This is a genomic window from Kitasatospora sp. NPDC029367, from assembly GCF_055569135.1.
In genome coordinates this window covers 1-110814 of record NZ_JBVHYH010000015.1, presented here as the reverse complement: position 1 = coordinate 110814, position 110814 = coordinate 1, and the positions used below count along the sequence as shown (strand labels likewise).

Sequence of the window (110814 nt, the reverse complement as noted above, 5' to 3'; positions counted from 1 at the left end):
CCGGACGAACCCGGCGCTCCCGATGGCGTGTCCGGGCCCCTTGCCCGCCACCGAGGCCCGCCAGGCCTCCTCGATCCGCCCGTCGTCCGCGCCCCCGCGCAGCAGCGCGCGCAGGTCCGACTCCTCGGTCGCGAACAGGCAGTTGCGCAACTGCCCGTCGGCCGTCAGCCGGACCCGGTCGCAGCCCCCGCAGAACGGCCGGGTGACGGAGGCGATCACCCCGATCACCGTGTCCGTCCCGGCGACCCGCCACTCCTCCGCCGGGGCGTTGCCGCTGCGCCCCACCGGCACCAGGTCGAAGCGCTCGCCGAGCCGGGCCAGCACCTCCTCGGCCGTCACCATCGCGGCGCGGTCCCAACTCCCCTGCGCATCAAGGGGCATGGACTCGATGAAGCGCATCCGGTAGCCGTGCTCGACGGCGAAGGCCGCCAACTCCGGTATCTCGTCGTCGTTCACGCCGCGCACCGGCACGGCGTTGACCTTCACCGGGTCCAGCCCGGCTGCCTTCGCCGCCGCCAGGCCCGCGAACACGTCGGCGATCCGGTCCCGCCGGGTGAGCGCCGCGAACCGGTCCGCACGCAGCGTGTCCAGGCTGACGTTCACCCGCCCCAGCCCGGCCTCCCGCAGCGCGACCGCGGTCCGCGCCAGGCCGATCCCGTTGGTGGTCAGCGACAGCTCCACGCCCAGCGCGGCCAGCCGCCCGACCAGGCCCGGCAGCCCCCGCCGCAGCAGCGGCTCCCCGCCGGTCAGCCGTACCGAGCGCACCCCCAGGCGCTGCGCCGCGATCCGCACCAGCCGCACCACCTCGTCGTCCCCGAGCGCGTCCGCCCGGGGCAGCCAGTCCAGCCCCTCCGCCGGCATGCAGTACGTGCAGCGCAGGTTGCAGCGATCGGTCAGGGAGACCCGCAGATCGGTGTGGACCCGCCCGAAGCGGTCCACCAGCGGGCGCGGTGCGGTGTTCATCGCCCCAGTACAGGGGCAAGCGGGCCGCGAGACCAGCGGCCGAACCGCCGGGGACCGCCCACGACCTGCGCCTTCGCCTTGTGGATTCGTACAAGCGCCGAACCGCTGCGCGAGCGGGCCCGGACCGGGCAGGCTGGGCGCATGCAGACCACACCGCCCGCCGTCCCGGCCCTCGTCCTCGCCGCCGGGGGCGGGCGCCGGCTCGGCGGGCGGCCCAAGGCGCTGATCCGGTACGCGGGCCGGCCGCTGGTGGAGCACGCGGTGGCCACCGTCCGGGCCGGCGGCTGCCCGGACGTCACCGTGGTGCTGGGCGCGGACCGCGAGCGGGTGCGCTCCACCGCGCACCTGCCGGGCTGCCGGCTGGTCGCCAACCCGGACTGGGCCGAGGGCATGGGCTCCTCGCTGCGGGCCGGACTGGCCGCGCTGCCGCCGCGGGCCCCGGCGGTGCTGGTGATGCTGGTGGACACCCCGGGCGTCACCCCGGCCGCGGTCGCCCGGCTGCTGGCCGCGCACCGGGCCGGCGCCGAGCTGGCCGCCGCGGCGTACGGCGGGCGGCGCGGACACCCGGTGCTGATCGGCGCGCGGCACTTCACCGAGGCCGCCGAGGGCGCGGCCGGGGATGCCGGGGCCCGCGCCCTGCTGGCGGCGCACGCCGGGGAACTCGTCCTGGTCGAGTGCGCGGACATCGCCGTCCCCGACGACCTGGACACCCCCGCCGACCTGGCCCGCTGGTCCGCGGACCGACCACCCCCCGGACACCGGCCGCGCATCCTCCCCGAGGAGGGGCCGGGCCTCGCCCCTGGCGGCGACCGCCCCCTCAACCGTCCCTGATCCGTCCCTGATCCGTCCCTAAGGATTGCCCCATTCCGCGCCCGGAGCCGGACGTTTCGGGGAGCATGGGAACCATCCACCCCGACCCGACACCGACGGACGGAGCCCGCGATGGCAGGACTGCCCGACGACTTCACCGGACACGACCCCGCGCGGTCGGGGCCGGGGGCGGGCGGTGGCGCCCGGGCGATCCGCTGCCCCGCCTGCCGCCGCGAGCACCTGTACGAGCCGCCGTCGCTGCCGTGTCCGTGCGGCGCCTCGCTGAAGGTCCCGCTGCTGCGCGGCGGGGTGCCCGTACAGGTGCGGTTCCGCTCCTGGGAGGACTCCTGGCTGAGCATGCGCTGCCCGCACTGCGGCCGCTCCGACCAGTGGCCGCAGCCCGAGTTCACCTGCAACTGCGGCGCCACCGTCCGCCTCCCGGTGGACCGCACCACCCGGCTGGGCAGCGGCACCGCCGGCCCGCTCGCCGCCCCCGGCCCGCAGGCCGTCCGCCCGCACCCGGCGCACCCGGTGAACGCCCCGGTGCCCGCGCCGCCCGCGCCGAGCGGCGGCTCCGCCGGACGCCCCCGCCCGTTCCGCCACCGCGCCCCGTTCCGCCCCCACCCGGTGCGCACCTCCCAGGACGCGGTGTTCACCGCCGCCCGCTACCTGGAGTGGCTCGGCTTCGACGACCTGGAACTGACCGAGGCCCAGGAACGCGACGGGGTCACCCTGCTGGGCGGCCGGATGGTCGCCCAGGTCGACACCTGGACCGAGCCCGCCGACGTGAAGTCGGTCGAGTGCCTGTGGCTGCAGACCCTGCACGCCGAGGAGATGGCCGCCGCCATGTTCACCCTGGCCGGCTACTCCCACCAGGCCACCGTGCGCGGCGAGCAACTGCTGGTCGCCCTGTTCAGCCTGGACCTGGCCGGCGTGCCCCAACCCGCCAACGGCGCCGCCGAGGCCCTGATGGAGACCGGCTGGACCTCCTGACCCGACCCGGCCCTCCCCCCGGCGCCCCGGAACCCCGGTGCCCCGGTGCCCCGGAACTCCCGGCACCCCTGGCACTCCCGGCACCGGCGACCCACTAGATCATCTCCCCGACAAAAGCAACAACCTCCGCTCGTGATCTGGTGCACAAGCTCACCCCCGTGTTGAATTGCCGCCACAGCGCGGGTCTTTCGCCGTGCCGTCGACCCTGCCGTCGCCATGCGAACGGGTCGTGACGGCAGGGCTCCAAGGCAGGTCCGCGCCCTTGCTGGATGGCGCACACAAGGAGGTGGCGTTGTCGGAGCACGGATGGAGCCCGAGCGGCCCGGACGAACGGGGGCGGGCGGCAGCGGAGGAACCGGGCGACACCGTGTGGCGGCTGCGGTCCCGGGGGTGCTGGCAGGAGGCCGCCGAACTACTGCGACCCGCCGCCGAACACGACCCGGCCGCGGCCCTCGCACGGGCCGAACTCCTCATCGAACAGTGCCTGTTCACCGCCGCGCACTGGACCCAGGCGGAACAGGCGTTACGACTGGCCGAGGCCCTGGCGGAGGGCACCGAGCAACGCGCGGCCGCCGGCTGCGCCCGCGGCTTCCTCGCCTACCTGGCCAGCGTGCTCGGCCCGCGCGACCGCCTCGACGAGGCCCAGGCCGCCCTCGGCCGCACCTCGGCGCTGCTGCCGCCGGACGCACCGGGCCGCCCCCTGCTGGACTTCCGGCGCGGACTGGTCGCCGAGAACCTGCTGGGCGACCGCGGCGCCGCCTGGATCGCCTACCGCCGGGCGCACGAGGGCGCCGGGGAACGCGGGGACGAACTGCTCCGCTCCTACACCTGGCGGCACCTGGCCGCGCTCGCGCTCTCCCGCGGCGACCGCGGCAACGCCCGGGAGGGCTTCGACGCCTCGCTGCGGCTGCGCGAGCAACTCGGCTTCACGGTGGGGGTGGCGCCGGCGCTCGCCGCGCTCGCCGAGGTGTCCGAACCCGCCGAGGCGGTGCGGCTGCGCGCCGAGGCCACCCGCCTGGTGCACGCCCTCGGCGGGGTGCCGGTCTGGCTCGCACGCCAGCTCGGACGAGCGCCGGGGCCTCCCCCGGACGGACGCATCGCCAGCGAGACCCGGGGAACAATCAGCTAAGGTGAGCCTAACCTGTCCGGGGTGAGCAGCGCCTCGGGCAGGTCGCCTTGCTGTTCCCCGGGCACCGCCGCGCCCCGGACCGGCCGGGCCCGGCCGCGGCAGCACCGCCGCGACCGGCCCCGCCGGGCGGTCCACCGGCGGCCCCGGTCGACCCGATGGGGCCCGCCCATGACCGCGAGCAGCACCCGGCCCGGCCCCGCGCCGCGCGCCCCCCGCACCACCCAGGCACACGACCACGCGCAGGCGCACGACCACACCCAGCCGCACGGCCACGCGCCCGGCCACACCCAGGCGCACGACCACACCGACGCGCTGGCCGCCCCCACTCCCTGCGCCCCCTCGTACCACCGGCTGACCGCGCTCGCCCCGATGCTGGACCTGCACTGCGCCCCGCCCCGGCACGGCGACGGCTGGCTGCCGGTCGACGCGCTCACCACCGACCCGGAGGCGCTGCGCGAACTGGTCGCCCACGACGCCCGGCAGGGCCTGACCCGCTACGGGCGGCCGCTGCGCCCGGACGTGGCGGCCGGTTTCGGACTGCACCGCTTCGTCTGGCCGGTCTCGCTGCTGTTCACCGTGCCGTGGTTCCTGGAGCGGCGCGTCCCGCTGCTCGGCCCCGGCGACGTCTCGGTGCACCGCGCCCCGGCCTCGATGGAGCTGACGGTGCGCCCGGAGGCCTTCGTCTGCCTGCCGGACGATCCGGCGGTCCGCGCGGCCGGGGCCCGTACGGTGCCGGACGAGGACGCGCTCGCGGCCGAACTGCGACGCGCGCTGGGCGAGTTCCTGACCCCGGTGCTGGCCGCCTTCGGACCGCAGGCACGGCGCGGGCCCCGGGTGCTGTGGGCGATGGCCACCGACGCGGTGGTGGAGGGGCTCTGGTACGCGGGCGGGCTGCTCGGGGAGCAGGAGCGGGCGCGCGCCGAGCTGTCCGCGCTGCTGGCCCCCGGGGAGCCCGCCGGGGCCGGGGCGCCCGCCGGACCCGGCGAGCCCGACGGCCCCGCGGCGCCCCCCACGCGGTCCTCCCCCGGACCGGCGCGCACGCCCGGCGCGGACCGGGGCCCCGCTCCCGCCCCGGCCCCCTTCACCCCGGGCGCCGGTTTCGCACCCCCGGCGCCCGGGTGCAACGGTGCTTCGGGTACGGACCGGGCCCGGGCCAGCTGTTGCCTCGTCTACACCGTGGAATCGGCGGAAATGTGCAACGGCTGCCCCCGCGTCACGCGACGTTGACGAAAATCCGTACGCCCCGGGATTCGAAAAGCCCGTGATTCCGGGAATGTCCCGCGCCCAATTCATATGACAATGAGATTGGCGACGGGTCAGAAATCCCTCTCCTCAGCGCATTGACGGCGAATCCGCCTTTCCCCCGCCGAGCATCCGTCATGATGGTCCCCGCCGCGCTGCTGAACGCAGTGGGCGGCGCAGGAACGCGACGCAGAAAGCGAGGCTGGTTCCGGCAATGAAATTGTCCGACATACCGCTCGGCTGGGCCGTCACCGGGGTGGTGGGGCTGCTGGTCAGCGCCCTCCTGGTGGCCCTGGCCCGAAGCCGGGGATCCGCCGCCGGCGCGGATTCCTGGGAGCGTTCCGAGGAACGGCGCCGCAACAAGGAATCCCTGTACGGCGCGGCCTCCTACACGCTGCTGTTCTGCTGCGCCGGCGTCGCGGCCGCACTCTCCTTCCACGGCCTGGTCGGCTTCGGCGTGCAGAACCTCGGCCTGTCCGGCGGCTGGGAGTACCTCGTCCCGTTCGGCCTGGACGGCGCCGCGATGTTCTGCTCGGTGCTCGCCGTCCGCGAGGCCAGCCACGGCGACGCGGCGCTCGGCTCCCGCCTGCTGGTCTGGCTCTTCGCCGGTGCCTCGGCCTGGTTCAACTGGGTGCACGCCCCGCGCGGCTTCGGCCACGCCGGCGCCCCGCAGTTCTTCTCCGGCATGTCGCTGTCCGCCGCGATCCTGTTCGACCGCGCGCTCAAGCAGACCCGCCGGGCCGCGCTGCGCGAACAGGGCCTGGTGCCCCGTCCGCTGCCGCAGATCCGCATCGTCCGCTGGCTGCGCGCCCCGCGCGAGACCTACGCGGCCTGGTCGCTGATGCTCCTGGAGGGCGTGCGCAGCCTGGACGAGGCGGTGGACGAGGTCCGCGACGAGAAGCGGGAGCGCGCCATGGAGAAGGAGCGCCGCAAGCTCGCCGGGCGCCGCGAGCGGGCCGAGATCCGGGCGATCAACCGCAGCAGCGGCCACTGGCGCGGACGCGGCGGCGCCGCACGGCAGTTGGAGTCGGCCGCCCCGGAGTCCGCGATAGCCGGCGGGCCCGGGGCGGAACTCCCGGCGGGCGGCCGGGAGGCCGCGGCCGTCGGCTCCGCCGAGGCGGGCGCGCGCGAGGTCGAGGCCGGCACGCGCGGGGCCGAGGCGGCCGCACGCGGGGTCGAGGCGGCCGGGGGCGCCGTCGTCCAGCCGGGCCTGCCGGCCCGTCCGGAGCGGCGCACCATCGACCTCACCGCCGACGAGGACACCGTCACGCTGCCCCGGCTGGACTCGCTGGAACGCAAACTGAAGGACCTGGAGCAGCAGTTCGGCTGACCCGTCCACGGGCCGGTCAGGCCACGCTCGTCCCGCTGAGCTCGAACCACATCCGCTTGCCGGACCCGCGCGGCTCCACGCCCCAGGCGTCCGCCAGCGCCTCGACCAGCATCAGCCCGCGCCCGGAGGAGGCCTGCTCCCCCGGGGTCCGGCGGGTCGGCCAGAGGTCCGACTCGTCCTCCACCTCGACCCGCAGCCGGGCCCGGCCGCCGTCCGAGACCGTCTCCCGGTAGAGCCGGGCGGTGAACATGGCGTCCCGGTCGGTGTGCCGGATCGCGTTGGTGACCAGCTCGGAGGAGAGCAGTTCGGCGGTGTCGATGAACTCGGCGACGCCCCAGCGGCGCAGCGCGTCGCGCAGCTCGGCGCGCACCTCGGCGACCCTGGCCAGGTCGGCCTGGCCGATCCGGCGGCGCAGCTGCTGGGCGGCCAGGCCGCCCTCGGGGCCGTCCCAGCGCAGCAGCAGGAGCGCTATGTCGTCCTCGCGCTCGCTGGAGTCGGCGGCCTGGGAGGTGATCCGGTCGGCCAGCTCCTCCAGCGGGTCGCGGGCCGCCTCGCCGGCCGTCGGCAGCGGACGGGCCATGGTCCGGGTGAGCCGGTCGATGCCCTCGTCCAGGTCGGTGCCGCGGGCCTCGACCAGGCCGTCGGTGCAGAGCAGCACCGTCTCGCCCGGGTCCAGGCTGAACCTGGTCACCCGGTACTCCTGGTCCGGGTCGATGCCCAGCGGCAGCCCGCCGGCCACCGGCAGCACGGCCGCGGTGCCGTCCGCGCGGCGCACCACCGGGTCCAGATGGCCGGCCCGGACGGCGTAGACCACGCCGTAGTCCACGTTGACCTCGGCGTAGGTGCAGGTCGCGAAGTGGTCGGTGTCCAGGTCGGCGAGGAAGCGGGAGGCGCGGGCCATCACCGCGGCGGGCGGGTGCCCCTCCGCGGCGTAGGCGCGCAGCGCGATCCGCAGCTGGCCCATGATCCCGGCGGCGTGCACGTCGTGGCCCTGGACGTCGCCGATCACCAGGCCGACGTGCCCGCCGGGCAGCGGGACCACGTCGTACCAGTCGCCGCCGATCTGCAGTCCGGAGCCGGCCGCCAGGTAGCGCACCGCGGTGGTCACCCCGGGCACGGACGGGACGGTGCGGGGCAGCATCACCCGCTGCAGGCCGGCCGCCAGCTCGTGCTCGGCGTCGTGCAGCCGGGCCCGGGCCAGCGACTGGGCCACCAGGCCGCCCAGGGTGGACAGCAGGGTGCGCTCGTCCGCGTCCAGCTCGCGCTCGTCGTCGAAGCTGACCACGCAGACGCCGATCGCCCGGCCGCTGGCCACCAGCGGCAGGTACGCCCAGGAGCCGCGGCCGGTGCGGCTGGTCCGCTCCCACGCGTCGGGGTGGCGGTCCCGGAAGTCCTCCCGGCTGGAGATGAAGACCGGGGCGCGGTGCCTGAGCGCCTCGCTGGCCGGGTGCCCGGCGGGCAGCACCGCGCGGTCCCAGACCGCGAGGGCCTGCGAGCGGTAGCCGGAGGCGCCGAGGATCCGGGTCCGGCCGGCCTCGAAGGAGGCCAGCACCAGACCGTCCGGCGGCAGTCCGGGCAGCGGCAGCTCGGTGAACACCCGGGCCACGTCACGCACGGTGACCGCCTCGGAGAGGGCGCGCGCGGCCTCCTTGATGAACCGGGAGCGCTCCTCGCGCAGCTGGGCCATCCGGTCGGCGCGGTCGCGCTTGTGCAGCTCGACGGTGGCGTCCCAGACGAAGCCCACCATCCGGGAGGCCCGGCCGAAGGCGTCCGCGAGCACCCGGCCGCGGAAGCGCACCGCGCGCATCGTGCCGTTCGGCCCGACGGTGCGGTAATAGGCGCCGCACTGGCCCAGCTCGGCCACCGCGCGCTCGACCCGGCGGCGCACCACGGGCGCGTCCTCCGGGTGCAGCAGGGAGAGGAAGGAGGCGGCGGTGCGGTCGAACCGTTCCCGCTCGACGCCGTCCAGTCCGATGATCGTGCAGGCCCGCTGGTCGCCCTCCAGGACGTCGCGGCGGATGTCCCAGTCGAAGGAGCCGATGCCGTTGGCGGCCATCGCGGGCTCCAGCCAGTCCGGCATGGAGTCGGCGGAGGAGGGCGGCAGCCCGCCGGACAGCACGGGCGCCAGCCGCCCGGAGGCGAGCACCGGGGGCGTGCGGACGGAGTTACGGCGGGTGGCCTGCGCGGGCGGACGGGGCGCGGGCGGCTGGGGAGCGGGCGGGTGCGACTCCACGGCGGGCAGGGGTCGCTCCACGGCGGGCGCGCCGGGAGGAAACGCCGGCCCCGGCGACTCGGGCTCAGTGGGCATGCTGCTCCTGCCGCTGCCGTGGCGGACCGCGCCGACCGTCCGGACGGGCCGCGTGGCGGTGTGATGGGTCGTGCTGGATCGGGCGGTGTCGACGGGCGGTGGTCAGTCGAGGTTCGGTCTCCCCGCTGCTTCCCGCACGTGGACACACATTCCCACCATCCTGTCCAATGTTCGGCCGAGCGGCAATGGCAACGGGCCGGAAATCTTGCACTCAGCCTTGTGTTCAGGGCTTGCTTCGAGAACGGATCAATCGGGGGCGAACAATCGTACAGGTGTCGCGTCCGGATTCGCCGACCGGCCGCGGCGGGCCCGGTGGACCACGGGTGACGGCCGCGGGTGACGGCCGCGGGCGACGGCCGTCGGTTACGGCAGCGGGCTTCGTCCTCGGGCTACGGCATCGCGGGTTACGGCATCGCGAGCTCGAACCAGGTGACCTTGCCGTCGCCGCGCAGGTGCACGCCCCAGGAGTCCGCCAGCGCCTCCACCAGCAGCAGGCCGCGCCCCGAGGTCGCGTACTCGGCCTCCGGATCGCGCCGCCGCCCGGGCAGCCGGCTCGCGCCGTCCTGCACCTCGACCCGCAGCCGGCTGTCCGTATCCAGCACCGCGTCGAAGACCGCGCCCTTGCCGGTGTGCTGCAACGCGTTGGTGACCAGCTCGGAGGAGAGCAGCTCGGCGGTGTCGGACAGCTCCGGCACCCCCCAGTGGCTCAGCGCCGTGCGCAGCCGGTGCCGCACCGCGCCCACCGCGACCAGGTCGGCCGGTTCGAGCGTCAGGTGCAGCCGGCGGTGCAGCGCGCACCCCGGGGCCGACGCACCCGGTAGGGCCGTTCCGGCGCCGACGACCGGGCCCTGGACCGGCCCGGACCGGTAGGCGTCGCCCGAACTCGTCCGCTGCCGCGGGAATCGCGACTGACCGTCCATCAACAGATGCCCCCGCCCTCAAATCCGGGCCCCCGCCTCCGGATCCCCCGCCGGCCGGGTGGCCCCCTCGTACTGAACCACCATCCTCATGCCCAGTTGACGGCGTTTGCAACAGTGTGCGTCCGATCACGTGGGGTGAAAGGGGCACGGGGAGGTTCACGTGATCCAACTGCCCTCGCCGGACAGGTTTGCGAAGCGCAGAGGGTGTTTTCGAGACCGCCCCCACCCGATCCCGCGCACACCCGGCGCCCGTACGGACCGTGCGCGGGGCCGCGCGCCCCCACCCTCGCCACCGCCGAGCGCCACCCGCTGGGGATCGGGACAGTCGACCACTCACCCCCGTCGCCCGCCCGGGAAGCCGAAGGCCCCGGGAGCGGCAACGCTGGACATGGAGCCCCGGTGCAGGTTCAATGAGCCGAGATGTTTGAACGTCGTTCTAACATCATCCGGAAGCCCAGGGCCCCGAACCCACCCCTCCCCGGCGACCGCGAGCGAGGAACCGTGCGACTGACCCCCACCGAGCGGGACCGGCTGCTGATCTTCACAGCAGCCGAACTGGCCCGCGCCCGCCGCGCCCGGGGCGTGCGCCTCAACGTCCCCGAGGCGACCGCCCTGATCGCGGACACCGTCTGCGAAGCCGCCCGCGACGGCCGGCGCCTCGCCGAGGCCATCGAGGCCGGCCGCTCCGTCCTCACCGCCGCCGACGTGCTGCCCGGCGTGCCCGACGTGGTCACCGTCGTCCAGGTCGAGGCCGTCTTCGAGGACGGCACCCGGCTCGCCGTCGTCAACGACCCCTTCAAGGGCGCCGGCTCGCTCGGCGACGAGGCCCCCGGCGGCGCGCTGATCGGCGCCGGCGCCGGCTACGACCCGGTCGAGGAGACCCTGCTCATCCCCGTCCACAACACCTCCCGGGTGCCGATCTCGGTCACCTCCCACTTCCACTTCTTCGAGGCCAACCCGCGCCTGGCCTTCGACCGCGCCGCCGCCTACGGCACCCACCTGGCCGTCCCGGCCGGCTCCTCGGTGCGCTTCGACCCCGGCGCCACCGTCGAGGTCGGCCTCGTCCCGATCGGCGGCGCACGCGTCGCGATCGGCTTCGCCGGACTCGTCGACGGCCCCCTGGACGCCCCCGGCGCCAAGGACGCCGCCCTCGCCAAGGCCCGTGCCACCGGCTACCTGACCGACTTCGACGACCAGGAGGTGCCCTCGTGAGTTCCATCTCCGCCCACGACTACATCTCCGTGCACGGCCCCCGGGCCGGCGACCGGATCCGGCTCGGCGACAGCGGACTGATCGTCCGCGTCGAATCCGACTCCCAGGCCCCCGGCGACGAATTCCTGGCCGGCTTCGGCAAGACCGCCCGCGACGGCCTCCACCTCAAGCCCGCCGCCGTCCGCGACACCTGCGACGTGGTGATCAGCAACGTGCTGGTGATCGACGCCGTCCAGGGCATCCGCAAGACGTCCATCGGCCTGATCGGCGGCCGGATCGCCTCGATCGGACGGGCCGGCAACCCGGACACCCTGGACGGCGTCGACGTGGTCGTCGGCACCGGCACCACCATCGTCTCCGGCGAAGGCCTGATCGCCACCGCCGGCGCCGTCGACACCCACGTGCACCTGCTCTCGCCGCGGATCATGGAGGCCTCGCTCGCCTCCGGCGTCACCACAGTCATCGGCCAGGAGTTCGGCCCGGTCTGGGGCGTCGGCGTCAACTCGCCCTGGGCGCTGCGCCACGCCTTCAACGCCTTCGACGCCTGGCCCGTCAACATCGGCTTCCTGGGCCGCGGTTCGTCCTCCGACGAGGCCCCGCTGGTGGAGGCGCTGGCGGAGGGCGGCGCCTGCGGCTTCAAGGTGCACGAGGACATGGGCGCGCACACCCGCGCACTGGACACCGCGCTGCGCGTCGCCGAACAGTACGACGTCCAAGTCGCCCTGCACACCGACGGATTGAACGAATGCCTGGCGGTCGAGGACACCCTGCGCGTCCTGGAGGGCCGCACCGTCCACGCCTTCCACATCGAAGGCTGCGGCGGCGGACACGTCCCCAACGTGCTCAAGATGGCCGGCGTGCCGAACGTCATCGGCTCCTCCACCAACCCCACCCTGCCCTTCGGCCGGGACGCCCTCGGCGAACACTTCGGCATGATCGTCTCCGCGCACGGCCTCAAGACCGACCTGCCCGGCGACGCCGCCATGGCCCGCGACCGCATCCGGGCCGGCACCATGGGCGCCGAGGACGTGCTGCACGACCTCGGCGTCATCGGCATCACCTCCTCCGACGCCCAGGGCATGGGCCGGGCCGGCGAGACGGTGCGCCGCACCTTCGCCATGGCCGGCAAGATGAAGGCCGAACGCGGCCCGCTGGACGGCAACGGCTCGTACGGGACCACCGAGACCGGCGACGACAACGAGCGCGTGCTGCGCTACATCGCCAAACTCACCATCAACCCCGCCATCGCCCACGGACTCGCCCACGAGGTCGGCTCGATCGAGATCGGCAAGCTCGCCGACATCGTGCTCTGGCGCCCCGACCACTTCGGCGCCAAGCCGCAACTCGTCCTCAAGGCCGGCTTCCCCGCGTACGGCGTCACCGGCGACCCCAACGCCTCCACCGACCGCTGCGAACCCCTCGTCCTGGGGCCCCAGTTCGGCGCCCACGGCGCCACCGCCGCCGACCTCTCGGTCGCCTTCGTCGCCCAGGCGGCCGCCGACGCCGCCCACCCCGACCGACCCGCCGACGGACTCCCCACCCGCCGACGCCGGGTCGGCGTCCGCGGCACCCGCGGCATCGGGCCGCGCGACCTGGTACGCAACGCCCGCACCGGCCACGTCGACGTCACCGAAACCGGACTGGTCTCACTCGACGGCGCACCCCTGCGCTCCGAACCCGCGGACAGCGTCTCGCTCAGCCGCCTCTACTTCCTCTGACCCCCCTGCCCCGCCCTTACATTCCCCCTTCCTCTCCTCCTTTTCTCTTCCCCCCTCTTCCTCAAGGATCCGATGATGACCACCCCCACGCCCGCCTCCCTCGGCTACCGGATGCCCGCCGAGTGGCACCCCCACGAGCGCACCTGGATGGCCTTCCCCACCACCAACCCCACCTTCGAGACCCCCGAGCAGCTGCACGCCGGCCGCCAGGCCTGGGCCGCCGTCGCCGACACCATCGTCCGGTACGAGCCGGTCACGCTGATCGTCAACACCGGTGAGACCGCCGACGCCCGCCGGTACGTCTCCGAGGCCGTCGAGATCGTCGAACGCCCGCTCGACGACGCCTGGATGCGCGACATCGGCCCCTCGTTCGTGATCGACGGCAAGGGCTCACTGGCCGCCACCGACTGGATCTTCAACGGCTGGGGCGCCCAGTCCTGGGCCCGCTGGGACAAGGACCAGCACGTCGCCGAACACATCAGCGAACTGACCGGCGTCCAGCGCTTCGCCTCCCGGCTGATCAACGAAGGCGGCGGCATCCACGTCGACGGCGAGGGCACCGTCCTCGTCACCGAGACCGTCCAGCTCGGCGAGGGCCGCAACGCCGACTGGACCAAGGAGGACATCGAGGCCGAACTGCACGCCCACCTCGGCACCACCAAGGCCATCTGGCTGCCCCGCGGACTCACCCGCGACTACGACGAGTTCGGCACCCGCGGCCACATCGACATCGTCGCCTCCTTCGTCCGCCCGGGCGTCGTCGTCGCCCACGTCCAGCCCGACCCGGCCCACCCCGACCACGAGGTCTGCCAGGAGCTCGTCGCCGTGCTGCGCGCCGCCACCGACGCGCAGGGCCGACAGCTGGAGGTCATCGAACTGCCCGCCCCCACCGTGCTGTTCGACGAGGACGGCGAGCCGGTCGACTACTCCTACATCAACCACTACGTGGCCAACGGCGCCGTCGTCCTGTGCGCCTTCGACGACCCGCGCGACCAGGAAGCCGCCGACATCCTCGCCAAGGCCTACCCCGGCCGCACCGTCGAACTCGTCGACGCCCGCGAGATCTTCGCCAACGGGGGCGGCATCCACTGCATCACCCAGCAGCAGCCCAAGGCCTGACGCCGGGGGTGCCGGAGCGGGGGCGACTCCCCCGCTCCGGTACCGTTCGGACCTCCACCACCACCCCGTCCCGTCTGTCTCCCCCGTCTCCCCCGTCTCCCCGTTCCGCCCGTCAGGAAGCAGCCCCGCCATGGCCGACCCCCGCCCGCGCCGCCCTGCGCGCCCCCGCGAGGAGGTCTACGCCACCGCCCGAGCCGCGATCGCCGAACACGGACTCGCCAAACTCACCATGGCCGGGCTCGGCAAACAGCTCCAGATGAGCGCCGGACACCTGCTCTACTACTTCGGCAGCAAGGACCAGCTGCTGCTCGAAACCCTCCGCTGGAGCGAGGACCAGCTGGGGGCCCGCCGCCGCGAAGCCCTCGCCGACCCGGCCCTCGACCCCTGGCAGCGCCTCGACGCCTACCTGCGGCTCTACCTGGCCGAAGGCCCCGGCGACCCGCGCTGGATCCTCTGGGTCGAAGTCTGGGGCCGCTCCCCCGCCAGCGCCGAACTCCGCCAGGGGCAGCAGGAGATCGAGGCCCCCTGGCAGGCCGACCTGGTCGCCCTCATCGAGCAGGGCACCAGCACCGGCCACTTCACCCCCGGGCCGGCCGCCGACCGCGCCGGCCAACTCCGCGCCCTCCTCGACGGCCTGGCCGTCCCCATCGCCATCGGCCTCCCCGGCGCCCACCACCCCGCCGCCCTCACCCAGGCCACCGCCGTCGCCACCATCCTGCTCCGCGCCTGACGCAGCCAGCCCGCCTGCCACTGCGGCCCACCCGCCTCCCTGCACCGGAAGTCGGCCGGGCCGACTTCCGGTGCAGCACTGCCGGCCCGCCCGGGCATCCCGCACGGCGCGCGCCCTTTCGGGAAAATATGCAGACCGATCTACTGGTTGGGTGCCCTGCCAAGCCCCGTTCTCGCGCAGCACACCCCGCGTGAATCTGCAGATCGGTCTACTGATTTACTGGCCTCTCGGCCCCGCCGCCATCCCGCCCGCGCCAGAACTCAGCCCCGCCGACCTCCCTTACGGCCCACAAAGCCAACTAGACCGACCGGTCTACAGATTCACCAGCCTCTCCGCTCCGCCACCACCCTGCCCGCGCCAAAAGTCGACCCCGCCGACTTCCCATGCAGCACGCCCAGGAACAGACCGACCGGTCTATAGATTTCTGCCCCGCCACACTCGCTACTCCTGCACCGGAAGTCGGCCCAGCCGACTTCTGGTGCCCAGAGAGCCAGGGCCGGGACGAACTGATCTGCGGCCATCGGCACGACGCTCGCCCGTCGACCCCTCGGCCCCTCGACCCCTCGGCCTCTGCCCGACCTGATGCGAGAGGGCTGCGGCATCCGATGCACCGGGGACTACGGAAGTGGTTTGGGGTGGGGGTGAGTCGGCAAATGGCTCGGCTAGCCTGAGGGCGCCTGCGGCCAGGCTGCGGGAACTCTTTGCTACTCGTCTGGGGGACAACCATGTCGGATCCTGCGTCGGTTTCTGCTCGTTGGACGCGCTTGCCCGAGGGGCCGGACGTCTATGTGGCCACGCCACTGGCGCAGGAGCCTCGAGCGACCGTGGTCGTTGGCATGGAACTGTTCGGTGTTACACCCTGGGTGGAGAAGGTGTGCGAGCGGCTGGCAGCAGCCGGTTACTTGGCGATCGCCCCGGACTTCTACTGGCGTCAGTCACGCCGGGCCGAACTCGGCTACGACGATGCCGGGCGCAAGGAGGGTTTCCGGCTGCTCGGTCATCTGACACGCGAGGGTGTCGCGGACGATACCGAAGCGTCCCTCTCGGCTGGTGCGGAATTGGGTGCCGGGGCTGGCCGCGCGTTCGTCGGGTTCTCCCTGGGTGGTCACCTCGGTGTCCTGGCGGCCACGCGTCTGCCGCTGGACCTGGTCGTCAGCTGCTACGGCGGCTGGACCCTGGACGGCGGGATTCCGCTGGCCGAGCCGCAACCGCCTCTGACTCCCCAGGGCGCGGCATCGGTGGCCGCGCACGGCACGATGCTGCTCGGTCTCGTGGGTGGACAGGACTTCCTGATCTCCATGGTCGAGTGGCAGCGTATGAGGCAGCGTCTTGAGCAGGCCGGCGTGCGTCATGAGCTGATCGACTATCCGGATGCCCAGCATGGCTTTCTGTGTGAGGACCGTCCCGAGAGCTACGACGCGGACGCGTCCGGCGACGCCTGGAAGCGCATCCTCAAGGCCCTGGCCCAGCTGCCTCACCAGGGCTGATCGTCCGGCGGTGATCACTCTGGCCATCGGCTTCTGCCCTTGTTCGACGGCCAGGTGCGGCTTGGTGGTCAGACCGCCGCGCGAATGGTCCAGACCGTAGTCGTCAGGCTCGATGCCGACCAGGCGGTTCCTGTCGCAGAGCCCCCTTTTGCGTGCCCCGGCGGCATGCTGGTGGGCCCGACAGACAGTGGAATCGACGTTGATGCCCCAGGTGATGAGCCCCTTGTCATCGGCCTGGGCCTGCGGTGCGGCGAAGATCCGCTGCCACGTGGAACCTTATGCCGTCGCTCAACTGCCGCCCGGTACATATGGGCGGCCGCCCCGGCTTCGTACCCTTGGGCAACAACGGTTCCAGCCGGACCCACTGCGTATCCGTCAGATCTCCACGCGCTACGAAGCAAGATCATCTCACCTTGAGATCCGCTTCCGAAGCGCGCCCCAGCACAGATCCGATTGAGCCAGAAGTCGGCTGGGCCGACTTCTGGTGCGTCGGGGTTGGTCATTCGGTCCAGATGGCGGCGGCGGTGCGGTCGTCGGCGTAGCCCTTGGCGCGGACCTGGACCTGGCGGAGGAAGTCGACGGTGCCCGGGGGGTGGGGGTGGGCCCAGTGGGAGGAGAGGAAGTGGGCGACGGCCGGTTCGTCGGCGATCGGGCGGGACAGGCCCGGGGTGCAGAGGAGCAGGATGTCGCCCGGGGTGGCGGGGACGAGGCGGAAGCGGAACGGGCGCGGGTCCGGCACGGGGGCCTCCGGGACCGGCGGCTGACCGTCCGGGTGGTGGAGCAGCCGGGCCGCGTAGGCGTCGATCCAGTGGCCCGAGCGCAGCAGGTAGAGCCCACCGGGACCGACGCCGAAGGCGGCGCGGTAGCCGGCCGCCGGGTCGAGCGACACCAGCAGGCAGTGCAGCGAGGCCGGGGACGGGCTGTCGTCCCCCTCCGCCCGGGGGGCGAGGGCCCGCAGTGGGGCGGCCGCGCCGGTGGCCAGGCGCTGGAGGCCGTAGCGAAGCCGGTCTCGGGCACCGTCGCGCAGGTCGGCGGCGAGGCCGGCCCGGCTGCGCCCGATGGCGGCGGCGAGCTGGCGGCAGGCCTCGCCCGCCCCGGCGGCGACGGCCTGCGGGGTGAGTGACTCGTCCTCGGCGCCGCCGGTGCGCTCGTAGCCGGCAAGGACGGCGAGCAGCAGCCCGTCGGGCCCGTCGCCGAACCTGGTGACCAGCAGGCCGTCCCGGCGCGGCTCGCCGCGGTAGCGGGCGGAGTCGCCGCGGACGGAGACCGCGCGCAGCACGGTCGTCCCGTACTGGGCGCCTTCGAGCGCGGTGTCCGGCACGACGGTGTCGAGGGCGTCGGGATCGGCCTCCGGTACGGCGGTCGGCTCGGGGCTGTAGGTCGGGGGGCGTTCGCCGACGTGGGGGACGGTGGGAGGGGTCTCGGCGAGCGGGGTGCGGATGGCGAGGCGCGGGTCGGGGACGGGGACGGGGGCCACGGGTTCGGGAGCGGGGTCGGGGTCGGGGTCGGGGTCGGGCTGCGGCGCGTGGGCGGGTTCGGGTTCGGGTTCAGGAGTTGGGGCGGGGGCGGGTTCGGGGGCGGGCTTTTCCAGGGAGACCGGGGTGGGCGGTTCCTCGGGCTCCAGCTCCAGCTCCGGCTCCGGCTCGGGCTCCGGCTCGGGCTCCGCCGCGCGGGGCTCGTCGGCCTCGGAGGGGGGCGCGGGGGGCTGCTCGGTCTCGGTCGAGCTGCGCTGGCGCCCGATGCCGCCGGCGCCCTCGATGACGCCGGCGCCCTCGATGACGCCGAGCGCGTCGTCGAACCAGTCGTCGATGCTGTCCCGTTCGGCCGCGGGCTCCTCCACGGCTGCTGCCCCGGGTTCCGCCTCCGGTGGTGCGGTGCGCTGCGGCCCGATCAGTCCGGCCGCCGTGTCGAACCAGTCGTCGACGCTGCCGTCGCCCGGGTCGGCGTGCGGGGTGTCGGGGAGGGTGCCCGCCGGACCGTCGTAGACGGTGTCCCACCAGCCGTCGTCGGGCCGGGGCGGCTGTGCGGGTGCACCCTGCTTGCTCATCTGGCGGCTCCTGGTCGGTCCGTGGTCGCGCCGCCCCCGGCGGGGCCGGACTGGCGTCATTGTCTCCAAGTGCAACGACCGTGTCCGGGTTTCGGCGACAACCGGTCACCGATCGGATCTTCCCGGCCACCGCGCTCACCTGCCGGTTCGTGACCGTCCGGGCGGCCGGGCGGGGCGGGTGTCACCGACTCGTTCGCTCCCGTTCCGTCCCTGCTTGCCGGTTGTGCCCCGAGCAGGGCGTTTCCTGGACATTGCGGGGTGTTGGGGGTCGAAAATGAGGGCCGAGGAGGGGCACCGCTTCACCCGTTCGGCTGATTAAATGTGCGCATGACCGCGTCGGCCCCGAGCTCACCCCGACCGGGGAGGGCCGCACCGACGGGCCGCCCGGCGGGTGTGCTGTTGGTCCTGTTGCTGGTCGCGCTGTTGTCCGCGCTGCCGTGTTCGGGCCTGGCGAAGGCGGACGCCCCCGTCCGCTCCGGCCCGGCCCCGGTGAGCGCCGTGTCGCTGGTGAGCGCGGCGGACGCCGTCGCACCGGCGCCGCACGGCCGCGACGCCGTCCGGGCGTCCGACCACCAACGGTTCGGGGAGCCGCAGGAGCACTGGATCCTGTGCACCGCCGACGGCCAGCCGCCGCGCAACAACGGCTGCTCCAGCCACCCGTTCTGCCCGCAGGACGCCCAGTTGCCGAACCCGCCGCCGCATCCGCAGCCCGCCGTGCTGCCGTTGGCGGTGCCGACGCCCGAGGCGCTGCCCCGGGCGGTGCCCGCGGGTCTGCTGGACGGTCCGCGTCCCGCGCCGGATCTGCACGAACTCCAGGTCCACCGGTCCTGAGCGGAACCCACCGCCGACGCTCCCGCCGGCGGGTCCGCCCCTCCCCCACTACAGCCGACCGCCGCCACAGCCGTGCGCGGCGGGGACAAGGACGACCATCATGGGTTCCGCCTCCAAGCAGTCCAACAAGCCCGGTGCCAAGGGCAACGCCGACCGCCGCACCCGGATCGCCGAGCTGCGCGCCGCCGAGCAGCGGCGCGACCGCCGCAACAAGGTGATCGCCTCGGTGGCCGCCGGTGTGCTGGTGATCGGTGCGATCGGCACCGCCACCTGGTTCGTCATGGACCAGAACCAGAAGAAGAAGGACCGCGTGGCCGCCGCCAACGCGGACATCCCGGGCGTGAAGACCTTCGGCGACCTGAGCCGCAACCACGTCAAGGACAAGGTCAACTACCCGATGACCCCGCCGGTCGGCGGCGACCACAACGCGGTCTGGCTGGACTGCATGGGCCACGTCTACGACCAGCCGGTCGAGAACGAGCGCGCCGTCCACTCGCTGGAGCACGGCGCGGTCTGGGTGACGTACAACGGCAAGGCCACCCCGGACGACATCAAGACCCTGTCCGACAAGGTCAAGAACACCCCGTACTCGCTGATGAGCCCGTACCCGGACGAGCAGGGCACCATCACCCTGAACGCCTGGAGCACCCAGCTGGTCGTGGACAGCGCCAGCGACCCGCGGGTCAGCCAGTTCTTCACCAAGTACGTCCAGGGCAAGCAGACCCAGGAGCCCGGTGCCTCCTGCACGATGGGGCAGATGTGACCGCCGAGGGGGCCCGCCCCGAGGACATCCCGGGGGCGGGGGCCGAACCGGCCGGAACTGCGAACGCGAACGGGGTCGCGGCCGGGGCGGCGGAGACGGCCGCCCGTCCGGGCCGTCGGCGGATGTGGTGGCCGGCCGCGCTGGCCGCCGCGGTGGCGCTGGCGCTCGGGGTACCGGCCCTGGTGGCGGGTTCGACCACGGCCTCCGGCTCCTCCTCGGTGGCCGTCCCGGCCGACGACTCGCCCGAGGCCGGGTTCGCCCGCGACATGGCGACCCACCACCAGCAGGCGGTCGACCTGTCGTTCATCGTCCGGGACCGCACCAGCGACGAACCGACCCGCACCCTGGCCTTCGACATCATCAACACCCAGGCCAACCAGCGCGGGATGATGATGGGCTGGATCGACCAGTGGGGGCTGTCGCAGCACTCGCCGGCCAAGCCGATGGCGTGGATGGGCCACGACTACCAGGCCCACGACGGTTCGCTGATGCCCGGTATGGCCACCAACACCCAGATGGCGAAGCTGCGTTCGCTCAGCGGGCGGGACGCCGAGGTGTACTACCTGCAGCTGATGATCGAGCACCACAAGGGCGGCGTCGAGATGGCCCAGGGGTACGTCGACATGGCGAAGAACGACGTCGAGAAGCGGCTCGCCCAGTCGATGGTGGTCGCCCAGACCTCCGAGGTGGAGCTGATGACCGGCATGCTCAAGGAGCGCGGCGCCGCCCCCGGCGTTCCCGCGTCCTGACACCTGCTGTTCCGCTGTTCTGCCGCTGTTCCCGCTGTTCCTGCTGTTCCCCCGTTGTCACGTTCCCCCCGTTCTCCCGGACGGCCGGGGCGCGCGGGCGGTCCCGTACCGACCCGCACCGCGCCCCGGCCGTCCGCCGTTCCACAGCACCTGGAGATCCCGGATGACCCCTCAAGCGCCCTGGCTGATCGTCGGGCTGGGCAACCCCGGCCCCTGGTTCCGGACGACCCGGCACAACGCCGGCTTCCTGGCCGTGGACCGGCTGGCCGAACGGCACGGCGCCCGGTTCCGGCGGCGCGGGATCGGCGGCACGGTCGCGGAGATCGAGCTGGACGGGCGGCGGGTGCTGCTGGCCAAGCCGCAGTGGTTCATCAACCTGTCCGGCCGTCCGGTGTCCGGACTGATGCGCCGCTACGGGGTGCCGGTGGAGCACCTGGTGATCGTCCAGGACGACCTGGACTTCGCTTACGGCTCCGGCAAGTTGAAGCGCGGCGGCGGGCCGGGCGGGCACAACGGGGTCCGTTCGGTGGGCGACGTGCTCGGCACCCGGGAGTTCATCCGGCTGCGCTTCGGCATCGGCCGCCCGCCGAAGGGGCAGAGCGTCGGCGACTACGTGCTCAAGAAGTTCACGGACGAGGAACTGGCCGCGATGCCGGCGGTGTTGGAGCGCTGCGCGGACGCCCTGGAGACGCTGGTGCGGCTCGGCCTGAGCCGGGCCCAGGACGCCCTGAACGTCAGCGCGCCCTGAGGCCCTTCGGGCCGCCGAGGCCCGTACGGTCGGGGCCTGGTCGATCGGGGCCTGGTCGGTCGGAGCCCGCCCGATCGGGGCCCGTCCGGTCGAGGTCGTTCCGGCGCCCGGTCGGGCGGCTCAGGGCGATGGCCGCCACCGCGACCGCCGCGAGGGCGACCAGCACCGTCCGCCCACCGGACGCCGCGCCCGCCAGATGGACACCGAGGACGGACAGCGCCATGCCGAGCGCCGTGCCGAGGCTGCGCGCCATGTTCACCATGCCGCCGCCGACGGCCGAGCACTCCGCCGGGACCGCCCGCATCACCAGGGCGTTGTTGGCCGGCAACAGCAGCCCCAGCCCGTACCCGGCGACCAGCAGCGGGACCGCCACCGCCGCGCCCGAGACCGGCAGCACGGCGAACAGCAGCAGTCCGGCGGCGGCGAGGCCGGCCCCGAAGCGGCACCGGGCGACGTCCGACCAGCCCCGGGGCAGCAGCCCGCCGCCGACCGTCGCGGCGACCGCGAACGCGGCGGGCAGCAGGGTGACCACCAGGCCCGCGGCCGCCGTCGAGACGCCCGCGCCGGTGAGCAGCACCGGGCCCAGCACGAGCGGGCAGAACAGCAGCAGGTAGCCGATCAGCGCCACCGTCAGCCCGGACCGCACGCCCGGGGTGTTGACCAGCCCGGGCGCCAGGACCGGCCGGGCCGCCCGCCGCTCCTGGCGCACCAGTGCCAGGGTGAGCAGGGCGGCGGCCACGAGCAGGACGGCGACGGCCCAGCCGGGCAGCGGCAGGCCGGAGGCGGTGGAGAGGGCGAGCAGCAGCGAGGTGGTCGCCCCGGTGAGCAGCAGCATCCCGGGCAGGTCGAAGCGGGGCTCGGAGCGCGTGTGGTGCCCGGGCTCGCCGGGTACGGAGCCGTGGCGTACGGAGCCGTGGCGTGCGGAGCTGCGGGGTGCGGGGACGGCAGCGGGAACGGTGGTCAGCCCGTCGGCCCCGGCCCCGGTCCCGGTCCGGGTGCGGGTGCGGGTGCGGGTGCGGGGCAGCAGGTACCAGCCGGCCACGATGCCGAACACCGCGATCGGCACGTTGACCCAGAACACCCACTGCCAGGAGGCCTGTTCCACCAGCAGTCCGCCGAGCGTCGGCCCCAGCGCCAGCCCGAGCCCCTGGGCGGCGGCCTGGATGCCGAGCGCGCGCCGCATCGCGTGCTCGGGGACGCCGCGGGCGACCAGAGCGACGCTGTTGGCCTGCATCATCGCGGCGCCGGCGGCCTGCACGGCGCGGCAGCCGACCAGGATCCACAGGCTGCCGGCGAGTCCGGCGCCGAGGGAGGAGAGGCCGAAGACGGCGAAGCCGCCGATGTACATGGTCTTGCGGCCGACCAGGTCGGACAGCCAGCCGATCGGGGCAAGCAGGGCGACCAGGACGAGCAGGTAGGCGAGGGCGACCCATTCGACGGCGGCGAAGCCCGCGCCGAAGTGGCGGCCGAGGGCGGGGAAGACCAGGGCGATGACGCTGGCGTCGAGCTGGCCGAGGAAGGCGCCGAGGCAGACCGTGCCGACGGCCAGCCAGTGGGCGTGGCGCCAGCCGGCTATGCCTCGGGGCCGGGGCCGCTCGGTGAGCAGGCGCGCGGTGAGGGCCATGGCGTTCATGCCGCTAATATATCGGATACAGATATGTTCCTTCTACGAGCTGCTCGCCCTGCGATACGAAACATCTCGCGGTGCGCCCGCCCCGCGTCCGAGGACCGGACGGCGCCCCGGGAACGCCCCGTACCAGGCGATACGCTGTCCGCCATGCCGTCGTCACCATACGTTCCCGACTCCGCCACCGAAAGCCCCGACCCGGCGGTCGAGCACGCCCGGCGGCTGACCGACACCGTCACCCGGCTGCGCCGTGCCCTGCGCAGCAGCATCCGCACCGACTACCCCTGGGAGTCCCTGCCGATGGCGCAGGTCGAACTCCTCCAGACGCTCGCCGCCGCCCCGCTCCGGGTCGGCGAACTCGCCGCCCGCCAGCGGCTCGCCCCCAACACCGTCAGCGGACTGGTCGGCAAGCTCCTGGAAGCCGGGTTCGTCGACCGCCAGGCCGACCCGGGCGACCGGCGCACCGCCCGCATCGCCCTCACCCCCGCCGGACGGCGCCAGCTCGACGACTGGCAGCACGCCCACGAACGCCGCATCGCCACCGCCCTCGGCACCCTCGACCCGGCCGACCGCGCGACCGTCGTCCACGCCCTGCCCGCGCTGGAACGGCTCGCCCGCGCCCTCGCCCAGCCGGGAGCCGGACCCGAAGGGCCCGCCGTCGGCTGAAAACCCCTGGAGCACGGGGTGTCGCGGGCGCTAGCGTCCCGGCATGACCATCGCGGAGGTACAGCTCGAACCCTGGACGGACGCCGACCTCGCGCTGCTGCGCCGGGTGAACACCCCGGAGATGAAGAAGCACGTCGGCGGGCCGGAGACGGAGGAGCAGCTGCTCGTCCGGCACGGGCGGTACCTGGACTTCGTCCCGTCCGGACTGGGCTGCATGTACCGGATCGTGCTGCTGCCCGAGGGCGAGGCCGTCGGCACGGTCGGCTACGGCACCCGCGACTGGGCCGGCGGGACGGTGCACGAGATGGGGTGGAACGTGCTGCCCGAGCACCAGGGGCGCGGCATCGCCGTGGCCGCCGCCCGGGCCGCCGTCGCCGCTGCCCGGCGCGAGGGGGCGCACCGCTTTCTGCACGCCTTCCCCTCGGTGGACAACCCCGCCTCCAACGCGGTCTGCGCGAAGGCTGGGTTCACGCTGCTCGGTGAGACGGAGTTCGAGTTCCCGCCCGGGCGGTTCATGCGCAGCAACAACTGGCGGGTGGACCTGCGGGGTTGAGGGCCGAGACCTTCGGGCACAGGTGCCTCGGGCACGGGTGCCTCGGGAACGGGTGTCTCGGGCACGGGCGCCTCCTCGGGCACGGGTGCCTCAGAAGAGGGTGCCGCTCTCCAGCTCCAGCAGCCAGCGCTTGCGGTCCACGCCCGCGGCGAAGCCGGTGAGCGCGCCGTTGGCGCCGAGCACCCGGTGGCAGGGGCGCACGATCAGCAGCGGGTTGGCGCCCACCGCGCCACCGACCGCCCGTACCATCCGCGGCGACTGCCCGGCCAGTTCGGCGAGTTGGCCGTAGGTCACGGTCGTGCCGTAGGGGATCTCGTCCAGCGCGGCCCAGATCCGGCGGCGGAACTCGGTGCCCTCGGGAGCGAGCGGGAAGTCGAAGGTGGTGCGGTCACCCTTGAAGTAGGCGGTCAACTGGGCGACCGGCTCGGCCAGGGCCTCGGGGTCGTACTCCCAGTCGTCGGCGGGCTCGGCCAGCGCGTACTTCTGCCCGGGCGCGGTGACCGTGGCCAGGGCCGCAGGGCCGCCGTCCTCGGGCAGCACGCCGCTGAGCAGCAGCGGGCCGAACGGGCTCTCCATGGTGGTGTAGACGGTGGTGCTCATGCCGGGTCGTTCTCCGTTCCGGTGTTCGTGCTGGTGCTGGGGATGGTGCTGCCGGCGCTGCCGGTGTCGGTGCTCGCGGGGCCCGCCCAGAGGCGGTGGACGGCGTAGGAGCGCCACGGGGCCCAGGCCTCGGCGGCGCGGGCGGCGGCCCTGGCGTCACCGGGGGCGCCGAGCCGGAGGAGGCCGTGCTTGACGCCGATGTCGGTCGGGAGGAAGACGTCGGGGTCGGCGAGGGCGCGCATCCGCAGGTAGCCGACCGTCCAGGGACCGATGCCGGGCAGCGCCAGCAGCCGGGCGGCGGCCTCCTCCCGGTCGACCCCGCCGTCCAGGCGCACCACGCCCTCCGCCAGCGCGGCGCACAGGCCGGTGAGCGCCCGGCGGCGGGCCGCAGGCATCGCGAAGTCCTCCGGGTCGGCGGTGGCCAGCACCGCCGCCGAGGGGAAGAGCAGCCTCAGTCCGCCGCTCGGCTCGGGCAGCGCGACGCCGTACTTCTCCGCGAGCCGGCCCGCCAGGGTACGGGCGGCGCCGACGGTGATCTGCTGGCCGAGCACGGCGCGGACGGCGAGCTCGTGCGGCTCCACGTGGCCGGGCGAGCGCAGGCCGGGGCGCTCACGGACCAGCGGGCCGAGCACCGGGTCGGCGCCGAGCTGCTCGTCCACGGTGTCCGGGTCGGCGTCCAGGTCGAAGAGGACGCGCAGCCGCTGGACGGCGGTCGGCAGGTCGCGCAGGTCGGCGAGCAGCAGGCGGCAGTCGAGCCAGCCGCGGGTGCGCGGGTCCTGCGGCGCCAGGCCGTCGACCTCGGCGATGCCGTGCCCGTACGGGAGCGCGAGGGTTCGCCGGTAGGTGCGCACGCCGGGGCGCGCGCCGGGCACCACCTCCTCCACGCCGGGGACGGCGCGCAGCTCCAGGAAGTCGATCAGGTGGTCGCTGTCCAGCGCGCCGCGGTAGGCCAGGCGCAAGGTGAGCCCGCCGGCCGGGGTCGCCGTGCGGCGGCCGGACACCACCTCGGCGCGCAGGCCGCTGGGGGTGCGGTCGTAGACCTCGCGCACGGTGTCGTTGAACTGGCGGACGGAGGCGAAGCCGGCCGCGAACGCGATGTCGGTGACGGGGAGTTCGGTGGTCTGCAGGAGCAGCCGGGCGGTCTGGGCGCGGCGGGCGCGGGCCAGCGCGATCGGGCCGGCGCCGAGCTCGGCGGTGAGCTGGCGCTGGAGCTGCCGGGCGCTGTAGCCGAGGCGGTCGGCCAGGCCCGCGACGCCCTCGCGGTCCACCACGCCGTCGCCGATCAGGCGCATCGCGCGGCCGACCAGGTCGGCGCGGTGGTTCCACTCCGGGGAACCCGGAACCGAGTCCGGGCGGCAGCGGCGGCAGGCGCGGAAGCCGGCGCCCTGGGCGGCCGCGGCGCTGGGGTAGAAGCGGCAGTTGGCACGTTTGGGGGTCACGGCGGGGCAGCTCGGTCGGCAGTAGATGCCAGTGGAGGTGACCGCCGTGAAGAAGACGCCGTCGAAGCGGGCGTCGCGGCTGTCCACGGCTCGGTACCGGATGTCGTCGTCGATCACGTTGTCCAGTTTGCGGGATGGGACGAGGGGTGACTGGCGGGAATCGGACATTGCCGTCGGGGGGCTTCCCCCTCCCCCTCCCCCCGCCCCCACCCTCCCGCCTCCGCCACCCACCCACCGCCGCGCGCGGCCCACCCACCCACCACCTGCCCACCCACCTGGCGGCCTTCTGCGCCCACCCACCCGCCGCACCCGCCGCGCCCACCCACCTACCCGCCGTGCCTGCTGCACCCGCCGCGCCTGTTGCACGTACCGCAGCCACCGGGCGCCTCGCGCGCACCGCGCCTGTCCAGAGCTCGCTCGGCCTGTGCCGCCAGCGTCATCGCCCTGCCGCGAACCGCATGTCCTCCCTCCTCCGTGCCGGGCCCCGCCCGGCTCCGCCTCGGCCCGCCCCCGCACTGGCCGGCCGCCGGCCGACCGGTCAGTGCGGGTCGTCACACCCGGGCTCCCCGGGCAGACGCTGGGCCATCGAGCTGCTGAACCACTGCGCCGAGGACGGATCCGGTCAGCGCTTCACCGGACCGCCTGCCGCGCGCATCGACTTGGTGATCGCCTTCCACTTGTTCAGCCGGGCCTTGGCGACCCGGGCGTCGGTGCGCGAGGCGATCCACTCGTTCTCGCGCTGGAGCTTGAGATAGCTGTCCATCCGGCGCTGCGGCAGGGTGCCGTCCTCCAGCGCCGCGCGGACCGCGCAGCCGGGCTCGGTGTGGTGGTTGCAGTCGTGGAAGCGGCAACCCTCGGCCAGCTCGGCTATGTCGGCGAAGGCCAGGTCCACCCCCTCGCCACCGTAGAGGCCGACCTCGCGCAGCCCAGGGGTGTCGATGAGCACGCCCCCGCCGGGCAGCGGTATCAGCTCGCGGGTGGTCGTGGTGTGGCGCCCCTTCTGGTCGACCTCGCGGGCTTCCTGGACGGTCATCACGTCGGCGCCGACCAGCGCGTTGGTGAGCGTGGACTTGCCCACGCCGGACTGGCCGATCAGCACCGTGGCGCCGGGGGCGCAGGCGCGGAGCACGTCGATGCCCTCGCCCGTCTCCGCGCTGACCACCAGCACGGTGACGCCCGGTGCGACGGATTCGACATCGGCGCGGATGAACTCGGCGTCGTCGACCAGGTCGGCCTTGGTGAGGACGACCAGCGGTTCGGCGCCGGACTCCCAGGCCAGGGCCAGGAAGCGCTCGATCCGCCCGAGGTCGGGATCGGCGGCGAGCGAGGCGGTGATCAGCACGGTGTCGACGTTGGCCGCAAGCACCTGGCCGTCGGAGCGCTTGCCGGCCACCTTGCGGATGATCGCGGTGGAGCGCGGCAGCAGCGCGGAGACGGCGGCCATCGGCTGGGCGTGCAGGTCGACGGCGGCCCAGTCGCCCGTGCAGGGGCAGTTGATCATGTCGGCGTCGCCCACCGGCCGGGTGTCGAGCCGGACGGTGCGCAGCTCGCCCGTCTCCGGGTCGGCCAGGACGGCGTCGCACTGGCCGCGGTCGACCCGGGTGATACGGGCGGGGAGCAGGCCGGCCTCGGCCAGCGGGACGAAGAGCTCGTCGAGCTCGGGCGTCCAGCCGTAGCGGGCCAGTGGGGACCTCTCGGTGGAGAGGGAGGAGGAGAACAGCGAAGTGGAGGCAGCGTTGAACAACGCAGTGGCCCTTCGGGAGGAGATGGTCCCGGCGGGCTACGGCTGGCGCGGAAGGCTCAGCCGGCGGCCGGGAAGAGGAGGTGAACGCGCATGCTGCCCAGGGCAGCTATCGGGGCGACAACGACCACGGGGTTCACCTCCTGCTCTCTACTCCTCGGGCGGCCCAATGGCCCCCGAACCGATGTGTCACACGCTAGCGGGGCGGGCGGTTGGGGCCAACCTATTTTTGACCTGCGGAAATGCGGTGGGGAGGGGTCGCGGCGGGCCAACATTGGCCCCCACCGAGCGGCGCCGGGCCACACGCCGCCGCGCCAGGGGACGGAACCGCCGCTACCCCCCGTAGCGGTGCTTGAGGTTCGGGTCGTCCAGCCACCACGGCCGCATCCCGCCCTCGTCCTCCTCCGCCCGCCCCGCCGCCCTGGCCTCCGCGGCCTGCGCCTCGAAGCGGGCGTCCAGCTCGGCGTCCACGGCCTTGATCTCCTCGCGCCCCTGCACCACCATCCGCCGCACCAGCGCGGCCAGGAACGGCAGGCCGACGAGGTCGCCCAGCACCCAGAAGGCGTTGCCGCCCCAGGTCTGGTCCTGCGCCAGGCTCGGCCCCCAGGGCCGCTCGAGCGCCAGGTAGTAGTGCTCGGCGACGAGGTGCCCGCCGTAGATCAGCACGATCCCGAGCCCCGCGTCGAAGATCACCTCGGCGAAGGTGATGAACAGCCCGACCAGGTGCGGGTACTCGTGCCCGACCGGATCGAGCTGCAGCCGCGGCCAGAAGTAGGCGAGGCCCAGCAGCACCAGCGCCAGGTGCAGCACCAGGTTGCCGACCCCGCTGGAGACCGACCACTCGTACCAGGGCGTGAAGTAGAGGAGCCACGGCGGCGCCATCAGCAGCACGGTGGAGACCGCGGGGAACATCAGCACCTTGGAGGGCCGGCTGCGCAGCGCCCGCAGGATCCGCTCCCGCCGGCCCTCCGGAGAGGAAAGGACCAGCAGCGAGACGGGGGCGCCGAGCGCGAGCAGCAGCGGGACGACCATGAGCAGCAGCACGACCTGTACGGCCCGGTCGGTGAACAGGACGCGCTCGTACACCCCGAGGCCGGAGCAGGTGCACCAGATCCACAGCAGCAGCCCCCCGAGGAAGGCCGCGGTGCGGGTGGGCTGCCAGCGGGCGCCGTCGCCGCGGTTCACGGTGCGCACCGCGGTCAGGTACCAGCCGCCGAGCAGCAGCGACAGGGCGAGCACCACCGGTTCGAAGGTCCAGGAGGTGGCCAGGTCGGACCACTGCCACGCGGGCGGTCCGCTGTACGCGAGCACCCGGGCCGCGCCGTCCAACGCGCCGTCCACCACGCCGCTCATCCGTCCGCCCACCTCATCCGTACCGCCGTACCGGCCGTGCCGACGTACCGGCTGTGCCGGCGCACCGGCCGTACCGGCGTACCGGCCGTGTGCCCGCCGTACCCACTGTGCCCGCCGGGCGCAGGGGCCGCGGCGCCCGGCCATGATGGCCCTCCCGACGCGGTCCGCCGCAGCCGGGGCCCACCTCTATACCCGGGCCTGAACAAAGCTTTACCAAAGCCGAACAAAGCTTTGCCCAGGCAAAGTTCTGCCCTTGCCGGCCCCGGAGGCGCAACCGGCGCGAGCCCGCTGTCGTCTGGCAGGATGCACCGTCGGCGATACCGGCCACGTGGGTGACAGCAAGGGGACGACAAGAGGTGCAAAGCACTGCACGCGGCGAAGGCCGACGGCTGGCCGCGCGCCACCGCAACATCGAGCTGGGCCTGCTGGCGCTCGCGGTGGCCGTCTGCCTGGCCGGACACATCGACGCCTCGCTGGCGATGACCGACAAGCTGCCGCCCGGGCTCCTCGTCCACGGCCTGTCCCTCGGGGCGCTGGTCGCGGTGGCGCACCTGGCGGTGCGCCGGTTCGCGCCGTACGCGGACCCGCTGATCCTGCCGCTGGGCGTGTTCCTGACCGGCTTCGGGCTGATGCTGCTGGACCGGCTGGACTTCAGCTACAAGGCCGCGCACGCCGCCAAGGGCGACTACCAGAAGCTCCCGGCCGCGCCGGGCCAGCTGATGTGGACGTTCATCGCGGTGGCGGCGGCGCTCGCGCTGATCGTCTTCGTCAAGCACCACCGGTTCTTCCAGCGCTACGTCTACGTGCTGATGGCGGGCGCGCTGATCCTGCTGACCGCGCCGATCTTCTCGCCGACCGACAGCTTCGGCGCCAAGCGCTGGATCAAGCTCCCCGGACTGCCCTCCTTCGAGCCGGACGAGTTCGTGAAGGTCGCGATCACGATCTTCTTCGCGGGCTACCTGATGGCCTCCCGGGACGCCCTGGCCCTGGCCGGCCGGAAGGTCTGGGGGATGACCCTCCCGCGCGGGCGGCACGCCGGACCGGTGCTGGCGATCTGGGCGGTCAGCCTGATGGTGCTGATCTTCGAGCGCGACCTGGGCACCTCGCTGATCTTCTTCGGCGTCTTCGTCGTGATGCTGTACGTGGCGACCGAGCGCACCAGCTGGGTGGTGCTCGGCCTGCTGATGGCGGTCGGCGGCGCGGCCGTGGTCGGTACCGTGGAGCCGCACGTGCACGGGCGCGTCGAGGCCTGGCTGCACCCGCTCGACTACTTCCCTCCGGTCAACAACCAGGCGATCTCCGCACAGCCCGCCGAGGCCCTGTTCAGCCTCGGCACCGGACACATGACCGGGACCGGCCTGGGCTCCGGCCGGCCGTGGCTGATCGGCTTCGCCGGGCGCAGCGACTTCATCTTCACCACCATCGGCGAGGAACTGGGCCTGGCCGGGGTGACCGCGATCCTGCTGGTGTACGTGCTGCTGATCCAGCGCGGGCTGCGCACCGCGGTCGGACTGACCGACCCGTTCGGCAAGCTGCTGGCCACCGGCCTGTCGGCGGCGCTCGCGCTGCAGGTGTTCGTGGTGGTCGGCGGCGTGAGCGGGCTGGTCCCGCTGACCGGCAAGGCGTTGCCCTTCCTGGCGGCCGGTGGTTCCTCCCTGCTGGCGAACTGGCTGATGGTCGCCCTGCTGATCAAGCTGAGCGACTCCTCGGGGCGCACCGCCCTGGACCCGGCCCCGACCAGCCCGGAGCCGCTCCCGGCGCAGGCCGGCCCGGCCTCCCCCGGCCCGGGCCGGACCCTGGGGGCGGGCGAGCCGCTGGCCGCGGGCCTGGACCCGCTGCCGGGCGCCGGGCCCGACCCGGCGGGCCCGTCAGCCGCGTCGTCCGGCCCCATCCACACGGACCCGGGCGCCCCCACCGAGCTGCGCCCCTCCTTCGGCCACGCGCCCGGCACGCCCCGGCCCGACGGACCGCTGCCCGGCGGCCCCCAGCACGCCGGTCCGCAGCACAGTGGCCCGCAGGCGTCGTACGGCTACCCGCCGAGCAACGACCAGTCCGCCCACGGCTACGGCCCCCCGCAGCAGTCCCGGTACCCGCAGGACCCGACGGTCGGCTGACCCCACCGGCGCACCCCGCCGACCACCACCCGGCCGGACCCCGGCAACGCAGAGGGCCTCCCCCGCACCCGCGAGGGAGGCCCTGTCCGTACAAAGTCACCACCGCCACTACCGCGCCACTACCGCGGCCACCACCGCGCCGCTACCGCTGCTCCCACGGCGGCCGCGGCGGCCTGGGCGGGTACCCCGGCACCTGCTGCCCCGGCCCGACCCCCGGCCCCGGCCCGACCCCCGGCCCTGCCTCCGGCGGCCCCGGCCGCTCCGGCGGCGGCCCGGCCGGCCGGTCGCTGTCCGGCGGCGGCGGGGACGGCCGGTGGTGCGGCCCGGGCCGGGCGGTGAGCCGCGCGCGCACGTTGTCGGCGGCCAGCACGTCGGCCCACCGCTCGGGGTACTCGGCGGGCACGTCGACGTCGTCGGCGTCCTCCTCGCCCCACTCCTCCTCGACGCCCTCGGCCAGGCCCAGTTCGCGGGCGCGCCGGGCCCGTTCGACGGCCCGGCGGGCGGCGACCTCGCGGACCACCGCGGCGGCCGCCTCCTCGTGGGCGCGCTCGTTCTCGGCCCGGGCGTCGGCGGTCTCCAGGGTGGGCCAGCGGCGGTCTATGGCGGCGTTCATGGCAGCGCCGATGAGCACCGCGAGGGCCACCACGAAGATCCACAGCAGTACGGCCACCGGCGCGGCCAGCGAGCCGTACACCGAGGGGCCCTCGACCGAGCTGACCAGGTAGAGCCGCAGGCCGACACTGCAGAAGACGAGCACCACCAGGGCGACCAGCGCGCCGGGGATGTCCTCGCGCCAGGGCGTGGAGACCGGTACGGCCAGGTGGTAGAGAGTGGTCAGGGAGACGATCAGCAGCAGGATCGCGACCGGCCAGTAGGCGGCGCCGACGAGCCCCGCGATGCCGTGCACGGCGTTCTCGACCAGTCCGGGCCCGGCCATCAGCAGCGGCAGCACCAGCGAGCTGATCACCAGGGCACCCAGGTAGAGGCCGAGTGACATCAGCCGGGTCTTGACGATGCCGCGCTTGCCGTCCAGCCCGTACATGACGGTGATGGTGTCGATGAAGATGTAGAGCGCCCGGGATCCGGACCACAGCGACAGCAGGAAGCCGATCGAGATGAGGTCGGGCCGGGTGTGGTCGAAGACCTGGCTGAGCAGCGGTTTGACGACCGCGTTGACGGAGGAGTCCGACAGCACCGTCCCGGAGGCCGAGACGATGTCGTGCTTGAGCCGGTCGATGGTGCCCGCGCCGAGGAACTCGTCGAGGTAGCCGAGGGTGGCGGCCAGGCCGAGCAGCAGCGGCGGGATCGACAGCAGGGTGAAGAAGGCCGCCTCCGCGGCGAGGCCGGTGACCCGGTACTCGACGCAGGTGTTGGTGGTGTCCTTGACCAAGTCCCACGCCGTGCGGCGCCAGGTGGCCTCCTTGGCCGCGCGCCGGGAGCCCTTGCCCCGGCGCCGGGAGGGCCGTTCGGGGTTCGGTCTGCTCGTATCGCCTGCTGCTTGCACAGGGCTAACGGTATCGGGCCAGGTCGCTCCGGTTGATCTCCCCCGGGGTACGGGCGCGTGCGGACCGGCCGCGCGAGTCGCCGTACGGGCGCGTGCGGACCGTCCTGCCGACCGCCGCGCGGGGCCCCCTGCTGCCCCGCGCCCCGACCGCGCCCCGACCGCCCGTCAGGAGCCCGTCGGACGGCCCGCCCCGGAGCGGCCGGAACACCCGGCCGTCCCAGATGTCGAAACCCCAGCGTCCAGCATTCGGATGTTAGTGGACCGCGAGTCCCACGCCGTGCGAATCTCTTGCCATGCCTAGCGCCGGAACCACCCTAGTAGGTCGACTCCACGTCGATCTCCTTCGCGTGTCCAGCGCCATCTGTCCGGTGACCTGAGCTCCCACCCCGCCGCACCACCGCACCCGGCGCCGTCCACCCCGCCATCCCCGCACGAGCGGATGCGCAGGCGCCCGCCCGGCCCGGTCTGCTGCTCTCCCGGCCCTGAGAAACCCGCAGGTCACAGCAGCGATCGCACGGCCGAGCACGCCCCGCGACCCACCCGGCGCCAGCGCCACCTGCCCAGAAGGACTTCACCATGGCCACCTCTCCCGAGACTGCCGAGCCCACGGCCGACCGCCCGGTCGCGCCCCGCCCCGCCGCGGCTCGCAAGGTGACCCGCCACCGCGGCGAGGGCCAGTGGGGCATGGGGCACTTCACCCCGCTGAACGCCAACGAGCAGTTCAAGAAGGACGACGACGGTCTCAATGTGCGGACACGTATTGAGACGATCTACGCGCACCGGGGCTTCGACTCGATCGACCCCGCCGACCTGCGCGGCCGGATGCGCTGGTGGGGGCTCTACACCCAGCGCAAGGAGGGCATCGACGGCGGCAAGACCGCGATCCTGGACCCGCACGAGCTGGACGCCGAGTACTTCATGCTCCGGGTGCGCATCGACGGCGGCCGGCTGACCGTCGCCCAGCTGCGCGCGATCGCCGAGGTCTCCGAGCAGTACGCGCGGGGCACCGCCGACCTGACCGACCGGCAGAACATCCAGTACCACTGGATCCGGATCGAGGACGTCCCGGCGATCTGGCAGAAGCTGGAGGCCGTCGGCCTGTCCACCACCGAGGCCTGCGGCGACACCCCGCGCGTCATCCTCGGCTCGCCGGTGGCCGGCATCGCCGAGGACGAGATCATCGACGGCACCCCGGCCATCGAGGAGATCCAGCGCCGCTTCATCGGCAACAAGGACTTCTCCAACCTGCCGCGCAAGTTCAAGAGCGCGGTCTCCGGCTCCCCGCAGCTGGACGTCGCCCACGAGATCAACGACGTCGCCTTCGTCGGCGTGGTCCACCCCGAGCACGGGCCCGGCTTCGACCTGTGGGTCGGCGGCGGCCTGTCCACCAACCCCAAGCTCGGCGTGCGCCTGGGCGCCTGGGTCCCGCTGGACGAGGTCGCCGACGTGTACGGCGGCGTGATCGGCATCTTCCGCGACTACGGCTACCGGCGCCTGCGCAACCGCGCCCGGCTCAAGTTCCTGGTCGCCGACTGGGGCGTGGAGAAGTTCCGCAAGGTCCTGGAGGAGGAGTACCTCGAGTACCGGCTGGTCGACGGGCCCGCGCCCGCCGAGCCCGCCGCCCGCTGGCGCGACCACGTCGGCGTGCACCGGCAGAAGGACGGCCGCTACTACATCGGCTTCGCCCCGCGCGTCGGCCGGGTCGACGGCAAGCTGCTCGGCCGGATCGCCGACCTCGCCGCCGCCCACGGCAGCGACCGGCTGCGCACCACCGCCGAACAGAAGATGCTGGTCCTCGACATCGCCGAGGAGCACGTCGACGCGGTGGTGGCCGGCCTGGAGGAGCTCGACCTGCGGGTCACCCCCTCGCCGTTCCGCCGCGGCACCATGGCCTGCACCGGCATCGAGTACTGCAAGCTCGCCATCGTCGAGACCAAGGAGCGCGGCCGCACCCTGATCGACGAACTGGAGCGGCGCCTGCCGGAGTTCGCCGAGCCGCTGACCATCAACATCAACGGCTGCCCGAACGCCTGCGCCCGGATCCAGGTCGCCGACATCGGCCTCAAGGGCCAGCTGGTCACCGACGAGCACGGCAACCAGGTCGAGGGCTACCAGGTCCACCTGGGCGGCGCACTCGGCCTGGAGGCCGGCTTCGGCCGCAAGGTCCGCGGCCTCAAGGTCACCAGCGCCGGCCTGCCCGACTACGTCGAGCGCGTGCTGACCCGCTACCAGGCCGACCGCGCCGAGGGCGAGCGCTTCGCCCAGTGGACGGCCCGCGCCACCGAGGAGCAGCTGTCGTGAGCGAGCGAACCATTCACGAAGCGAACGCCGAGCACAGCGAGATGGGCGATGCGCAGCGAGGTGGGCAATGAGTGAGCGAGCCGCACCGTTCTTCTGCCCGTACTGCGGGGACGAGGACCTGCGCCCGTCCGAGGCCGGCCACGGCGCCTGGGAGTGCCACGGCTGCCGCCGCGCCTTCCAGTTGAAGTTCCTCGGCCTGCTGTCACCGACCCACGGGGGTGCGTCACATGACCAACCGCACCACGCCTGACCACGCGGAGCTCGCCGCCCGGGCCGGCCGCGAGCTGGAGGAGGCCACGCCGCAGGAGGTGCTGCGCTGGGCCGCCGACACCTTCGGCAGTCGGTTCTGCGTCACCTCCTCGATGGAGGACGCGGTGGTCGCCCACCTCGCGTCCTCGGTGTTCCCCAGGGTGGACGTGGTGTTCCTGGACACCGGCTACCACTTCCCGGAGACCATCGGGACCAGGGACGCGGTCGCCGCGACCATGCCGGTCAACGTCATCACGCTCACCCCGCTGAGGACGGTGGCCGAGCAGGACGCCGAGCACGGGCCACGGCTGCACGACCGCGACCCGGACCTGTGCTGCGCGCTGCGCAAGGTGGAGCCGCTCAACCGCGGCCTCGCCGGCTACGACGCGTGGGCCACCGGGCTGCGCCGCGACGAGTCCCCGACCCGGGCGAACACGCCGGTGGTCTCCTGGGACCCGAAGCGCCGCAAGGTCAAGATCGCCCCGATCGCCCGCTGGACGCAGGAGGACGTGGACGCCTACGTCGCCGCGAACGGCGTGCTGCTCAACCCGCTGCTGTGGGAGGGCTACACGTCCATCGGCTGCTCGCCGCTGTCCTGCACCCGTAAGCCGGCCGAGGGCGAGGACGCCCGGGCCGGCCGCTGGTCCGGCTCCGGCAAGACCGAGTGCGGCATCCACCTCTGAGCCCCCGCCCCCGCCCCACTCCTGAGCCCCCGCTCCTGAGACCCCCGCTCCCGAGCCCCCGCCCCCGACCGTTCGTCAACCACCGCGTAAGGAAAGAACCGTGACAGCTCACACCCCGGCCGCCGACGGAGCCGCAGAGGCGGCCCCCGCGGCCGCCCCCTGCGAGCGCGGCGCCACCGTGTGGCTGACCGGGCTGCCGAGCGCGGGCAAGACCACCCTGGCCTTCGCGCTGGCCGAGCGGCTGCGCGCCGAGGGCCACAAGGTCGAGGTGCTGGACGGCGACGAGATCCGCGAGTTCCTCTCCAAGGGCCTCGGCTTCTCCCGCGAGGACCGGCACACCAACGTCACCCGGATCGGCTTCGTCGCCGAGAAGCTCGCCGCCAACGGCGTCAAGGTGCTCGCCCCGGTGATCGCCCCGTTCGCCGACTCCCGCACCGCGGTGCGCGAGCGGCACGCCGCGGCCGGCACCGAGTTCCTGGAGATCCACGTCGCCACCCCGGTCGAGCTGTGCGCCGAGCGGGACGTCAAGGGCCTGTACGCGAAGCAGGCGGCCGGTGAGATCTCCGGCCTGACCGGTGTGGACGACCCGTACGAGGCCCCCGAGAAGCCCGAGCTGCGCCTGCAGACGCAGGGCCGCGCGGTCGCCGAGTCCGCCGCCGAGCTGCACGCCTTCCTGACCGAGAGGGGTCTCGCATGACCACCGCGACCGACAGCCCGGTCCGTGCCCACGACGACTCCCCCTTCGCGCTGTCCCACCTGGACGCGCTGGAGGCCGAGTCGGTGCACATCTTCCGCGAGGTCGCGGGGGAGTTCGAGCGCCCGGTGATCCTGTTCTCCGGCGGCAAGGACTCCATCCTGATGCTGCACCTGGCGCTCAAGGCCTTCGCACCGGCCGCCGTCCCCTTCTCCCTGCTGCACGTCGACACCGGTCACAACTTCCCCGAGGTGCTGGCATACCGCGACCGCGTCGTCGCCGAGCACTCCTTGCGCCTGCACGTCGCCCACGTCCAGGACTTCATCGACGACGGACGGCTGCGCGAGCGCCCGGACGGCACCCGCAACCCGCTGCAGACCGTCCCGCTGCTCGACGCCATCGAGAAGAACCGTTTCGACGCGGTGTTCGGCGGCGGGCGCCGGGACGAGGAGAAGGCCCGCGCCAAGGAGCGCGTCTTCTCCCTGCGCGACGAGTTCGGCGCCTGGGACCCGCGCCGCCAGCGCCCCGAGCTGTGGTCGCTGTACAACGGGCGGCACGCCGTCGGCGAGCACGTGCGGGTCTTCCCGCTGTCCAACTGGACCGAGCTGGACGTCTGGCAGTACATCGAGCGCGAGGGCATCGACCTCCCCGAGATCTACTACGCGCACGAGCGGGACGTCTTCTCCCGGGGCGGCATGTGGCTGACCGCTGGCGCCTGGGGCGGCCCCAAGGACGGCGAGCCCGTCGAGCGGCGGCTGGTGCGCTACCGCACCGTCGGCGACATGTCCTGCACCGGCGCCGTCGACTCCGACGCCACCACCATCGAGGCCGTGATCGCCGAGATCGCCGCCAGCCGCCTCACCGAGCGCGGCGCCACCCGTGCCGACGACAAGCTGTCCGAGGCCGCGATGGAAGACCGCAAGCGCGAGGGGTACTTCTAATGAGCACGACCGTCGAGACCAGCGCCACCTCGCTGCTGCGCTTCGCCACCGCCGGCTCCGTCGACGACGGCAAGTCCACCCTGGTCGGCCGCCTGCTGCACGACTCCAAGTCGGTGCTCGCCGACCAGCTGGAGGCCGTCGAACGCGTCTCCCTGGGCCGCGGCCAGGAGGCGCCCGACCTCGCCCTGCTCACCGACGGCCTGCGGGCCGAGCGCGAGCAGGGCATCACCATCGACGTCGCCTACCGCTACTTCGCCACCCCCCGGCGGCGGTTCATCCTCGCCGACACCCCGGGGCACGTGCAGTACACCCGCAACATGGTGACCGGCGCCTCCACCGCCGAGCTCGCCGTCGTCCTGGTCGACGCCCGCAACGGCGTGGTCGAGCAGACCCGCCGGCACGCCGCCGTCGCCGCCCTGCTGCGGGTGCCGCACGTCGTCCTGGCCGTCAACAAGATGGACCTGGTCGACTACGCCGAGCCGGTCTTCGCCGCGATCGCCGCCGAGTTCACCGCCTACGCCGCCTCCCTCGGCGTGGGCGACGTCCTCGCCGTCCCGATCTCCGCCCTCGCCGGGGACAACGTCGTCGAACCGTCCGCGCACATGGACTGGTACGGCGGCCCGACCCTGCTGGAGCACCTGGAGACCGTCCCGGTCGGCAGCGACCCCGGCGCGGAGCCCGCCCGCTTCCCGGTCCAGTACGTGATCCGCCCGCAGACCGAGGAACACCCCGACTACCGCGGCTACGCGGGCCAGCTGGCCTCCGGCGTGCTGCGGGTCGGCGACCCCGTCACCGTGCTGCCCTCCGGCCTGACCACCACCGTCGCCGCCATCGACGCGCTCGGCCGCCCGGCCGACCTGGCCTGGGCCCCGCAGTCGGTCACCGTCCGGCTCGCCGACGACCTCGACATCTCCCGCGGCGACCTCATCGCCGCCGGGGCCTCCCCCGCCCCCACCAAGGACGTCGAGGCCACCGTCAGCCACCTCAACGAGCGGCCGCTGCGCGCCGGGGACAAGGTGCTGCTCAAGCACACCACCCGCACCGTCCGCGCCCTCGTCAAGGAGATCTCCTACCGGATCGACATCGACAGCCTCGAACAGCGCTCCGGCGCCGAGGGGTTGAACGTCAACGACATCGGCCACGTGAAGCTGCGCACCGCCGAGCCGCTGGCCCTCGACGACTACACCGACAACCGCCGGACCGGCTCGTTCCTGCTGATCGACCCGGCCGACGGCACCACCCTCACCGCCGGCATGGCGGGCGAGGCCTTCGCCACCGTACGCACCGACGGCGCGCCCGGCGCGCCCGAAGAGGAGGACTGGGTCTGATGCCCAGCGAGGCGTTCTCGGGCATGGACAAGGAAGGCGGCCGCATCGGCAGCGGCGTCCTCGGCAGCGGCCAGGGCGGCTTGACCCGATGTGCGGGCCGACGGGGCTGAGAACGCCCCGTCACCGGGCCGCTCCCCACGGCCGCCCGGCTTGCCCGGCACACCCACTGCCGCAAGCGCCACCTTCCAACCGTCCGCCCGGGACCGCCTCCTGACGGTCCGTCCGCGAACAGGACCCACCACCATGGCACCGCACCAGGCATCCTCGCACCGCACCCCCTCCCATCGGCCCACCCGCCCGAACGCCGGCCGGATCAGACGCGCGGCGGCTGCTGCCGCCGCCGGCCTGACCGCCGTCGCCCTGCTGTCGGCCTGCAGCTACGGCTCCAAGGCCGACAACAAGGCCGACACCGCGGCCACCGTGGGGAGTTCGGCGTCCGGCCCCAAGCTCACCGCGGACACGGTGAAGATCGGCTACTTCGCCAACCTGACCCACGGCACCCCGCTGGTCGGACTCCAGGAAGGCATATTCCAGAAGGAGTTGGGCGCCACCCAGGTGAAGACCCAGGTCTTCAACGCGGGCCCGGCGGAGATCGAGGCGCTCAACGCCGGATCGATCGACATCGGCTGGATCGGCCCCTCCCCGGCGATCAACGGCTACACCAAGTCCGACGGCAAGTCCTTGAAGATCATCGGCGGTTCGGCCTCCGGCGGGGTCAAGCTGGTGGTCAACCCGGACAAGGTCGGCTCGCTGGACGACCTCAAGGGCAAGAAGATCGCCACCCCGCAGCTGGGCAACACCCAGGACGTGGCGCTGCTCAACTACCTGGCCGGCAAGGGCTACAAGGTGGACGCGGCGTCCGGCGCGGGCGACGTCTCGGTGGTGCGCACCGACAACAAGGTCACCCCCGACGCCTACAAGCAGGGCTCCATCGACGGCGCCTGGGTGCCCGAGCCCACCGCCTCCAAGCTGGTCACCCTCGGCGCGAAGGTCCTGCTCAACGAGAAGGACGTCTGGCCGGACAAGAAGTTCGTGATCACCAACATCATCGTCTCGCAGAAGTTCCTCAAGGAGCACCCGGACGTGGTGGAGGCCGTGCTGCGCGGTTCGGTGAACACCAACGCCTTCATCAAGGCCAACCCCGACAAGGCCAAGGCCGACGCCAACGAGGCGATCAAGAAGGAGGCCGGCAACTCCCTGGAGTCGGCCGTCCTCGACCCGGCCTGGTCCGACATCGACTTCCTGGACGACCCGCTGGCGAACACCCTGCAGGCCGAGGCCGACCACGCCGTCACCGCCGGGCTCCTCAAGAAGCCCAACCTGAACGGCATCTACGACCTCACCCTGCTGAACAAGGTCCTCGCGGCCAAGGGCCAGGCCCCGGTGGCGGACGCCGGCCTCGGCGCCAAGTAACCCGGCGCCAAGCAACCCGGCGCCACGCAACCGGCGCCACCCAGATCCGCGGTCCGGCCCCCGCCCGCCCGGTCGATCCCCGATCGATGCCCACCGGGCCGGGCGGGGCCGGACCCGGCCCCCCGCTTCGCAGCCCTCGCCAGCCTTGCCAGACCACTCACGCAGGAGGTGCCCGGATGACCCCGGCACTGACCACCTCGGCGGACGCCCCCCGCGCCGACGCCACCGGCGCGACGCCCGCCGTCCGGATCTCGCACGTGCACAAGTCCTTCGGCCGCCCGGGCGCCGCCACCCACGTGCTGGACGACATCACCCTCGACGTCGCGCCCGGCGAGTTCGTCACCCTGCTCGGCGCCTCGGGCTGCGGCAAGTCCACCCTGCTCAACCTGGTCGCCGGCCTCGACGAGCCCACCCGCGGCAGCATCGAGGTGCCCGGCGGCCGCCCCGCCCTGATGTTCCAGGAACACGCCCTGTTCCCCTGGCTCACCGCCGGCCGGAACATCGAACTGGCCCTCAAGCTGGCCGGCGTCCCCCGCCCCGAGCGGCGCGCCGAGGCCGAGCGCCTGCTCGAACTCGTCCGCCTGAACGGCGCGTACGGCAAGCGGGTGCACGAGCTGTCCGGTGGCATGCGCCAGCGCGTCGCGATGGCCCGCGCCCTCGCCCAGGGCAGCAAGGTGCTGCTGATGGACGAGCCGTTCGCCGCCCTCGACGCCATCACCCGGGACGTCCTGCACGACGAGATCACCCGGATCTGGGCCGAACGGCAGCTGTCCGTCCTGTTCGTCACCCACAACGTGCGCGAGGCGGTGCGGCTGGCCCAGCGCGTGGTCCTGCTCTCCTCCCGCCCCGGCCGGGTCGCCCGGGAGTGGCGGATCGACCTGCCGCAGCCGCGCCGCATCGAGTCCTCCGGCGTCGCCGACCTGTCCATCGAGATCACCGAAGAACTGCGTGGGGAGATCCGTCGCCATGGCCAGCACTGACACCGCTCCCGTCGTCCTGGACAAGAACGCCCCCGTCGGCGCCGCCGACAGCGCCGACGTCGGCGCCGGCCTGGACGCCCTCGACTCCGTCACCGCCCAGCGCAGCTCGCTCGGCGAGGTGCTGCGCTCCAAGGCCCTGCCGCCGCTGATCGGCGTGCTGGTGGTGCTGGCGCTGTGGCAGGGCGCGTACAGCCTGCACGTCACCTCCTCGTACAAGCTGCCCAGCCCCGCGGACGTCTGGCACTCCCTCCAGGACCTCTGGTACCAGGGCACGCTGTTCTCGATCATCTGGACCAGCGTCTGGCGCGGCCTGTCGGGCTTCCTGCTCGCCGTCGTGATCGGCACCCCGATCGGCCTGGTCGTCGCCCGGGTCAAGCCGGTGCGCACAGCGATCGGCCCGGTCCTCCAGGGCCTCCAGTCGCTGCCCTCGGTCGCCTGGGTGCCGGCCGCGGTCATCTGGCTCGGCATCAACGACCAGATGATGTACGCGGTGATCCTGCTGGGCGCCGTCCCGTCCATCGCCAACGGGCTGGTGGCCGGCATCGACCAGGTCCCGCCGCTGTTCCTGCGGGCCGGGCGCACCATCGGCGCCACCGGCCTGACCGGCGCCCGGCACGTGCTCATCCCCGCCGCGCTGCCCGGCTACCTGGCCGGCCTCAAGCAGGGCTGGGCGTTCTCCTGGCGTTCGCTGATGGCCGCCGAGCTGGTCGCCTCCTCCCCCGACCTCGGCCGGGGCCTGGGCCGGTTCCTGGAGGACCAGCGCGAGTTCTCCGACATGTCCGGGGTGCTGCTCGGCATCATCCTGATCCTGTTCGTCGGCATCGCCATCGAGCTGCTCGTCTTCACCCCGGTCGAGCGCCGGGTGCTGCGCAACCGCGGCCTGCTGGCCTCCGGCAAGTGAGGCGGCCGCCGGTGCCCGCCCTCCTGCTCATCGCCCACGGCAGCCGTGACCCGCGGCACGCCGCGACCGTGGCCGCGCTGGTCCGGGAGGTGCGGGCGCAGCGGCCCGCCCTGGAGGTCGCCACCGCCTACCTGGACCACTGCGCGCCGCGGATCCCCCAAGTGGTCGGCCGGTCCGGACGGTTCGGACGGCCGGCGGACGCGGTGGCCGTCCCGCTGCTGCTCAACCGGGCCTTCCACGCCAAGCACGACATCCCCGCCGCGTTGCGCGCGACCGGCGCCGGGCTGCCCGTCGCCGAGGTGCTGGGCCCCTCCCCGCTGCTGCTCGCCGCCCTGGACCGCCGGCTGGCCGGGGCCGGGCTCGACATCAGCTCGGCGGCGGTCCGCGCCGGTACGGGCGTGGTGCTGGCCGCGGCCGGCTCCTCCGACCCGGCCGCCGACGCGGCCACCCGCCGGGTCGCCGCCGAGTGGCGGCGCACCCGCGGCTGGGCCGCCGTCGAGGTCGCCTACGCCTCGGCGGCCGGCCCGCGCGTGCCCGACGCCCTCGCCGCCCTGCGCGCGACCGGCGCCGAGCGGACGGCCGTCGCCCCGTACCTGCTGGCCCCGGGCCTGCTGCCGGACCGCATCGCGGCGGCCGCGGAGGGCGCGGACCTGGTCGCCGACGTCCTCGGCGCGGCCCCGGAGCTCGCCGCACTGCTGCTGGAACGCTACGACCGGGCCCGCCGGGAGGCGGCAGCCGTCCCGGCCCTGACCGCCTGAGCCGTCCCAGGGTGGCCCGGCGCCCGGTCCCGCGAGGGAGGTCCGCCGCCCGACGGGGGTGCGGGCGCCGGACCTGGCTCCGGTGCTGGTGCGTCAGGCCGGCAGGTTCCACTTCTGGTTGGCGGCGCCGTTGCAGTCCCAGATGCCGAGCTGGTTGCCGTTGTTGGTGGCGAAGCCGAGGTCGTCCAGGCAGCGGCCGGACTGCGGGTTGTAGAGCGAGCCGTCGGCGCGGGCCTGCCACTGCTGGGCGCCGGTGCCGTTGCAGTCGTAGAGCTGGACCAGGGTGTGGTTGGCGGTGCCGCCGCCGGCGACGTCCATGCACTTGCCGAGGGCGCGAACGGTGCCGTCGACGCCGATCCGCCACTTCTGCGCCAGGGAGCCGTTGCAGTCGTAGATCTGGACGGGAGTGCCGTTGCCGAGGTTGGCGCCCTTCACGTCGACGCACTTGTCGGCGTAGCCGGTGATCTGGCCGGTCGGGCCGGCCGGCGGGGTGGCGCCCAGGAGGACCCGCGGGAACATGACGCTGTCGCCGACGCCGCAGGCCGCGGAGACGCTGCCGTCCCCGATCCCCACGCCGCCGATCGCGGGGCGGGTGAACTGCACGGTGTGGGTGGAGTTCCAGTAGTAACAGGTGGCGGTGACGGTCCAGGTCTGCATCGGGTCGAGGCCGCTGCAGTTGCCGATCGCGTTCCAGCCCGCGACGTAGGCACCGCAGGAGGGCGCGGCCTGGGCGGAGGTGGCGGGCGTGGCCAGGGCGGCGGCCCCGGCGAGCAGGGCGGTGGTCAGCAGGGCGGAGGTTCGGCGCATCGGGACGGTGGTCCTTCCGGTCGGCGGATCGCGTCAACTCGACTTCTGCGCACTGGTGGTGACGGTGCGGCAGTTGTGTGGGCCGGGTAGAAGAATCGTGGGTTCGCCGGGCCCCCGTCAAGCTCTCGTTCAAGGCGAGCTTCGACGGATTCACGCCAGCTGTTCGGATCGGCGGTCGCTCGGACGCCCCGGGAACGCGGAACGGGCCCCGTGCTCCCCCTCGCAGGGGAGCACGGGGCCCGTTCGGTGGAACCGGGGCCGGGACGGCCGTCAGTCGAACTTGCGGCGCTGGCGCCCGGTCCCGTAGTTGGCGCCGGACTGGGAGCCGCTGCCCGGCCGGGCCCGGCCGGAGGAGCGCCCGATGAACCCGGCGGCCTGCGGCCGCTCGCCCTGGGCGGCGGCGCCGAGGCGCTGCTTGGGGCGCGGGCGGCGCGGGTTGCCGTTCATGTCGACGTCGGTGGGCAGCCCGGAGCGCTTGGCGGGGCGGCGGCGCGGGTTGCCGGACTTGCCGGCGGCGCCCTTGCCGTCGGCGGCGGCCGGGGCCGCGGGCTGGGCGGCGGCCGGGACGACCAGCGCGACCGCGACGCCGCTGGGGGTGCGGGCGCCGGTGATCCGGGCCAGCTCGGCGTCGCCGGGGCGGATCTTGGTGACGGTCGGCCGGATCCCGGCGACCGTCATCAGCCGGTTGACCTCGCGGCGCTGCTCGGGCAGCACGAGGGTGACGACCGTACCGGACTCGCCGGCCCGGGCGGTGCGGCCGCCGCGGTGCAGGTAGTCCTTGTGGTCGATCGGCGGGTCGACGTTGACGACCAGGTCGAGGCCGTCGATGTGGATGCCGCGGGCGGCCACGTTGGTGGCGATCAGCGCGGTGACCTCGCCCTCGCGGAACTGGTCCAGGACCCGGTTGCGCTGCGGCTGGGACTTGCCGCCGTGCAGGGCGGCGGCCATCACGCCGGTGGCGCGCAGCTGCTTGGCGAGCCGGTCGGCGCCGTGCTTGGTGTGCACGAACATGATCACCCGGCCGTCGCGGGAGGCGATGTGCGCGGTGGCGGAGGCCTTGTCGGTGGGCTCCAGCTGCAGGACGTGGTGGTCCATGGTGGTGACCGCGCCGGCCGAGGGGTCGACCGAGTGGGTGACCGGGTCGGTCAGGAAGCGCTTGACCAGCCGGTCCACGTTGCGGTCCAGGGTGGCGGAGAACAGCATCCGCTGCCCGCCCTCGGCGACCTGCTCCAGCAGTCGGCTGACCTGCGGGAGGAAGCCCATGTCGGCCATCTGGTCGGCCTCGTCGAGGACCGTGATGGCGACGTCGGAGAGGTTGACGTCACCGCGGCCGATCAGGTCGTCCAGCCGGCCGGGGGTGGCGACCAGGACCTCGGTGCCGCGGCGCACCGCGTTGGCCTGCCGGCTGATGCCCATGCCGCCGACGACGGTGGTGATCCGCAGGTTGACGGCGGTGGCGTACGGGGTGAGCGCGTCGGTGACCTGCTGGGCGAGCTCGCGGGTGGGCACCAGGACGAGCGCCAGCGGGTGCCGGGAGTCGGCGCGGCGCCCGGCGGTGCGGGCGAGCAGCGGCAGGCCGAAGGCGAGGGTCTTGCCGGAGCCGGTGCGGCCGCGGCCGAGGACGTCGCGCCCGGCGATCGAGTCGGGCAGGGTGGCGGCCTGGATCGGGAACGGCTCGGTGACGCCCTCGCGGGTGAGCGCGGACAGGATCGCCTTGGGCAGGTCGAGCTCGCCGAAGGAGGCCGCCGGGGGCCGGGCCGGGGTGCCCTCGACGACGGTGAAGTCGGCGGGCTCCGCCACGGCGGTGCGGGTGGCCTTGGGGGCGCCGGTGCGGCCCCGGGGCTTGCGGGCGCGGTCGGCGCCCTCCCCGGTGCGGCGGGCGCGCTCGGGGTTGTCGCCGCTGCGGCGGGGGCGGCCGGTACGGCCTTCGGCCGTGCGGTCGCCGGTGCGCGCGGCGGAACGGTCGGTGGTGCGGTCGCCTCGGTCGCGGGGCGTGCGGGCAGGGGTGGTCACGGGTTCTCCGTCCGTCGGTCGGCAGCCCGCGGTCGCGGACTGGTCGGCCGTCTGAGTGGAGTGCGCCGCCCCGGCCGTACTGCGGCATGAACGAGGGCCCGCACCGTCCAGCGGTGCGGGCCCCCGCTTCACGAGATCACAGGGGATCGCGCGTCAGCACAGAGGCTGGCGTCAGGCGATGACCTGGATGTTCTCGCCCTGCGGGCCCTTCTGGCCCTGGGTGACGTCGAACTCGACGCGCTGACCCTCGACGAGCTCACGGAAGCCCTGGGCCTGGATGTTCGAGTAGTGGGCGAAGACGTCCGGGCCGCCGCCGTCCTGCTCGATGAAGCCGAAGCCCTTTTCGCTGTTGAACCACTTCACGGTGCCGGTAGCCATAACCGTCTCCTCATACTTGGGGCATCAGGGATTCACACCTCGTGAATCCCCAAGTAGCCGCGATCCCCATCCGGAGACTGAAACACCGGACAAAACAAATGCGCCTGTTGGTTGGTACCAGCAGGCGCACACACACGTTCATGGGAACCAAAACTGCAACTGCCTCGACTGTAGCACGGCCGCACCCCGATTGACCGGGGACTTTTCTGCTCGACAGATCACGTTTGGCCCCCCTGGAAACAGGGGACGGCGCCCCGCCGGAGCGGGGCGCCGTCCGCCGTCCGGCCCGTCGTCGGGCCGTCGGGTCAGTGCCGTCCGGCCCGTCGCCGGGCCCTCGGGTCAGTGCCGGCCGACCGGCTCCGGCGGCATGGTGCTGCCGACCAGCGGGGCGTGGCCCTCACCCGGACGGGCGTCACCGCCGTGGCCGGGCCACCAGGCCTTGTTGCCGATCAGCGCGGTGAGCGCCGGGGTGAAGAACATCGCCATCACGAAGGCCGCCAGCACGATGCCGAAGGCCATCGCGAAGCCGAACTCCATCATGAAGGTGTTGCCCGCGAGCATGAAGGTCCCGAACGAGGCCGCCAGGATGAAGCCCGCCGCCGCGACGGTCGGACCGGCGTGGCGCAGCGCCTCACGGGCCGCCTCGCGCGGGGAGCGGCCCGCGCGGGCCTCCTCGCGCAGGCGGGCGATGATCAGGATGTTGTAGTCGGTCCCGATCGCCACCACGAAGAGGTAGATCAGGATCGGCATCATGAACATCAGGCCGGTCTCGTGGCCGATCTTCTGGAAGAGCAGCGTGGCGGCGCCGAGGGTGGCGCCGAAGCCGAGGCCGACCGAGACCATCAGGTACCAGGGGGCGACCACGCTGCGCAGCTGGAGCGCCAGGATGAGCAGGATGAGCAGCCCGGCGATCGGGAAGACCAGCTTGTAGTCATGGGTCATCGCCAGGTTGATGTCCTTGAACACCGAGCTGAGGCCGCCGACCTTGGCCTCGGTGCCGGCCGGGGCCTGGGCGTGGGCGACGGCGCGCAGTTCGGTGACGGTGGCGATGGCCTCGTTGCTGGCGGGCTCGTCCTTGAGCATCACGGTGAACTGGGCCGTGGTGCCGTCGTCGCTGATGGTCTTGTTCTGGCTCGTGGCGGTGGTGGGGGTGGGCGGGAACACCTGGGCGACACCGGCGACGTGCAGCTTGTCCGCGTAGGCCTGGAAGGAGGCCGGGTCGAGCTTCCTGCCGTCGGTGCTGCTCAGGAAGACCTGGCTGGGGGAGGCGGCGCCCTTGGAGAAGGCGGTGGACATCTTGTCCTGGACGACCATCGACTCCTTCTCCTTGGGCATGGAGCCGCTGGTCATGTCGAAGAGGCCGTTGTAGCCCAGGGCGCCGAGGGTCAGGGCGACCAGGACGCCGCCGGAGGCGAGGGCGGTGAGCGCCGGGCGCTTCTCGACGGCCCGGCCGAGCGCGGTGAAGCGCGCGTCACTGGGCTCCCGCATCCACTTCTTGCCGGGCCAGAAGACGGCCCGGGCGGGGATGACGGCGAGCAGGGCCGGGGCCAGGGTGACGGAGGCGAGGGCGGTGACGACGACCGCGATGGCCAGCGCCGGGCCGAGGGCCTGGAACATGCCGAGGCTGGAGAGGATCAGCGCGGCGAAGGCGATGGTGACGGCGCCGGCGGCGGAGGCGATCGCCTCGCCGACCCGGCCGACGGCGTTGACGACGGCGGCCTTGCGGTCCTCACCGGCCCGCAGCCGCTCGCGGTAGCGGAAGGCGAGGAAGAGGAAGTAGTCGGTGCCGACACCGAGCACGACGACGATCAGGATCGGCGTGAGGATGTCCGTGCTCTTGAGGTCGAAGGCCTTGGTGGCGTAGTTGATCAGACCCATGGAGGTCGGCAGGGCGATGATCAGCGAGACCAGGATGGGCAGCAGGCCGGCCAGGACGCTGCGGAAGATGATGCCGACGATGACGATGACCAGCACCAGGGTGGCCATCGTGATGAGGCCCTCGGTGTCGCTGGAGGACTCCTGCTGGTCCAGGGCCTGGGCGGCGGAGCCGCCGAGCTGGAACTTGAGGCCGGTGGGGCCCGCCAGGTCCTTGCCGTCGTTGCGCACCGCCTTGGCGACGGCCGCGATCGCCTTCGGGTCCTGCTGCTTGCCCTTGGCGATGGCGATGGTGCCCATCGCGTACTTGCGGTCCTCGGAGTAGCCGACCTTCTCGGCCGGCGGGTTGACCGCCTCGACGCCGTCGATCTTCTTGCCCGCCAGGTCCTGGGTCAGCTTGCCCATGGCCTTGGTGTCGGCGTCGGTGAGCGCGGCGCCGTCGTTGCGCTCGAAGAGGATGAGGGCGTCCGGGGTGAAGGCGGCCGGGAAGGCCTTGGCCTGCACCTCGGCGGCCTGGATGGACTCGTAGTGCTTGGGCAGGAACGACGCCTCGTCCGTCTGGGAGGTCACCTTGGGCGAGGATATGAAGATCGCGACCATGGCGACGAGCCACGCGGCGATCACCCACCACGCGCGGCGTACGGCGAATTGTCCTAGTCGGTGGAACATGCTCGATGCCTCCTGGGCATGGTTCACCGCAGCCCTTGGGGGACGGGACGCTGGGCGACGGCAGGACCGGGCCGGACGCGCTTTGGCGTCTACTAGCCGGTCGGCAGGTAAGTAGGTCTGGGCGTCAGCCTACGAGTACGTGCTCGCCGTGCGGCAAGGAGCCCCCGTGGTCCAACCCCCGTTGTGGGGCCGCCCCGAACCGGCCCCGCCCCAGTCTCTCCCGGTCGCAGCGCCGTTGGCCTCGTGCTCCGGGTGGAGCCTTCTCCCCCTCAGGGTGGAGTTCGCCCCCTACCTCGGAGGAGGAGGCCTAGGGGTAGGGAACCAGGGAAAACCCCCACCACGCCCGCGCGGCCCGCTCCGGGGGCCGCCCCCGCCCGGGGGCCCGTTCGCCCGGGGCCGCGGGGCGGGCCGCTCCGTGCGTCATGATGATCACCGTCCGGGATCCCCCGGATGAACACCGGCGGAACGGAGCCCAGCCATGATCCCCTTCGACGAGGCCCGCGCCCGGCTGCTGCTCGCCGGGGCCTGCGCCGCCGCCGGACTGCCCGCCCCCGACGGGGCGCGGCTGCTCGCGCTCGGCGAGAACGCCGTCTTCGACCTCGGCGACCCGGCCGTGGTCGCCAAGGTCGGCCGCGGCCCCGGACTGTACGACCGGGCCCGGCGCGAACTGGCCGTCGCGCACTGGCTGGCCGGGCAGGGCATCCCGGTGGTCCGCCCGTACGAGCGGGTCGAGGCCGGGCCGCACCGGGCCGACGGGCACCCGGTCACCTTCTGGCACCGGCTCGCCCCCGCCGTCCGGCCGGCCCGCCCGGCCGACCTCGCCCCGCTGCTGCGCGCCCTGCACGCACTGCCGCTGCCGCCCTTCCCGCTCGACGGGCGCGACCTGCTGGCCCCGGTGGAGCGCTGGCTGGCCTCCGCCGAGGGACAGGTCGACCCGGCGGACGTCGCCTTCCTCCGCGAGCGCCGGGACGCCTTCGCGGCCGCCCTGCCCGGCCTGGTGCCGGAGCTCGCGCCCGGGGTGATCCACGGCGACGCGCTGCCGCGCAACGTCCACGTCGGACCGGACGGGCCGGTGCTGCTCGACCTGGAAACCTTCTCCCGAGACCTGCGCGAGCACGACCTGGTGGTCCTGGCGCTCGCCCACGACCGCTACGGGGTGCCCGAGGAGGACTACCTGGAGTTCACCGGGGCCTACGGCCGGGACGTGCGCGACTGGTCCGGCTTCGCGGTGCTGCGCGGGGCCCGGGAGACCGCCAGCGCCTCCTGGGTCGCCCAGCAGGCGGCCGGGAACCCGGCGGCCCTCGCGGAGTTCCGGCGCCGGGTCGACTCGCTCCGGGAGGGGGCCACCGGGGTGCGCTGGTACCCGTTCTGACGGCGGGCGGCTACCTCCTGGGAGCGGCGGACGTCGAACCGGGCGAGTGTGAGAAGACTCTTAGGGCGGAACGGTCCGGCGCGCAACCGGGACACGTACGATCGGCGTCCTATCGCACAGTCATCCTGACCGAGGGATCGGCCCCCTTCCCGCCCGCAGGAGCCGCCGCCATGCACCGGACCCCCACCCGTCGCAGCCCCCTCCCCGACTCCCGCACCGCCGCCGGCCGCCGACGGCTCGTCGCGGGCTGCGTCGCCGTGGCCGCCGTGCTGGGACTGTCCGCGTGCGGCACCGCCAGCGGGGCGCTGCAGCCCACCGCGACCGCCTCCACCCCGGGCGCCTCCGCTCCGGGCGCAACCACCCCGGGCGCCACCACTCCGGGCGCCGCCGCGCAGCAGCCGACCGGCACCGCGGCCGCCACCATCGCCCCCACCCCCGGCTCCGACGCCGCCGGCCCCGGCCGGGCCGCTCCGCCGGCCGGTGCCGAGCCGCGCACCCCGACCGCCGCGGCCACCCCCGGCCACGCCCCGGCCACCGGCACGCCCGTCGGCACCACCCCCGCCGGCACCCCCGCCGCGCCGCCCGCGCAACCCGGTCAGGCCACCAAGGTGATCGGCTCCACCGCCTCCGGCGGCCGCACCGTCGCCCTCACCTTCGACGACGGCCCCGGCCCGGCCACCGGCCAGATCCTCGACCTGCTCGCCCAGTACCACGTCAAGGCCACCTTCTGCGAGATCGGCCAGAACGCCGCCGCCAACCCGGCCCTGGTCAAGCGAGTGCTGGCCGAGGGCCACCGGCTCTGCGACCACAGCGTCCACCACCCCCAGCCGTTCGAGAAGCTCCCGCACGACAAGGCGGTGTACGAGATCTCCGCCGCCCGCGACATGATCGTCAAGGCCGGCGGGCCGGGCACCCGGGTCAGCTGGTTCCGCGCGCCGGGCGGCGGCTTCACCGCCGACAACGAGCACATCGCCGCCGGGCTCGGGATGGACTCGCTCGGCTGGTCCGTCGACCCCCGCGACTGGTCCCGCCCGGGCGTGCCCGCGATCGTCTCCACCGTGCAGAGCCAGCTCAAGCCCGGCGGCGTGATCCTGATGCACGACGGCGGCGGCGACCGCAGCCAGACCGTGGCCGCGCTCAAGCAGCTGCTGCCCTGGCTGGTCGCCCAGGGGTACACCTTCGACTTCCCCGCCGCGTAGGGCCCGTGGGGCCTTTGGGCCGCGGCCCGTAGGGTGGGCGGCCGTGACCGACACCGCCGCCCTCCTCGCCGCCGTCCCCGGGCTGGCCCGCCACCTGCGGCCCGCCACCCTGCTGCACCCGTACGCCGTCCCCGGCGGCGCCCCCGCCGACCCCGCGGCGAGCCGGATCGGCGGCCCGGCCGAGTGGCCGCCCGGCGAGCCCTGGCCGCACTGCACCGCGCGCCACCCCGAGGAGGAGGACGTCCTCCCCCGCAGGGCGCCCGAACCGCCCACCGCTGCGACGGCGTTGGTCCCGCTCGCCCGGATCCGCGCCGAGGACGCCCCGCACCTGCCCCGGCCGCCCGGCACCGACCTGCTCCAGGTGCTCTGGTGCCCCAACGACCACGACGACATCCAGGGCGAGCGCTACTACTACGGCCCCGCCGTCGAACTCCACTGGCAGCGCGCCGCCGACCTCGCCCCGGCCACTCCCCCGCCGCCCCGCCACAGCGCGCCGGAGTACCTGCCGCGCCCCTGCGCGGTGCGCCCCGAACACCTCCTCGACCTGCCCGACCGGGACGAACTGCCCGGTGAACTCGCCCGCGCCGTCGCGGAGTTCGCCGAGCGACAGGGCCTGGAATACGAGCGGGACCTCGGCCGGGCGGACGGCTGGAAGCTGGGCGGCTGGCCCTCCTGGCACTGCACCGACCTGATCCCGATCGACTGCCACTGCGGGGCCCGGATGAGGCTCCTGCTCACGGTGGAGAGCGGCGAGGACCCGGACCTGTCCCTGGGCCGGCACGGCGAACTGCACGTGTTCGTCTGCCCGGTGGACCCGGCCCACCCGGTGGGGCTGGACATCCAGGGCTGAGGCCGCGGCGGGGCCTCAGCCGAGGTGCAGCCGGTAGACCTGCCGGGAGCCGCCCTCCGGTCCGGGGGCCGCGGCCTCGGCCGGGGTGAAGCCCAGCCGCTCGTAGAACACCCGGGCGCCGCCGGCCACCGCCCCGGGGTGGTCCGGGCCGAAGGTGACCACCTCGACGACGGCCGGGGCGCGGACGTGGTGGCGGCGCAGCGCGTCCTCGACCAGCGCCCGGCCGACGCCGGTGCCCCGGGCGCGGCCGGCCACCACCAGCCAGTGCAGGTGGTGCGGCCCGTCCTGCGCGGGGCCGAACAGCAGGCCGCCGAGCAGTCCCCCGGTGGACTCGGCGACGGTCGCGGTGCCCCGGGCCATCGACTTCTCCACCGCGCGGTGGAAGCCGGGCTCGGCCACCATCGGGCCGAACCAGTGCTCGACCTCGGCGGCGAGGGCGAGGAAGCCGGGCAGGTCCGCCGGGCCCGCCGCGCGCACGAAGTGGGCGGGCTGGGCGGGCTGGGCGGGCTGGCCCCGGCGTGCGGGGTCGGCCGGGCCGGTCATCCGGAGGGCCTGGACGGCCAGCGCGGGTCCACCACCGCGTGCGGGTCCTTGCCGCGGCGCAGCCAGGCCTGGAGGCCCTCGGCCCAGTCCCGGTACCAGTCGATCTGGCGCCGGTGCAGTTCGGCCGGGGCAACCTCCCCCACCTCGACCGGGTAGCGCCCGGCCAGGGCGACGGCGACCCGGACGGCGGCCAGCGCGTCGCTGCCCGCCTCGTGGGCGTCCGTCAGCTCCACCCCGTACACCTCGCAGACCCGCTGCAGGGTGCGCGAGCCCTTGCGGTACTTGTCGACGGCCCGGTCGATGACCAGTGCGTCCAGCACCGGCCCGACCGGGGCGCCGAGGCGCTCGGCGAGCACGGGCAGGCCGTAGCGGCGCAGCTCGGCGTCGAGCAGCGAGAGGTCGAAGGGCGCGTTGAAGGCGACCACCGGCCGTCCGTCCGCGATCCGCGCGCAGAGCGCCGCGGCTATCTCCTCGACCGCCTCCTTGGCCTGCCGCCCCCTGCTGCGCGCCAGGGCGTCGCCGATGCCGTGGATGGCCTCGGCCTCGGCGGGGATCGGCACCCCGGGATCGAGCAGCCAGTTGGCGGCCTCCACCCGGACGGCGCCGACGGTGTCCACGAGCGCGGCCGTGACGATGCGGTCCACGGCCGGGTCGGTGCCCGTGGTCTCCAGGTCGAAGCCGACCAGTGGCTGCTGCCACCAGCTCATCAGGTGTGTCCTTCCGTCCTCCGGCGAAACAGCCCCTATCATCACCCGCCCCACCGACAACCCGACCGGCAGGGGAGCCGATCAAGGGCCCGGTCGCCCTACGCTGTTCCCCGGACCCGAACGGAGGAGCCGACCATGAGCACCGCCCCGAACCTGCCCGTGCCCCCTCACGGGCCCGACGAGTCCCACCCGCTGCGGACCATCAGAGAGATTCGCGGATCGCTGCCGGAGGACCAGGTCGAACACTTCGACGCTGAGCTCGCCGATACCGACATCGACGCGCTGCCCGCCATGCTGCACCGCTGGGCAACGCTGGGAACCGACGGCTTCCTGGACTTCCTCCTGACGACGCCCCTCGAGGGCCTGGAGTTCGGCGCTCGCTCCTACGACGACGAGGAAGCCCCCGAGTGACCTACCTGCTGGACACGAACGTGGTCGCCGAGCTCACGACGCGACCGAAGCCGGCTCCCGCGGTCATCGAGTGGGCCCGATCCGTCCCGGCCACCGAGCACTTTCTCAGTGTCATCACCATCGCGGAGATCGAGGCCGGCGTGGCGGCAGCCCCTGATCCGCTGCGGCGGGCCGTTCTCGATCGGGTCCTCGACGGTCTCCGGGCTGAGTACCAGGGGCGGATCGCCGTGATCGGCGAGCGGGAGTCCTCCGCCTACCTCGCCGTCCACCGTCGGCTCAAGAGCCTCGGGGCCGGCATCGATCCGCCCGACGCGCTGATCGCGGCCACGGCCCTCGCGAACGGATGGACGCTTGTCAGCCGCAACGTCAAGCACTTGGCGCGCACCGGTGCGGCTGTGCTGAATCCGTGGGAGTACTGAGCGTTCTTCATGCGGACTGCCCCGGCCGCTGGATGCGGGCGGGGCAGTCCGGTCTTCCGCCGGCCGTAGACCGGTGTGAGGCCTACCGGGCCGCTGCCCGTCCGCTCAGCGCGAGCCGGCCGGACAGCACGCCGGAGGCCACGGCGAGCACCAGGCAGAGCGCCGCGCCGCCGGCCAGCGGCAGCCAGGGCAGCCGCAGTGCGACGCTCGCCTGCCCGGCCAGGATGCGGTGGTTGAGCAGGGCCGTGGTGCCGTACTGGGTGAGCGCGGTGGCGGCGAGGGCGAGGACGGCGGCGGTGGCCACCACCAGGGCGGCCTCCAGGGCGACCATCTGCAGCACCTGGCGGCGCAGCGTCCCGGCCAGCCGCAGCACGGTGAAGTCGCGGCGGCGGTCGGCGGCGCTCATCACCATGGTGTTGACGATGGCGATCAGCGCGTAGAGCAGGGCGGGACCGAGGATGGTGGTGGTGGCGATCCAGGCGTAGTGGGCGTTCGGGTCGGGGCCGGGGTCGCGGGCGTCGGTGAGGACGCCGCCGAGCCGGTCGGCGGGTTCGGCGCTGAGGTGGACGGCGCCGGGGCGGGCGCCGTTCAGGTGGCCGGTGACGGCGTCGCCGCTGAGCAGGACCTCGTCCAGGCCGAGCTGGGTGCGGTAGACGAGGGCGAGCCGCAGGCCGGTGACGGTGCCGTCGGCGAGGCGCAGGTTGACCTGGTCGCCGACCTTCCAGCCGTGGCCGCGGGCCTGGTCGGTGGAGGCGGCGAGGGTGGCGCCGTGCAGGTCGGCGGCGGTGCCGTCGACGGCGGGCAGGGTCCAGGCGGTGGCGAGGTCGCCGTCGACGACGGTGGCGGCGGAGGGTGCGCTGGCGGGCGAGTCCTCGCCGTGGTCGTCGAAGGCGGGCCGGTCGGCGCCGAGGCCGGTGACCACGGTGGAGGTGGTGGCGGTGGCGTGCAGGTCGGGCCGGCCGGCGGTGAGCCGGTGGGCGGCGTCGGCGGGCAGCGGGGCGGCGCCGGGGCGCAGCACGTAGCGGGCGGCGGCGGTGGCCCGGCCCTGGGCGGTCATGGCCTCGGCGAAGGCCGCGGTGGAGCCGACCATGGTGCCGGCGAGCGCGATGGTGAGGAAGGCCGGGGTGGCGGTGGAGACGGTGCGGCGCACCGCGGTGAGCGCGTTCTGCCGGGCGAGCAGCGGGGCGGCGGCGGTGAGCCGGGCGAGCGGGGCGCTGAGCAGCCGGACCAGCAGCGGGACGACGACGGGCGCGAACAGGGCGAGGGTGGTGATGGTGGCCAGGTCGGCGCCCATCACCCACTGGGAGGCGAGCTGCGGGTCGTCCGGCTGGTCGCCGGGGGCGGGCGGCAGGGTGGCCGCGGACAGGTAGTAGGCGACGCCGCCGACCAGGCCGAGCAGCCCGAGGACGGCGAAGGCCCAGCGCGGCCCGGTCATCACCCTGCGGTCGACGGCGGCGTCGCCGAGCGCCTCGACGGCGCGCACCCGCCCGGCGCGGACGGCGGCGGTGACGGCGCCGAGCAGCGCGACCGCCAGGCCGACGGCGGCGGCCAGCAGCATCGGTCCGACGGCGGGCCGGGCGGTGAAGCCCTCGGGGGCGGCGCCGCGGGCGACCAGCCAGGAGGCGAGGGCGGGCGCGCCGGGCAGCGCGAGCAGGCAGCCGCTGACGGCGGAGACGAGGGCGACGACGGCGGCCTCGCCGGTGATCAGCTGGACGATCTGGCGGGGCGTGGCGCCGACGGCGCGCAGCATCGCGATCTCCTGGCGGCGCTGGGCGACGGCGAAGGCGAAGGTGCCGGCGACCACGAAGACGGCGACGAAGGCGGCCATCGCGGAGGTGAACTGGAGCACCTTGTGCAGCGAGGGCGCGCCGAGCGGGGAGTCGTCCCCGGCGGTCTCGTTGAGCAGGCTGCCGGTGGTGGCGACCAGGGTGACGCCGAGGGTGAGGGCGACGTAGGAGCCGGCGAAGGCGGCCTTGCGGCGGCGCAGGCTCGCGGCGGCGACGGGCAGCAGGGTCCCGAGCGAGGTCATGCCGCCGTCCCCGCCGTCTCCAGGGCGGTCATCCGCTCGGCGACCTGCTGGGCGGTCGGGCGGGGCAGGTCGTCGACGATCCGGCCGTCGGCGAGGAAGAGCACCCGGTCGGCGTGGGCGGCGGCGACGGGGTCGTGGGTGACCATGACGGTGCTCTGGCCCTCGCGGTCGACCAGGTCGCGCAGCAGGGCGAGGACGTCGCGGCTGCTGGAGCTGTCGAGGGCGCCGGTGGGCTCGTCGGCGAACAGCATCCGGGGCCTGGTGATCAGGGCGCGGGCGATGGCGACGCGCTGCTGCTGGCCGCCGGAGAGCTGGGAGGGCAGGTGGCCGGCCCGCTCGCCGAGGCCGACCTGGGCGAGCGCCCGGTGGACCTCGGCGCGGTCGGGGCGGCGCCCGGCCAGGCGCAGCGGCAGGCCGACGTTCTGTTCGGCGGTGAGCGAGCCGACCAGGTTGAACGCCTGGAAGACGAAGCCGAGTTGCTGTCGGCGCAGCACGGTCAGCTGGGTCTCGGTCAGCCCGGCGAGGTCGGTGCCGTCCAGCACGACCCGGCCGCGGTCGGGGCGGTCGAGCCCGGCGCCGCACTGCAGCAGGGTGCTCTTGCCGGAGCCGGAGGGCCCCATGACGGCGGTGAAGGTGCCGCGGCCGAAGCCGACGTCCACCCCTCTGAGTGCCCGTACGGCCTCCGGGCCGGTGCCGTAGGTGCGGTGTACGTCTTCGAGGCGCAGTACGGCCCCGTCATCCCCCGTGATCTTCACGGGGCTTACACCTACCACGGGCGCACCCGTCCCGACCAGGGGTGATGGGTGAATCGTTACTGCAGTGAGGGGCCCCGGTCGGCCGGCGGGCCTCGGCTCCGTCGGGGGTCATCGGGCCGGCTCCCGGTGCATGGTGACGTCGATCGGGTCCTCGTCGACGGCCTCGAAGCCGTGCCGTTCGTAGAGCCGCTGGGCGGCGCTGCCCCGCAGGACGGTCAGGTGCACGGGCTCGCCGGCCGCGTCGGCGTCGGCGAGCAGGTGGCGCAGCACGGCGCTGCCGAGGCCGCGGCCCTGGAGGTGGGGGGCCAGGTAGAACATCTCCAGCCGGCGCCCGCCGCGTTCGTCGGGGCGGACGGTGACGGAGCCGCCGAAGGCGCCGTCGACCAGGAGGACCGAGGTGTACCGCGTGGAGAAGGCGTGCCGGACCCGGCGGCGGGAGCGCTCCGGGTCCCAGCGGCCGAGGCGTTCCAGGTCGGCGCGCATGACCTGGTCCTTGAGGTCGCTGATCGGGTCGAGGTCCTTGGGCCCGGCGGGTTCCAGGGTCCAGGCGGGGAGGCTGTTCACGCACCGCAGTGTTCCAGCGCGCGCACCGCCTCCACCAGCGGTTGTCTCACGATGCGGGCCGTGGGCCGCTCCCTCAGGAGACGTTCCGGGCGTCCGCCCAGACCCCCTCGAACTCCTCGCGGTAGACCTCCAGCAGCCCCGGCTCGGTCCCGCCCGGCTGCTGGCCGGCGCCGCCGCGCAGGATCAGTGCCGGGGACTCCATGCCGCGCGAGCGGCGCAGGTAGGGCTGGATGACGCCGAGGTCGCGGCCGGCCCGGCGGCCGGCCACCGGGCCGGTGGGGCGGGGGCCCTCGACCAGGTAGGCGGTGAAGCGCGGGGTCTCGTCGAAGACCCTGATCTCGAAGCCGCCCTGGTCCCGCAGCCGGGCCCGGACCCGCCGCACGTGCATGATGTTCATCTCAATGGCGCGGGACAACTCGCCCCGGGACAGGCCGAGTTCGCGTTCGCGGCGGCGCACCGCGCTGCTCGCCGGGTTGAGGAACAGCAGCCGCACCCGGCAGCCCTCGCCGGCCAGGCGGACCAGGCGCTTGCCGGTGTAGTTCTGGCAGAGCATGCCGAGGCCGATGCCGAGCGCGTCCAGCCGCCGGGCGCCGTCGAGCAGGTCCTCGACCGGGAGGTCGCGCTGCAGCCGGACCCGGTCGGCGTGCACGGCGACCACGTCGGCGTAGCGTCCGGCGACCAGCGACTCCACCACGTCGGCGGGCACCCCGCCCGCGCCGCCGTCGAGGACGGCGAGCAGCCGGGCGGCGGCGCGCTCGGTCTGGGCCAGCACGGTCTGGGTGAGCACCCGGTTGCGGGAGACCACGTGCCGGGCCACTTCCAGTTCGTCCAGGGCGAGTTCGATCTCGCGCCGGTCGGCGAGGTAGGGCTCGAAGCAGGGCCAGTGCTGGACCATCAGCTCGCGCAGCTGGGGCAGGGTAAGGAAGACCAGCGGGTCGTCGTCGGCCGGGTCGAGGAGGTAGCCCTTGCGGCGGCTGACCTCGCGCACGGCGCCGGCCCGGTGGGCCCACTCCTCGCCGGCCGGGCCGGCCGCGGCGGTGACCCAGTCCTCGCCGTGGGCGGGGGCGTAGATGGGGTGCAGCACCTCGTCGACCAGGGAGCGCAGCCGCTGTTCGACCAGGTTGAGCCAGACGTAGGCGCGCCCGGAGAGCCGGACCCGCTGGTAGGAGTCCTCCCACTCGGCGGCCGACCAGGCGAGCGCGGGGACCTCGACCGGGCCGCTCTGGGCGGGCACGAGGGCGCGGCCGGTCATGGTGGGGCGCATGACCACCGTGGGCGCCTCGCTGCGGGCGCCGCCCCGGTCGGGGCCGTCGGACCCGGAGCCGCGGCCGCCAGCAGGGAACACCATGCGCCACCTCATCTGCGGCTGACCCCCGCGGGCGCGGGGGCCGTTGACGGGCCGTTGACAATCACCGGTCGGCCGGAGCGGCCGGACGATCAAGGGTACTGCCCACCGCGAGCCGTCCGCAGCCGGATCGGCCAGGGGCCCTCCGGTGCATCTCCCGCACCGGTGGCAACAGTCTTCACACGAATGCTCGCCGGACACCCGTTCGGACTAACCCCGGCGGTACCTCCCGGCCGCCGGGGAAGGGCTCGGGGAGTATCTCGGGGAGTGTGCGGGCTGTGCCGTGCGTCACGGCTCGGTCAGGACCGCACATGCCCGGCCGCCCGGCCGGGAAGAGAGCGTCCGGGCCGGCCGCCCGGCCGGACCACCTGTCGGACTACACATCAGTTTCCGTATGTCACAAGGAAGTTGAGGACTCATGCAGGTCTGGCCCGGTAAGCCCTACCCCCTCGGCGCCACCTACGACGGGGTCGGCACCAACTTCGCGGTGTTCTCGGAGAGTGCCGACCGGATCGAGCTGTGCCTGATCGACGAGGACGGCTCGGAGACCGCCGTCGAACTGCGCGAGACGGACGCCTTCGTCCGGCACGCCTACCTCCCGGGCGTCCAGCCCGGCCAGCGCTACGGCTTCCGGGTGCACGGCCCGTACAACCCGGGCCTGGGCCAGCGGCACAACAGCGCCAAACTGCTCCTGGACCCGTACGCCAAGGCGATGAGCGGACACATCGACTGGGACGAGTCCGTGTACGGCTACCACTTCGGCGCACCCGAGCGCCGCAACGACCTCGACTCCGCTCCGCACACCATGCACTCGGTGGTCATCAACCCGTACTTCGACTGGGGCACCGACCACCCGCCGCGCACCGACTACCACCGCACCGTCATCTACGAGGCCCACGTCAAGGGCCTCACCAAGCTGCACCCCGGCATCCCCGAGGAGATCCGCGGCAGCTACGCGGCCCTGGCCCACCCGGCGGTGATCGAGCACCTGGCCAAGCTGGGCGTCACCGCGATCGAGCTGATGCCCGTGCACCAGTTCGTCCGCGACCACCGGCTGCGCGACCTCGGGCTGGCCAACTACTGGGGCTACAACACCATCGGCTTCTTCGCCCCGCACTCCTCCTACTCCTCCACCGGCGACCGCGGCCAGCAGGTGCAGGAGTTCAAGTCGATGGTCAAGGCGCTGCACTCGGCCGGGATCGAGGTGATCCTGGACGTCGTCTACAACCACACCGCCGAGGGCAACCACCTCGGGCCGACGCTGTCGCTGCGCGGCCTGGACAACGTCTCCTACTACCGCCTCGCCCAGGACCAGCGCTTCTACGAGGACACCACCGGCACCGGCAACAGCCTGCTGATGCGCAGCCCGCACGTGCTCCAGCTGATCATGGACTCGCTGCGCTACTGGGTCACCGAGATGCACGTGGACGGCTTCCGCTTCGACCTCGCCGCCACCCTGGCCCGGCAGTTCCACGAGGTCGACCGGCTGTCCTCGTTCTTCGACCTGGTGCAGCAGGACCCGGTGGTCTCCCAGGCCAAGCTGATCGCCGAGCCCTGGGACCTCGGCGAGGGCGGCTACCAGGTCGGCAACTTCCCGCCGCTGTGGACGGAGTGGAACGGCATGTACCGGGACACCGTGCGCGACCTGTGGCGCGGCGAGAACGCCACCCTGGCCGAGTTCGGCTCCCGGCTCACCGGCTCCTCCGACCTCTACCAGGACGACGGCCGCCGCCCGATCGCCTCCATCAACTTCGTCACCTGCCACGACGGCTTCACCCTGCGCGACCTGGTCTCCTACAACGACAAGCACAACGAGGCCAACGGCGAGGACAACCGGGACGGCGAGTCCTTCAACCGCTCCTGGAACTGCGGCACCGAGGGCCCCAGCGCCGACCCGGCCGTCGAGGAGCTGCGAGCGCGCCAGCAGCGCAACTTCATCGCCACCCTGATGCTCTCCCAGGGCGTGCCGATGCTCTCCCACGGCGACGAGCTCGGCCGCACCCAGCAGGGCAACAACAACGCCTACTGCCAGGACAACGAACTCGCCTGGGTGCACTGGCCCGAGGGCGACGGCCCGGCCGCCCGGCTGCTGGAGTTCACCCAGGGGATGATCTGGCTGCGCCGCGACCACCCGGTGTTCCGGCGGCGCCGGTTCTTCCACGGGCGGCCGGTCTCCGGGCGGCACGGCGCCGTCGCCCCCGCCCCGGACGGCTACGACGACCTCACCGACATCGCCTGGTTCACCCCCGCCGGGGAGGAGATGACCAAGCGCAACTGGGGCGCCAGCTACGCCAAGTCGCTGACCGTCTTCCTCAACGGCTACGCCATCTCCGAACCGGACCGGCGCGGCGGGCGGATCGTCGACGACTCCTTCCTGCTGATGTTCAACGCCCACTTCGAGCCGCTGGAGTTCACCGTCCCCGCCGACCACGGGCAGGAGTGGCGGGTCGTGGTCGACACCGCGCAGCCCCGGCTGCCCGCCCCCGGGGCCGGGGCCCGGGTCAAGGCCGGCGACGCCCTGTGGCTCACCGACCGCTCGCTGATGGTGCTCCAGCGGCCGGCCTGACCCGGGTGCCGGGGATCCCATGGGGATCTTGCGCTCACCTGTTCGGGTCAGCACCGGGTCTTGGCGGCGGGCCCGGCCGGGTACCTATGGAGCTATGACCTCCGCCGCCGAGCCCGCGCAGCCCCGCCCGGCCGCTACCCCTCCGACCGCCGCTACCCCTCCGACCGCCGCTACCCCTCCCACCGCCGCCACCCCTCCCACCGCTGTCCCCAGCGCCTCGTACCGCCTCCAGCTCCAGCCCGGCTTCACCCTGCGCGACGCCACCGCCGCCGTCCCCTACCTGGCCGCCCTCGGCGTCTCCCACCTGCACCTCTCCCCGCTGCTGGAGGCCACCCCGGGCTCCACCCACGGCTACGACACCGTCGACCACACCCGGATCAGCGAACAGCTCGGCGGCGAGAGCGCGCTGCGCGCCCTGGCCGCCGAGGCCCACCGGCACGGCCTGCGGCTGCTCGCCGACGTGGTGCCCAACCACATGGCCGTGCCCGTCCCCGAGCGGCTCAACGAGCCGCTCCGGCAGGTGCTCCGGGACGGGCCCGACTCGCCGTACGCCCGCTGGTTCGACATCGACTGGACCGCCCAGCCCGGCCCCGCCGACGCCCCGGAGCGCGGCCGGGTCCTGCTGCCGCTGCTCGGCGACCGGATCGGCACCGTCCTCGACCAGCTGGTGGTCGACGGCGAGGTGCTGCGCTACCACCGGCACGAGCTGCCGCTGCGCCCCGGCACCGAACGGCTCCCGCTCCCGGAACTGCTGGCCCGGCAGTGGTACCGGCTCGCCTGGTGGCGGCTGGCCCGCACCGAGCTCAACTACCGGCGCTTCTTCACCGTCAACGAGCTGATCGCCGTCCGGGCCGAGGACCCGGAGGTCTTCGCCGCCACCCACGCCGTGCTGCTGCGGCTGCACGCCGACGGCGTCCTGGACGGCTTCCGGATCGACCACCCCGACGGGCTCGCCGACCCGCGCGGCTACCTGCGCCGCCTGGCCGACGCCACTGGCGGCGCCTACGTCGTGGTCGAGAAGATCCTCACCGGCGAGGAGCGGCTGCCCGCGGACTGGCCGGTGGCCGGCACCACCGGCTACGACGCGCTGCGCCGCATCGACGGCGTGCTCACCGACCCGGCGGGCGCCCGCCGGCTGGCCGAGGCGTACGAGGCCTTCCTGCGGGGCGGGGCGGTCCCGGGCGGCGGGGCGGTCCCTGGCGGCGAGGCGGACCTGCCCGGCGGGGGGCCGGGCCACGAGCCCGGCGGGGCGCTCCAGCACCCCGCCGTCGCCGCCGCGCTGCGCGGCCGGGCCGAGATGACCGGGCCCGGCGGCGAGCTGACCGCCGAGGTCGAGCGGCTGGTCCGGATCGCCCTGCGGATCGGCGCCGCCGAACCCGCGCACGCCGACCACGCGCCCTGGCAGCTGCGCGCGGCGCTGCGCCGGCTGCTCACCCACTACCCGGTGTACCGGCCGTACGCCCGGCCCGGCGAGCCCGCCGACGACCCCGGGCTGCCGGTGGACGACGCCGCCGACCCGACCGAGCGCCTGGTCGCCGCCCTCGCCCTCGGCCGGCTGGGCCGCAGCGCGGACAAGGACGAGTTCTGCGTGCGCTTCGCCCAGACCGCCGCCGCCGTGGCCGCCAAGGGCGTCGAGGACACCGCCTTCTACCGCTGGAACGCGCTGCCCGGCCTCAACGAGGTCGGCGGCGACCCCGCCCGGCCCGGGCTGTCCCCGGCCGCGTTCCACGACTGGTGCCGGTACCTGGAGCGCAGCTGGCCGCACAGCATGACGGCGCTCTCCACCCACGACACCAAGCGCAGCGCCGACGCCCGGGCCCGCCTCGCCGTCCTCGCCGAGCAGCCGCAGGCCTGGGCCGCCGAGGTCACCGCCTGGTCCGCCGCCGCCGGGCCCGCCGCCCCCGGGCTCGACCGGGACGCCGACTGGCTGCTCTGGCACACCCTGGTGGCCGCCTGGCCGATCACCCCGGACCGGCTGGTCGCCGCCCTGCTCAAGGCCGTGCGCGAGGCCAAGCTGCACACCTCCTGGACCAGCCCCGACGCCGGGTACGAGCAGGCCCTGGAGCAGCGGGCCCGCGCCGTCCACGGCAACGCCGCGCTGCTCACCCGGATCGAGGGCCGGGTGCGGGCGCTCGCCCCCTACGCCCGCGCCAACACCCTGGCCGCCGCCCTGCTGCACCTGACCGTCCCCGGTGTGCCGGACCTCTTCCAGGGCAGCGAGGAGCCGCTGTACACCCTGGTCGACCCGGACAACCGGGGCGTGGTGGACCTCGGCGCGCTCGCCGTACGGCTCACCGACGCGGCCACCCCGCGCCCCGGCGACCTCGCCCGGGAGAAGCTCCACCTGACCGCCACCGCGCTGCACCTGCGCCGCTCCGGCCCGCTCGGCGCCTACCGGCCGCTGGCCGCCCCTGACCACCTGCTCGCCTTCGCCCGCGGCGAGGACGTGGTCACCGCCGTCACCCGGCTCCCGTACGGGCTGGAGCGGGCGGGCGGCTGGCGCGACGCCGTGCTGGAGCTGCCGCCCGGCGGGCCGTGGACCGACCAGCTGTCGTTGCGCGACTTCCCCGCCGGTCCGGTGCCGGTGGCGGAACTGCTGGCGACGTACCCGGTGGCGCTGCTGACCAGGAGGGGCCGATGAGCTCGCGCTACGAGGTCTGGGCGCCGAACGCGACGCGCCGGGTGGACGTGGAAGTCGGCGGCAGCGCCTACGAGTTGGAGCGCTGCCCGGACCGCGACGGCTGGTGGAGCGGCGAGGCCCCGGCGGGCGACTACGCCTTCCGGCTCGACGGCGGCCCACCGCTGCCCGACCCGCGCTCGCCCCGCCAGCCCTACGGCCCCGACGGCCCCAGCCGGGCGGTCGACCACGCCGCCTTCCGCTGGTCGGACACCGGCTGGCGCGGCCGGGCCCTGCCCGGCGCGGTGCTCTACGAGCTGCACGTCGGCACCTTCACCGCCCGCGGCACCTTCGACGCGGCCGCCGAACACCTGGACCACCTGGTCGAGTTGGGCGTGGACTTCGTCGAACTGATGCCGGTCTGCCCGTTCCCCGGCAAGCACGGCTGGGGCTACGACGGCGTCTCGCCCTGGGCCGTGCACGAGCCCTACGGCGGCCCGGAGGGGCTCAAGCGCTTCGTGGACGCCGCACACCGCAAGGGCCTCGGGGTGGTGCTCGACGTGGTGCACAACCACCTCGGCCCGTCCGGCAACCACCTCCCCGCGTACGGCCCCTACTTCACCGACCGGCACCACACCCCCTGGGGCTCGGCGGTCAACCTGGACGCGCCCGGCTCGGACGAGGTACGCGCCTACCTGGTCGGCAGCGCGCTCGCCTGGCTGCGCGACTACCGGATCGACGGCCTGCGGCTGGACGCCGTGCACGCCCTCGTGGACGACCGAGCCGTCCACTTCCTGGAGGAACTCTCGTGTGAGGTCGAGAAGTTGGCGACCTCGTCGAACCGTCCGCTGTTCCTGATCGCCGAATCCGACCTCAACACCCCGCGCACCACCGCCCCCCGCGAGGCCGGCGGCCAGGGCCTCACCGCCCAGTGGAACGACGACTTCCACCACGCCCTGCACTGCGCACTGACCGGCGAATCCCAGGGCTACTACGCGGACTTCGCGACCGCGCCGCTCACCGCCCTGGCCAAGGTGCTGCGCCACGGCTTCTTCCACGACGGCACCTGGTCCTCCTTCCGGGGGCGCAGCCACGGCCGCCCGTTCGGGGCCGGTGCGGCGGGCCACCGGCTGCTCGGCTACCTCCAGACCCACGACCAGGTCGGCAACCGGGCGCTCGGCGACCGGATCTCCACCTCGCTCACCCCCGGCCGACTGGCCTGCGGCGCCGCGCTGGTGCTCACCTCGCCGTTCACCCCGATGCTGTTCATGGGCGAGGAGTGGGCCGCCGCCACCCCCTGGCAGTACTTCACCGACCACACCGACCCGGCCCTGGCGGAGGCCGTCCGGCAGGGCCGGCGGCGGGAGTTCGCCGAGCACGGCTGGGCCGCCGAGGCCGTCCCGGACCCGCAGGAGCCGGCCACCGTGCTCCGCTCGGTGCTCGACTGGACCGAGCCCCGGCGCGCCCCGCACGCCGAACTCCTCGACTGGCACCGGACGTTGATCGGGCTGCGGCGCGCCCGGCCGGAGCTGGCCGACCCGGACCTCGGCGCGGTGCGGGTCGAGCACGACGAGGCGGCGGGCTGGCTGGTGCTGCACCGGGGGCCGTACCGGATCGCGGTCAACCTGGGCCCGGGCGAGGCGCTGCTGCCGCTGGGCGGCGCCGGGCGGGAGGTGGTGGCGGCCTTCGGCGCGGCGGCGCTGGTGGACACGGCAGTTCGGCTGGCGGCGGACGCGGTGGCGGTCGTCCGGGTGGGCTGAGGCCTCACCGTGTGCGTGGCCTGAGGTTCCGCCGTGCGCGTGGCCCGAGGCCTCACCAGAGGAAGGTGCCGATCCGCTCCCGGAGCGAGGCCGCGTCCAGGCCGTAGGCGGCCAGGTGCTCCGGGATCGACCCGTACTGCCGGTGCTCCTCGCGCGGCACGCCCAGGGCCAGCACCCGGTGCGGGCGGTCGGCCAGCGCCGCGTGCGCCTCGTTCGCCGAGGTGCCCGCCAGGTAGGGCTCCACCAGGACCACGTCCGGCTTGTCGCCCAGCGCGGCGCGCAGTCCGGCGGCGTCGAAGGGGCGCACCGTCGCCGCGTACAGCACGGTGACGTCCAGGCCCTCGGTGGCCGCGAGCACCGCGTCCAGCATCGGGCCGACGGCCAGCACCACGCCGCGGCCGCCGGTGCGGACGGTGGTGAAGCGGCCGGGCTCGACGGCGACCGGCACGGCGTTCTGGTGCGCCGAGAGCCGCACGTACACGTTGCGGTCACCGTCCGCGTAGGCGTCGCGCAGCAGCCGCTCGGCCTCGTCCGGGTGGCCGGGGACGTGCACCGTCCAGTCCGGCAGGGTGTCCAACAGGGCGACGTCGCCCGGGGACATGTGGGTACGGCCGCCGGCCGGCCAGTCGTAGGAGCCGGCCGCGCTCACCAGCACCGCGCCGACGCCCTGGTGGACCAGGTCCAACTTGACCTGCTCCCAGGGTCGTTCGATCAGGAAGCTGGCGAAGGTGTGGGCGATCGGACGCATCCCGGTCAGCGCCAGTCCGCCGGCCGCGCCGATCAGCAGCTGCTCCCGGATGCCGACGTTGACCACCCGGTCGGGGTGGCGCCGTTGGGCCGGCCCGAAGGCGGCGGCGGTGATGTCGGCGAGCACCACGGCCAGTCGGGGGTCCTCGTCCAGCAGTCGGGTGGTGACGTCGACGAAGCGGTCGCGCATGGTGTCCATCGGTGAAGTGCCTTTCGCTGCGCTCTGGTTGGTGTGCTCAGGGGTTGTTCGGCGCGGTCAGGAGTCCTTCGGCTCGACCCGGGCGACCACCGCGTGCGGGCGACCCGGGTGCTCGGCGGTGTACGCCCGGTACAGCGCCTCGTGGTCGCGGCCGTCGACGGTCGCGGTGGACCACCCCTCGGCGGCGAAGCGCCGGGCGATGCCGCCCTGCCAGCCGTGGGTGGCCGAGGAGTTGTCGATCACCACCACGTGGAGCCGGTCCAGGCCGTACGCACCGGCGAAGGCCACCGCCTCGTGGTTGGAACCCTCGTCGAACTCGGCGTCGCCGACCAGCACCCACACCGCCGGGTCCGCCAGCCCCTGGGCCCGCAGCCCGAGCGCGGTGCCCACGCCCAGCGGCAGGCCGTGGCCGAGCGAGCCGGAGGAGATCTCCACCCCGCGCAGCAGGGCGCGGTCCGGGTGGTGGCCGAGCGGCGAGTCGTAGCCGCCGAAGCTCGGCAGCACGGCCGGATCGAGGAAGCCCTTGGCCGCGAGCACGGCGTAGTAGGCCATCGGGCCGTGGCCCTTGGAGAGCAGGAAGCGGTCACGGTCCTGGGCGTCGGCGGTGTCCGGGGAGACCCGCAGCACCCGGTCGTACAGCACCCACAGGGCGTCCAGGGTGGAGGTGGCGGCGGGGCCGTGCTTCTCGTCGCCGGTCATCAGGGCCATCAGGTTCGGCAGGTCCGCGAAACGGGCCCGGCCCACGGTTTCCGTACTGGTCGTCGTCGTCATGCGTCGATCGTGCAACTTAAAGCGAACTTGAGGTCAAGCGGCTACAGTGAGTGCCCATGACCGCGATACCCGGCAGCGTCCGCACCGCCGCCCCGCGCCCCGGCGACCTGCTCACCATCGGACAGCTGGCCGCCCGCAGCGGGCTGGCCCACTCCGCGCTGCGCTACTACGAGAGCCTCGGCCTGATCCACGCCACCCGCACCGCCGGCGGCCAGCGCCGCTACCCGCGCGGCACGCTGCGCCGGGTCGCCTTCGTCCGGGCCGCCCAGCGGGTCGGCCTCTCCCTGGACGAGGCCAGGGTCGCCCTCGACCGACTGCCCGAACGCCCCGCCCCCAGCGGCACCGAATGGGACGTCGTCGCCCAGTCCTGGCAGAGCCGGATCGACGAACAGATCGCCGAGCTCGAACGACTCAAGGCCAAGCTCACCGGCTGCATCGGCTGCGGCTGCCTCTCGCTCACCCGCTGCGCCCTCTACAACGCGGACGACCGCGCCGCCGAGGCCGGCCCCGGCGCCCGCTACCTGGTCACCCGCGACCCGGACAGCGGGCCGGAGCCCACCCCGCCGGACCTCCCGGGCGGCTGCGGTCCCCAGGGGCGCGCGGGGGGCTCGTCGCACTGAAAAGCCTTTGCCACCGGGCCATTGGTGTGCCTACGGTGCAGGCATGCTGCCCTTGGTGGAGACGGACGAACGGGGGGACGCCGTCGTCCCCGACGAAGCGGTGCTGCGCCCGGGCGCCGAGGCGCTGTGCGCGCGGCTGGGCGTCGGCGGGCAGGCGCTGGAGCGCTTCGCGGAGGGCTCCGTGCCGGTCTACGCGGTGGGCTCCGAGCACGTGCTCAAGCTGTTCCCGGCACCCTCCGCCCGGGACGCACTGGCCGAGGAGCGCGTCCTGGCCTTCCTGGCGGGCCGGCTCCCCGTCCCCACTCCCGCGCTCCGGGCGGCCGGCGAGTACGTCAACGGCTGGCGCTACGTCCTGATGTCCCGCCTGCACGGCGAGGGCCTGGCCCCGGCCTGGCCGCGCGTCCCGCAGCCCGAGCGCGAGCGGATCGCCCGCGACTGCGGCGAGGCGCTCGCCGCCCTGCACGCCCTGGACACCTCGCGCAGCGCGGCCGCCCCGGGCGCGGAGCCGCTCGCCGACGCCCTCCCGCCCGGCGACTGGCCGGCCTTCCTGGCCCGCCAGCGCGCGGGCGCCGTCGCCCGGCAGCGCGAACGCGGCCTGCCCGAGGCCTGGTTGGAGCAGATCCCGGACTTCCTGTCCGCCGCCCCGCTCCCGGCCGGCCCGCAACGCGCCCTGCTGCACACCGAGTTCATGCGCGAGCACCTGATCACCGACCCGGCCGACGGCTGGCGGCTCACCGGCCTGATCGACTTCGAGCCCGCCATGATCGGCGACCCGGCCTACGACCTGGTCGCCGTCGGCCTGTTCACCACCCGCGCCGACCCCCACCTGCTCGGACGGCTGCTCGCCGCCTACGGCCGCCCCTTCGAACCGCGCCTGCTGATGGCGTACACGCTGCTCCACGTGTACAGCAACCTGCCCTGGTACCTGCGGGAGTTGAAGCCCTCGGCGCGCACCCTGGACGACCTCGCCGAGGAGTGGTTCGGGACTGCCTAAGAGCGCGGGTCGGTGCGCAGCAGGCTGTAGTAGACCATGTCGCGCCACTCCCCGGCGCGGAAGACCATCGACCGGTGAACGCCCTCGCGGGTGAAGCCCAGCTTCTCCAGGACGCGCTGCTCGGCAAGGTTGCCGGCCTCGGTGTCCGCCTCCAGCCGCACCGCCGTGCTGTGCGCGAACAGGTAGTCCACCAACAGGCGTTGGGCTCGGGTGCCGATGCCCCGGCCCCGTGCCTGCGGCAGCAGCTGCGCACCGATGCTCCAGTACGGGGTGGTCGGCCGCGCCGCCTTGCGGGTGGCGGCGACGAAGCCGAGGAACTCCCCCTCGGCGGCCACGGCGAACACCGACTGCTCCTCGCTCAGCAGCCCGTTCTCCGCCCAGCGGCGGCGGAAGCGCTCCGGGTCCGCCCAGCCGTACCACTGGAACTCGCCCAGCGCCTCGGGGTCGTTCAGCATCCCGCCCAGCGCGGTGAGGTCGGCTTCGGCGATCGGCCGGAGGAAGATCTTCTCTGCATCCATGCCCCCGGCAACGACGGAGGTCGTTCGGCCGTTCCTCAGCCGGAGGCGGGGCGCGGGTCGGTGCGCAGCAGGCTGTAGCGCAGCACGATGCCCCGCCCCCGCCCCGGGCAGGAGTTGGGCGCAGTATCTACTGCACCGAAGGAACTTCCCGCCGGATCGACCGGGCGAGCCGGAAGCCGACGTCGTCGATCCGCAGGGTCGGGTGGCTGCGGCGGCGGACGGAGGCGCGGCAGCTCCAGTGCTCGTCGAACCAGCCGCCGCCGCGCAGGACGCGGTAACTGCCGTACACCTCGGGGTCGTAGAGGTCCCAGCACCACTCCCACACGTTGCCGAGCAGGTCGTACAGCCCGAGGGCGTTGGGCCGCAGCTCGCCGACCGGGTGCGGGCGTTCGCCGGAGTTGCCGCGGTGCCAGGCGATCTCGTCCAGCGGGCCGTAGCGCGGCCCGTCGGTGCCGGCGCGGCAGGCGTGCTCCCATTCGGCCTCGGTGGGCAGCCGGTGGCCGTCGGCGGCGCGGTCCCAGGCGACGTCCTCGCCGTCCACCCGGTAGGCGGGCGCGAGGCCCTCGCGCCGGGACAGCTCGTTGCAGTACCGGACGGCGTCGAGCCAGGAGACGCTGTGCGCGGGGCGGCGGTCGCCGGTGAGGCCCTCGTACTGCTCGCGGGTGACCGGACAGGGCGCCAGCTCGAAGGGGGCCACCTCGACGCTCCAACTCCGCTGGGTGCGGCGGTCGGAGAGCGTGACGCGGCCGGGCGGAACGGCGATCGGCGCGGCGCTGGGTCCGGTACGGGGTTCCATGATCGGCGATCCTACGGCCCGTCCCCCGGCCGCCCTACCGTCCGGCTCGGCCCCTCGACCCCTCGGCCCCTCGGCCGCGCTACCGCCCGACTCCGCCCAGCAGGTCGACGGCGCCGCGCTCGGCCAGCTCCTCCACATGGGCGGGCAGCGGGGTGCCCGCGTGCAGGTGGCCCCGGACGACGGCGAGCGGCAGGCCGACGACGGCGAGGGTGACCCGGTCGAGGTCCAGCGGCGTCACGGCGCCGAGCCGCTCGGCGAGCCCCTCCACCGCCTGCCGCACCCGCCGCCCGGCCTGCCGTTCGCGCCGCAGTTGCTCCTCCGGCCACTCGGCCCGGCCGAAGGCCTCCGCACCGTGCAGCAGGACGACGGCCCGCTCCCGGTTCGCCCGGCTCCAGGCGACGACCTCCCGGGCGGCTGCCCCGGCGACGAGCCGCGGCTCGGTCTGCTCGGCGAGGACCGGCAGGTAGGCGGCGTGGAACTCCCCCAGCGTGCGCAGCCACAACTCGGCCAGCAGGGCGGAGCGTTGGGGGAAACGGTGGTAGACGGAACCGTTGGGCGCGCCGCTCTCGCGGGCCACGGCGGACATGGTGACGGCGGCCGGGCCGCCGGCGGCCGCGAGGCGCACGGCGGCGTCGAGGAGGGTGGCTTCGTCGTGGCGGGGTGGCCTGGGCATGCAATGGAGAGTACTCTCCAATTCAATTGGATGGACCCATCCAAAACCAGGAGGATCCGCTGTGGCCGTGCTCAACATCCACGAACGCACCATCCCGGCACCGGAGTCGACGGTCGGCGCACTCCTCGACGGCCTCGCCGGCCCGGACGACCGGCTCTGGCCCGGCTCCGACTGGCCCCCGCTGCGACTCGACGGCCCGCTCGCGGTCGGCGCCGCCGGCGGACACGGGTCGGTCCGCTACCGGGTCGTCGGGTACCAGCCGGGCCGGTGGGTGCGGTTCCGGTTCAGCGGGCCGCGCGGGTTCGACGGGTTCCACGAGTTCACCGTCCAGCCCGCGAACGGCGGTTCGCTGCTGCGTCACACCATCGCGATGCGACTGCACGGCCCCGGGCGGCTGAGCTGGCCGCTGGCCTTCCGCTGGCTGCACGACGCCCTGCTGGAGGACTCCCTCGACCGGGCCGTCCGCGCCTGCGGCGCTGCCGTGGACTCCCCGGCGCGCTGGAGCGCCCCCGTACGGCTGCTGCGCCGGCTGGCCCACCGCTGACCACGCCACGCCCCCTGGCGCCCGCACCTGACGCACCGCCAGGATGGTGCCCGACCGACGGGAACAGCGGACGAGAGGCGGCGACGGCGATGGCGGGTCTGACGGTCAGCACGGTGGTGGAGGCCCCGGCCGAGCGGGTCTGGGAACTGGTCGGGGACTTCCACGCCCTCGGCGAGTGGCACCCCCACCTGCCGGCGAGCCGGCTCGGCAACGAGCTGACGGGCAACGCGATCGGCGCGGTCCGGGTGTTCGAGTTCGACGGCGTGGTGCTGCGGGAGACCCTGGTCGCCTACGACGACGAGGCCCGCGCCTACACCTACAGCTTCCCCGACGGCACCTTCCACTTCGACACCTACCGCGCCACCCTGCGGGTCACCCCGGTGACCGAGCTGGGCGCCAGCTTCGTGGAGTGGAGCGTGACGTACGACATCGAGGCGGAGCACCGCAAGGAGTCCACCGAGCGCGTGCACGGCGTCTTCACCACCGGCCTGGCCGCCCTGCGGGATCGCTTCGCGGGCTGAGATCGGAGGCGGGGGCGGCGGGCGCGGCACGAGAAGTCGGCCTGGTCGACTTCTCGTGCGCAGGCCGCAGGCCGCCGGCCGGGCAGTCCCTCGCCCTACGCCGGCGGCGCGCCCTCCCCCGTCGCGGCCAGGCGGTGCCGGGCCGCGGCGAGGAGCTCGGCGGACAGGCCCGGATCGTCGCTCGCCCGGGCGAGCATCAGTGCGCCGACCATCGTCGACAGGTCGGCGAGCGCCGCCTCGCGCCCGGCCGGGTCGGGCAGCTGCTGGAAGCCGTCGACCAGGTCGCGCAGTCCGGCCGTGAAGGCGGTGCGCAGCGGGGCGCCGGGTTCGGCGCGGGCCGCGTCGGCGGCCAGGGCGGCGGCGGCGCAGCCCTGGCCGGGGTGGTCGCGGTGGAGGGTGGAGAGGTAGCGGGCGAGGAACTCGGCGCGGGGGGTGCGCGGCTCGCCCTCGCCCGCGGGGCCGTCCGCCTGGTGGTCCGTACGCCCGTCCGCCAGCTCGTCCACGAGGGCGTCCATGGCTTCCCGGCGTTCGGCGAAGGCGGCGGTGAGGGCCTGGGCGACGAGGTCGTCCTTGGACGAGAAGTGCCGGTAGAAGCCGCCGTGGGTGAGCCCGGCCGCGGCCATCGCCCGGGGGACGCTGACCTGCTCGGAGCCCTTCTCCCGGATCAGCCTGGCGGTGTGGTCGATGACCTCCTGACGGTGGCGTTCGGCCTCGGCGCGTGAGACGCGGGGCATGTCCGCGCTCCCTTCGTCGTCCTGTGGTGGTGTCCCAGCGGTCCCCCGATGGTGCTCCCAACTCTCCCACCCGGGCCTCCCTTGCCCATTTTAGATGATGCCCATAATCTAAAACCGCGACGCCCCGACACCGGGGCACCGCCCTTCCGGAGAGCGAGGAACACGCACATGACCGTGATCGAAGGCTCCACCGCCCTGGTCACCGGAGGCCTCCGCGGCCTCGGCCGGGCGTTCGTCGGGGAACTGCTGGCACGCGGCGCGACGAAGGTCTACGCCACCGCCCGCACCCCCTCCCCCAGCGAGGACGCCCGGGTCGAGGCCCTCCCCCTGGACGTCACCTCCGACGCCTCGGTCGCCGCCCTGGCCGAGCGGGTGCAGGACGTCGACATCGTCTTCAACAACGCCGGCGTCCTGCACCCGGGCGCCCTGCTGACCACCGACCTGCGGCACGTCCAGGACACCTTCGACACCAACGTCCTGGGCCCGCTGCGCATCGCCCGCGCCTTCGCGCCCGTCCTGGCCGCCCGCGGCGGCGGGGCACTCGTCGACATCCACTCCGCGCTCTCCTGGGGCGCGGGCGCGGGCGCGTACGGCGCCTCCAAGGCGGCCTTCTGGTCGCTCACCAACTCACTGCGCCTGGAACTCGCCGCCCAGCACACCCAGGTCGTCGGCGTACACCTGGGCTTCGCCGACACCGAGATGGTGGCCGCCCTGCCCGTCGACAAGCTCCCGGCCGACGAGGTGGCCCGCATCGTGCTGGACGGCATCGAGCGCGGCGACCGCGAGGTCCTCGTCGACGACGTCTCCCGGTCGTTCAAGGCCGCGCTCTCCGGGCCGGTGGAGGGCCTGACCGTCCCCTTCCGCCGCTGATTCCGGACCCCCATCGCCCTCACGGAGGAGCACACCCATGCCCCTGTGGCACGTCTACCACCCTCGCGGCACCTACAGCCCCGAGCAGAAGCAGCGGATGGCCGCCGACATCACCGGCATCTACACCCGCTTCGGGCTGCCGAAGTTCTACGTGATGACGCTGTTCCACGAGATCGGCGCCGACGACTTCCACGTCGGCGACCGGCCCACCCAGGACGCGGTACGGATCGTGGTCGAGCACATCGCCCGCCACACCGAGGACCCCGACCTGCGCAAGCGCACCCGGGAGGCGCTCGCCGCCGTCCTCGCGCCCCACACCACCGACCGCGGCCTGTACTGCGAGTTCCACGTCGACGAGACGCCCCGCGACCTGTGGATGATGGACGGGATCTCCCCGCCGCCGTCCAACAGCGAGGCCGAACAGCTGTGGGTGCGGGAGAACCGCCCGATCCCGTACTGACCGCCCCTACGGAGTGCCGGGCGGCCGGGCGTGGCCGGCCTCGTGGAGGTTCGCCAGGGCCAGGTAGTCGTTGTTCAGCATCACCTGAGCCAGCCGGGCCGCCGCCGAGACGACGTCGGGCCAGCCGGGGGCGTCCAGGAAGGCCTCGTCGGGAGCCCGGGCGCCGACCGCGTCCTGTACGGCGCTGTAGGCGGCGCCGAGCCGGGCCATCAGCTCGACCTCCTGCTCGGTACGCAGGCTCAGGCCGAGATGGCCCGCGGGCTCGTGCGCGTCGCAGAAGTCGTCGAAGAGCACGTGGACGACGTGGTCGAGATCCTCCAACTGCCCACGGTCGAGCCACACTTCCCGCTGCCAGGTCGGGCTGGCCAGCGAGACGACGGCGGGCACGACGTGGAGCCGGTAGTAGGGGAAGGCGATTCCGTGATCGATCACGGGCCGACGGTACGCACGTGACACCCGACCGGGCAGTGATTAAAGAGTGCTGCTCCCAAGGAGGACGGCCACCGCTAGAGGGCCAGCACGAACCAGCCGGCCACCGAGACCGCTGCGGCGACCCGGCCGAGGGCAACCGCCGCCCGCCCGTGCTCCGGCCCCCGTGCCCGCTGGAAGGCGGCGATCAGCGCGCTGATCGCCGCTACCGGCATGAGCAGGAACGCCAGGAACCAGGCCCATCCGCCCAGGGAGAGCACGGCGAGGAGGCCGAGGATCAGCAGCGGCAGCCACACCCCGGCCACCGTGAACCCGGCTGCGGCGCAGGCGACCCGGAACCGGTCCTGGCGCCGATAGAAGAACGGGACGGAGCAGACGGCGGCGGTCAGCAGTCCGACGGCGGCGAGGAAGAGCCACAGGCCGACCCCGTACGTCGGCGCAATGAGTATCAGCGGCACCAGGAACACCGCACTCGCCATCCCGGCCGACCACCGCGCACTCGCGGGCACCACGGCCATGCCTCCCCCATTCGTTTGAACGCGTTCAAACCTAGCATGCGGGGAGACGGGGAACGGTCAGGGGGATTCGGCGTCGCCGATCGCGGCGAGCAGCTGTCGGCGGACGGCAGCGGAGGCGCAGGGCAGCCGACGGGCCAACTCGATGTCGAGTCGCCGACGTTCGGCCCGGAGGAGCCGGGCGACGGGGGCACGGGAGCAGTGCTGGAACCAGAAGTCGCGGAGCAGGTCGATCACGCGGCCACCTCGCCCCACACGATCTTGCCGATGGGCCGGCGCGGGCAGCAGCCCCAGCGCTTGGTGAGGGAGTCGACGAGCTGGAGGCCTCGCCCGGTCTCGCCGTCGAGACCGGGCGAGGAGAGGGAGGGGAGGCGGTCGCCCCGGGCGTCGTGGACCTCGATACGGAGGCGGGTGGGGTCGACGTCGAGGGCGAAGTAGATGAGGTGACCGATCGGGGTGCCGTACAGGACGGCGTTGGTGACGAACTCGGTGGTGACGACGAGCCCGGAGTCGAGGAAGCGGTCGCCGCTCGGGGTGGAGGAGAGGAGGGCGGCGAGCCGCTGGCGCGCGATCGCGGGCGAGCGACGGCTGCGCGGGAGCCAGATGGTGGAGGAGGTTCGAGACATGGCGAAGTCACCTTCCAGGCACATGACATGAGTGGAGAAGGCCGGGCAGCCACGACGGGCCGCTCGTATGCATCCAGCACGAAGCGCCTCAAGAGGGTGCGCCACAGCCTTACGCCATGGATGTCACGTACAGGCAGCGCTCCGTTACGCACAGCATGGAGCATCGTCGCGAGAGATCGCAAGGCAAGTCGATGAAATATGAAAACTTTCAGATCCGAGGGGAAGGTGCGACCTCTAGGCTGTTGCTGATGGTGGCGAACCGTCACCACTCGCATGCACACTGGTCCCTGAACGTTCTGGAGGGGTTACGTAGATGGCAGTCGCAGTGCCAGCCGTGCGATACCGACGCATCGCCGCCGAGCTGAGAAGGCTTCGCGAGTTGAAGAACCTCTCCGCCGAAGAGGTCGCCGCCCAGGTCGACGGCATCAACCTGGTGAAGCTCAGTCGGTACGAGAACGCCCGAGTCCAGCTCAAGCCGGATGTCGTCCGCGCCCTGCTCGACTTCTACGAGTGCGACGAGGAGCTCAAGGAGGTCCTCGTCGAGATCCTCCGGGACAAGCGTCGTCCGGGCTGGATGGCGGGCTACGAGCAGCTGAACCCGCTCTACACGGATCTGATCCGCCTCGAAGAAACGGCTGTTGGCAACAAGTCGTACGAGTCGGCCTACATCCCGGGCCTCCTCCAGACCCGCCAGTACGCCCACGCCATCATCGCCAGCGGCGTGATAAACAAGCCCAGCGTTGAAGAGCGGGTAGAAGTCCGGATCAACCGGCAATCCGTCCTCACCCGGTCCGAGAACCCACTGAAACTGTGGGCCGTCATCCACGAGGCGGCCCTGACCATGGGCGCCGCCCCAGGCGTGATGGCAGACCAGTTGGACAAGCTGCTGCAGTTCAGCCAGCTCCCCAACATCAGGATTCAGGTCATGCCAGCCATGGCGCCGCCCCATCCCGGCATGACCGGGCCGTTCGCACTCCTGGAGTTTCGACAGCGCGATCTCGACCTGGTCCTGCTCAGCGGAATGCTCAGCAGCAACTGGGTCGAGGACCCGGACCAAGTCGATATCTATCGAGCGGCGTTCGACGAAATCATGGCAACCGCCCTGTCCCTCGACGAGTCGCGCAACCTCATCACACAGAAGAGAGACACGCTCAAGTGACCCACTTCCCTGTCGCCTCCACACTCCCCGTGCAGTGGAAGAAGGCAAACGCCAGCAACCCGAATGACAACTGCGTCGAAGTAGCCAGCGGCATCACGGACATCATCCCGGTCCGGGACAGCAAGGACCCCCACGGCCCCGCGCTCGCCTTCTCCCCCGACGGCTGGCGGTCCTTCATCGCCGGCATCCGCTCGGACGACTTCCCCACCACCCCCTGAAACACCATGGGCGGCCCCGCGCACGCTGCGCGGGGCCGCCCATCGCAAGGGCTTGCGGCTCAGCTGGGCTGGCCGGTGGGCATCACCGTGACCTGCTGGAGGTTGACCCGGGGCGGCAGGGTAGCAATGAAGCCGACGGTCTCCGCGACGTCCTCCGGGGTGAGCCACTCCATGGCGGCCTTCGCGCCCTCCAGCCAGTCCAGCGCGCCCTGGTCGGTGACGTGGCTCTGCAGCTCCGTCCCGACGATGCCGGGCTCGACCGCCGACACCCGGACCTTCTTCGCCCCCAGCTCGGCCCGCAGCGTCCGGGACAGGTGGCTGACGTACGCCTTCGTGCCGGAGTACACCGCGAAGGTCGGGAAGATGTTCTGCGCCGCGATGGACGACGTATTGATCAGGTCGGCCACGCCGCGCTCGGCGGCCGCCTTCACCAGCTGCGGGGTGAACACGCCGATCGCGTTCATCAGGCCGGTGATGTTGAGGTCGATCTGCTGCTTCCACTGCGCGGTCGCCAGCTCCTCGATCGGGGCGGGCAGCATGACCCCGGCGTTGTTCAGCAGCAGGTCGGCACCACCGAACTCGGCCGCCACCCGCGCCGCGGCGTCCTGCATAGCCTCGACGTCCGTCACGTCGGCGGCGATGGCGACCGCGCTGCCGCCGTTCTTCTCGATCCGCTCGACCAGTTCGGCCAGCCGCTCCGCCCGCCGCGCCAGGACGACGACCCGGGCGCCCAGCGCCGCCAGCTTCTCGGCCGAGGCCGCACCGATGCCGCTCGAAGCCCCGGTGACGACGGCGACGCGGCCGGCGAGCGGAAGGGAGGTGGTGTTCGTGGACATGGCTCTTACGCTCCAGGGGTGTGGGATTCGGCCGCCGTTCCCGGTCGGCCACAGATCCAGTACAGCCCCCGCGCCGGCCCCTCGGGACGCCATAGCTGGCCCTGTCCAGGCAGGTACTGCCAGGGCCACCCAGGACCGTCCGCCACCGCGCCCCCGCACCGACAATGGAGTCATGGACCGCACCAAGGAGATCGCCGGCTTCCTCCGCTCCCGCCGCGCCCGGGTCACCCCCGAGACCGCCGGGCTGCCCGCCGACGGGCGGGTCCGCCGGGTGCCCGGGCTGCGCCGGGACGAGGTGGCCAGGCTGGCCGGGGTGAGCACCGAGTACTACACCCGCCTGGAGCAGGGGCGGGCCCTCAACCCGTCCCCCGAGGTCGTCGACGCGATCACCCGCGCCCTGCGTCTGGACGACACCGAGCGGGAGCACCTCACCGACCTCCTCCACTCCGACCCCCGGCCCGCCACCCGCCGCGCCCCGGCCACGGCCCAACGGGTGCGCCCGGGGCTGTACTTGATGCTGGAGACACTCGACCGCGTCCCAGCCTTCATCCTCGGCCGACGCACCGACGTCCTGGCCTCCAACCGGCTCGCCCGGGAGGTCCTCACCGACTTCGACGCCCTGCCCGCCAACCGCCGCAACCTGGCCCGCTACTACCTGCTGGACCCCAAGGCCCGGGAGACGGTGGGTGATTGGAAGCGGCTCGCCGCCGAAACGGTGGCCATGCTCCGGTTCGAGGCGGGTCGCTATCCCCAGGACCGCCGGCTGGCCGATCTGGTCGGCGAACTCACGCTCCAGGTACCGGAGTTCACCGGCTGGTGGAACGACCACCGGGTGCTGCGCCGCACCCACGGCTCCAAGCACTACCACCATCCCCTGGTCGGGGAGCTGCACTTCTCCTACGAGTCATTCCAGGTGCCGGGCGACGCGGAGCAGACGCTGTGCGTCTACAACGTCGAGCCAAACTCCCCCACCGCGCAGTCCCTCCGGGTCCTGGCCAGCTGGACGGCGCCCACAGTTCCGTCCCCCTAGGGCGTCTCGCGGCACCCAACTACCCTTCCCTCCATGCCCCGTACCGAGATCGAGATCACCGAGGACCTGGTCCGGCAGCTCCTGCGCGACCAGCACCCCGACCTGGCCGAGCTCCCGCTGCGGCTCGGTGCGCTCGGCTGGACCAACCAGATGTGGCGGCTCGGCGAGGACCTCGCCGTCCGGGTGCCCTGGGAGACGGAGTCGGCAGGGGCCCTGCTGCGCAAGGAACACACCTGGCTGCCCGCTCTCCCCCAGCCCCTCCCCCTGCCGATCCCGGCACCCCGGCGCCTCGGCGAGCCCTCCGAGCGCTTCCCCCACCCCTGGTTGATCACCACCTGGGTCCCGGGCACGCCCGCCGACCGCGCCCCCGTCACCCGCGCCGCCGCTGCGGCCGGAACCCTGGCCGCCTTCCTGACCGCCCTGCACCGGCCCGCCCCCGCCTCCGCCCCCACCGGCGCCCGGGGCGAGCCACTGGCCGCCCAGGCCGAGCACGTCACCGCGGGGCTGGCCTCGGCCGCCGCCGTGGGGCTGATCCCCGACCCGGACGCCGTCCGCGCCGTCTGGGAGGACGCCGTCACCGCACCCGACTGGACCGGCCCGGCCCTGTGGATCCACGGCGACCTCCACCCGGCCAACGTCCTCACCGCCGACGGCACCCTCTGCGGCGTCGTCGACTTCGGCGAACTCTGCGCGGGCGACCCGGCGAGCGACCTCGCCGCCGCCTGGTCCCTCCTCCCGGACGGCGGCGCCGAGCTCTTCCACCGGGCCTACCGACCGGCCCCGGACCGGGCGACCCTGCACCGCGCCCGCGGCTGGGCCGTCATGCGCGCCCTCGGCGGCGTCCACATCGGCGAGGCCGGCCGCCACGGCCGCCCGGGCGGCAAGGCCACCTGGGGCCCGCCCGCCCACGCCGCCCTCGCCCGCCTCGCCGCCTACGCCCGCACCCGGCTGTAACCCGACGCCCTCACCCGCCGCCCGCACCGACACGCAGCCTCCGAGGACCCGGCCGTGCTGGACCTGGTCTCCGGCGCCTTCGAGACCGTCTGGGAGCGCGGCACCCCGCACGCCGACTACACCCTCTGACCGCGAACCCACTCCCAGGCCACCGTCAGCGAACCACCAGCGAACGGTCAGCCTCTCAGCCCCTTCTCATCCACCGCCCCTAGCCTCCGCGCATGAACGTCTCGCTGCTCGACGGCTGGTTCCCCTGGACCGTCCAGGCCGCCGCCCTCGCCCTGTTCCTGACCGCGGTGGGCCTGCGGGACCGGGCGTGGCAGCGCAAGTGGGGGCCGATCGCGCTGGGTACGGCGCTGGCGGTCACCGCGCTGCTCGCCCTCGCCGTCCTCACCCTGTCCGGGATCACCGACCCGATCCCGTTCGGGGTGTGGCTGTGGAGCGGGGTGGCGATCGCGGCGCTCGCCGTCCTGGGCTTCGGCTGGCGCGGCGCGCGCTGGTGGCGGCGGGCGCTGGTGGCGCCGACCGTCCTGCTGGCGCTGTTCTGCGTCGCGAACAGCGTGAACATCGCCACCGGCTACTACCCGACGGTCGACGACGCGATCGGCGAACTCAGCGGGCAGCCGCTGCCGGACCAGATCACCCTGGCCGAGGTCTCCTCGATCCACGGGAAGACGACGACCGGCCGCATCGTCCAGGTCGACATCCCGGACACCGCGAGCGGCTTCACCCACCGCCAGGAGCTGGTCTACCTGCCGCCCGCCTGGTTCCGCAGCAAGACCCGGCCGAAGCTGCCGGTGCTGGAGATGATCGGCGGCGAGTTCGCGGCGCCCGACAACTGGATCCGTTCGGGCAACGCGGTGCGGACCGCCGACGAGTTCGCCGCGAAGCACAACGGCTTCGCCCCGATCCTGGTCTTCGTCGACGCCACCGGCGGCTTCCGGGTGGACACCGAGTGCGTGGACGGCCCGCACGGCAACTCCGAGAGCCACCTGCTCAAGGACGTCCCCCCGTACGTCCAGAAGACCTTCAACGCCGCCACCGACCCGCACAAGTGGGGGGTGGCCGGCTGGTCGATGGGCGGCACCTGCGCCGTCGACCTGGTCGTCGAGCACCCGAACGTCTTCACCCACTTCGGCGACTTCTCCGGCGACAAGGGCCCGTACATCGGCGACAAGGACCACACCATCCAGGAGCTATACGGCGGCGACGCGGCGGCCTGGGCCGCCCACGACCCGCTGACGGTGCTCGCCCACCACCCCAAGTACCAGGGCGTCTCCGGCTACTTCGGGCAGGGCGACGAGGAGCACGCCCAGATCGAGTCCGCCAAGGCCCTGGAGGCGGCCGCCAGGAAGGACGGCATCCGCACCACCGCCGCCGTCGGCTCCGGCAAGCACAGCTGGCAGACCGGCTCCGCCACCTTCGCCCAGGCCCTCCCCTGGCTCGCCGCCCAACTCGGCGTCCCGGGCACCCGCCCACAGCCGTAACGGGCCGGCCGGACTCCCCGCCGCCGCACCGGGCCCGACGCCCCGCAGCCGTAGCAGGCCCGCCGGACACCCCGCCGCCGCACCGGGCCGCACACCCCGCGCGACCTGCCCCGACCCGGACCGTGGGTGGGATCACATCCGCCCGGCGGCCGGGAGGAAGCCTTGGCATCGGCAGCCCGTTCGGGGCGGGCCGACACCGTCCCGACCGGCCCCGACCCACCCGCCGGCTCCCGGCCCCGGGGCCCTGAATCCGTTGCCCGCCAAGGGATCCGGCCCCGCGGACCGGCCGACCGGCACTCCCCCGCCGGACAGAGGTTCCGCCGCGGCTGCACACATGTTCACCACCAGTCCGCTGCAACCGCCTCATTCGCCCGCGCGCCGGGCGGAATCCCGCTTTGCGACCGGCGCCGCCGTGTCATAGGTTTCGTCCGCCGTCGACGCAGCACCCGCTCTGACCGTTCCTCAGACCTGCGGTGAGCTGCGGAGCCAGGGGGCCTGACGGCAGCAGCAACGGGGGAGGAACAGCCATGCCGAGTGCCCGCGCTCACGGGTCGGCCGGGCGGCGGAGTCGGGCGGCCGACGCGCCGCCGGCCCCGGCCCCGCTCCACAACACCGGACACCCGAGGGATCGTCACGTGCACAGCAGCACCCGCCTGGTCACCGTCACCGCCGCCGCCCTGCTCTGTGCGGGCGCCCTGAGCGCCTGCGGACCGGACAACGGCGGCCAGGACGGCGGCCGCAGCGCCGCCCCGGCGGCGCCGACCACCGCGGCGCCCGCCACCGGCACGGCCCAGCCCGGCGGCACCGCCAAACCCACCACCGGCGCCGACCAGGGCAAGGGCGTCCCGGCCAAGGCCTGGGCGGACACCAAGAGCATCCCGATGGACGAGACCTACCACTTCGCCCCGCTGGCGGCCAACGCCAAGCCGGTCACCGGGCCGATCGGCTTCAAGGGCATGGAGCTGTGCCACGCCGCGCCGCCCAAGGGCGACGAGTACATGTACACCGACGGCGCCGCGCGGGCCAAGGCCGCCGTCGGCTTCGGCGGGGACCGCTGGACGGCCCAGCAGACCGTGGACTTCTGGGGCGACCCGACCCACAGCAGCGGCAACGCCCAGACCGCCAACGCGATCAAGCGCGGGCTGGTCGAGGCCGTGACGAACTGCGCCCGGACGGCGCCCGGCGCCACGGTCAAGGTGACCAGCGCGGCCGACGCGCCCTACTTCGCCGCCACCGTCACGGCCCCGCAGCCCGACGGCTCCACCGCCACCCTGCACGAGTACGTCGTGCTGGGCGGCGGGGCGGTCACCGAGCTGTCCGTCTGGGCGACCGCCAAGGGCGGCGCCCAGCCCAAGGACGCCTGGAAGGCGCCCGAGGACAAGTACGTCGCCACCGGCATGACGGCCCCGCTCTGCGAGGCCTTCCCCGGGTGCAACTGACGTACCGACAGACCGCCGCCAGGCCCGTCCGGCACAGGGGACCGGACGGACCTGGCGGCTTCCTTCAACCCCGCGGGGTCACAGCCCCAGGCGGCTGAGCGCGGTGGTCCAGTCACTGGCGATCGCGCTGCGGGCGGCGTCGAGGGTCACCTTGTGGCCGCACACCGCGTTCTTCAATCTGGTCTCGACCGAGTCCTTGCTCTGCGCGGGCTCGGTGCCGTAGCGCGGCTCGGGCCACAGGTTGCGCGGGTCGCGCGGGTCGCCGCCGAGCTCCAGCGGGACGAAGTGGTCCTCCTCGTAGTCCGAGAGGTTGGTGTCCGAGTAGCCGTACTGGGCGATCTGCTGGGTCTTCAACGCGTTGGTGTAGCTGGTCGGCGGGCGCACGGTGGCGGTCCAGCCGGAGACGCAGATGGTCTGGCCGATGGTGGCCTGGGTGACCGCCGGGTTGTACGCGCCGGGGGTGCAGGACGGGTCGGGCAGCGGCAGGTACGCCTGCGAACAACTGGCGGCCGTGGCACCGGACTTGCCCGGCTTGTGGGCGGCCGTGGCGGCCTGCGCGGTGCCGGTGGCGAGCCCGGCGGCGGCGAGGGCGATCACCGCGGCGATGACGGTGGGACGCTGACGGAGCATCATGGGGGAAGCTCTCCCGGTCCGGCCCGGCCGTTCGCCGGGCGACTGTGCCCATGACAGCACCGCCCGCGCGACGACCGTCAGGTGCGGGACGTGAACGAGTGGTGTCCACCCCCTCCACATCCGGGCCCGGCCCCGGTCAGTCGGACCCGTTCGCCCGCCCCCGAGCGGAGGCTCCGGCCCTCAGCCCCCGGGCCCCGGCGGAACGGCGCCCGCCTCCCCCACCAGCACCGCCCCCAGCGCCGTCCGCAGGTGCAGCGCGTTGCGCCCGCTCCGCCGGGTGGCCACCAGCCCCGCGCCGCGCAGCGCGCCGAGGTGCTGGGAGACGGCACTCGGGGTGACGCCGAGCCGCTCGGCGAGCTGCGGGGTGCTCGACGGCTCGCCGAGCACGGCGAGCAGCTCCGCGCGGGTGCGCCCCAGCACGGCGGCCAGCCCGGCGGAGGACGGCCGGGGTTCCTCCCACAACAGGCCGACGCCGGCCGCCGGGTAGCGGATCGAGGCGGCGGCGCGCGGGGAGTGGTCGACGATCACGTCCGGCCAGCCGAAGACCGACGGCAGCAGCGCCAGGCCGTGCCCGCCCGCCTCGACCGTCCACACCGACCCGGTACGGCGACGGCCGTGCACCAGCAACTCGCCCTCGCGCCAGACGACATCGCCGTGCAGCTCGGCGAACAGCCCCTCCACCCCGCGGTCCACCAGGGTCACCGCCCGGCGGCCCAGGTCCGCCTCCAGCAGGGCCCGCATCCGCCCCCAGTGCGGGGCGACCAGCGCGCCGTGGAAGCGCTCCAACGCATCGGCGACCCGGCTCAACAGCTCTTCGGCGCCCGGCAGTTCACGCGCCCGGGCAGCGCCCAGTGCGGCGGCGCACTCGGCCGCCGTGTACGCCGGGTCGGTCGCCCGCAGCCCGGTCAGTTCGGCCTCGAAGGAGGGCAGCCGCGACTCCGGCACCGGGAACAGGAAGGACGGCAGGCACCCCGCCAACAGGGCCCGCAGCAGCGGCAGTTCCGGCTCCCGGGCGAGCACCGGACGGGCCCCGCGCACCCACCCCCGGTGCACGTCGTGCCCGCCGACCCCGAGCGCCAGCCGCAGCCCGAGCACCGTCTCGGCCAGCGGCGAGACCGCGAAGCGCACCCGGGCGACCTCCGCCGCCGACAGCCGGATCTCCACCGCCACGCGGCCACCGCCCCTCGATCGTTCAGCCCTCGACCGTTCGGCCTCGATCGTTCAGTCCTCGACCGTCCGGTCCTCGATCGTTCAGTCCTGGCTGAACGATAGCCGTGCGCGCAGCGGCCCTCCAGGCTGTCCGCCATGGAGTTCCTCACCTCGTACGACGGCACCGACCTGGCCTTCCGCACCCTGGGCGACGGCCCGCCGCTGCTCTGCCTCCCCGGCGGCCCCGGCCGCGCCGCCGAATACCTCGGCGACCTCGGCGGCCTGAGCGCCCACCGCACCCTGATCCTGCCCGACACCCGGGGCACCGGCGCCTCCGGGACGCCCGCCGACCCGGCGAGCTTCCGGGTCGACCGCCTGGTCGCCGACGTCGAGGCACTGCGCCGCCACCTCGGGCTGGACCGGATCGACCTGCTCGGCCACTCCGCCGGCGGCGCCCTCGCCATGCTCTACGCGGCCGCCCACCCCGACCGCCTGACCAGCCTCACCCTGCTCACCCCCTCCTTCGCCGCCGTCGGCCTGCCCTCCGACACCGGCGCGCGGGAGGTGATCGCCGCCCGGGCGGGCGAGCCCTGGCACGCCGAGGCCGTCGCCGCGTACGACGGCGTGCGGTCCGCCACCACCTTCGCCGAGGCCGCCCGGCACCGCTTCGCCTTCGAGCCGCTGATGTACGGCCGCTGGGACGCCGCGGCCCGCGCCCACGCCGCCGCCGACCCGGCCCAGCGCTCCCTGCCGGTCAGCGAGCACTACTACGCCGGCTACACCCCCGACACCGAGGGGCTGCGCCGCCGACTGGCCGCGCTCAGCTGCCCGGTGCTGCTGCTCGCCGGGGAGGTGGACCTGTGGCCCACCGCGGCCTCAGCCGCCGCGGCGGCCTCGCTCTTCCCGGACGCCACCCTCACCGTCCAGCCTGGCGCGGGCCACTACCCGTGGCTGGACGACCCGGCGGCGCTCACCGGCACGGTCGCGGACTTCCTCGCCCGCAGTGACGCACGGACCGCGGCCTGACCGCGCGCCCGACCTCAGCCCGACCGCGCGCCTGACCGCGCTCCCCGCCCCGCGCCTGCCCTCACCCCGCCAGCAGCCGCGCCAGCAGCGCCGCCGGCCCCTCCGGCAGGCTGCCGTGGAGCAGTTCGGTGCGGTGCACCAGCCGGGGCGCGGCGACCGGGGCGTACGCGACCTCGGGCGTCCGGGCGAGGACGGGCGCGGGCAGCAGGGTGAGTCCGTGCCCGGCGGCGACCAGCGCGAGCAGCCCGTACAGGTCGGTGCCGCGGTAGCGGGTGGCGGACCGGAAGCCGTCGGTACCCGCGGCGGCGCGCAGCCGGGCCGCGGTGGGCGTGAGGTCGGGGGCGTCCAGCCAGCGGGCGGCGGACAGGTCGGCGAGGGCGAGGCCGGGGCGGCCGGCCAGCGGGTGCCCAAGGGGCAGGGCGACGGCGAGCGGCTGTTCGTCGACGGCGACGGTGGTCAGCGGGCCGACCTCGGGCAGCGGCAGCGGGTCGCTGGGCGCGGCCAGGCCGTCGATCAGCGCGAGGTCGACCTCGCCGGTGGCGACCTGGGCGGGCAGCACGCCCTGGGCGAGCACCTGGACGACGGGTTCCACCTGTGGGAACACCCGGCGCACTTCACCGAGCGCACGCCCCAGGGCCGCTCCCACCGCCAGTGGGGTGGCGCCGAGCACCAGCCGGGCGCTCGGGGCGTCGGCCAGGCGCGCGACGTCGGCGCGCGCCGCCTCCAGCCGGACCAGCAGCGGGGCGGCGTGCTCCAGCAGTCGCCGGCCGGCCGCGGTCGGGGCGACCGGGCGGCGGCCCAGCAGGGCGGTGCCGAGGTCGGCCTCCAGCGCGGCGATCTGCTGGGAGACCGCGGACTGGGTGTAGCCGAGGTCCCGGGCCGCCTCGGAGAAGGAGGCGAGCCGGGCGACGGTGACGAAGGTGCGGAGCTGCTGCGGATCCACTGCGGTCATCAACCGATCTGATCGGGGTGTAAGAAATCATCGTTGGCGCTGATCTCGGATGCGGCGCCAGGATAGCCCCATGACCTACCTGACCCCCCGGATCGCCCTGGTCGGCGACCGCTCCCCCGCCGTCCGCTCGCACGCCCGCATCCCCGGCCTGCTCGCCTCCCTCGCCGAACGCGAGCAACTGGTCCTGGACGCCTACTGGATCCCCACCGAGGACGCCGGGGCCCCGGGCGCGCTCGACGGCTTCGACGCCGTCTGGCTGCTGCCCGGCAGCCCGTACCGCAGCGAGGACGGCGCCCTGGCCGCGATCCGGACCGCCCGCGAGAACGGCATCCCCTTCCTCGGCACCTGCGCCGGATTCCAGCACGCGGTGCTGGAGTTCGCCCGCAACGTCTGCGGCATCACCGGAGCCGTCCACGGCGAACAGGACCCGGACCTCGACCAGCAGGTGATCGTCCCGCTCAGCTGCTCCCTGGTCGGCCACGAGGGCGCCGTCGCGATCACCCCCGGCACCCTCGCCGAGCGCGCCCTGGGCGCCACCGGCACCCAGGAGCGCTACCACTGCAACTACGGCCTCAACGCCGACTACCTGGACCGGCTGCGCGCCCACGGGCTGCGTTTCAGCGGCGCGGACGCGTCCGGCGAGGTCCGCATCCTCGAACTGCCGGAGCACCCGTTCTTCCTGGCCTCGCTGTTCCAGCCCGAGCTGTCCGGCGACGGCACCCGGGCCCACCCGATGATCCGCGCCCTGGCTCAGGCGGCCGTCGCCCGCGCGGCCCGCACCGAAGCGACGCCCGCCTGAGCCCGCCCGACCCGCCTGAGCCCGCCTGAGCCCGCCCGACCCCGGTGGCCCCGGCCGATCGGCCCTCACATCGGCAGCGACCGCAGCCGTACCGGCCCCTCCGGCCACCCGGCGCCCTCCGCCAGCGGCCGCCACATGGTGCGCAGCGGCATGACCGCGAGCCGCCCCTCCGGCTGCTCGACCGTCACCTCCTCGGCCACCTCCCGGAAGCCGAGCCCCCGGTAGAAGGCCGCCAGCGGCGGGCGGCAGAACAGCAGCGCGTACCGGAAGCCGAGCGCGCGCCCGTGGTCCACGGCGGCGCCGACCACGGCGTGCGCCAGGCCCTCGCCGCGCCGCTCGGGGGCGACGCAGACGCCGCCGACGCCGATCGCGTCCAGGTCGGTGCCGCCGACGGTGAGCGGGACCGGGAGCAGCCCGGTGTGGGCGACGAGCCGGCCGTCGGCGGCCCGGATGCCGAAGTGCACGTCCTTGGGCCGGAAGGTGAGCCCGGTGTAGGCGACGCCGTACGGGTCCTCGCCGGGGCCGAGGATCTGGTCCTGTTCGGCGCGGGAGTAGCTCTCCAAGCGCTCGACGGTCAGTGGTTCAGCGGAGAATCGATCATCCATCACTCCATGCTCCGTTCCCCGCGGACCGGCTTCCGAGTCCCCTCCGGCCCACCGGATCGGTCACATGATCGGACGGTGGGCTCCGCGAGTGCCGGGGCATGGAAACCGGCCCCTCGTGCGCCGCCGGCCGACCCACCGAACCGGCCGGCCCGAGCGGCGGGTCTACGCGGCGGCCCGCTCCACCAGCTCCGCCCACACCTCGTCGACCCGCGCCGCCAGCGCCTCCAGCGGCCCGCCGTTGTCGATCACCAGGTCGGCGGCCGCCAGCCGGTCCGCCCGCGAGGCCTGGGCGGCCATCCGGGCCCGGGCCTCCTCCTCGGCCATCCCGCGCAGCCGGACCAGCCGGTCCAGCCGTACCTCGTCGTCCGCGTCGATCACCACGACCAGGTCGAACAGCGACGCCAGCCCGTTCTCGACGAGCAGCGGCACGTCGTGCACCACCACCGCGTCCGGCGCGGCCGCCGCCTCCAGTTCGGCGGAGCGGGCCCGCACCAGCGGGTGGACGATCGCGTTCAGCGCCCGCAGCCGCTCCGGATCGGCGAACACGACCGCCCCGAGGGCCGGCCGGTCCAGCGTGCCGTCCTCCCGCAGCACCTGCGGGCCGAACTCGGCGACCACGGCCGCCAGGCCGTCCGTCCCGGGGGCGACCACCTCGCGGGCGATCAGGTCGGAGTCCACGATCACCGCGCCGCGCGCGGCGAACAGCCGGGACACCTCGCTCTTGCCCGCGCCGATCCCGCCGGTCAGTCCGATCTTCAGCATGGCGTCAGGCTACCGGCGCGGCAACGGACGCGGCAGCCCGGGCCCGAAGCCCCGACCCCGGCCCGGGGCCGGCCCGGCCCCGGGCCCGAGGCGTCAGGCCGTCGGACCGTCATCCCAGCTCCAGGCTCTCGCCGTCGCCCAGCACGGTCAGTTCCGCACCGGCGCCCGGCCCGTCCGGCCCGAGCAGCCGGGTGGCGATCATGTGCCCGATCGGGCTGAGCGTCGCCTCGTGCACCGGCACCGCCACCCGGGGGCCGGCCTCCCGGACGTAGTCGACCACCTCGCCGGCCTTGCTCCACGGCGCCGCGAGCGGCAGCAGCAGGGTGTCCACGGCGTGCGGCGGCACGGTGAAGGCGTCACCGGGGTGGAACAGCCGGCCGTCGAGGAGGAAGCCGATGTTCTTCACCAGCGGGATGTCCCGGTGGATCTCGGCGTGCCACTCGCCGTGGACGGAGACCCCGACCCCGCCGATCTCGAAGGCGTCGCCCTCGCCGACGACGGTGATCCGCTGCCCGACGCCGTCCAGCTGGGCGGCGACCTCGCGGTTGGCCCAGACCCGCAGTGCCGGGTCGGCCTCCAGCGCGGCGCGCAGCCGGGACGGCTCGAAGTGGTCCATGTGCTCGTGGGTGATCAGGACGGCGTCAGCCCCGGCCAGGGCGGCGGGGTCGGTGAAGGCTCCGGGGTCTATGACGAGCGTGGTCCCGTCCTGCTCGACGCGTACGCAGGCGTGTCCGAACTTGGTGATTCGCATGGAAGAAACCATACAGCACAGCTGTACAGTCTTGCTGCACATCTTCCGGATAGACTTCCCCCATGCCCAGCAACGCCCCGCACCCGGACACCCTGGATCTCGCCGCCGACCTGCGCGCCGCCCTCGGCAGCCTGGTCCGCACCCTGCGCGACAGCGACGAGCTCCCGCCCAACCAGGCGGCCGTGCTCGGCCTGCTGGTCCGCGACGAACGCTCCTACACCGTCGCCGAACTCGCCGACCTCCGCCGGGTGCGCCACCAGTCGATGGCCCGCACCGTCGCCCTGATGTCCGAGGCCGGCCTGGTCGCCCAGCAGCCCCACCCCACCGACGGCCGCAAGCAGCTGATCGCCGTCACCGAGGCCGGCCGCACCGCCCTGCTCGACCAGCGCGCCCGCCGCGAGCACCACATCGCCACGGCCATCGAGTCCCGCCTCAGCACCACCGAGCGCGAGCAGCTGCGCACCGCCGTCGGCCTGCTGAACCGCCTCGCGTGAACCCGGAAGGCCTCAGGCCTTCACCAGGTCCTGCTCCGCGGGTACGGCAGGCCCGCCGGCCGCGGGCCGCTGCGCCGGGAGGACCGCCGGCTCGATCTCCGGCAGGTCCACGTGCTCGCTCAGCCCGAACCGCCGGTGCAGCCGCCGCAGCGGTGCGGGCGCCCACCAGTTGAACTCGCCGAACAGGCTCATCGCGGCCGGCACCAGCAGGCAGCGCACCAGGGTGGCGTCCACCGCGACGGCCACGGCCAGCGCGATGCCCATCTGCTTGACCATGAGCATGTCCCCGAGCGCGAAGCCCGCGAAGACGATCACCATCAGCAGCGCCGCCGAGGTGATGATCCGACCGCTGCGCTGGACGCCCAGCTCCACCGCCCGGACGCAGCCGTGCCCGCGGTCGGTCAGCTCCTTGATCCGGGCGAGCAGGAACACCTCGTAGTCCATCGACAGCCCGAACGCGAAGGCGAAGACCAGCACCGGGATGAAGGTCTCCAGCCCGCCCGTCGAGCTGAACCCGAGCAGCCCGCTCAACCAGCCGTCCTGGAACACCAGGGTCAGCGCGCCGAGCGAGGCACCCAGCGACAGCAGGTTCATCAGCAGCGCCTTGACCGGCATCACCACCGAGCCGGTCATCAGGAACAGCAGCACCAGCGTCCCGGCCGCGACCAGGCCCAGCGCCCACGGCCCGCGCGCCAGCAGCTCGTCCTGGAAGTCCACCACCGAGGCCGCGCCACCGGTGACGTAGGTCTTCAACCCGCCCCGGTCGGCCCGCAGCTCGTCCACCACCTGCTTGGCCGTGGCGCCCTGCGGGTCCCCGTGCACCAGCACGTCGACCGTCGAGACCGCCCCGCTCACCGGCGTCACCGCCCGGACCCCGCTGACGCCCGGCAGCTTGGCCACCACCTCGTCCGCGTACGCCTGCGCCACCGGCGCCCCGCCCTCGACCACCACCGTGATCGGCGCGGCCGCGATCTGCGGGAAGCGCTGGTCGATCGCCTCCGCGACCTGCCGGCCGGCCGAGGAGGCGGGCAGCACGGCGGCGCCGGAACTGCGCATGTCGGCGTGCAGGAACGGCGCCCCGGCCGCCATCAGCACGCCGACGCAGGCGAGGGTGACCAGCACGGCCCGCTTGCGGACCCGGCGCACGGTACGGGAGAAGAAGCCCTCGTCCGGGACGGGCGCGCTCGGTGTCCTGATCCGGCCGCCGGCGAAGCCGAGCAGCGCGGGGATCAGGGTGAGCGCGGCGGCGACCGCGATCACCACCACGCTGACCCCGGCGGCGGCGACCGCGCCCAGCACCGGGCTGGTGAAGACGAACAGGCCGGCCAGCGCGACGGCCACGGTCAGTCCGGAGAAGGCGACGGTGCGTCCGGCGGTCGCGGCGGTGCGTTCGACCGCGGCGGCGATGCCCGCGCCGTGGCCGCGCTCCTCGCGGAAACGATTCACCATCAGCAGCGCGTAGTCGATCGAGAGCCCGAGCCCCAGCACGGTGGCGATCGGCAGCACGCTGGTGTCGATGTCCATGATCCGGCTGAACCCGAACATGGCCAGCAGCGCCCCGCCCACCGAGGCGACGGCGCCGATCACCGGCAGTGCGGCGGCGGCCAGGCCGCCGAACACCAGCACCATCACGACCAGGGTCAGCGGCAGGGTCACCATCTCGCCGAAGCGGGTGTCCTGCTCGGTCTGCTTCTTGACCTCCTGCTGGAGGACGAGGTCCCCGCCGACGGTCACGTGCGCCCCGCCCGCGCCGTTCAGGGCGGCCAGCCGATGGGTGGCCGCGTCGGTCTGCGCGGAGGTCGCGGTGTCGGCCATCCGTACGCTGACCAGGCCGGCCCTGCCGTCGGCGGCCCGCAGCGCGGCCGCGCCCGGGCCGGAGCCGTACGGGTCCTGGGCGCCGGCGACCCCGGGCAGGGCGGCGATCTCGGCGGTGGCCTTCTGCACGGCGGCCCGGACGACCGGGTCGTCCACCGGCCTGCCGTCCACCACCGCGGTCAGCGTCCCCTTGACCGGGTCGGCCGCGGCGACCACCGCACTGCCCCGGTCCGCCTCGGCGGACGCGGAGGAGGCCCCGGCCACCGAGCCCTCGAACACCCGGCCGCCGATCAGCACCCCGACGACGAGGACCACGGCCCAGAAGCCGAGCACCCAGCGACGGTGGCGGAAACAGAACCGGCCGATCGCGGCGAGCCGGCCACCGACCACGGCGGTGGGGACGGCGGAGGAGGGGTTGCGCATGCGCATGAAGGAGCCTTTCGGGCAGCTCCACTCAATGTAGGTGCAACCCGAACTCCGGCCTATAGCAGGGCAATGAGCCTCATCTCACATTTCCCTTCACATAAACCACACATAAGTCAAACCGGAAAACGAAGGCCCGGGAGGACGCGCGAAACGGGTGGAGAACACAACCGATGGAGAACACGACGGGTGGAGAACACGACAACGCCGGCCGGAAACGCGAAACGGGCCCCACCCGGAGTGATCCGGATGGGGCCCGTTCCCTAGCTGTCAGCTAGCGGGGGGCGAGAGCCTCAGCTCTGGCCGCCGGCCAGCTTCTCGCGCAGGGCGGCCAGGGCCTCGTCGGAGGCCAGGGCGCCCGAGCCCTCGTCGCTGCTGGACGAGTACGAGCCACCGGCAGCGGCGGCGACGGCGTCGCCACCCTCGGCAGCGGCCTCGGCGTCGGCCTCGCGGCTCTTGATGACCTGGGCCTGGTGCTGCTCGAAGCGGGTCTGCGCCTCGGCGTACTGGCGCTCCCACTCCTCACGCTGCTTCTCGAAGCCGGGCAGCCAGTCGTTCGCCTCGGGGTCGAAGCCCTCCGGGTAGATGTAGTTGCCCTGGTCGTCGTACGAGGCGGCCATGCCGTACAGGGTCGGGTCGAACTCGACCTCGGCCGGGTTGGCACCCAGGGCCTCGTTGGCCTGCTTGAGCGACAGGCTGATGCGACGACGCTCGAGGTCGATGTCGATGACCTTGACGAAGATCTCGTCGCCGACCTGGACGACCTGCTCCGGGATCTCGACGTGGCGCTCGGCCAGCTCGGAGATGTGGACCAGGCCCTCGATGCCCTCGTCCACGCGGACGAACGCACCGAACGGAACCAGCTTGGTGACCTTACCCGGAACGACCTGGCCGATCTGGTGGGTACGGGCGAACTGCTGCCACGGGTCCTCCTGGGTCGCCTTCAGCGACAGGGAGACGCGCTCGCGGTCCATGTCAACGTCGAGAACCTCGACGGTGACCTCCTGGCCGACCTCGACAACCTCGGACGGGTGGTCGATGTGCTTCCAGGACAGCTCGGAGACGTGCACCAGGCCGTCGACGCCACCCAGGTCCACGAAGGCACCGAAGTTGACGATCGAGGAGACGACGCCGGAGCGCACCTGACCCTTCTGGAGGGTGGTGAGGAAGGTCTGGCGGACCTCGCTCTGGGTCTGCTCCAGCCAGGCACGGCGGGACAGGACCACGTTGTTGCGGTTCTTGTCCAGCTCGATGATCTTGGCCTCGAGCTCCTTGCCCACGTAGGGCTGGAGGTCGCGGACGCGGCGCATCTCGACCAGCGAGGCGGGGAGGAAGCCCCGGAGGCCGATGTCGAGGATGAGACCACCCTTGACGACCTCGATGACGGTACCGGTGACGATGCCGTCCTCTTCCTTGATCTTCTCGATCGTGCCCCAGGCACGCTCGTACTGAGCGCGCTTCTTGGACAGGATGAGACGACCCTCCTTGTCCTCCTTCTGGAGAACCAGGGCCTCGATGTTGTCACCGACGGCGACGACCTCGTGCGGGTCAACGTCGTGCTTGATCGAGAGCTCGCGGGACGGGATGACGCCCTCGGTCTTGTAACCGATGTCGAGGAGGACCTCGTCACGGTCGACCTTCACGATGACGCCCTCGACGATGTCGCCATCGTTGAAGTACTTGATGGTCTCGTCGATGGCGGCGAGGAACGCCTCCGCGTCGCCGATGTCGTTGACCGCGACCTGCGGGGTGGTGCTGAGGGAGGAGTCGGTGGGGCTCGTCATTAGGAAAAGGGCTCCGGTACGGACATGAAAGTCGTAGGTAATGCCACGCGGAGGGCCCGTATCGCTCCCACCGAAAGCCGGACAGCCAAGAGCACGGCACACCGGAAATCCCGTGAACAACGAGAAATCGGCGTCCGTCTTGCGACCGTGGGGTCTTCGACAGATGCGAGCGCGACCTGCTCCGTCCGAGGCGCGCAGGCCCGCAGCGCAACTTGTAGCATACGGGGACGGCCAGGCACGGTCAACGCCAGAAGAGGCAAGACGGTGGAGCCTGGTACGGATCAGGCCATATCCTCCGATCGCGCACCTCGCGGTGGCGCCCGAAGGGGCCCTTCCCCGGATGCCACCGCCAGGACCCGGCCCCGATGGGGTCGTTTCGCAGCAGCGGCGCTTCCGCACTCCATACCCTACGCGATGGGCATTGTCACCGTGGCCACCACCCCCCAGTCCTCCCTTCACGATCTTGACACCTCTCCCGCAGGGGCCGACGGAATCGACGAGTTCGAGGAGGAGGACGGCGACGACGCGGTCCGGCGCGAGGCCGGGGCCGGCGAGAGCAGCCGGGCCAGCCGGCACTGGTGGGACCGCAACGCCGACGAGTACCAGGACGAGCACGGCGAGTTCCTCGGCGACGACCGCTTCACCTGGTGCCCCGAGGGCCTGGACGAGGCCGACGCCCGCCTGCTCGGCGACGTGGCCGGCCGGGACGTGCTGGAGATCGGCGCCGGCGCCGCCCAGTGCTCCCGCTGGCTGGCCGCCCGCGGCGCCCGCCCGGTCGCCCTCGACATCTCCTACCGCCAGCTCCAGCACTCCCGCCGGATCGACCTCGGCCGGGGCGTGGAGCCCGTGGCCGTCGTCCAGGCCGACGCCGCCGTCCTGCCCTTCGCGGACGCCTCCTTCGACCTCGCCTGCTCCGCCTACGGCGCCGTCCCGTTCAGCGCCGACACCGAGCAGCTGATGCGCGAGGTGCACCGGGTGCTGCGGCCCGGCGGGCGCTGGGTGTTCTCGGTGACCCACCCGATCCGCTGGGCCTTCCCCGACGAGCCCGGCGTCGAGGGCCTGACCGCGGTGTCCTCCTACTTCGACCGCACCCCGTACGTCGAGCAGGACGAGAACGGCCACGCCACCTACGTCGAGCACCACCGCACCCTGGGCGACCGGGTCCGCGAGCTCGTCGCCGCCGGCTTCCGGCTGGTCGACCTGGTCGAGCCCGAGTGGCCGGCCGGACTGGAGCAGGAGTGGGGCGGCTGGTCCCCGCTGCGCGGGCGGCTGATCCCCGGCACGGCGATCTTCGTCACCGAGCGGGGCTGAGGCCCGTGAACCCCGCGTGGCGCGAACTCCCGGTCCGTACCGCCCTCCCCGCGCTGCACGAGGCCCTGGACGGGGACGGCGCGGCCGTCCTCGCCGCCCCGCCCGGCACCGGGAAGACGACCTTGGTGCCGCTCGCGCTGGCCGGGCTGCTCGCCGACGGCCGGCCGGTGCGCCGGGTGCTGGTCGCCGAACCGCGCCGGCTCGCCGTCCGGGCCGCCGCCCGGCGGATGGCCTGGCTGCTCGGCTCGTCCGTGGGACGCGAGGTCGGCTACACCGTGCGCGGGGACCGGCGCGTCGGCGCCGACACCGTGGTCGAGGTGGTCACCACCGGGGTGCTGCTGCAACGGCTCCAGCGCGACCAGGAGTTGCCCGGGGTGGACGTGGTCGTCCTGGACGAGTGCCACGAACGGCACCTGGACGCCGACACCGCGCTCGCCTTCCTGCTCGACGTCCGGGCGGCGCTGCGGCCCGAACTGCGGCTGGTCTGCGCCTCGGCCACCTCCGACACCGAGGCCTGGGCCGAACTCCTCGGCGGCGCACCGGTGGTGGCGGCGCACGGGGTGTCCCACCCGGTGGACGTGGTGTGGGCGCCGCCGCCGCGCGCCGTCCGGCCCGCGCACGGGACCCGGGTCGATCCGGCCCTGCTCGACCACGTCGCGGCCGTGGTGCGGCGGGCGCTCGGCGAGCAGGACGGGGACGTGCTCTGCTTCCTGCCCGGGGTCGGCGAGATCGCCCGGGTCGCCGGGCAGTTGAGCGGCGTTCCGGCCGACGTGCTCCAGCTCCACGGCCGCGCCCCGCAGGCCGTCCAGGACGCCGCGCTGACCCCGTCGCAGGGGCGTCGGGTCGTCCTCGCCACCGCCGTCGCCGAGTCCTCGCTCACCGTGCCCGGCGTGCGGGTCGTGGTCGACGCCGGACTCGCCCGCGAGCCGCGCACCGACCACGCGCGGGGGCTGGCCGGGCTGGTCACCGTACGGGCCTCGCTCGCCGCGGCCCGCCAACGCGCGGGCCGCGCCGGGCGCGAGGCCCCCGGCACCGTCTACCGCTGCTGGAACGAAGCCGAGGACGCCCTCGCCGCCCGCTTCCCCACCCCCGAGATCGCCCTCGCCGACCTCACCACCTTCGCCCTCCAGGCGGCCTGCTGGGGTGACCCGGACGCCACCGGGCTCGCCCTGCCCGACGCCCCGCCCGCCGGGGCGATGGCCGCCGCCCGGCAGACGCTGACCGCCCTCGGCGCGGTCTCCCCCGACGGCCGGGCCACGGATCGCGGCGTCCGGCTCGCCCGTACGGGGCTGCACCCACGGCTGGGCCGCGCGCTGGTCGACGGGGCGGCGGCCGTCGGCGCGCGGCGGGCCGCCGAGGTGGTCGCCCTGCTCTCCGAGGAACCGCCGCGTGCGCTCGGGGACGACCTCGGCGCGGTGTGGCGGGCGGTGAAGGACTCCCGGGACCCGTACGCGGGCCGCTGGCGCGACGAAGTCCGCCGCTTGCTGCGCGCCACCTCCGACGAACCCGCGACCGCCCTGCCCGACGCCACCGCCGTCGGCCTCGTCGTCGCCCTCGCCTTCCCCGAACGCATCGCCCGCGCCCGGGTCGAACGGCCCGCCCCCGGCGAGCGCAGCCCGTACCTGATGGCCTCCGGCACGGCCGCCGAACTCGCCCCCGGCACCGCGCTGGGCGCCCTCCCCTGGCTCGCCGTCGCCGTCGCCGACCGCCCGGCCGGCTCGCACTCCGCCCGGGTGCTGCACGCTGCGGCACTGGACGAGTCCACCGCGCTCCAGGCCGGCGCCTCGCTCGTCACCGCCCGCGAGGAAGTCCACTGGGACACCCGCCGAGGCGAAGTCACCGCCCGCCGGGTCGAATCCCTCGGCGCCGTCGAACTCGCCGAGAAGCCCCTCAAGCGCCCCGACCCGGCACTCGTCCGGGGCGCCCTGGTGGAAGGCCTCGCCCGCGAAGGCGTGAGCGAGCTGCTGACCTTCACCTCCGGGCTCCGCGAACGCCTCGCCTTCCTCCACACCGCCCTCGGTGACCCGTGGCCCGACGTCTCCGACGAGGCGCTGCTCGACCGCGCCGACGAATGGCTGGAACCCGAACTCTCCCGCGCCCGCCGCCGCGCCGACCTCGCGAGGATCGACACCACGGCCGCCCTCCAACGCCTCCTCCCCTGGGCCACCGGCGAAGCGGGCCGCCTGGACGAACTCGCACCGGAGCGCATCACCGTCCCGTCCGGCTCGCGGATACGGGTGGACTACGGCACCGAACGCCCCGTCCTGGCAGTCAAGTTGCAGGAGCTCTTCGGCTGGACCACGACCCCCGCCCTGGCCGCCGGCCGCGTCCCGCTGACCATCCACCTGCTCTCCCCCGCCGGCCGCCCGGCCGCCGTCACCGGCGACCTGGCGTCGTTCTGGCGCGACGGCTACCGCGCCGTCCGCGCCGAGCTACGAGGCCGCTACCCGCGCCACCCCTGGCCCGAGGACCCCACCACGGCCGAGCCCACCCGGCGCACCAAACCGCGGAACTGACGGCCGCCCGGCGCGGCGTCGGCGCCCCCCGGCGGCAGGTCACCACCCTACGGAGCCACCGACCCGGGCGGGTGCGGTCAGTCGCGCGGGCCCGGCCGGATCGCGGAGAAGAGGACGAACGCCAGGACCACGGTGGTGAAGAGGATCAGGAACTGCCGGAAGCCCTCGGAGCTGGCGGGCAGCCATCCCTGGATCAGCCCGATCAGCAGCACGATGTCGAGCACCACCGCAACTACGTATCCTGGTCGCTTCATTGTCGACCTCCCTCCCCACTTCCCGTTCGCACCGTACCCGATCGGGCCGCTTCCCGGGAGGCCCGCCCGGAGCGCAGGAAGTCGGCCCCGTCGACTTCCTGCGCCGGGCGCCATGCGCCGCGACCGGGGTGGTCAGGCCTGCGGGGTGGGGGTGGTGGGGCGGCCGAGGTGTCGGGCGAAGAAGCGGGCCGCGCTGTCGGCCTCGAAGCGGGGAAGGTCCTTGTGCCTGCCGGAGTTCACGTGCAGGGACTTCTCCTTCGAGGCGAAGGCGTCGAACAGCGCGAGGCCCTCCTCGCGCGTGATGTGCTCGTCGTCCCACTGGAGGTCGAACTCGACCGGGACGGTGATCCGCCTCGCCTGCTCGGCCAGGGTGTCCGGCCAGTGCTGGCCGAAGACGGCGGCGGAGATCCTGGGTTCGCCCGCCACGAAGGGGATGCCGATCGCGGTGCCCATGTTGATGCCCCAGAAGCCGACCGGCCCGTCGGCGCCGATCTCCGGGAGCTCCTGGAGGGCGTCCAGCAGCGCCCGGTACTCGGGTACGGCCTGCTCCGCCAGGTGGTCGTTGTAGCGCACGACGATCGGGCCCTCCGGCTCGCCCGCCGCCCGGGCCGCGTACAGGGCGGCGATCTCCGCCTCGTCGTGCGCCGTGCGCGGCCGGTCACCGTGGCCGGGCGCGTCGATGACGGCGACGTGGAAGCCGCCGCCGGCCACCAGGAGTCGGGCGCGGCCGGACATCGCCGGGTGCTTCTTGTGGTTGCCGCCGCCGTGGGCCATCAGGACCAGGGGCGCGGGGTCGGCCGCGCCGGAGGCCGGGGACCAGAGGACACCGGGGACGCCGGGGGCACCAGGGCCGATGTCCAGGGTGAAGTCGCGCTCGAGGATGCCGTTCGAGGACGACTGAGCGGTGAAGTGTGCAGAGTGCATGAGGTGTTGCCTTTCGGGAGTGCCTGGCTGTCGAGGCGCTCCCGGCGACACCTACGTCAATCGCCCGGCCGTGACGAGCGGGGGAGCACCCATATGGGTCCAGCGGTCATGGGTCTCACCTCCTCGGGCGGTTGCACGGTCGCTTGGAAGCTACCAGCCCCGGCGATCATCCCCCAACCCCTTTTTCCGCCCGTCCGCACCGGAAGTCGGCCTCGCCGACTTCCTGCGCCCGCGCCCTCAACTCCGCAGGGACGTTTGCTCTTTCGGGGGAATTTCGGGCCGACCTCGGGACAGCCGTGACCGCCCTCGGTCAAGGTGGCACCGGGCCCTCCCCCGGGCCCGCGCGATCCCCCGAGGAAGGGCACCCTCATGCGCGTCTCCCCGTCCCGGCTCGTCCGCACCGGCGGCACCATCGGATCGATCACCCTGGCGACCGTCCTCGCGACCGCCACCACGGCGGCCTCCGCCGGCCCCACGTCCTTGCAGATCGACGACGGCACCACCGTCAGCTCCCGGCAGGTGACGGTCGGGCAGTGCGTCAACCCCTCGCTGACCACCCACATCCAGAGCATCGCCGTGGGGAACCGGGCGGGCAGCGGCACCGCGACCGTCTTCCAGTACCGCAACTGCACCGGCAACGTGATCCGGCAGGGCCGGAGCCCCCTGTTCTTCAACCCGCCGACCTCGATCGGCTCGGTCCGCATCGACTCCGCCCCCTGACCACCGGAAGCCACGAGGACCAGCTGGGCGCAGGAAGTCGACCCCGCCGACGGGTACCGGGCCCAGCGCGTCAACGGCCCGCCGTGGTGGGCTCCCAGGTGAGATCGCCTACGGCGTCGACCGTCGCGGTGCCGGGTGCCTGGGAGCCGCCGAGGGCCGCGTGGCCGAGCAGCACCGGCGTCCCGGCCTCCAGCGCCTGGGCGACGTCCTGGAGCATCGAGGCCACCGAGGCCCACTGGGGAACGTCCAGGATCCAGGTCTCATGGTCCCAGCGGAACACCGCGCCCCGGGTATCCCCGGGGCGCAGGTCGACGATCAGTCCGTCGCCGCCGGGGTCCAACGCGATCGGCATGAACTCCCGCTGGTAGCGGCTCTCGGGCCGGCCGTTCCCGTCGAAGGAGTCGCCCTCCTGCGCCGCGACCAGCAGCCAGGTCTCGTGGGTCTCCAGAGCCTCGCCCAGCGGGACCGGGGCGAACTCGCCCGGGATCCAGTGACCGGCGGCGACCTCGGGCAGCAGCCACCAGGCCCGCAGGTCGGCGGGCAGCGGCAGGCCGAGGTCCGCCTCGAACGCGTCCAGCCGGGCCGCGTCCGTCGCCGGTCCCGCCGAGCCCGCCGGTCCCGCTGGTCCGGCCGGTCTCACCGGGCCTCGTCGGGTGTGCGCGGCGAGCCAGGCGTCGATGCGGCTCCAGGAGGTCGGGACGTCGCGATCGGCGCTGCTCATGGCCGGCAGTCTGCCGCACCGGACCGACATCGGAAGTCGGCCCGGCCGACTTCCGATGCCGGACGGGCTACCGCCGGACGGGGTGGTCGGCGAGTCCGGAAACCGGGTGTCGGCGCGCCGATGAGTTTTCCGGCGCCGACCGGTCTACATCTCGACGGGACCGACCGGTCCCTCCGACCGACCCAGCTCATCGGGAGTGCAGACATGGGCCTCATCCAGATCGAACTGTTCGCGACCCTCGACCTCGTCGGGCAGGCGCCCGGCGGCCCCGACGAGGACCCGGAGGGGTTCCCGTACGGCGGCTGGCAGGCGCCCCTGCTGAACGAGGTCACCGGGGCGCAGATCCTCGCCGCCTACCAGGGCACGGACGCGCTGCTGCTCGGCCGGCGCACCTACGACCTCTTCGCCTCCTACTGGCCGCACCAGAAGGAGGGCGAGATCGCCGAGCTGTTCAACCGCGTCCCGAAGTACGTGGCCTCCCGGGGCACGACCGACCTCTCGTGGGCCGACTCCACCCAGCTGGGCCCGGACCTGGCCGGCGCGGTGCGCGAGCTCCGCGACCGGCACGAGAACGTGAAGGTCGTCGGCAGCCTGAACCTGGTGCAGACCCTCCTGCGCGAGAAGCTCTTCGACCGCCTCGACCTGTGGGTGCACCCGATCGTGCTCGGCGTCGGGAAGAAGGTCTTCGAGGAGGGCGCGGTGCCCACGAACCTCACGCTCCTCGAACCCCCGGCGGCCGGCCCGCAGGGCACCGTCTACCTGCGGTACGGGCTCGCCGAGGGCACGCCCAGGACGGGCGACATGAGCCTGCCCGACCGCGGTCTCGGGGACGACGGGGCCCGGTGACCCGATGACCGCCGTCCACGCCACCGTCCACACCGCCGTCCACGCCAACGGGGTGGTCTCGGGCACCGAGTCCTTCGGTGCCGCCGACGCGCCGCTGGTCCTGCTCGCGGGCGGGCCGACGATGCTGTCCTGGCCCGACGCGCTCTGCGCGCGCCTCGCGGCCGGCGGGCGCCGGGTGGTGCGCTACGACCTGCGCGACAGCGGGGCGTCGACGACGGTGGATCCGCAGGCGCCCGCCTACACCCTGCGTGACCTCGCCGCCGACGCCGCCGCCCTGGCCGGCGCGCTCGGCGGCGGGAGCCCCGCGCACCTCGCGGGGATCGGTGTCGGCGGGATGGTCGCCCAGGTGGCCGCGCTCGACCACCCGGGGGCGTTCTGCGCCCTCACCCTGGTCGGCACCCGCGCGGTCGCCCCCGGCCCGCCCGACGACGACCTCCCCGGCCACGACCCGGCGACGATGAGCCGGCTGTTCGCCCGTCCGGCGCCGGACTGGAGCAGCCGCACGGCGGTGGCGGAGTTCGCCGCCGCCGGCGCGGAGATCCTCGGCAACGACCCCGACACCGCACGCGCGACCGCCACGCGCATCTGGGACCGTACGCCCGGCACCGCTCCCCCGGTCCAGCTGGCCAACCAGCTGGGCCTGGTGTTCTCCCGGCTCGACTGCGCACCCCGCTGGCGCGAGCGCCTGCCCGGGATCCGGGTCCCCACGCTCGTCGTCCACGGCCGCCGCGACCCGTTCTTCCCCGTCGGCAACGGCGAGGCGCTCGCCCGCGAGATCCCCGGGGCTCGGCTGCTCGTCCTCCCGCAGGCCGCCACCGCGATCCCCGACGCGGCGGTCGGCGAGGTCGCCGGGGCGATGCTCGCGCTCGGACCGGGGTGACGCGGGGTCGGTGGGCACACCGGGTGAGCCCGGAACCCACCGGCCCCGGCCACCCGGCCCACCCACTGGCCGACCCACCGCCCCACCCCTCGCCCCGCCTGAGCGGCACTCGGGCTGCGGTCACGACCTCGCGGTGACCGAAGCGGCCGGGACCATGGCGCGGAGCAGCTCGAAGGTGCGGATCCGGAGGCCGAGGTCGGGGCAGAGCGTGGTGATCGCGAGCTCGTCGGGCGCGTAGGCGGCGGTCAGGGCGGCGAGCCGCTCGGACACCTCGGCGGGGGCCCCGGCGAGTACGGACATGTCGGCCGGTTCCTCCGCGGGCAACGACCCGGTCGCTGCCAGGGCGTGGAGTTCTTCCCAGGAGGGAAGGGTCCGGCGGCCCGTCGAGGTGGCGCCGAGGGCGAGGCCGGCGCGCAGCAGCCGGACGTCCCCCGGGTCGTCCGCGCAGGCCACCCGGACCGCGACGGCGACGCGTGGGAGTGCCCCGAACGGGCCTGGGCGGAAGTTCTCCCGGTACAGCTCGACGATGTCCGGCCGCAGGTCGCCGTGGGCGAACTGCGCCAGGCAGAACGGCAGTCCGTAATGGGCGGCGAGGTGTGCCCCGCCCGCTCCGGCGCCGGTCAGCCACAGCTGCGGCGGGGTGGAGTCGGGCAGCAGGTCCGTCTCCGCGGTGAGATGGGCCAGCAGCTGTGCGATCTTCTCGTGGTACGGCGCCTCGCCCTCCCGTGCGAGCAGCCGGGTGACCCGCTCGGCCGCACCGGGCCCGCGGCCGATGCCGAGGTCGATCCGCCCGGGGTGGAGCCGTTCCAGCAGGTTGAAGGTGGTCGCCACCTTCAACGGCGCGTAGTGGGGCAGCAGGACCGAGGCGGTGCCGACCCGGATGGTGCCGGTCGCGGCCGCGGCGGCGGCGACCAGGATCTCGGGCGAGCCGCAGCCGCTGGTCGTGCCGTGGTGCTCGGCGACCCAGAACCGGTGGTAGCCCAGGCGCTCGGCCGCCACGGCGAGTTGGACCGACTCCCGGACGGCGCCGGCCGGGCCGGTGCCGCCGTAGACCAGCACCTGGTCGAACGCGGTGAGTTTCATCATCAGGCTCCTGTTCCCGCCCTCGTTCCGGCCTTCGCCCCGGCCTTCGCCCCGGCCTTCGCCCCGACCCTCGCCCCGGCCCTCGGCCCGGCCTTCGACGCGGGTTCGTGGCCGGCCGTCTGCGCCTCGTACATCTCCGCGTACAGGCCGCCGAGGCTCATCAGTTCCTGGTGGTCGCCGTCCTCGACGAGCCGGCCCCGGTCGAAGACCAGCACCCGGTCCGCGCGCAGCACGGAGGAGAAGCGGTGGGCGATCATCAGCGAGACCTGGCCGGCCGAGGTCGCGGTCAGCGTGTCGAGCAGTTCGGCCTCGGTGATGGGGTCGAGCGCGGCGGTCGGCTCGTCCATGACCCGTACGCTGGCGGACCGCACCGCGCTGCGGGCGATGGCCAGTCGCTGCCACTGGCCGCCGGAGAACTCCACGCCTCCGGCGAACAGCTTCCCCGCCTGTGTCCGGTAGCCCTGGGGCAGGGCGGTGATGTGCTCGTGCATCCCGACCTCGCGGGCTGCGGCCTCGACCCGGGCGGTCGACCGGTCGGCCTCGTGCGCCATGCCGAGCGAGATGTTCTCGCCCACCGAGAGCTGGTACTCGACGTAGTTCTGGAACACGTAGGAGACCCGGTCGCGCAGACTGTCCAGCCGGTAGTCGGTGAGCGGGACGCCGTCGACCAGGATCGAGCCCCCGGTCGGTTCGTAGAGGCGGCCGATGAGCTTGCCGAGGGTGGACTTCCCCGCGCCGTTCAGGCCGACCACGGCCGTCACCTGGCCCGGTTTCAGCGTGAAGGAGACGTTGTCCAGGGCGAGCCGCTCGCCGCCGGGGTAGCTGAACGAGACGTTGCGGAACTCGACTCCTCCCGCGATCTCCTGAGGAAACGTCAACTCTCCCTCGGTCGAGGCCTCCTGCTCGATCGCGAGGAACTCGTGCACGTTGCGCAGGTAGAGCTGGTTGACGTACATCCCGGACACCGCGCCGAAGAGCTGTTGCATGCTGCCCTGCAACATGCCGATCGCCTGGATCACGGCCAGCAGACCGGCCAGGTGTCGGGTGTCGCCGCTGCCGGCCACGATCGCCGTGGCCTGCGCGGCGATCGTCAGCAGCGCGGTCAGGACGACCATCGGGACGGCCAGGGCGAAGTTCCGGTTCGCCATCCGCAGGTCCGCGCCGACGATCCTGGCCAGCAGCCGCCGGTGGTTGGTGAGCACCACCGGGCCGAGCCGGAAGGCCAGCACCTCCTTCATCGAGTTCGGCTGCGAGGCCAGGTGCTGCCAGTAGTTGATCCGCCGCCGCTCCTCGGACCGGCCGTGCTCCAGCGCGTGGGCACGGCGGCCCTGCAGGATCTGCGCGACCACCGTGGGGAACGGCGCGACCACGGCCAGCAGCGCGACCCGGGGGTCCAGGGTCCACAGGATCGCGCCGACCGAGCCGAAGGTGACCACCGGGGTGGCTGCCTGCACCAGTTGGGAGAGCATCATCCCCGGCCGGAACGCCACCTCCCGGACGGCCCGCTGCAACGAGTCCTGCACGCCCGCGTCCTCCACCTGGGAGAGCGTGAAGCGACTCGCACGGCTGATGATCTCGTCGGCCAGGTGGGCCGAGAGCCGGCTCTGGCAGCGCTGCATGGCCCGGTTCTGCAGCAGCGTCAGCAGCTGCGAGCCGAGGCCGAGCAGCGCCAGCACGACCAGGTAGAACAGGACGCCGCCGACCTGCGGGTGCCCGCCCTCGGCCGCGCTGAGCAGGGCCGCGGCGAACGCCGCCGTGGTCTTGACCTGCCAGGCCGGCAGGAGGCCGACCACCAGCGAGATCAGCAGCACCTGCGCCGTTCCCGAGCGGTCGCAGCGCCAGGACTGGCCCAGCACGGTCAGCACCGGACGCAGCGCGGCCACCGGCCGCCGGAACCAGGGGCGCGGGCTCACCTGGCCCTCCCCTCCGGCGGGCCCCCGGCCGTGGCGGCCCGGTCGAGCAGCCGCCGCCACATGCCGTAGGCGGCGTCCTCGTGCTCGCGCAGCAGGCCCATCCGGTTGCAGTGCATGTGGAACAGGCTGCGCAGGACGGACTCCCGGTCCGACCAGAGTTCGCCGGCCTCGGCGGCCTTCGCGAGCCCGGCGGCGAATCCGGCTCCCTCCAGGCACCAGGCGGCGCCCACCCGCTCCAGCACCGCGGCCTCGCCACCGGGCGCGGTGAGGCCCTGCCAGAGCCGGCGGGCGACGGCCCGGTACTCCGTGGCGCCGGCCTGCGGCCCGGCCATGGACCGCACCAGGGCGTGCCGTTCGGCGAAGTCGGGGACCAGCACCCGCCCGACGGCTTCGAGGCTGAGCGCGGTGAGGGCGTTGCGCTCCAGCGGGACCTCGCCCGCCCGCACGGGCTCGGCGAGGTGCCGCAACAGGGCCAGGGTCGCGGTGCTGTCCAGGCAGAACAGCTCCTCGGCCCGGTCGATCAGGTCGGGGCCGCCGTAGCGCTCGATCTCGCGGCGGTAGGTCGCGAACTCGACGTCCGCGATCCGGCCCTCGACGGCCAGGTCGTGCGCCCACCGGGCGACCTCGCCCAGCAGTTCGGCGCCCCCGGCCGGGTCCGCGGCCCGGTAGCGCAACCGCAGGTGCGGGGCGGGATCGCCGTACCGGAGGTAGAACATGTGCCTGGTCAGGCCGCGTTCGGCCAGCGAGCGCGTCAGCGCCGTCACCTGCTCCAGCAGCAGGGCGTCCTGTGCCTCGTTCTCCACGTACAGCTTGGCGAAGACCCACGGCCCGCCGGCCGGGCGGAGCCGCTCGGCCTCGGTGATCCGCCGACGGGTGACGGCCGCCGCCCGGGGCGCCCGGGCCCGCTGCCCGGACAGTACGGGGACCACGACCTCCGCGACGTAGCGGGCGCCGTCCGTGTCGCGCAGGAAACCCTCCTCGGGGCCGGGCAGCGCCTCCTCGATCCGCAGCGCGAAGGACGCCGCGTTCCGGGCGGCGGCCAGCCGCAGCTCCGCCAGCGAGGGCTCGCTCTCCAGGTCCAGCAGGATCGTGTTGTCGCCGTGGGTGAGGAAGACCAGGCGCGGCACGCACCACTGCTCGCGCCAGGCCGCGACGGCCGCGGTAAAGGCCGCCGCCGAACCGGTGCAGCCGGCCGGCATGTCGGCGGCACGCAGCAGCCAGCACGCGCGCCTGAGCACCAGGTCGTGCCGGACGACCCTGGGCAGGAACGGCATGACGGTGCCCAGTCCGCCCCAGTCGAACGAAGGGACCTCCTGGAAGGCCGCCGAGGAGACGTCCAGCAGGAAGCGGGCGACGTTCGGCGCCATCAGCGGGTTGAGCATGGTGTGTTGGGTGACGTGCAGGTCGCGTCCGAGGGCGGGGCTGTGCAGGTACAGCCGGCCCTCCCGGACGCCGACGACCACGTCGTCCAGCGCGATCACCTCCCCCGTGCCCCGCCCCGGTGCCACGTTGACCGGCAGTTCCAGCCTCCGTACCGCGGGCCGGACCGAGACGTTCGCGGCCCGCGCCTTCTCCGGCAGGTAGGTCAGCTCGACCACCTCGACCCCGGGCAGTGCCGCGGCCTCCGCCTCGGCCAGCTCCCGCAGCCCGGCCTGCTCCTCGGCGCCCAGCAGGTCGTGGAACCGGGCGAAGGTGCGCCCGCCGTTCGCCATCGCGGTGACCACCCCGCGCCACCGCGAACCCGGTGCCGTCGGCGGCGCCAGCTGCAGGTGGACGTCGACCGCGGGCCTCGGCGGCCGGTCGTCCGAACCGTGCCCGAGCTCGGCCATCCACCGCTCGTCGAGGACCGCCTCCACGCTGCCGCGGCTGAGCGTGTCGGCGACGAGCCGGTGCAGCACCGCGTCCCGTTCCTCCATGCTCCGGTCGCGCCTGGTCGCCGGCTGCAACTCGAAGGTACGCGGCGGATTCCGATAGCTGTTCGGCGCACCGAGGCCGGTCTCCTCGGAGAGCGCCTCCAGGACCGGGACCTCGGCCTGCGCGCCGTAGCGCTCGCTGAACGCCAGCGCGTAGTCGCTCAGCTGCGACGGGTACCGCTGGCCGGCGCCCAAGGTGGCCAGGATCTCGGCGGCGTCCTCCGCCAGCACCCGGACCTCGGCCGGCAGCACCGGCGGGGAGACCAGGTTCAGCCGGGCGTCGACCCTCAGCAGGGGCCCGTCGTAGTCCTCGCTCACCCGCCGCGCCTGTGGGGCGATCCGCTCCTGGAGCGCCTCCAGACCCCGTGGGTCGCCGACCGAGTTGAACTCGGCCACCGCCTCCTCGACGGACGTCAGCGCGGTGGCCGCGTCGCCGTCGTGGACACCCGCCAGCTGGGCCGACAGCGACGGCCGGCCCGGCCCCTCCAGCAGGGCCGGCCGGTGCGCGGTGATCAGGAACGCCAACTCGACCAGCTGGTCCAGGAGCGCGGTGACCTTCTCCACCGGAACCGTCGGGTACCGCTGCGCCAGTTGCTCCCGCAGCTCGCCGAAGGTCTGCGGGGTGCGCGCCGCCTCCAGGACGAACTGGACGGCCGGGGACCAGCGGACGGACACCGAGCGTCGCGATCCCCCGCCGTAGGCGTCGGCCGTGGAGAGCCAGGCCCGTCCCCGGCCGCGGTGGATCAGGTCGTTGGCACGCAGCTCCAGTTCGGGCCGCAGCCGCGGCGCGTCGGCGGCCGCCCGGAACAGGTGCAGCACCCAGCCCATGTCCGGCCTGGCCACCGCCGTGCCGATCGCGGGAACGCCGAGCCGGGTGGCCGCGGTGTCCGACTCCGGCCCCGGGAACGTGCCGACCGCGACACCCGCCACCGTGCCCAGCGGGGTCGCCCGCATGCTCATCCGGTTCAGGTACCGGCCCAGGCTCATCATCGCCCGCCGCCGGTCCCGGGCCGGGAGCCGGTCGATCCCTGTCACCGCCCGGGCCAGGTCCGGTGCCGCCAGCGAGATCGCCGAGCGGACCTCGGGCCTCTCCCACAGCTCCAGCAGGCCCTGGAGGTAGCGGTCCTCCCAGGTGGCGCCGTCCGCGCCCGCCGGACCCGTCCCGGGGGCCAGCAGGTCGGTCAGCGCCCGGGTCGGCAGAGCGGGCGCGCGGAGCAGGAAGAAGTCCCGGGCGACGTAGCTGCGGCTCCTCCCGGACTTCCGGTCGCTGGTCTCGGCGTTCCGACGGGTCACACTCGTTCCTTAGCTCTGCTGTCGACGCTGGTACGGGACAAGGCGGTTCGGCGCGGGCGCCCGGGGCGGTCCAGCGCGGGCGCCCGGGGCGGTTCGGCGCGGGCGCCCGGGGCGGTCCAGCGCGGCCGGGCTTCGCGGCCTCCGGCCGCGGTCAGGCCGGGGAGAGGAGGAAGATCTCGTCCCACCCGGTCGCCCGCGGTGCGAGCACGCCGCAGAGCGCGAGCAGCACGCCGGCCGCACCGTTGACGAATCCCGGGTCGTCGACCGGCTCGCCGGGCCTGGGCTCGTCCGCCATCACGTACGGGCGGGCCTCGTCCGCCTTCGAGAGCACGGCCCGGAGCGACTGCTCGGCCATCGACTTGAAGGCGGCCGAGCCGGTGAGCGCGTGAGCCCGCTGATAGATCGCCAGCAGCCCGGCGTGGCCGTGGCAGAGGTTGGGCGAGAAGATGTACCGCTCGGCCGGCGACCAGTCCACCACCCGTTGCAGGGCTCCGACCGCGGTCGCCTCGAGGGCGGTGTCACCGAGCACCCGGGCCGCGTTCAGCAGGGCGGTGCCGATGCCCGGAGCGCCGTAGCACCAGGCGGCGCGCGCGGACCGTCGGCCGGTCGGGGGGACGGGCAGCCCGGTCCCCTCCTCGGCCTGGAGCACGTTCGGCCAGGCAGCGCCGGGCACGTCGTCCCTGAGCCGGTTCTCGACCAGCCAGGCCGTGGTCCGCGCGATCGTCTCGGCCGGGCCCGACCCGCCGATCCCGGCGACCGCCGCGGCGGACAGCCCCGCCACGATGCCCGGAAGGCCGTGTGCGAAGCCGATGTTGTACATCCCGTACGGGGCCTGCTCGTCGTAGCCCGGGTAGGCCGCGTAGTAGTCCGTCGACGTGAACCAGCCGAACCGGTGCCGGTCGTCCGGCTCGGTCACCCGCAGGAGGTACGCCGTCAGCCGCTCGGCCGCGGTGCGGATCGGGTCGCCCGGCCGGGACTCCAGCACCGAGCAGAGCCGCACGGCCGCGGCCAGTTGCCCGGCCGCACCCGAGATGACGTCGAAGGCGGAGAGCGGCAGTCCCTTCCCGGGCTCCGGGAGCGGCCTGGCGGCGATCTGCTCGCCGAGCCGGTCGGCGACCCGGCGCAGGGACGGCAGGTAGCGGCCGTCGTGGATCGAGAATTCGAGCAGGACGCTGGCGAAGCCCGCGGTGCCGTTGTAGAGACCGGCCTCGGACAGCGGCCTTTCGGCGGTGGCCTGCGCGGAACGGCGGAGCACGGCCTGTGCCGCCTCGATCAGCCCGGGCTCGTCCAGCGCCTTTCCGGCGTGCAGCAGCGACAGTGCGATCCCCGGATAGCCGTCGGCCAGGCTCGCCCCGTCCGGAAGCGGCTCGGGTCCCGTCGGTTCCCCCGACGCCCCCGGCGTGCGGGCGAAAACCGTCAGCCGATCAGCCACGGACCGGGCCACCTCCGCGGTCCTCACATCGAGATCCAGCACCGCCACTGCGAATTCCCCCAGAATCACATCGCCGATACCCGGCAGCATTTCCGAACGTACGCGCCCCGAGTGCGCCGACCCGTTCGCCGAAGAATCCCGGAAAGGATTCCGGCTCATTCGGGAGGGCTCCCGGTGCAGGACAGCGCCAGGAGCCCCCCAGGTCGGCGTCGGCGCCGACGAGCGACTAGCAGACGGTCGGGAAACCGACCGTGATCGGGCAGTTGCACGAGTTGCCACAGGACCAGCACGTGGTGCCGATGGTGGCGAAACCGTCCGGCGTGTTGGCCGCCTCGGGAGCAACAGCCACGCGGACGTCGAGGTCGAAGTCCTGCTCCATTTTTACCTCCATCACGAATTCATCCTTCCCGCTCCCCCGACCGGGTTTCCACGAAATTCCGCACGAAGGAGCGGCTGTAGGAGTTTTCTAGCACGCCCCTCGAACGCGGGAGTCGATTTGTACGATCGATTCGAGCCAACAGAACCGCGCCTCCGGCAACGGCCACCCGAAAAGTGCTGGTCAACCGACCGCCGGACGGGGCGGCCGAGCGATCAAGATGGCTGATCTCGTCATTGGCGGACTCGAACACGAAGTACCAGATGTCCACCTTGGACAAGTTCGTCGACATTGAATATTTCGGCCACATTGCGGGTGATCATCCGTATACCGGAAGACCGGAACGGGCGCCGGCGTTCGGACGCATTCCCACCCGAAAACACGGCGGCGGGGGGGGGGGGGGGGGGGGGGGGGGGGGGGGGGGGGGGGGGGGGGGGGGGGGGGGGGGGGGGGGGGGGGGGGGGGGGGGGGGGGGG

103 protein-coding genes (1 of these 103 only partly in view) are annotated in these 110814 nt (G+C 73.9%); 56 read left to right on the top strand and 47 right to left on the bottom strand.

What is annotated here, in order from left to right:
- Positions 1-963: the 5' portion of a GTP 3',8-cyclase MoaA gene (gene moaA, locus ACZ4W5_RS11310; protein WP_360234838.1), read on the bottom strand. The gene continues 33 nt to the left of window position 1, outside the view; the window shows 963 of its 996 coding nt (coding positions 1-963); it begins with the start codon at positions 961-963; its stop codon lies beyond the left edge, outside the window.
- 141 nt (positions 964-1104) lie between these two features.
- On the opposite strand from moaA, the gene ACZ4W5_RS11305 reads away from it, so the two are divergent.
- The 5 genes from ACZ4W5_RS11305 to ACZ4W5_RS11285 all read left to right on the top strand — a co-directional run bounded on the left by ACZ4W5_RS11305 (position 1105) and on the right by ACZ4W5_RS11285 (position 6467).
- Complete coding sequence (locus ACZ4W5_RS11305) at positions 1105-1794, top strand: nucleotidyltransferase family protein (protein WP_465653961.1); 690 nt, start codon at positions 1105-1107, stop codon at positions 1792-1794.
- 111 nt (positions 1795-1905) lie between these two features.
- On the top strand, positions 1906-2766 hold the full coding sequence (locus tag ACZ4W5_RS11300; RefSeq protein WP_402482852.1) for a hypothetical protein: 861 nt from the start codon (positions 1906-1908) through the stop codon (positions 2764-2766).
- Between the two features lie 292 nt (positions 2767-3058).
- Complete coding sequence (locus tag ACZ4W5_RS11295; protein WP_402482850.1) at positions 3059-3895, top strand: tetratricopeptide repeat protein; 837 nt, start codon at positions 3059-3061, stop codon at positions 3893-3895.
- Positions 3896-4063: 168 nt separating this feature from the next.
- Complete coding sequence (locus ACZ4W5_RS11290) at positions 4064-5122, top strand: (2Fe-2S)-binding protein (RefSeq protein WP_465653960.1); 1059 nt, start codon at positions 4064-4066, stop codon at positions 5120-5122.
- Positions 5123-5351: 229 nt separating this feature from the next.
- Entirely contained in the window at positions 5352-6467 is a 1116-nt protein-coding gene (locus ACZ4W5_RS11285) for a DUF2637 domain-containing protein (protein WP_360234826.1), read from the top strand.
- 16 nt (positions 6468-6483) lie between these two features.
- Here the strand turns inward: ACZ4W5_RS11285 and ACZ4W5_RS11280 are convergent, their stop codons facing one another.
- Positions 6484-8775 carry a SpoIIE family protein phosphatase gene (locus ACZ4W5_RS11280; protein WP_465653959.1) on the bottom strand — a complete coding sequence of 764 codons (2292 nt, stop codon included), beginning with the start codon at positions 8773-8775 and terminating at the stop codon, positions 6484-6486.
- 404 nt (positions 8776-9179) lie between these two features.
- On the bottom strand, positions 9180-9695 hold the full coding sequence (locus ACZ4W5_RS11275; RefSeq protein WP_465653958.1) for an ATP-binding protein: 516 nt from the start codon (positions 9693-9695) through the stop codon (positions 9180-9182).
- Positions 9696-10196: 501 nt separating this feature from the next.
- Between ACZ4W5_RS11275 and ureA the strand changes: the two genes are divergently transcribed.
- From ureA to ACZ4W5_RS11250, 5 genes are all read left to right on the top strand, one after another.
- A complete protein-coding gene (ureA, locus tag ACZ4W5_RS11270; protein WP_402482837.1) occupies positions 10197-10907 on the top strand; it encodes an urease subunit gamma in 711 nt (236 codons plus the stop codon).
- Complete coding sequence (locus tag ACZ4W5_RS11265; RefSeq protein ID WP_465653957.1) at positions 10904-12625, top strand: urease subunit alpha; 1722 nt, start codon at positions 10904-10906, stop codon at positions 12623-12625. Before ureA ends, ACZ4W5_RS11265 begins: the two co-directional genes overlap by 4 nt.
- Positions 12626-12697: 72 nt before the next feature.
- Positions 12698-13744, top strand: a complete 1047-nt coding sequence (locus tag ACZ4W5_RS11260; protein ID WP_465653956.1) for an agmatine deiminase family protein — start codon at positions 12698-12700, stop codon at positions 13742-13744.
- 130 nt (positions 13745-13874) lie between these two features.
- On the top strand, positions 13875-14474 hold the full coding sequence (locus ACZ4W5_RS11255) for a TetR/AcrR family transcriptional regulator (protein WP_360234811.1): 600 nt from the start codon (positions 13875-13877) through the stop codon (positions 14472-14474).
- Positions 14475-15199: 725 nt separating this feature from the next.
- A complete protein-coding gene (locus ACZ4W5_RS11250; RefSeq protein ID WP_465653955.1) occupies positions 15200-15961 on the top strand; it encodes a dienelactone hydrolase family protein in 762 nt (253 codons plus the stop codon).
- Positions 15962-16460: 499 nt separating this feature from the next.
- Here the strand turns inward: ACZ4W5_RS11250 and ACZ4W5_RS11245 are convergent, their stop codons facing one another.
- Complete coding sequence (locus tag ACZ4W5_RS11245; protein ID WP_465653954.1) at positions 16461-18008, bottom strand: PP2C family serine/threonine-protein phosphatase; 1548 nt, start codon at positions 18006-18008, stop codon at positions 16461-16463.
- A gap of 327 nt (positions 18009-18335) precedes the next feature.
- On the opposite strand from ACZ4W5_RS11245, the gene ACZ4W5_RS11240 reads away from it, so the two are divergent.
- The 4 genes from ACZ4W5_RS11240 to pth all read left to right on the top strand — a co-directional run bounded on the left by ACZ4W5_RS11240 (position 18336) and on the right by pth (position 21099).
- Positions 18336-18839: a hypothetical protein gene (locus ACZ4W5_RS11240; protein WP_465653953.1), complete on the top strand. Its 504-nt coding sequence runs from the start codon at positions 18336-18338 to the stop codon at positions 18837-18839.
- 100 nt (positions 18840-18939) lie between these two features.
- Positions 18940-19602 (top strand): DUF3105 domain-containing protein, encoded by a 663-nt coding sequence (locus ACZ4W5_RS11235; protein WP_360234796.1) that lies wholly within the window; start codon positions 18940-18942, stop codon positions 19600-19602.
- 122 nt (positions 19603-19724) lie between these two features.
- A complete protein-coding gene (locus ACZ4W5_RS11230; RefSeq protein ID WP_360234906.1) occupies positions 19725-20351 on the top strand; it encodes a DUF305 domain-containing protein in 627 nt (208 codons plus the stop codon).
- Between the two features lie 163 nt (positions 20352-20514).
- Entirely contained in the window at positions 20515-21099 is a 585-nt protein-coding gene (gene pth, locus ACZ4W5_RS11225) for an aminoacyl-tRNA hydrolase (RefSeq protein ID WP_465653952.1), read from the top strand.
- Here pth and ACZ4W5_RS11220 read toward each other — a convergent pair.
- Positions 21086-22732, bottom strand: a complete 1647-nt coding sequence (locus tag ACZ4W5_RS11220) for an MFS transporter (RefSeq protein WP_465653951.1) — start codon at positions 22730-22732, stop codon at positions 21086-21088. The genes pth and ACZ4W5_RS11220 overlap by 14 nt on opposite strands.
- Before the next feature lie 144 nt (positions 22733-22876).
- Between ACZ4W5_RS11220 and ACZ4W5_RS11215 the strand changes: the two genes are divergently transcribed.
- Both ACZ4W5_RS11215 and ACZ4W5_RS11210 read left to right on the top strand, forming a co-directional pair.
- Complete coding sequence (locus tag ACZ4W5_RS11215; protein ID WP_465653950.1) at positions 22877-23392, top strand: MarR family winged helix-turn-helix transcriptional regulator; 516 nt, start codon at positions 22877-22879, stop codon at positions 23390-23392.
- A gap of 43 nt (positions 23393-23435) precedes the next feature.
- Positions 23436-23945, top strand: a complete 510-nt coding sequence (locus tag ACZ4W5_RS11210; protein ID WP_465653949.1) for a GNAT family N-acetyltransferase — start codon at positions 23436-23438, stop codon at positions 23943-23945.
- A 90-nt stretch (positions 23946-24035) separates the two neighbouring features.
- On the opposite strand, the gene ACZ4W5_RS11205 is transcribed toward ACZ4W5_RS11210, so the two are convergent.
- The 4 genes from ACZ4W5_RS11205 to ACZ4W5_RS11190 all read right to left on the bottom strand — a co-directional run bounded on the left by ACZ4W5_RS11205 (position 24036) and on the right by ACZ4W5_RS11190 (position 29078).
- A complete protein-coding gene (locus ACZ4W5_RS11205; protein WP_360234782.1) occupies positions 24036-24545 on the bottom strand; it encodes a methylated-DNA--[protein]-cysteine S-methyltransferase in 510 nt (169 codons plus the stop codon).
- Positions 24542-26152: a DNA-3-methyladenine glycosylase 2 family protein gene (locus tag ACZ4W5_RS11200; RefSeq protein WP_465653948.1), complete on the bottom strand. Its 1611-nt coding sequence runs from the start codon at positions 26150-26152 to the stop codon at positions 24542-24544. The genes ACZ4W5_RS11205 and ACZ4W5_RS11200 overlap by 4 nt, the downstream gene beginning before the upstream one ends.
- Before the next feature lie 454 nt (positions 26153-26606).
- Positions 26607-27728: a ribosome small subunit-dependent GTPase A gene (gene rsgA, locus ACZ4W5_RS11195; RefSeq protein ID WP_465653947.1), complete on the bottom strand. Its 1122-nt coding sequence runs from the start codon at positions 27726-27728 to the stop codon at positions 26607-26609.
- Between the two features lie 330 nt (positions 27729-28058).
- Positions 28059-29078, bottom strand: coding sequence for a cytochrome c oxidase assembly protein (locus ACZ4W5_RS11190; RefSeq protein ID WP_465653946.1), 1020 nt, complete (start codon positions 29076-29078; stop codon positions 28059-28061).
- Between the two features lie 356 nt (positions 29079-29434).
- On the opposite strand from ACZ4W5_RS11190, the gene ACZ4W5_RS11185 reads away from it, so the two are divergent.
- Positions 29435-31192, top strand: a complete 1758-nt coding sequence (locus tag ACZ4W5_RS11185) for an FtsW/RodA/SpoVE family cell cycle protein (protein ID WP_360234770.1) — start codon at positions 29435-29437, stop codon at positions 31190-31192.
- Positions 31193-31334: 142 nt separating this feature from the next.
- On the opposite strand, the gene ACZ4W5_RS11180 is transcribed toward ACZ4W5_RS11185, so the two are convergent.
- Entirely contained in the window at positions 31335-32696 is a 1362-nt protein-coding gene (locus ACZ4W5_RS11180; RefSeq protein WP_465653945.1) for a YihY/virulence factor BrkB family protein, read from the bottom strand.
- A 293-nt stretch (positions 32697-32989) separates the two neighbouring features.
- Between ACZ4W5_RS11180 and ACZ4W5_RS11175 the strand changes: the two genes are divergently transcribed.
- From ACZ4W5_RS11175 to ACZ4W5_RS11125, 11 genes are all read left to right on the top strand, one after another.
- The gene (locus ACZ4W5_RS11175; RefSeq protein WP_310593185.1) at positions 32990-33073 is read left to right on the top strand and encodes a putative leader peptide; all 84 of its coding nucleotides are present in this window, start codon (positions 32990-32992) and stop codon (positions 33071-33073) included.
- A gap of 199 nt (positions 33074-33272) precedes the next feature.
- Positions 33273-34997, top strand: coding sequence for a nitrite/sulfite reductase (locus ACZ4W5_RS11170; RefSeq protein ID WP_465653944.1), 1725 nt, complete (start codon positions 33273-33275; stop codon positions 34995-34997).
- A 67-nt stretch (positions 34998-35064) separates the two neighbouring features.
- The gene (locus ACZ4W5_RS11165) at positions 35065-35247 is read left to right on the top strand and encodes an eL43 family ribosomal protein (protein ID WP_360234761.1); all 183 of its coding nucleotides are present in this window, start codon (positions 35065-35067) and stop codon (positions 35245-35247) included.
- Positions 35225-35929 carry a phosphoadenylyl-sulfate reductase gene (locus ACZ4W5_RS11160; RefSeq protein ID WP_465653943.1) on the top strand — a complete coding sequence of 235 codons (705 nt, stop codon included), beginning with the start codon at positions 35225-35227 and terminating at the stop codon, positions 35927-35929. Before ACZ4W5_RS11165 ends, ACZ4W5_RS11160 begins: the two co-directional genes overlap by 23 nt.
- Positions 35930-36029: 100 nt before the next feature.
- Positions 36030-36626 (top strand): adenylyl-sulfate kinase, encoded by a 597-nt coding sequence (gene cysC / locus ACZ4W5_RS11155; protein ID WP_402482790.1) that lies wholly within the window; start codon positions 36030-36032, stop codon positions 36624-36626.
- Positions 36623-37564, top strand: coding sequence for a sulfate adenylyltransferase subunit CysD (gene cysD / locus ACZ4W5_RS11150; RefSeq protein ID WP_465653942.1), 942 nt, complete (start codon positions 36623-36625; stop codon positions 37562-37564). The genes cysC and cysD overlap by 4 nt, the downstream gene beginning before the upstream one ends.
- Positions 37564-38892, top strand: coding sequence for a sulfate adenylyltransferase subunit 1 (locus ACZ4W5_RS11145; RefSeq protein WP_360234749.1), 1329 nt, complete (start codon positions 37564-37566; stop codon positions 38890-38892). The genes cysD and ACZ4W5_RS11145 overlap by 1 nt, the downstream gene beginning before the upstream one ends.
- A 243-nt stretch (positions 38893-39135) precedes the next feature.
- On the top strand, positions 39136-40305 hold the full coding sequence (locus ACZ4W5_RS11140; RefSeq protein ID WP_360234746.1) for an aliphatic sulfonate ABC transporter substrate-binding protein: 1170 nt from the start codon (positions 39136-39138) through the stop codon (positions 40303-40305).
- A 176-nt stretch (positions 40306-40481) separates the two neighbouring features.
- Complete coding sequence (locus tag ACZ4W5_RS11135) at positions 40482-41285, top strand: ABC transporter ATP-binding protein (protein WP_360234743.1); 804 nt, start codon at positions 40482-40484, stop codon at positions 41283-41285.
- Positions 41272-42186, top strand: coding sequence for an ABC transporter permease (locus ACZ4W5_RS11130; protein ID WP_360234740.1), 915 nt, complete (start codon positions 41272-41274; stop codon positions 42184-42186). Before ACZ4W5_RS11135 ends, ACZ4W5_RS11130 begins: the two co-directional genes overlap by 14 nt.
- Positions 42187-42197: 11 nt before the next feature.
- Positions 42198-42944: a sirohydrochlorin chelatase gene (locus ACZ4W5_RS11125; protein ID WP_465653941.1), complete on the top strand. Its 747-nt coding sequence runs from the start codon at positions 42198-42200 to the stop codon at positions 42942-42944.
- A gap of 93 nt (positions 42945-43037) precedes the next feature.
- On the opposite strand, the gene ACZ4W5_RS11120 is transcribed toward ACZ4W5_RS11125, so the two are convergent.
- The 4 genes from ACZ4W5_RS11120 to ACZ4W5_RS11105 form a co-directional block, all read right to left on the bottom strand.
- Positions 43038-43751, bottom strand: a complete 714-nt coding sequence (locus tag ACZ4W5_RS11120; RefSeq protein ID WP_465653940.1) for a ricin-type beta-trefoil lectin domain protein — start codon at positions 43749-43751, stop codon at positions 43038-43040.
- Positions 43752-44021: 270 nt separating this feature from the next.
- Positions 44022-45764, bottom strand: a complete 1743-nt coding sequence (locus ACZ4W5_RS11115; RefSeq protein WP_465653939.1) for a DEAD/DEAH box helicase — start codon at positions 45762-45764, stop codon at positions 44022-44024.
- A gap of 171 nt (positions 45765-45935) precedes the next feature.
- Positions 45936-46142, bottom strand: a complete 207-nt coding sequence (locus ACZ4W5_RS11110; RefSeq protein ID WP_360234731.1) for a cold-shock protein — start codon at positions 46140-46142, stop codon at positions 45936-45938.
- Positions 46143-46481: 339 nt separating this feature from the next.
- Positions 46482-48686: an MMPL family transporter gene (locus tag ACZ4W5_RS11105; protein WP_465653938.1), complete on the bottom strand. Its 2205-nt coding sequence runs from the start codon at positions 48684-48686 to the stop codon at positions 46482-46484.
- A gap of 478 nt (positions 48687-49164) precedes the next feature.
- Between ACZ4W5_RS11105 and ACZ4W5_RS11100 the strand changes: the two genes are divergently transcribed.
- The 3 genes from ACZ4W5_RS11100 to ACZ4W5_RS11090 all read left to right on the top strand — a co-directional run bounded on the left by ACZ4W5_RS11100 (position 49165) and on the right by ACZ4W5_RS11090 (position 52107).
- On the top strand, positions 49165-50058 hold the full coding sequence (locus tag ACZ4W5_RS11100; protein WP_465653937.1) for a phosphotransferase enzyme family protein: 894 nt from the start codon (positions 49165-49167) through the stop codon (positions 50056-50058).
- A gap of 170 nt (positions 50059-50228) precedes the next feature.
- The gene (locus ACZ4W5_RS11095) at positions 50229-51257 is read left to right on the top strand and encodes a polysaccharide deacetylase family protein (RefSeq protein WP_465653936.1); all 1029 of its coding nucleotides are present in this window, start codon (positions 50229-50231) and stop codon (positions 51255-51257) included.
- A 43-nt stretch (positions 51258-51300) separates the two neighbouring features.
- Entirely contained in the window at positions 51301-52107 is an 807-nt protein-coding gene (locus ACZ4W5_RS11090) for a DUF1963 domain-containing protein (protein WP_465653935.1), read from the top strand.
- Between the two features lie 15 nt (positions 52108-52122).
- Here ACZ4W5_RS11090 and ACZ4W5_RS11085 read toward each other — a convergent pair whose 3' ends face one another.
- Both ACZ4W5_RS11085 and ACZ4W5_RS11080 read right to left on the bottom strand, forming a co-directional pair.
- Complete coding sequence (locus ACZ4W5_RS11085) at positions 52123-52650, bottom strand: GNAT family N-acetyltransferase (protein WP_360234716.1); 528 nt, start codon at positions 52648-52650, stop codon at positions 52123-52125.
- Complete coding sequence (locus ACZ4W5_RS11080; protein WP_402482759.1) at positions 52647-53357, bottom strand: exonuclease domain-containing protein; 711 nt, start codon at positions 53355-53357, stop codon at positions 52647-52649. Before ACZ4W5_RS11080 ends, ACZ4W5_RS11085 begins: the two co-directional genes overlap by 4 nt.
- A 135-nt stretch (positions 53358-53492) precedes the next feature.
- On the opposite strand from ACZ4W5_RS11080, the gene ACZ4W5_RS11075 reads away from it, so the two are divergent.
- Positions 53493-53768, top strand: coding sequence for a hypothetical protein (locus ACZ4W5_RS11075; RefSeq protein WP_360234710.1), 276 nt, complete (start codon positions 53493-53495; stop codon positions 53766-53768).
- Positions 53765-54187: a type II toxin-antitoxin system VapC family toxin gene (locus ACZ4W5_RS11070; RefSeq protein ID WP_360234707.1), complete on the top strand. Its 423-nt coding sequence runs from the start codon at positions 53765-53767 to the stop codon at positions 54185-54187. Before ACZ4W5_RS11075 ends, ACZ4W5_RS11070 begins: the two co-directional genes overlap by 4 nt.
- 82 nt (positions 54188-54269) lie before the next feature.
- On the opposite strand, the gene ACZ4W5_RS11065 is transcribed toward ACZ4W5_RS11070, so the two are convergent.
- The 4 genes from ACZ4W5_RS11065 to ACZ4W5_RS11050 form a co-directional block, all read right to left on the bottom strand.
- Positions 54270-56216 (bottom strand): FtsX-like permease family protein, encoded by a 1947-nt coding sequence (locus ACZ4W5_RS11065; protein ID WP_465653934.1) that lies wholly within the window; start codon positions 56214-56216, stop codon positions 54270-54272.
- On the bottom strand, positions 56213-56971 hold the full coding sequence (locus ACZ4W5_RS11060) for an ABC transporter ATP-binding protein (protein ID WP_360234701.1): 759 nt from the start codon (positions 56969-56971) through the stop codon (positions 56213-56215). The genes ACZ4W5_RS11065 and ACZ4W5_RS11060 overlap by 4 nt, the downstream gene beginning before the upstream one ends.
- A gap of 108 nt (positions 56972-57079) precedes the next feature.
- On the bottom strand, positions 57080-57535 hold the full coding sequence (locus tag ACZ4W5_RS11055; RefSeq protein ID WP_465653933.1) for a GNAT family N-acetyltransferase: 456 nt from the start codon (positions 57533-57535) through the stop codon (positions 57080-57082).
- 73 nt (positions 57536-57608) lie between these two features.
- Positions 57609-58883, bottom strand: coding sequence for an SAV2148 family HEPN domain-containing protein (locus tag ACZ4W5_RS11050; protein WP_402482742.1), 1275 nt, complete (start codon positions 58881-58883; stop codon positions 57609-57611).
- A 415-nt stretch (positions 58884-59298) separates the two neighbouring features.
- Between ACZ4W5_RS11050 and glgX the strand changes: the two genes are divergently transcribed.
- From glgX to treZ, 3 genes are all read left to right on the top strand, one after another.
- Positions 59299-61446 (top strand): glycogen debranching protein GlgX, encoded by a 2148-nt coding sequence (glgX, locus tag ACZ4W5_RS11045; protein WP_465653932.1) that lies wholly within the window; start codon positions 59299-59301, stop codon positions 61444-61446.
- A 94-nt stretch (positions 61447-61540) separates the two neighbouring features.
- Positions 61541-64087, top strand: a complete 2547-nt coding sequence (locus tag ACZ4W5_RS11040) for an alpha-amylase family glycosyl hydrolase (RefSeq protein WP_465653931.1) — start codon at positions 61541-61543, stop codon at positions 64085-64087.
- A complete protein-coding gene (gene treZ / locus ACZ4W5_RS11035) occupies positions 64084-65823 on the top strand; it encodes a malto-oligosyltrehalose trehalohydrolase (RefSeq protein WP_465653930.1) in 1740 nt (579 codons plus the stop codon). The genes ACZ4W5_RS11040 and treZ overlap by 4 nt, the downstream gene beginning before the upstream one ends.
- Before the next feature lie 52 nt (positions 65824-65875).
- Here treZ and ACZ4W5_RS11030 read toward each other — a convergent pair whose 3' ends face one another.
- A complete protein-coding gene (locus tag ACZ4W5_RS11030; protein WP_360234686.1) occupies positions 65876-66769 on the bottom strand; it encodes a transketolase family protein in 894 nt (297 codons plus the stop codon).
- 57 nt (positions 66770-66826) lie between these two features.
- Positions 66827-67540: a transketolase gene (locus tag ACZ4W5_RS11025; RefSeq protein ID WP_360234683.1), complete on the bottom strand. Its 714-nt coding sequence runs from the start codon at positions 67538-67540 to the stop codon at positions 66827-66829.
- 56 nt (positions 67541-67596) lie between these two features.
- Here ACZ4W5_RS11025 and soxR point away from each other — a divergent pair, with 56 nt between their 5' ends.
- Both soxR and ACZ4W5_RS11015 read left to right on the top strand, forming a co-directional pair.
- Complete coding sequence (soxR, locus tag ACZ4W5_RS11020) at positions 67597-68160, top strand: redox-sensitive transcriptional activator SoxR (RefSeq protein WP_465653929.1); 564 nt, start codon at positions 67597-67599, stop codon at positions 68158-68160.
- Positions 68161-68203: 43 nt separating this feature from the next.
- Positions 68204-69154 carry a phosphotransferase family protein gene (locus tag ACZ4W5_RS11015; RefSeq protein ID WP_465653928.1) on the top strand — a complete coding sequence of 317 codons (951 nt, stop codon included), beginning with the start codon at positions 68204-68206 and terminating at the stop codon, positions 69152-69154.
- Here the strand turns inward: ACZ4W5_RS11015 and ACZ4W5_RS11010 are convergent.
- From ACZ4W5_RS11010 to ACZ4W5_RS11000, 3 genes are all read right to left on the bottom strand, one after another.
- On the bottom strand, positions 69151-69672 hold the full coding sequence (locus ACZ4W5_RS11010) for a GNAT family N-acetyltransferase (protein ID WP_465653927.1): 522 nt from the start codon (positions 69670-69672) through the stop codon (positions 69151-69153). The genes ACZ4W5_RS11015 and ACZ4W5_RS11010 overlap by 4 nt on opposite strands.
- A 127-nt stretch (positions 69673-69799) precedes the next feature.
- Entirely contained in the window at positions 69800-70468 is a 669-nt protein-coding gene (locus tag ACZ4W5_RS11005) for a formylglycine-generating enzyme family protein (RefSeq protein WP_360234671.1), read from the bottom strand.
- 79 nt (positions 70469-70547) lie between these two features.
- Positions 70548-71141 carry a TetR/AcrR family transcriptional regulator gene (locus ACZ4W5_RS11000; protein WP_465653926.1) on the bottom strand — a complete coding sequence of 198 codons (594 nt, stop codon included), beginning with the start codon at positions 71139-71141 and terminating at the stop codon, positions 70548-70550.
- A gap of 61 nt (positions 71142-71202) precedes the next feature.
- On the opposite strand from ACZ4W5_RS11000, the gene ACZ4W5_RS10995 reads away from it, so the two are divergent.
- Both ACZ4W5_RS10995 and ACZ4W5_RS10990 read left to right on the top strand, forming a co-directional pair.
- Complete coding sequence (locus tag ACZ4W5_RS10995; protein ID WP_465653925.1) at positions 71203-71685, top strand: SRPBCC family protein; 483 nt, start codon at positions 71203-71205, stop codon at positions 71683-71685.
- Between the two features lie 89 nt (positions 71686-71774).
- Positions 71775-72206 (top strand): SRPBCC family protein, encoded by a 432-nt coding sequence (locus tag ACZ4W5_RS10990; RefSeq protein WP_465653924.1) that lies wholly within the window; start codon positions 71775-71777, stop codon positions 72204-72206.
- Positions 72207-72301: 95 nt separating this feature from the next.
- Here ACZ4W5_RS10990 and ACZ4W5_RS10985 read toward each other — a convergent pair whose 3' ends face one another.
- Positions 72302-72940 carry a TetR/AcrR family transcriptional regulator gene (locus tag ACZ4W5_RS10985; RefSeq protein WP_465653923.1) on the bottom strand — a complete coding sequence of 213 codons (639 nt, stop codon included), beginning with the start codon at positions 72938-72940 and terminating at the stop codon, positions 72302-72304.
- Between the two features lie 168 nt (positions 72941-73108).
- Here ACZ4W5_RS10985 and ACZ4W5_RS10980 point away from each other — a divergent pair, with 168 nt between their 5' ends.
- Together ACZ4W5_RS10980 and ACZ4W5_RS10975 are read left to right on the top strand one after the other, a co-directional pair.
- Positions 73109-73810 carry an SDR family oxidoreductase gene (locus ACZ4W5_RS10980; RefSeq protein ID WP_465653922.1) on the top strand — a complete coding sequence of 234 codons (702 nt, stop codon included), beginning with the start codon at positions 73109-73111 and terminating at the stop codon, positions 73808-73810.
- A gap of 37 nt (positions 73811-73847) precedes the next feature.
- A complete protein-coding gene (locus ACZ4W5_RS10975; protein ID WP_360234653.1) occupies positions 73848-74270 on the top strand; it encodes a tautomerase family protein in 423 nt (140 codons plus the stop codon).
- Between the two features lie 6 nt (positions 74271-74276).
- Here ACZ4W5_RS10975 and ACZ4W5_RS10970 read toward each other — a convergent pair whose 3' ends face one another.
- The 4 genes from ACZ4W5_RS10970 to ACZ4W5_RS10955 form a co-directional block, all read right to left on the bottom strand.
- Positions 74277-74702 (bottom strand): SCO4402 family protein, encoded by a 426-nt coding sequence (locus tag ACZ4W5_RS10970; RefSeq protein ID WP_465653921.1) that lies wholly within the window; start codon positions 74700-74702, stop codon positions 74277-74279.
- Positions 74703-74776: 74 nt separating this feature from the next.
- Complete coding sequence (locus tag ACZ4W5_RS10965; protein WP_465653920.1) at positions 74777-75217, bottom strand: hypothetical protein; 441 nt, start codon at positions 75215-75217, stop codon at positions 74777-74779.
- Between the two features lie 57 nt (positions 75218-75274).
- Positions 75275-75451 carry a hypothetical protein gene (locus tag ACZ4W5_RS10960; RefSeq protein WP_465653919.1) on the bottom strand — a complete coding sequence of 59 codons (177 nt, stop codon included), beginning with the start codon at positions 75449-75451 and terminating at the stop codon, positions 75275-75277.
- Positions 75448-75840, bottom strand: coding sequence for an ATP-binding protein (locus ACZ4W5_RS10955; RefSeq protein ID WP_465653918.1), 393 nt, complete (start codon positions 75838-75840; stop codon positions 75448-75450). The genes ACZ4W5_RS10960 and ACZ4W5_RS10955 overlap by 4 nt, the downstream gene beginning before the upstream one ends.
- A 313-nt stretch (positions 75841-76153) precedes the next feature.
- On the opposite strand from ACZ4W5_RS10955, the gene ACZ4W5_RS10950 reads away from it, so the two are divergent.
- Both ACZ4W5_RS10950 and ACZ4W5_RS10945 read left to right on the top strand, forming a co-directional pair.
- Positions 76154-76999 carry a helix-turn-helix domain-containing protein gene (locus tag ACZ4W5_RS10950; protein WP_465653917.1) on the top strand — a complete coding sequence of 282 codons (846 nt, stop codon included), beginning with the start codon at positions 76154-76156 and terminating at the stop codon, positions 76997-76999.
- Entirely contained in the window at positions 76996-77217 is a 222-nt protein-coding gene (locus tag ACZ4W5_RS10945; protein ID WP_465653916.1) for a DUF397 domain-containing protein, read from the top strand. The genes ACZ4W5_RS10950 and ACZ4W5_RS10945 overlap by 4 nt, the downstream gene beginning before the upstream one ends.
- 59 nt (positions 77218-77276) lie before the next feature.
- Here ACZ4W5_RS10945 and ACZ4W5_RS10940 read toward each other — a convergent pair whose 3' ends face one another.
- On the bottom strand, positions 77277-78053 hold the full coding sequence (locus tag ACZ4W5_RS10940) for an SDR family oxidoreductase (RefSeq protein ID WP_465653915.1): 777 nt from the start codon (positions 78051-78053) through the stop codon (positions 77277-77279).
- A gap of 172 nt (positions 78054-78225) precedes the next feature.
- Between ACZ4W5_RS10940 and ACZ4W5_RS10935 the strand changes: the two genes are divergently transcribed.
- From ACZ4W5_RS10935 to ACZ4W5_RS10920, 4 genes are all read left to right on the top strand, one after another.
- Positions 78226-79083, top strand: coding sequence for a helix-turn-helix transcriptional regulator (locus ACZ4W5_RS10935; RefSeq protein ID WP_465653914.1), 858 nt, complete (start codon positions 78226-78228; stop codon positions 79081-79083).
- A 33-nt stretch (positions 79084-79116) separates the two neighbouring features.
- Positions 79117-80037, top strand: coding sequence for an aminoglycoside phosphotransferase family protein (locus ACZ4W5_RS10930; RefSeq protein WP_465653913.1), 921 nt, complete (start codon positions 79117-79119; stop codon positions 80035-80037).
- 221 nt (positions 80038-80258) lie between these two features.
- Positions 80259-81524 carry an alpha/beta hydrolase gene (locus ACZ4W5_RS10925; RefSeq protein WP_465653912.1) on the top strand — a complete coding sequence of 422 codons (1266 nt, stop codon included), beginning with the start codon at positions 80259-80261 and terminating at the stop codon, positions 81522-81524.
- 635 nt (positions 81525-82159) lie between these two features.
- Entirely contained in the window at positions 82160-82963 is an 804-nt protein-coding gene (locus ACZ4W5_RS10920) for a hypothetical protein (protein WP_465653911.1), read from the top strand.
- A gap of 78 nt (positions 82964-83041) precedes the next feature.
- On the opposite strand, the gene ACZ4W5_RS10915 is transcribed toward ACZ4W5_RS10920, so the two are convergent.
- Together ACZ4W5_RS10915 and ACZ4W5_RS10910 are read right to left on the bottom strand one after the other, a co-directional pair.
- The gene (locus ACZ4W5_RS10915) at positions 83042-83596 is read right to left on the bottom strand and encodes a hypothetical protein (RefSeq protein ID WP_360234597.1); all 555 of its coding nucleotides are present in this window, start codon (positions 83594-83596) and stop codon (positions 83042-83044) included.
- A 180-nt stretch (positions 83597-83776) separates the two neighbouring features.
- Positions 83777-84766, bottom strand: a complete 990-nt coding sequence (locus tag ACZ4W5_RS10910) for an ArsR/SmtB family transcription factor (RefSeq protein WP_465653910.1) — start codon at positions 84764-84766, stop codon at positions 83777-83779.
- Positions 84767-84901: 135 nt separating this feature from the next.
- Here ACZ4W5_RS10910 and ACZ4W5_RS10905 point away from each other — a divergent pair, with 135 nt between their 5' ends.
- Positions 84902-85771 (top strand): alpha/beta fold hydrolase, encoded by an 870-nt coding sequence (locus tag ACZ4W5_RS10905; RefSeq protein ID WP_465653909.1) that lies wholly within the window; start codon positions 84902-84904, stop codon positions 85769-85771.
- Positions 85772-85832: 61 nt separating this feature from the next.
- Here the strand turns inward: ACZ4W5_RS10905 and ACZ4W5_RS10900 are convergent, their stop codons facing one another.
- A complete protein-coding gene (locus ACZ4W5_RS10900) occupies positions 85833-86723 on the bottom strand; it encodes a LysR family transcriptional regulator (RefSeq protein ID WP_465653908.1) in 891 nt (296 codons plus the stop codon).
- Between the two features lie 70 nt (positions 86724-86793).
- Here ACZ4W5_RS10900 and ACZ4W5_RS10895 point away from each other — a divergent pair, with 70 nt between their 5' ends.
- Positions 86794-87522 carry a CTP synthase C-terminal region-related (seleno)protein gene (locus ACZ4W5_RS10895; RefSeq protein WP_465653907.1) on the top strand — a complete coding sequence of 243 codons (729 nt, stop codon included), beginning with the start codon at positions 86794-86796 and terminating at the stop codon, positions 87520-87522.
- Between the two features lie 65 nt (positions 87523-87587).
- Here ACZ4W5_RS10895 and ACZ4W5_RS10890 read toward each other — a convergent pair whose 3' ends face one another.
- The 3 genes from ACZ4W5_RS10890 to ACZ4W5_RS10880 all read right to left on the bottom strand — a co-directional run bounded on the left by ACZ4W5_RS10890 (position 87588) and on the right by ACZ4W5_RS10880 (position 89640).
- Entirely contained in the window at positions 87588-88127 is a 540-nt protein-coding gene (locus tag ACZ4W5_RS10890) for a GNAT family N-acetyltransferase (protein WP_360234586.1), read from the bottom strand.
- A gap of 162 nt (positions 88128-88289) precedes the next feature.
- Positions 88290-88889: a dephospho-CoA kinase gene (gene coaE, locus ACZ4W5_RS10885; protein WP_465653906.1), complete on the bottom strand. Its 600-nt coding sequence runs from the start codon at positions 88887-88889 to the stop codon at positions 88290-88292.
- A 109-nt stretch (positions 88890-88998) separates the two neighbouring features.
- A complete protein-coding gene (locus tag ACZ4W5_RS10880; protein ID WP_360234580.1) occupies positions 88999-89640 on the bottom strand; it encodes an MBL fold metallo-hydrolase in 642 nt (213 codons plus the stop codon).
- Between the two features lie 62 nt (positions 89641-89702).
- Between ACZ4W5_RS10880 and ACZ4W5_RS10875 the strand changes: the two genes are divergently transcribed.
- Entirely contained in the window at positions 89703-90134 is a 432-nt protein-coding gene (locus ACZ4W5_RS10875; RefSeq protein ID WP_360234577.1) for a MarR family winged helix-turn-helix transcriptional regulator, read from the top strand.
- A gap of 12 nt (positions 90135-90146) precedes the next feature.
- Here the strand turns inward: ACZ4W5_RS10875 and ACZ4W5_RS10870 are convergent, their stop codons facing one another.
- Both ACZ4W5_RS10870 and rpsA read right to left on the bottom strand, forming a co-directional pair.
- Positions 90147-92378: an MMPL family transporter gene (locus tag ACZ4W5_RS10870; protein WP_360234574.1), complete on the bottom strand. Its 2232-nt coding sequence runs from the start codon at positions 92376-92378 to the stop codon at positions 90147-90149.
- 287 nt (positions 92379-92665) lie between these two features.
- Positions 92666-94156, bottom strand: a complete 1491-nt coding sequence (gene rpsA, locus ACZ4W5_RS10865; RefSeq protein WP_329928268.1) for a 30S ribosomal protein S1 — start codon at positions 94154-94156, stop codon at positions 92666-92668.
- A gap of 414 nt (positions 94157-94570) precedes the next feature.
- Here rpsA and ACZ4W5_RS10860 point away from each other — a divergent pair, with 414 nt between their 5' ends.
- A complete protein-coding gene (locus ACZ4W5_RS10860) occupies positions 94571-95467 on the top strand; it encodes a class I SAM-dependent methyltransferase (protein WP_360234571.1) in 897 nt (298 codons plus the stop codon).
- Between the two features lie 5 nt (positions 95468-95472).
- Positions 95473-97983: an ATP-dependent helicase HrpB gene (gene hrpB / locus ACZ4W5_RS10855; protein WP_465653905.1), complete on the top strand. Its 2511-nt coding sequence runs from the start codon at positions 95473-95475 to the stop codon at positions 97981-97983.
- Positions 97984-98060: 77 nt separating this feature from the next.
- On the opposite strand, the gene ACZ4W5_RS10850 is transcribed toward hrpB, so the two are convergent.
- The gene (locus tag ACZ4W5_RS10850) at positions 98061-98237 is read right to left on the bottom strand and encodes a hypothetical protein (protein ID WP_465653904.1); all 177 of its coding nucleotides are present in this window, start codon (positions 98235-98237) and stop codon (positions 98061-98063) included.
- A 132-nt stretch (positions 98238-98369) separates the two neighbouring features.
- A complete protein-coding gene (locus tag ACZ4W5_RS10845) occupies positions 98370-99161 on the bottom strand; it encodes an alpha/beta hydrolase family protein (RefSeq protein ID WP_465653903.1) in 792 nt (263 codons plus the stop codon).
- Positions 99162-99530: 369 nt separating this feature from the next.
- On the opposite strand from ACZ4W5_RS10845, the gene ACZ4W5_RS10840 reads away from it, so the two are divergent.
- The gene (locus tag ACZ4W5_RS10840) at positions 99531-99881 is read left to right on the top strand and encodes a hypothetical protein (protein WP_465653902.1); all 351 of its coding nucleotides are present in this window, start codon (positions 99531-99533) and stop codon (positions 99879-99881) included.
- Positions 99882-99951: 70 nt separating this feature from the next.
- On the opposite strand, the gene ACZ4W5_RS10835 is transcribed toward ACZ4W5_RS10840, so the two are convergent.
- A complete protein-coding gene (locus ACZ4W5_RS10835; protein WP_465653901.1) occupies positions 99952-100602 on the bottom strand; it encodes an SMI1/KNR4 family protein in 651 nt (216 codons plus the stop codon).
- A gap of 204 nt (positions 100603-100806) precedes the next feature.
- On the opposite strand from ACZ4W5_RS10835, the gene ACZ4W5_RS10830 reads away from it, so the two are divergent.
- Entirely contained in the window at positions 100807-101448 is a 642-nt protein-coding gene (locus ACZ4W5_RS10830) for a dihydrofolate reductase family protein (RefSeq protein WP_465653900.1), read from the top strand.
- A 4-nt stretch (positions 101449-101452) separates the two neighbouring features.
- Entirely contained in the window at positions 101453-102328 is an 876-nt protein-coding gene (locus ACZ4W5_RS10825; protein WP_465653899.1) for an alpha/beta fold hydrolase, read from the top strand.
- 120 nt (positions 102329-102448) lie between these two features.
- On the opposite strand, the gene ACZ4W5_RS10820 is transcribed toward ACZ4W5_RS10825, so the two are convergent.
- The 5 genes from ACZ4W5_RS10820 to ACZ4W5_RS10800 all read right to left on the bottom strand — a co-directional run bounded on the left by ACZ4W5_RS10820 (position 102449) and on the right by ACZ4W5_RS10800 (position 110341).
- Positions 102449-103414 carry an MsnO8 family LLM class oxidoreductase gene (locus ACZ4W5_RS10820; protein WP_465653898.1) on the bottom strand — a complete coding sequence of 322 codons (966 nt, stop codon included), beginning with the start codon at positions 103412-103414 and terminating at the stop codon, positions 102449-102451.
- Positions 103414-105324, bottom strand: coding sequence for an ABC transporter ATP-binding protein (locus tag ACZ4W5_RS10815; RefSeq protein WP_465653897.1), 1911 nt, complete (start codon positions 105322-105324; stop codon positions 103414-103416). Before ACZ4W5_RS10815 ends, ACZ4W5_RS10820 begins: the two co-directional genes overlap by 1 nt.
- On the bottom strand, positions 105321-108530 hold the full coding sequence (locus tag ACZ4W5_RS10810; RefSeq protein ID WP_465653896.1) for a lantibiotic dehydratase: 3210 nt from the start codon (positions 108528-108530) through the stop codon (positions 105321-105323). The genes ACZ4W5_RS10815 and ACZ4W5_RS10810 overlap by 4 nt, the downstream gene beginning before the upstream one ends.
- A gap of 151 nt (positions 108531-108681) precedes the next feature.
- Positions 108682-109962 carry a lanthionine synthetase C family protein gene (locus tag ACZ4W5_RS10805; RefSeq protein ID WP_465653895.1) on the bottom strand — a complete coding sequence of 427 codons (1281 nt, stop codon included), beginning with the start codon at positions 109960-109962 and terminating at the stop codon, positions 108682-108684.
- Between the two features lie 226 nt (positions 109963-110188).
- Positions 110189-110341: an FDLD family class I lanthipeptide gene (locus tag ACZ4W5_RS10800; RefSeq protein WP_402482628.1), complete on the bottom strand. Its 153-nt coding sequence runs from the start codon at positions 110339-110341 to the stop codon at positions 110189-110191.
- Positions 110342-110814 lie beyond the last annotated feature (473 nt).

Excerpts from the sequence above, each read along its gene's own strand:
- ACZ4W5_RS11260 (WP_465653956.1), top strand. The coding sequence starts at position 12,698 with ATGATGACCACCCCCACGCCCGCCTCCCTCGGCTACCGGATGCCCGCC.
- ACZ4W5_RS11305 (WP_465653961.1), top strand. The coding sequence starts at position 1,105 with ATGCAGACCACACCGCCCGCCGTCCCGGCCCTCGTCCTCGCCGCCGGG.
- rpsA (WP_329928268.1), bottom strand. The coding sequence starts at position 94,156 with ATGACGAGCCCCACCGACTCCTCCCTCAGCACCACCCCGCAGGTCGCG.
- ACZ4W5_RS11015 (WP_465653928.1), top strand. The coding sequence starts at position 68,204 with ATGCTGCCCTTGGTGGAGACGGACGAACGGGGGGACGCCGTCGTCCCC.
- ACZ4W5_RS10905 (WP_465653909.1), top strand. The coding sequence starts at position 84,902 with ATGGAGTTCCTCACCTCGTACGACGGCACCGACCTGGCCTTCCGCACC.
- ACZ4W5_RS10860 (WP_360234571.1), top strand. The coding sequence starts at position 94,571 with ATGGGCATTGTCACCGTGGCCACCACCCCCCAGTCCTCCCTTCACGAT.
- ACZ4W5_RS10840 (WP_465653902.1), top strand. The coding sequence starts at position 99,531 with ATGCGCGTCTCCCCGTCCCGGCTCGTCCGCACCGGCGGCACCATCGGA.
- ACZ4W5_RS11145 (WP_360234749.1), top strand. The coding sequence starts at position 37,564 with ATGAGCACGACCGTCGAGACCAGCGCCACCTCGCTGCTGCGCTTCGCC.
- ACZ4W5_RS10895 (WP_465653907.1), top strand. The coding sequence starts at position 86,794 with ATGACCTACCTGACCCCCCGGATCGCCCTGGTCGGCGACCGCTCCCCC.
- ACZ4W5_RS10930 (WP_465653913.1), top strand. The coding sequence starts at position 79,117 with ATGCCCCGTACCGAGATCGAGATCACCGAGGACCTGGTCCGGCAGCTC.
- ACZ4W5_RS11160 (WP_465653943.1), top strand. The coding sequence starts at position 35,225 with ATGACCAACCGCACCACGCCTGACCACGCGGAGCTCGCCGCCCGGGCC.
- ACZ4W5_RS10830 (WP_465653900.1), top strand. The coding sequence starts at position 100,807 with ATGGGCCTCATCCAGATCGAACTGTTCGCGACCCTCGACCTCGTCGGG.
- ACZ4W5_RS11205 (WP_360234782.1), bottom strand. The coding sequence starts at position 24,545 with ATGAGCACCACCGTCTACACCACCATGGAGAGCCCGTTCGGCCCGCTG.
- ACZ4W5_RS10845 (WP_465653903.1), bottom strand. The coding sequence starts at position 99,161 with ATGCACTCTGCACACTTCACCGCTCAGTCGTCCTCGAACGGCATCCTC.
- ACZ4W5_RS10925 (WP_465653912.1), top strand. The coding sequence starts at position 80,259 with ATGAACGTCTCGCTGCTCGACGGCTGGTTCCCCTGGACCGTCCAGGCC.
- ACZ4W5_RS11210 (WP_465653949.1), top strand. The coding sequence starts at position 23,436 with ATGACCATCGCGGAGGTACAGCTCGAACCCTGGACGGACGCCGACCTC.
- ACZ4W5_RS10890 (WP_360234586.1), bottom strand. The coding sequence starts at position 88,127 with ATGGATGATCGATTCTCCGCTGAACCACTGACCGTCGAGCGCTTGGAG.
- ACZ4W5_RS11140 (WP_360234746.1), top strand. The coding sequence starts at position 39,136 with ATGGCACCGCACCAGGCATCCTCGCACCGCACCCCCTCCCATCGGCCC.
- ACZ4W5_RS11285 (WP_360234826.1), top strand. The coding sequence starts at position 5,352 with ATGAAATTGTCCGACATACCGCTCGGCTGGGCCGTCACCGGGGTGGTG.
- ACZ4W5_RS11235 (WP_360234796.1), top strand. The coding sequence starts at position 18,940 with ATGGGTTCCGCCTCCAAGCAGTCCAACAAGCCCGGTGCCAAGGGCAAC.
- ACZ4W5_RS11275 (WP_465653958.1), bottom strand. The coding sequence starts at position 9,695 with ATGGACGGTCAGTCGCGATTCCCGCGGCAGCGGACGAGTTCGGGCGAC.
- ACZ4W5_RS11130 (WP_360234740.1), top strand. The coding sequence starts at position 41,272 with ATGGCCAGCACTGACACCGCTCCCGTCGTCCTGGACAAGAACGCCCCC.
- ACZ4W5_RS10950 (WP_465653917.1), top strand. The coding sequence starts at position 76,154 with ATGGCAGTCGCAGTGCCAGCCGTGCGATACCGACGCATCGCCGCCGAG.
- ACZ4W5_RS11100 (WP_465653937.1), top strand. The coding sequence starts at position 49,165 with ATGATCCCCTTCGACGAGGCCCGCGCCCGGCTGCTGCTCGCCGGGGCC.
- ACZ4W5_RS11175 (WP_310593185.1), top strand. The coding sequence starts at position 32,990 with ATGCCTAGCGCCGGAACCACCCTAGTAGGTCGACTCCACGTCGATCTC.
- ACZ4W5_RS11220 (WP_465653951.1), bottom strand. The coding sequence starts at position 22,732 with ATGAACGCCATGGCCCTCACCGCGCGCCTGCTCACCGAGCGGCCCCGG.
- ACZ4W5_RS10875 (WP_360234577.1), top strand. The coding sequence starts at position 89,703 with ATGCCCAGCAACGCCCCGCACCCGGACACCCTGGATCTCGCCGCCGAC.
- soxR (WP_465653929.1), top strand. The coding sequence starts at position 67,597 with ATGACCGCGATACCCGGCAGCGTCCGCACCGCCGCCCCGCGCCCCGGC.
- ACZ4W5_RS10915 (WP_360234597.1), bottom strand. The coding sequence starts at position 83,596 with ATGATGCTCCGTCAGCGTCCCACCGTCATCGCCGCGGTGATCGCCCTC.
- ACZ4W5_RS11300 (WP_402482852.1), top strand. The coding sequence starts at position 1,906 with ATGGCAGGACTGCCCGACGACTTCACCGGACACGACCCCGCGCGGTCG.
- ACZ4W5_RS11290 (WP_465653960.1), top strand. The coding sequence starts at position 4,064 with ATGACCGCGAGCAGCACCCGGCCCGGCCCCGCGCCGCGCGCCCCCCGC.
- glgX (WP_465653932.1), top strand. The coding sequence starts at position 59,299 with ATGCAGGTCTGGCCCGGTAAGCCCTACCCCCTCGGCGCCACCTACGAC.
- ACZ4W5_RS11040 (WP_465653931.1), top strand. The coding sequence starts at position 61,541 with ATGACCTCCGCCGCCGAGCCCGCGCAGCCCCGCCCGGCCGCTACCCCT.
- ACZ4W5_RS11200 (WP_465653948.1), bottom strand. The coding sequence starts at position 26,152 with ATGTCCGATTCCCGCCAGTCACCCCTCGTCCCATCCCGCAAACTGGAC.
- ACZ4W5_RS11030 (WP_360234686.1), bottom strand. The coding sequence starts at position 66,769 with ATGGACACCATGCGCGACCGCTTCGTCGACGTCACCACCCGACTGCTG.
- ACZ4W5_RS11110 (WP_360234731.1), bottom strand. The coding sequence starts at position 46,142 with ATGGCTACCGGCACCGTGAAGTGGTTCAACAGCGAAAAGGGCTTCGGC.
- ACZ4W5_RS10870 (WP_360234574.1), bottom strand. The coding sequence starts at position 92,378 with ATGCGCATGCGCAACCCCTCCTCCGCCGTCCCCACCGCCGTGGTCGGT.
- ACZ4W5_RS11245 (WP_465653954.1), bottom strand. The coding sequence starts at position 18,008 with ATGAGCAAGCAGGGTGCACCCGCACAGCCGCCCCGGCCCGACGACGGC.
- ACZ4W5_RS10850 (WP_465653904.1), bottom strand. The coding sequence starts at position 98,237 with ATGAAGCGACCAGGATACGTAGTTGCGGTGGTGCTCGACATCGTGCTG.
- ACZ4W5_RS10900 (WP_465653908.1), bottom strand. The coding sequence starts at position 86,723 with ATGACCGCAGTGGATCCGCAGCAGCTCCGCACCTTCGTCACCGTCGCC.
- ACZ4W5_RS11240 (WP_465653953.1), top strand. The coding sequence starts at position 18,336 with ATGACCGCGTCGGCCCCGAGCTCACCCCGACCGGGGAGGGCCGCACCG.
- ACZ4W5_RS10940 (WP_465653915.1), bottom strand. The coding sequence starts at position 78,053 with ATGTCCACGAACACCACCTCCCTTCCGCTCGCCGGCCGCGTCGCCGTC.
- ACZ4W5_RS10820 (WP_465653898.1), bottom strand. The coding sequence starts at position 103,414 with ATGATGAAACTCACCGCGTTCGACCAGGTGCTGGTCTACGGCGGCACC.
- cysD (WP_465653942.1), top strand. The coding sequence starts at position 36,623 with ATGACCACCGCGACCGACAGCCCGGTCCGTGCCCACGACGACTCCCCC.
- ACZ4W5_RS11215 (WP_465653950.1), top strand. The coding sequence starts at position 22,877 with ATGCCGTCGTCACCATACGTTCCCGACTCCGCCACCGAAAGCCCCGAC.
- ACZ4W5_RS11105 (WP_465653938.1), bottom strand. The coding sequence starts at position 48,686 with ATGTTCCACCGACTAGGACAATTCGCCGTACGCCGCGCGTGGTGGGTG.
- ACZ4W5_RS11075 (WP_360234710.1), top strand. The coding sequence starts at position 53,493 with ATGAGCACCGCCCCGAACCTGCCCGTGCCCCCTCACGGGCCCGACGAG.
- ACZ4W5_RS10980 (WP_465653922.1), top strand. The coding sequence starts at position 73,109 with ATGACCGTGATCGAAGGCTCCACCGCCCTGGTCACCGGAGGCCTCCGC.
- ACZ4W5_RS11085 (WP_360234716.1), bottom strand. The coding sequence starts at position 52,650 with ATGACCGGCCCGGCCGACCCCGCACGCCGGGGCCAGCCCGCCCAGCCC.
- ACZ4W5_RS11005 (WP_360234671.1), bottom strand. The coding sequence starts at position 70,468 with ATGGAACCCCGTACCGGACCCAGCGCCGCGCCGATCGCCGTTCCGCCC.
- ACZ4W5_RS11230 (WP_360234906.1), top strand. The coding sequence starts at position 19,725 with ATGTGGTGGCCGGCCGCGCTGGCCGCCGCGGTGGCGCTGGCGCTCGGG.
- ACZ4W5_RS11050 (WP_402482742.1), bottom strand. The coding sequence starts at position 58,883 with ATGGTGTTCCCTGCTGGCGGCCGCGGCTCCGGGTCCGACGGCCCCGAC.
- ACZ4W5_RS10825 (WP_465653899.1), top strand. The coding sequence starts at position 101,453 with ATGACCGCCGTCCACGCCACCGTCCACACCGCCGTCCACGCCAACGGG.
- ACZ4W5_RS11280 (WP_465653959.1), bottom strand. The coding sequence starts at position 8,775 with ATGCCCACTGAGCCCGAGTCGCCGGGGCCGGCGTTTCCTCCCGGCGCG.
- ACZ4W5_RS11255 (WP_360234811.1), top strand. The coding sequence starts at position 13,875 with ATGGCCGACCCCCGCCCGCGCCGCCCTGCGCGCCCCCGCGAGGAGGTC.
- ACZ4W5_RS11120 (WP_465653940.1), bottom strand. The coding sequence starts at position 43,751 with ATGCGCCGAACCTCCGCCCTGCTGACCACCGCCCTGCTCGCCGGGGCC.
- ACZ4W5_RS11065 (WP_465653934.1), bottom strand. The coding sequence starts at position 56,216 with ATGACCTCGCTCGGGACCCTGCTGCCCGTCGCCGCCGCGAGCCTGCGC.
- ACZ4W5_RS10955 (WP_465653918.1), bottom strand. The coding sequence starts at position 75,840 with ATGTCTCGAACCTCCTCCACCATCTGGCTCCCGCGCAGCCGTCGCTCG.
- ACZ4W5_RS11000 (WP_465653926.1), bottom strand. The coding sequence starts at position 71,141 with ATGCCCAGGCCACCCCGCCACGACGAAGCCACCCTCCTCGACGCCGCC.
- ACZ4W5_RS10880 (WP_360234580.1), bottom strand. The coding sequence starts at position 89,640 with ATGCGAATCACCAAGTTCGGACACGCCTGCGTACGCGTCGAGCAGGAC.
- ACZ4W5_RS11250 (WP_465653955.1), top strand. The coding sequence starts at position 15,200 with ATGTCGGATCCTGCGTCGGTTTCTGCTCGTTGGACGCGCTTGCCCGAG.
- ACZ4W5_RS10935 (WP_465653914.1), top strand. The coding sequence starts at position 78,226 with ATGGACCGCACCAAGGAGATCGCCGGCTTCCTCCGCTCCCGCCGCGCC.
- ACZ4W5_RS11170 (WP_465653944.1), top strand. The coding sequence starts at position 33,273 with ATGGCCACCTCTCCCGAGACTGCCGAGCCCACGGCCGACCGCCCGGTC.
- ACZ4W5_RS10990 (WP_465653924.1), top strand. The coding sequence starts at position 71,775 with ATGGCGGGTCTGACGGTCAGCACGGTGGTGGAGGCCCCGGCCGAGCGG.
- ACZ4W5_RS11080 (WP_402482759.1), bottom strand. The coding sequence starts at position 53,357 with ATGAGCTGGTGGCAGCAGCCACTGGTCGGCTTCGACCTGGAGACCACG.
- ACZ4W5_RS10800 (WP_402482628.1), bottom strand. The coding sequence starts at position 110,341 with ATGGAGCAGGACTTCGACCTCGACGTCCGCGTGGCTGTTGCTCCCGAG.
- ACZ4W5_RS11190 (WP_465653946.1), bottom strand. The coding sequence starts at position 29,078 with ATGAGCGGCGTGGTGGACGGCGCGTTGGACGGCGCGGCCCGGGTGCTC.
- ACZ4W5_RS11135 (WP_360234743.1), top strand. The coding sequence starts at position 40,482 with ATGACCCCGGCACTGACCACCTCGGCGGACGCCCCCCGCGCCGACGCC.
- treZ (WP_465653930.1), top strand. The coding sequence starts at position 64,084 with ATGAGCTCGCGCTACGAGGTCTGGGCGCCGAACGCGACGCGCCGGGTG.
- pth (WP_465653952.1), top strand. The coding sequence starts at position 20,515 with ATGACCCCTCAAGCGCCCTGGCTGATCGTCGGGCTGGGCAACCCCGGC.
- ACZ4W5_RS11010 (WP_465653927.1), bottom strand. The coding sequence starts at position 69,672 with ATGGATGCAGAGAAGATCTTCCTCCGGCCGATCGCCGAAGCCGACCTC.
- ACZ4W5_RS11025 (WP_360234683.1), bottom strand. The coding sequence starts at position 67,540 with ATGACGACGACGACCAGTACGGAAACCGTGGGCCGGGCCCGTTTCGCG.
- ACZ4W5_RS11165 (WP_360234761.1), top strand. The coding sequence starts at position 35,065 with ATGAGTGAGCGAGCCGCACCGTTCTTCTGCCCGTACTGCGGGGACGAG.
- ACZ4W5_RS11095 (WP_465653936.1), top strand. The coding sequence starts at position 50,229 with ATGCACCGGACCCCCACCCGTCGCAGCCCCCTCCCCGACTCCCGCACC.
- ACZ4W5_RS10985 (WP_465653923.1), bottom strand. The coding sequence starts at position 72,940 with ATGCCCCGCGTCTCACGCGCCGAGGCCGAACGCCACCGTCAGGAGGTC.
- ACZ4W5_RS10965 (WP_465653920.1), bottom strand. The coding sequence starts at position 75,217 with ATGGCCGTGGTGCCCGCGAGTGCGCGGTGGTCGGCCGGGATGGCGAGT.
- coaE (WP_465653906.1), bottom strand. The coding sequence starts at position 88,889 with ATGCTGAAGATCGGACTGACCGGCGGGATCGGCGCGGGCAAGAGCGAG.
- ACZ4W5_RS10835 (WP_465653901.1), bottom strand. The coding sequence starts at position 100,602 with ATGAGCAGCGCCGATCGCGACGTCCCGACCTCCTGGAGCCGCATCGAC.
- ACZ4W5_RS10975 (WP_360234653.1), top strand. The coding sequence starts at position 73,848 with ATGCCCCTGTGGCACGTCTACCACCCTCGCGGCACCTACAGCCCCGAG.